Genomic DNA, 111,900 nt, shown 5'->3' on the forward strand with positions numbered 1-111,900 from the left:
GGAAGCAGAGCGGATCAAGGGCGACACCGGTGAGCTGCTCATCGGCCTGCTCGAGCGCCGTCTCGACGCCGTTGTGTACCGCGCCAAATTCGTGCCGACCGTCTTCGCAGCGCGTCAGTTCGTGAACCACGGCCACGTGCTGGTGAACGGCAAGCGCGTGAACATCCCCTCCTACCGTGTGAAGGAAGGTGATGTGATCGAGGTCCGCGAGAAGTCGAAGCAAATGACCGTCCTGCTGGAAGCTGTTCAGCTCGCAGAGCGTGACGTGCCCGACTACATCGAGGCAGACCACTCCAAAATGTCCGCGACCTTCGTGCGCACTCCCGGCCTAGCCGACGTGCCCTACGCGGTTCAGATGGAACCGAACCTCGTCATCGAATACTACGCACAGAACTAATCCTTCTGTCCGTACGATGTTGGAAAGGCCGCGCTGCAAAGCGCGGCCTTTCTGCTTTCTGCGTCGTGCTGTTCGCGGTCACTCAATGAGTTGGTGAGAGGGGGCCTCAGCCCCCAGCCCTCAGCCTTCTGGCGCGAGGATCTTGCGGAACACCGTTTCCACATGGGTGTTCGCGGCGGCCCAGCCGGGCTCTTCGTCGGGCACCAGAACCCGTACCTGCGTGTCGAAATCCGCGAAATGCTGGGTCAGCGCCCAGATCGACATGATCAGTTGCTGCGGATCCTGCCGCGCCAGCTTGCCGCTCTCCATCCAGCCCGCGATCAGCGCACATTTCTCGTCAAACAGCGGTTTCAGGTCGCTCTGCAGATGCGGCAACATGCGCGGCGCGCCCTGAATGATCTCGGTGGCGAAGAGCCTGCTTTCGCGCGGATACTGGCGACTCATCTCCATCTTGCGCCGCACATAGCCGAGAATCTCCTCCATCGGCTCACCCTCGGGGTCCATTTCGCGCAGCGGATCGAGCCATTCGGTCATCAGCGCGTTGAGCAGGGCGACGTGGATCGCTTCCTTGCTGTCGAAATAATAGATGAGATTGGGCTTCGACATGCCCGCCGCCTCGGCGATCCGGTCGAGCGTGGCACCGCGAAATCCGTTTTGCGAGAATTCGTCCAGCGCCGCCTCCATGATCTTTCGGCGGTTTCGGATCTGGATCCGGCTGGGCTTTTTCGCGGGAGAAACGGGCATCCGGTTCCTGACTTGCTGTTTTTGCGGGCGCATCTGCCCGTTCGTTGTGCATATGCTGCGACTGTCGGAAGGGCACTTCGCGGAACCCTCCGGGGCGCATTGCAATCATGCCTTTACCAAACGGTAAAAAACACGCGGGAGACGCGCAAGCGCCTCATTGCAGGACATGCACATCGCAGGACAAGGCGACGAGGACAAGACTATGGCGGCACAGGGTATCGCAGCACAGGGCAAGAACCTTCGGATCAATGGCGACCGGCTGTGGGACAGCCTGATGGAGATGGCCAAGATCGGTCCGGGCGTGGCGGGCGGCAACAACCGCCAGACGCTGACCGACGAGGATGCCGAAGGCCGCGCGCTGTTTCAGCAATGGTGCGAAGCGGCGGGTATGACCATGGGGCTCGACGAGATGGGGACGATGTTCGCCACCCGCGCGGGCGAAGACCCCGAGGCGCTGCCGGTCTATATGGGCTCGCATCTCGACACCCAGCCCACGGGCGGCAAATACGACGGCGTGCTCGGCGTGCTTGCGGCGCTGGAGACGGTGCGCACGATGAACGATCTGGGGATCAAGACGAAGCACCCGATCGTCGTCACCAACTGGTCGAACGAAGAAGGCGGGCGCTTCGCCCCGGCGATGCTGGCCTCCGGCGTCTTTGCTGGGGTGCATGACCTCGCGTTCGCCTATGGACGCAAGGACCTCGAAGGCAAAACCTACGGCGAGGAGCTGGACCGCATCGGCTGGAAGGGCGACGAGACCGTCGGCGACCGCAAGATGCACGCCTATTACGAGCTGCACATCGAACAGGGACCGATCCTCGAGGCCGAGGGCAAGGACATCGGCGTGGTCACCCATTGTCAGGGCCTGTGGTGGCTCGAATTCACCCTGACCGGCCGCGCCGCGCACACTGGCTCGACGCCGATGGACATGCGGGTCAACGCAGGGCTGGCGATGAGCCGCATTCTCGAGATGGCGCAGGAGGTGGCCATGGCCGCGCAGCCGCACACGATGGCGGGCGTCGGCCAGATGACCTTCGAGCCCAACTCGCGCAATGTGCTGCCCGAGAAGGTGATCTTCACCGTAGATCTGCGCTCGCCCGATCAGGCCAAGCTCGACGGGATGCGGGCCGAGATCGAGAAACGCGCGCCCGAGATTTGCGCCGAGCTGGGCGTTGGCTGCGCGGTGGAGGCGGTGGGCCATTTCGACCCGGTCACCTTCACGCCAGAGCTTGTCGGCAATGTCCGCGCGGCGGCCGAGGCGCTGGGGTACTCGCATATGAATATCGTTTCTGGCGCCGGGCATGATGCCTGCTGGGCCGCCAAGGTCGCGCCGACCACGATGATCATGTGCCCCTGCGTCGGTGGCATCTCGCACAATGAGGCCGAGGAGATCTCGAAGGACTGGGCGACAGCGGGCACCGATGTGCTGCTGCATGCGGTACTGGAGACGGCGGAGGTCGTGGGCTGAAGCGGGGCGCTGCCCCGTCGGCGGCCCCGTCCACGACCCGGGGGCCGCGGACTCCCCGGGATATTTTCGCCAAGAGGAAGCCCGAACCCGCGCAGACCACAGGGAGAGAGACATGTCCACGGTGATCAAATCCACTGTGATCAAAGGCGGCACGATCGTCACCGCCGATCTGAGCTACGAGGCCGATGTGCTGGTCGAACACGGCCGGATTGCCGAGATCGGCCCGAACCTGAGCGGCGACGAGGTGCTCGACGCCTCGGGGTGCTACGTGATGCCCGGCGGGATCGACCCGCACACCCATCTCGAGATGCCCTTCATGGGCACCTATTCCGCCGATGATTTCGACAGCGGCACCCGCGCCGCGCTGGCGGGCGGCACCACTATGGTCGTCGACTTCGCGCTGCCGTCGCCGGGGCAGGGGCTGCTGGACGCGCTGCAGATGTGGGACAACAAGGCGGGCCGCGCCCATTGCGACTATTCCTTCCACATGGCGGTGACATGGTGGTCCGAGCAGGTCTGGCAGGAGATGCAGCAGGTGGTGGATCGCGGCATCACCACCTTCAAGCATTTCATGGCCTACAAGGGCGCGCTGATGGTGAACGACGACGAGCTTTTCGCCTCGTTCCGCCGCTGCGCCGAGCTCGGGGCAATCCCGCTGGTGCATGCCGAGAATGGCGACGTGGTGGCCGAGCTTTCGGCGCGGCTGTTGGCCGAGGGCAATACCGGCCCCGAGGCGCATGCCTATTCGCGCCCGCCGCAAGTCGAGGGCGAGGCGACGAACCGTGCCATCATGATCGCCGACATGGCGGGGGTGCCGCTCTACGTGGTGCATGTCAGCTGCGAAGAGAGCCATGAGGCCATCCGCCGCGCGCGGCAGGCGGGCAAACGGGTCTGGGGCGAGCCGCTGATCCAGCATTTGACGCTCGACGATAGCGAATACGCGAGCCCTGACTGGGATCATGCCGCGCGCCGGGTGATGTCGCCGCCGTTTCGCAACAAGCGCCATCAGGACAGCCTCTGGGCCGGGCTGGCGGCGGGCTCGCTGTCCTGCGTGGCGACGGACCATTGCGCCTTCACCACCGAGCAGAAACGCTACGGGTTGGGGGATTTCACCAAGATCCCCAATGGCACCGGCGGGCTCGAGGACCGTTTGCCGATGCTCTGGACGCAGGGCGTGGTGACGGGGCGGCTGACGCCGCAGGAGTTCGTCGCGGTGACCTCGACCAATATCGCCAAGATCCTCAACATCTACCCGCGCAAGGGGGCGATCCTCACCGGCGCGGACGCCGATATCGTGGTGCTCGATCCCAAGCGGGAGAAGGTGATCTCTGCAGGCAGCCAGCAATCGGCCATCGACTACAACGTCTTCGATGGCATGAAAGTGAGCGGCCTGCCGCGGTTCGTGCTGAGCCGGGGCCGGGTCTCGGTGACCGAAGGCGCGATGAGCTCGCAAGAGGGCCATGGGCAGTTCGTCGCCCGCCCACCCTCGGGGCCGGTCAACAAGGCACTCAGCGCGTGGAAAGACCTGACCGCGCCGCGCCCGGTGGCGCGCGGCGGCATCCCCGCCAGCGGCGTCTGAGCGTGGCCGGGGAAGAGGCAAGGCAAGGAACAGGGCAGGGGGCCGCCAGACGCCTCCGCCGGAAGAACAGGGAAGGCAAGAGATGAGACAGACACAAGCGGTCCATGCGGACATGCCGCCGGTGATCTCGGCGCAGGGGCTGAACCTCGTGTTCGAGACCGGCGACGGCCCGGTGCAGGCGCTGAAAGACGTCGATCTGAAGATCGGCAAGGGCGATTTCGTCTCCTTCATCGGCCCCTCGGGCTGCGGCAAGACCACCTTCCTGCGGGTGATGGCTGACCTCGAGACGCCGACCTCGGGCACGGTGCTGGTCAACGGCGTGACACCGGAAGCGGCCCGCAAGGCCCGTGCCTATGGCTATGTGTTTCAGGCCGCGGGGCTCTACCCGTGGCGTACGATCGGCGGCAACATCCGCCTGCCGCTGGAGATCATGGGCTATTCGAAAGCCGATCAGGCCGAGCGGGTGCAGCGCGTGCTGGATCTGGTCGAGCTGTCGGGCTTTGAGAAGAAATACCCCTGGCAGCTGTCGGGCGGGATGCAGCAGCGGGCTTCCATTGCGCGGGCTCTCGCCTTCGACGCGGACATTTTGCTCATGGACGAGCCCTTCGGAGCGCTTGACGAGATCGTCCGGGATCACCTCAACGAGCAACTTCTGGCGCTTTGGGCGCGGACCCAGAAGACAATCTGCTTCGTCACCCATTCGATCCCCGAGGCGGTGTATCTGTCGACCAAGATCGTCGTCATGTCGCCGCGCCCGGGCCGGATCACCGACGTGATCGAGAGCCCGCTGCCGAAAGAGCGCCCGCTGGATATCCGTGACACGCCGGAATTCCTCGAGATCGCCCACCGCGTGCGCGAGGGGCTGCGGGCGGGGCATGCCTATGACTGAGTTGCCTATGACTGAGCTGCCAGTGACTGATGCCGAACTGACCAACACGCAAACTGCACCGCGTGCAGCCAGCGCTGCGACCCGGAGCGCGCTGCTTTTGCGCCGCGCCCCGGTGCCGCCCCGCAGATTGTCTCGGAACGCGGGCTCCCCTTTCACCTTTCGCGGTCATCGGCTCTCCAGCCTGTACCGCGGAGATAGGGAAACACTTAAACCTTTCATCTCTCTAAAAATACTCAAGGAGCACCGGAACCCGCAGGGAGAGGGGGATGAGTATTTGAGGAAAGATGAAAGCTGCAGGGGGTCAAGATGACCGATCTTCAGGTAAGGCGCGCGGGCGAGGCCGACATTCCGGGCTGCGCCGCGGTGGTCAACGGCTGGATCGATGCGACGCCGTGGTTTCCGCGGATCTTTTCGGAGAGCGAGATCGAAGGGTTCATCCGCGAGGCCTTTACCGAGCGCGAGATCTGGGTGAGCGGAGAACCGATCGAGGCCTATCTGTCGCTCGACCCTGCCACGCTGAAGGTCGGCGCGCTCTATTGCGCGCGGACCGGGGCAGGACTGGGCAAGGCGCTTCTGGATCGCGCCAAGGACGGGCGAGAGAGGCTGTGGTTGCACACCCACGCGCCGAACCTTGCCGCGCAGCGCTTCTACCGCCGCGAGGGCTTCGTCGAGACCGGCCGTATCGCGCCGGAGCCGCCGGAGACCGTCGAGGAGATCAGCATGGAGTGGACGCGATGAAGAAGATCGTTCCCGTTCTGACCGTCGTGCTGGCGATCGTGGTGATCTGGTACGCAGCGGCGGTCATGCTCAACAAGCAATGGGTGCTCGATCAGGCGGCGCGGCAGGAGCAGGTGCTCACCTCGCCGCAGCTGATCGCCGCCACATGGTCGCAGGAAAAGCCCAAGCTGCCGGCGCCGCATCAGGTGGCGGGTGAGCTTTGGGACACGGTTGCGATGAAGAAGCCCAGCTCGAAGCGCAGCCTCGTCTACCACGCCTGGGTGACCATGAGCGCCACGGTGCTGGGCTTTGGCCTCGGCACGCTGCTGGGCTTCGCGCTGGCGCTGGGCATCGTCTACAACCGGGTGATGGACATGTCGGTGATGCCTTGGGTGATCGCCAGCCAGACCATCCCGATCCTCGCCATCGCGCCGATGATCATCGTGGTTCTCAATGCCATGGGGCTGTCGGGGCTGCTGCCCAAGGCGATGATTTCGATGTATCTGTCATTCTTCCCGGTGGTGGTGGGCATGGTGAAGGGGCTGCGCAGCCCCGACCGCATGCAGCTTGACCAGATGCGCACGTGGAACGCCTCGCGCGGGCAGGAATTCCTGCGCCTGCGTCTGCCTTCGTCGATGCCATACCTCTTTACGTCGATGAAGATCGCCATGGCGGCCAGCCTTGTGGGTGCGATCGTTGGCGAGCTTCCGACGGGGGCGGTCGCGGGCCTAGGGGCGCGGCTGCTGGCGGGCAGCTACTACGGTCAGACCATCCAGATATGGTCGGCGCTGCTGATGGCGGCGGCGCTGGCGGCGGTGCTGGTGGGGCTGATCGGCCTTCTTCAGCGGGTGACACTCAAGCGCATGGGGATGGCATGATCTGGATCGTTCTGGGGCTGATCGTCTGGGCCACGGGCCTCGCGCTCAATGTCCGCCTGTCGAAGCGCAAGGGCAGCCGCTGGGCTGCGCTGGCGGTGCCGGTGATCTTCGGGCTCACGCTGATCTTTGTATGGGAGGCGGTGGTGCGCGGTTTTGGCATCTCGCCGGTGCTGCTGCCCGCTCCCTCGGCGGTTGCCTTGCGCTTTGCCCAGTCGGGCGGCGTGCTGTGGGAGGACTTCGTGCAGACCGTGCTGAAGGGCGCGCTCGCGGGCTACATCCTCGGCTGCGGCGCGGCGCTGGTGATGGCGGTGATCGTCGACCGGTTCGACTTCCTCCGGCGCGGGCTGCTGCCGGTCGGCAACTTCGTGGCGGCGCTGCCGGTGATCGGTATCGCGCCGATCCTCGTCATGTGGTTCGGTTTCGACTGGCAATCGAAGGCGGCGGTCGTGGTGGTGATGGTGTTCTTCCCGGTGCTGGTCAACGCGGTCGAGGGCCTTGGCGACACCAGCGCCATGCAGCGCGATCTTATGCGCACCTATGCCGCCAGCTACTGGACATCGCTGTGGAAGCTGCGGCTGCCCGCGGCGCTGCCCTTCATCTTCAACGGGCTGAAGATCGCCTCCACCCTCGCGCTGATCGGCGCCATAGTGGCCGAGTTCTTCGGCTCGCCGATCCGCGGCATGGGGTTTCGCATCTCCACCAGTGTCGGGCTGCTGCAGCTTGATCTCGTGTGGGCAGAGATCGTGGTGGCCGCGCTTGCGGGCTCGGCCTTCTACGGCGGCGTGGCGCTGATCGAACGCGCCGCGACCTTCTGGCACCCGTCGCAGCGGGGCCAGTGAAGACGACAAGACCAAGAAACGCGCAACGCAACAGGAGTGTATGATGACTAAGTTTACTTCATGGGGGATCGCCGCGGCGATGGGGCTCGCCGCGGGCGGCGCACAGGCCGCCGACGAGCTGACGCTGCAGCTCAAATGGGTGACGCAGGCGCAGTTCGCCGGCTACTACGTGGCGGCGGAGCAGGGCTTTTACGACGAAGAAGACCTCGACGTGACGATCAAGCCGGGCGGTCCCGACATCGCGCCGGTGCAGGTGCTTTTGGGCGGCGGGGCCGACGTTATGGTCGACTGGCTGCCTTCGGCGCTGGCCGCGCGCGAGAACGGCGCGCCGATCGTCAACATCGCCCAGCCCTTCAAATCCTCGGGCCTGATGCTGACCTGCCTCAAGGAGCATGGCATCGAGAGCCCCGAAGACTTTCCCGGCCACACGCTGGGCACGTGGTTCTTCGGCAACGAGCTGCCGCTCTATTCGTGGATGTCCAAGCTCGGCTACCCGACCGATGGATCCGAGGGTGGGGTGACCATCCAGAAGATCAACTTCAACGTCGACCCGCTGCTGCAAAAGCAAGTCGAATGCGCCACCACCATGACCTATAATGAGTACTGGCAGGTGATCGACGCGGGGCTGACGCCCGATGATCTGGTGGTCTTCAAGTATCAGGACGAGGGTATCGCGACGCTTGAGGATGGTCTCTACACCACCGAGGAAAGCCTCGAGGATCCCGAGATGGTCGACAAGCTGACCCGCTTCGTGCGCGCCTCGATGAAGGGCTGGAAATGGGCCGAGGAAAACCCCGATGAGGCCGCCGAGATCGTGCTGGAAAACGACGCCACCGGCGCGCAGACCGAAAAGCACCAGAAGCGCATGATGGGCGAAGTGGCCAAGCTGACCGCCGGCTCGAACGGCGCGCTTGATCCGGCGGACTTCCAGCGCACCGTCGACGTGCTGATGAGCGCCGGTGCCGATCCGGTGATCACCAAGGATCCGGGTGAGGCGGCCTGGACCCATAAGATCAGCGACGCCGCGCTCCAGTAAGCGCAAAGCCTCGGCAATGAAAATGGGGGTGGCGCAAGCGCCACCCCTTTCTTCATAAAATCACTGCGTTTTTTGACCGGGGGATACGGAACCAATACTCCGCGCATTGAACCGCGGCACTCATCAAAAGACGCCCCGACTCCTAAGGGCGTCGGGTGACGGCGCGGTGACGCGGATGTAACGGTGTGATGACCCTATGATGAAGGTGGCCTTGGGGCAGGGCTCAGGCCGGGCGCGCGCGCTTCAACACCTGCATCAATTGGCTGCTGTTGAACGGGCGCTGCAGCACCTCATAGGGGCAGGCCTCGCCCGCTTCCTCGGCGGCATCGCCAGCCAAAGCAATGCGGGTGCCCTTCTCGCGCAAAAGCCTGCCGAGCGGGCTTTGCGGCACATCGTCGGGCGGCATCTGCAGCAGCGCCACAGAGACGCTGCCCTCGGCCAGAACCATCAGAAGGGCCGCTTCGGGGGTCTGTGCGCAGAGCACGCGCGCTTCGGGCGCGCTCTCAGAAATGCTTCGGGCAACATCTTCGGCCACAAAGGGGTCACTCAGCAGCACGAGAAAACCCGGCCCGGTGTCGGGCGTGTCGTCGGGAATCATTCGCGGTCTCCTCTCGCTGGGCGCAATGTGGAACCAGATGGGGGTGGCGCGCATTAATCTGTGACATAGGAGAGCCCCCATGCGTCAGATTTCCTGCGAACATTGCCCGCTGCGCCGCAAGTCGCTGTTCCGTGCCTTCGAAGACGACGAACTGGCCTTTATGAAGGGCTTCAAAGCCGGTGAGCTGACCGTGGATCGCGGCTCGCATCTGATGATCGAAGGCGCGCCGTCGCCGCAAATCTTCACCGTGCTCGAAGGTATGGGTCTACGTTACAAGACATTGGAGAACGGTCGCCGACAGGTAATCAATTTCCTGCTGCCGGGCGATCTGGTGGGGCTTCAGGCCGGGCTACTGGGCGAGATGAAACATTCGGTGCAGGCCACCAGCGAGATGCGGCTGTGCGTGTTCAACCGCTCAGACCTCTGGGCGCTGTACCGCAAACAGCCGTCGCTGGCTTATGATGTGACGTGGATCGCTGCGGCGGAAGAGCATTTCCTTGGCGAGACGGTGGCGACGCTGGGCCAGCGCGATGCGACACAGCGCGTGGCCTGGGCGCTGCTAAAGATCTACAGCCGGCTTTCTGACCTCGGGATCGGGCAGGGGCCGCGCGTGCCAATGCCCTATCGCCAGCAGGACCTAGCCGACGCGCTTGGCCTTTCACTGGTGCACACCAACAAGACGCTGGCGAAGCTGCGCAGCCGCAAGCTCGCCGAATGGAACGACGGCGAGCTGCATATCAGCGATGTGGAGAAACTCGCGGATCTTGCGATGACCGATACCGAAGAACCGGCGCGGCGACCGCTGCTCTAGGTCAGCGGCGCAGCGTGTCGCCATAGGCGATCTTGGGGGTCAGCTCGACGATGCTCTCGTACTCGGCCTCGGGGTTTTCGACCCTTGCGGCGATGATCTGCGCCGCCTTGCGACCGATCTCGGCGCGGTGCGCATCCATCGTGGCCAGCTGTCGCGGCAGACCCTGCAGCAGCTCGACCCCGTTGAACCCGGCTAGCCCGATCTCGGCAGGAATATCGCGGCCCTGTTCCATCAGGTAGAGCAAGCCGCCCGCCCCGATCATATCGTTCGAATAATAGAGAAAATCGATCTCGGGCTCGCGTTCGAGAATGGCCTGCGTCATCTCGCGGCCCTTCTTCAGCGCCGAGCCGCCAGAATAGAACTCCTGATCCACCACCTCGACGCCGCTCTTGGCAAGCGCCTCGGTGAAGCCCTCGAACCGCTTCCGCGCACGGTGGTCGAGCGGCATCTTGGTGCCCAGAAAGCCGATCTTCTGATAGCCCGCGCGCAGGATCGCCTTGGCCATCTCGCGGCCCGCCCGGCGGTGCGAGATGCCGACGGCGCAATCCACCGGCTTGCCGTCGATGTCCATGATCTCGACCACCGGAATGCCGCTGGCCTTCATCATCGCCTTGGAGGCTTCGGTGTGCTCAAGCCCGGCGATGATCACGCCGGACGGACGCCAGGAGAGCATCTCGTAGAGCACCCGCTCTTCTTTTTCGGGCATATAGTCGGTGACGCCCACCACCGGCTGCAGCTCGGTGTCTTCGAGCACCGAGGAGATGCCGGCCATCACTTCGGGGAAAACCATGTTGCGCATCGAGGGGATGATCACCGCGACGAGGTTCACCCGCTGGCTGGCCAGCGCACCTGCGATCTTGTTGGGCACATAGCCGAGCGCCTTGGCGGCTTCGAGCACCTTGGCGCGGGTCGCCTCGGACACGTCGCCCCGATTGCGCAGCACGCGGCTCACGGTCATCTCGGAGACGCCGGAGGCTTCGGACACGTCGCGCAGGGTGAGGGGGCGGGGATCTGTGTCGGCCACGGCAGGCTCCTCCAATACTCTAAATACCTGAATGTTAGCCTTTCTGTCAGGGCATACAAGCACAAGCCCACGGCACGGCGGAATTTCCGCTTGCGTGGTGACAACCGGTCGCGCCCACGCTAAGGGAGGGGCGTCGGTCCCGTGGCTCAACTGGATAGAGCAGCCCCCTCCTAAGGGGCAGGTTGCAGGTTCGAATCCTGCCGGGATCGCCACCTTCCCAAGATCGCGCCGTGGTCGTGCAAAACTGCCGCGCCGGGGCGTTTCAGCCCTCGCGGCTTTGCTCGTATTCACCGACGAATTGTTGTCTGCACGCGCCGTAGAGATAGCTCGCCGACCAGGTCAGAACCATGAACCCGGCAAGCGCCTGCATCATTGCAACGATACGCAGTGGCCCGCTGACCTGCATGCCGGTTTGGCCGAGCGTGGTGAAATTCATCCCCGAAAAATAGACATAGTCGTTCCATGTGCCACTGAAGCTGCCGCCAAAGCCTTCGGGATAGAGTGTCCGGTGCAGCGCAAGGTAAACACCGCCCCCGGCCAGGATCTCGATCAGGTGGATCAGGGCCAGCAGACCAAAGACGGTGATCGGCAGCGCCTTGCTGCTGCGCAGGCGGTCCGGCACGCTGGACGTCGCCAGAACCAGAAGCGCGTGGTGAAGGCAGGCGGTCAGCAGCATGAAGGCAATGCCGATGAGGTAGGCGGTCATGGTAACTCCCTTGGATCGCGCGGTTGGTCGCACGCCAAGACAATGTTCCGCGCGCCGCACAGTTCCTTGCGGGCAGAGGATTGCGCCGCCTGCATTGAGAGGCGATCATGATGAAAAGGCGCAATTTCGATAGGCTATCATGATCCCCAAGCTGGAGATGTTCATCGCGCTCGCCCGGGAGCAGCACTTCGGTCGCGCGGCGGTCAGCCTCGGTATCACCCAGCCCACGCTGTCCACCGGCATCCGCCAGCTTGAGGAACAGCTGGGCGTGAAGCTGGTGCAGCGCGGCTCGCGCTTTGGCGGGCTGACCCCCGAAGGCCAGCGCGCTTTGGTCTGGGCGCGGCAGATCGTCGGCGACACCCGGCGGCTGCGCGACGAGATGCGCGCCTCGCGCGAGGGGCTTGCCGGGCATCTGCGGCTGGCGGTCATCCCGACAGCGCTGACATGGGCATCGACGCTGGCGGCGCAGTTCAACCGGCGCCATCCGCGCGTCACCTTCACCGTGCTGTCGCGTGCCTCGGCTGACATCCTGTCGATGCTCGACGATCTCGAGATCGACGCGGGCATTTCCTATCTCGACAACGAGCCGCTGGGCCGCGTCACCACCCGTCCGCTCTACCGCGAGGCCTATCGGCTGGTGTGCCGTGACGATCATCCGCTGGCGGGGCGGGCCGAGCTGTCATGGCGCGAGCTGGCCGGGCTGAACCTGTGCCTGCTGACGCCGGAAATGCAGAACCGGCGGATCATCAACCGGCAATTCATGGAAGCCGGGATCGAGCCCAGCTCGGCGATCGAATCGAACTCCACCGTGGTGCTGGTGAGCAATGTGCTGATGGGCGATTGGGTGACGATCCTGCCCACCGATCTTGCGACGTTTCTTGCCGAGGGCAAACCGCTGGCGCTGGTGCCGATGGCCGAGGACAGCCGTGCGCATGAGGTCGGGCTGATCGCGCCGTGGCAGGAGCCCTACACCCCGGTGCTGCAAGCTCTGCTCGACGAGGCGAAGGGGCTGGCGCGTCCGGGCTGACGCGGCGCCATTTGATCCGTCTCAAGACAGACGCGTGCCCTCTGCCTTAGGCTGGTGCCGAAAGAGGGAGGCGCCGTGACCGAGCAGCCGATCTACCGTGTCGAAGGGCTCACCCGTGTCTACGGGGAAGGGGCCTCTGCCGTGCATGCGCTGCGCGGCGTCGATCTCGTGCTGCCGCCCGGAGAGATCAGCGTGCTGCTGGGGCCCTCAGGCAGCGGCAAGTCGACGCTTCTGAATATCCTAGGCGGGCTCGATCGCCCCAGCGCGGGGCGGGCGTGGTTCCGGGGTGAGGAACTGACGCAAATGCCCGACCGCGCGCTCACCCGCTACCGGCGTGATCACCTTGGTTTCGTCTTCCAGTTCTACAACCTGATGCCCTCGCTCACCGCCGAAGAGAATGTGGCGCTGGTGACCGAGATCGCGCCCGATCCCATGGCCCCCGCCGAGGCGCTGGCGATGGTTGGGCTGGAGACACGCAAGGACCACTTCCCCAGCCAGATGTCGGGCGGTGAGCAGCAGCGCGTGGCGATCGCCCGCGCCGTGGCCAAACGCCCCGAGGTGCTGCTTTGTGACGAGCCGACCGGCGCGCTCGACAGTGCTACCGGGCGTGAGGTTCTGGGTGTCCTGCAGCATCTCAACCGCAGCCTTGGCACCACGGTGATGATCGTCACCCATGCCGCCGCCACCGCTGCCATGGCGCATCGGGTGATCCGCTTTGCCGATGGCGCGATCCGCGAGGTCGAGATGAACCACGCGCCGCGCCCGGCGGAAGAGATCGTGTGGTGACCGGATGAGCGCGCTCGACCGCAAGCTTTCGCGTGATCTGTGGCGCATGAAGGGGCAGGCGGCGGCCATCGCAGTGGTCATGGCTCTGGGCGTGATGATGCAGGTGATGATGGCCGGGCTGGTCGATACGCTCGATGAGACGCGGCGCGGCTATTACGAGCGTTACCGCTTCGCCGAGGTCTTTGCACCGGTGACCCGCGCGCCGCGCCACGTGCTGCATCAGGTCAGCGCGCTGCCCGGCGTGGCGCGGGCCGAGGGGCGCATCGCCGGTCTGGCGCGGATCGAACTGCCGGGCCGCGCGGTGCCGGTCTCTGCTGAGGCGCTGTCGCTGCCCGACCACGGCGCTCCTGTGCTCAATGCCATTCGTCTGCAGCAGGGCCGGATGTTCGCGCCCGGCGCGCCCGAGGAGGTGGTGCTGCTCGACAGTTTTGCCGAGGCGCATGGGCTGCACCCCGGCGACCGGCTGCAGGTGGTGATGAACGGCGCGCGCCGCAGCCTGCGCATCACCGGGCTGGCGCGCTCGCCGGAGTTCCTCTACGCCGCCGCGCCGGGCGAAATGGTGCCCGATGACGCGCGCTTTGCGGTGCTGTGGATGTCGGAGACCTCGCTCGCCGCGGCCTACGACATGAAGGGGGCCTTCTCCGAGATCATCGTGACGCTGACCCGGGGCACAGACCCGCGCGGTGTGATCGCGGCGCTCGACCGGGTGCTGAAACCATGGGGGTCTGCGGGGGCCTACGACCGTCAGGACCAGTTCTCGCATCGCTTCGTGTCGGAAGAGATCAGCGGGCTGCGTGACACCGCCGGGGCGATCCCGCCGGTATTTCTGGGCATCGCGGCCTTCCTTCTGAACATCGTCATCGCCCGCATGGTGCAGGCCGAGCGCGAGGAGATCGGGCTGCTCAAGGCTTTCGGCTACCGCGGGGCAGAGATCGGCGGGCATTACATGAAGCTGGTGCTGGTGATCGCCGTCGCCGGCGCGCTGCTGGGCGCGGGGCTGGGCATTTTGGGCGGGCGCGGGATGGTGCAGCTCTACCTGCAGTTCTTCAAATTTCCCTTCCTCGTCTTCCGGCTCGATCCCGCCGCGCTGGCGCTTGGGCTGGCGGTGAGTGTGCTGGCCGCCGCGGCGGGCGGCGCGGTGGTGCTGCGCCGCATTTTCGCGCTGCAACCCGCCGAGGCGATGCGCCCGCCAGCCCCCGCCGATTACCGCCGCGCGGGCCGCTGGGCCGGGGCGCTCAACCTCTTCGATCAGCCGACCCGCATGGTGATCCGCCGCTTCACCCGCACGCCGTTCCGGATGCTGGGCGCGGTGGTGGGCATCACCTTCGGCATGGGGCTCTCGGTCGCCATGCTGACCATCCACGCCGGGTTCAACCAGGCGGTAGCGATGAGCTTCGACGTGCTCGACCGCTCCGAGGCGAGCGTCACCTTCACCCACGCTGTGTCGGAAAAGACCCTGCTGGAGCTTGCCCGGCAACCCGGCGTGCTGCGGGCCGAGGGGGCGCGCATGGTGCCGGTGGTGCTGCACAATGGCCGCTCGAGCTATCGCGGTGCCATCACCGGGCTGCCGCCTGATCCCGCGCTGGTGCGGGCGCTGACGCCAGATTTGCAGCCGATCGCCCTGAACGGGCCGGGGCTGGTGCTGAGCCATGCGCTGGCGGGCACGCTGAGCGCACGGGTGGGCGACGTGCTGACCGTCGAAGTGCGCGAGGGCGCGCAGCCGGTGCTGCGCCTGCCGGTCACGGGCGTGTCAGAGACGGTGCTGGGCGCGCCGGCCTATATGTCGCTCGACGCGTTGGGACGGGCGCTGTTCGAGCCGCGCCGCATCTCGAGCGCGGCGCTGCGGCTTGATCCGGCGCAGGCCGAGGCGGTGCAGATCTGGCTGCGCGGCCTGCCGGTGGTGGCGGGCGTGAGCCTCAAGGCCGAGGCCCGCGAGGCCTTTGAACGGGTGATGAACCAAGGCACCGGCGCGACGCGTTTCGTGATGGCGGCGGTGGCCTTCACCATCACCTTCGGCATCATCTACAACGCCGCCCGAATCGCATTGGCCGAGCGGGCGCATGACCTTGCCAGCTTGCGGGTCATCGGCTTTTCAAAGGGCGAGGCCGCCTATGTGCTGCTGGGCGAGCTGGGCTTGGTCACGCTGTTGGCGCTGCCCTGCGGCGCGCTGCTGGGCTGGGGCATCGCACATCTTCTGGCGGCAGCCTATTCCTCCGACCTCTACACGATTTCGGTGGTCTTCGATCCCGCCGCCTTCGGCTTTGCCGCGCTTGTGGTGATCGCCGGGGCGGTGCTGTCGGGGCTGCTGGTGAAACGCGACGTGGACCGCGCCGATCTGGTGGCGGCGCTCAAGACACGGGACTGATCTCATGGCTCTCAATCACACACGCACGCGCACCCGTCTGATCCTTGGCCTCGGCCTTGCGCTGCTGCTCGGGGTCGCGCTGGCCGCCGCCTTCTGGCCGCGCCCGGTGCTTGTCGATCTTGGCGCGGTCATCCGCGGGCCGTTGGTGGTGACCATCGACGAGGAAGGCAAAACCGAGGTACGCGATGTTTACGTGGTGACCACGCCCGTCGCCGGGCGGCTGCTGCGGGTACAGGCGATCGACGGCGACGTGGTGGTGCAGGGCGATACGGTGGCGCATATGCGCCCCGCCGCGCCCTCTGTGCTGGACCTGCGCACCCGCGAGCAGGCGCGGGCGGCGGTGGCTGCCGCGCAGGCGGCGCTGCTGCAGGCCAAGGCCGAGGTCAGCGCGTCGCAGGCAGACGTCGAACTGGCGGTCTCGGACCACGACCGGGCCAAGGCGCTGGCGGCGCGGGGCACCATCTCGACCGCCGCGCTCGATCAGGCGCGCACGGCAGCACTGGCGGCGCAGGCGCGGCTCGAGACCTCGCGCGCGGCGGTGGCCATGCGCGAGGCGGAACTGGCCAACGCGCAGGCGCAGCTCATCGGCTTCGACGATCAGGGGCTGGCCGAGGCGCTGGCCGAGGTCGGGGCGAGCGACATCCCGCTGCGCGCGCCGGTGGACGGGCGCATCCTGCAAGTGGTCGAGCAGTCCGAAACCTCGCTGGCCGCCGGGGCGCCGGTGCTGGAGATCGGCAATATCGCGCAGGATCTGCAGGTGGCGGTGGACCTGCTGTCATCCGACGCGGTGCAGGTACGCCCCGGTGCACGGGCGATGCTGGAGGATTGGGGCGGGCCGGGCGTGCTGGATGCCGAGGTCGAGCGGATCGCGCCGCTGGGCACCACCGAGGTCTCGGCGCTGGGGGTCGAGGAACAGCGGGTGCGTGTGATCCTGCGCTTCACCGCGCCGTCAGAGGCGCGTGCGGCGCTGGGGCATGGCTATCGGGTGCTGGCGCGTATCGTGACTTGGGAAGATCAGGACACGTTGCAAATCCCGCAAAGCGCGGCCTTCCGCGCGGGCGCGGATTGGGCGGTCTTCCGGGTCGAGGAGGGGCGCGCCGTGCAGGTGCCCGTCTCGCTCGGGCAGGGCAATGGCATCGAGGTGCAGGTGCTAGAGGGGCTGAGCGAGGGCGATGAGATCGTGCTCTATCCGCCAGCGGAACTGACGGGCGGCGATCTGGTCGCGCAGCGTCAGGCGGGGTGATGAGGGCCGGCTGAGAAGCGGCCAGGCAACAAAGGCCGGTTGATGAGGGGCGGGCACGGCCCGCCCTGCTCATAATGTCGAACAGGGCCGAAGCCCCGCGCGGGTCAGCCCTGACCCTTTTCCAGCGCGTCGAGGCGGGCCTTCAGCGCTTCGTTCTCTTCGCGGGCCTTCTGCGCCATGGCGCGGACCGCGTCGAATTCTTCCCGCGTCACGAAATCGCGATCCGCCAGCCAGCGGTCGATCATGGATTTCATCGCGGTTTCCGCTTCGTCTTTCGCGCCCTGCGCCACGCCCATGGCGTTGGTCATGAGCTGCGACAGATCTTCGAATACCTTGTTGCGCGTCTGCATTGGGCTCTCCGTCATGTGATTGGGATCTATATGGAGCGGCGAGCCCCCGGTCACAAGGTTGACTTCGTCTCGAAACTCCCGGCACACATCGCGCATGAAAGCTGCCATTCCTTTTCCGCCCCTGTCCTCCGAGGTTTTTTCGATCTCGGCTTTCGGCATGGAATTCGCCCTGCGCTGGTACGCGCTTGCCTATATCGTGGGCATCATCATCGGCTGGCGGATCGCCGTCGCGGCGGTGAAGCGCGCGCGGCTCTGGCCCGCAGACACGCCGCCGATGAGCCCGGCACAGGTCGAGCAGCTGCTCACATGGGTGATTCTGGGGATCATCCTTGGCGGACGTCTGGGCTTTGTGCTGTTCTACCAGCCCGCCTATTATCTGACCCATCCCGCCGAGATCCTGATGGTCTGGCACGGCGGCATGTCGTTCCACGGCGGCTTCCTTGGTGTGCTGATCGGCTTCCTCGGCTTTTGCCTGAAGAACCGCATCCCGCTTGGCTCGACCGCCGATATGCTGGCGATCTCGGTGCCGCCGGGGCTGTTCCTTGGGCGGCTGGCGAATTTCGTCAACGGCGAGCTTTGGGGGCGGCCCACGGATCTGCCTTGGGCGGTGATCTTTCCGGGCGACGCGGCGCAGGCCTGCGGGCAGGCGGTTGGCGAGCTTTGCGCGCGCCATCCCTCGCAGCTTTACGAGGCGGCGCTGGAAGGCATCTTGCTGGGCGCGCTGCTGCTGTGGCTGGCGCTGCGCAAGGGCGGGCTCAAGACGCCGTGGCAATTGGCGGGCGTGTTCCTTGCGGGCTATGGCGTGGCGCGGTTCCTCGTCGAGTTCGTGCGCCAGCCCGACGCGCAGTTCGTCTCGCCCGGCAACCCGCTGGGGCTGGCGTGGCAGGTGGGCGGCTACGGGCTGACCATGGGCCAGATGCTGTCGCTGCCGATGATCCTTGTGGGCATCGGCCTCATTCTCTGGGCGCGGCGCCGGGCATGAGCGCGCTGCTGCCGCTCCTTCAGGCGCGCATCGCGGCCGAGGGGCCGATGACGGTGGCCGAATACATGACATGGTGCCTGCTGCACCCGCAGCACGGCTATTACACCACCCGCGATCCGCTGGGCGCCAAGGGCGACTTCACCACCGCGCCGGAAATCAGCCAGATGTTCGGCGAGTTGCTGGGGCTCGCGCTGGCGCAAAGCTGGCTCGATCAGGGACGGCCAGCGCGGTTCGTTCTGGCAGAACTGGGGCCGGGCCGCGGCACGCTGATGGCCGATGCGCTGCGCGCCATGCGCGGCGTGCCGGGGCTGCTGGACGCCGCCGAGCTGCATCTGGTGGAGGCCTCTCCGGCCTTGCGCGCCGAGCAGGCCGCGCGGCTTGGGGACCATGCGCCGGTCTGGCACGACAGCCTCGCCGATCTGCCTGAGGCGCCACTTTTCCTGATCGCCAATGAGTTCTTCGACGCGCTGCCGGTGCGCCAGTTCCTGCGCGACGGAAACGGCTGGCGCGAGCGCGTGGTCGGCTGGCACGAGGGCGCGCTGTCCTTCGGTCTGACCGATATCGCCCCGCAGGCGGCGCTGGAGCACCGGCTTGCGGGCACGCAACAGGGCGATCTGGTCGAGACCTGCGCACCGGCCGCGGCGCTCACACAGGAGATCGGCAGGCGCATCGCCGCGCATGGCGGCGCCGCGCTGCTGGTGGACTACGGCAGCTGGGGCAGCCTAGGCGATACGTTGCAGGCGGTGCGCGCGCATCAAAAGACCGGTCCGCTCGACACGCCGGGGGATGCCGATCTCACCGCGCATGTGGACTTCTGCGCATTGGCTGCGGCGGCGGCCCCGGCACAGGTGTCGTGGCTGACGGCTCAGGGCGTGTTTCTGGAGCGGCTGGGCATCACCGAGCGGGCCCGCGCGCTGGCCGCCGGGCTGACCGGCGCGGCACTCGACACGCACATCCGTGCACATCGCCGGTTGACGCACCCCGACGAAATGGGAAGTTTGTTCAAGGTGCTGGGGCTCTACGGTCCGGGCACAGCTACCCCGCCCGGATTGGACGCATGACGCTGGAAATAATCACCGCAGACACGCTCTCCCCGCTTCGGCATGGCTTCTTCACCCGCAAGGGCGGCGCGTCCTCGGGCGTTTTTGCCGGGCTCAACTGCGGGCCGGGGTCTTCTGACCAACGCGAGATCGTCTCGATCAACCGCACCCGCGTGGCGCAGGCCATGGAGGTGCCGCTGGAGGCGCTTATCACCGTCAGCCAAGTGCATTCGCCGCGCGTGGTCACGGTGACTGGCCCACTTTCCGAGCCGCGCCCCGAGGCCGACGCGCTCGTCACGCGCGAGCCGGGGCTGGCGCTCTCGGTGCTGACCGCAGACTGCCAGCCGGTGCTTTTCGCCGATGTGGAGGCCGGGGTCATCGGTGCGGCCCATGCGGGCTGGCGCGGGGCGCAGGGCGGCGTCCTCGAAGAGACGGTGGATGCGATGATCGCGCTCGGTGCCAGCCGCGACGGGATTCGCGCGGTGATCGGTCCGACCATCAGCCAGCGCGCCTATGAAGTCGGCCCGGAATTCTTTGAGGAGTTTCTGGCCGAGCATCAGGGCAACGCCCGCTTCTTCGCGGGCGGCGAGGGCGATCGCATGCAGTTCGACCTTCCGGCTTACGGCCTGCACCGCCTGCGCGCGGCAGGGGTCGAGGCGGAGTGGACCCGGCATTGCACCTATTCCGATCCCGAGCGCTTCTATTCGTTCCGCCGCACCACGCATCAGCGCGAAGCGGATTACGGACGTCTGATCTCGGCCATCCGCCTCTGAAGCAGGCTCAGCCGCAGCGTGATTTCGGCTGGAACCTTTCAGTTTCCGGGCATTGATTCGAAATTCTCTGTACCAAAATGTGGCGGGCTGGTTCCTCATCTCGCGACAATCTCTGCAGGTCGCGGGTATTGGGGTTCAGCTTCCCGACAAAACCTTGCCAATTTTGACACAAATGCCAGATTGAGGCCTGTTCAAGGCCAAGTCGGTTAAACGTCCGTCTGTCGTTGTTGGTGGGGGCCAACACGGATGTGACAGCCTCTCAAGGGATGTTCACATGACCAGTATTCATCACGCGGTACGAGGCCGCGACGATGCGTTTTCGCAATCCATTCCTCGCGATCCGGTATCTCTCCGGAGTGGGCGACCTCGGCGCGCAACTTCTCTCATGCGCAAATACGAGGTCGCCGCACTGCTGCCGGATCTGTCGCTGGCGATGAAGCAGCAGATCGCCCCGGCGATCCCTCTGTTCGAAGAGGCCTGCTCGGCATTCGCCCGCGGCACCCTGATTCAGACGGCGCGTGGCCCGATCGCCATCGAAGACCTTCTGCCCGGCGATTACATCGAAACCAGCCGCGGCGTGCAGTCGGTGACATGGATCGGATCGACCACCTATGTGCCCGGCGTGCGCAGCGAGCGCAGCGCGCTCGACACGCTGACCCGCGTGACCGCAGAGGCCTATGGCGTGGGGCGGCCCGGCTCTGACCTGCTGCTCGGCCCGGCGGCGCGCATGGTGGTCAAAAATGCCAAGCTGCGCAGCCTGCTGGGCAAGGACAGCGTGATGGTGCCGGTCTCGGATGAGGCCGACTGGGACCGCATCGTGCCGGTCACCCCGGGCGGGGCGGTGCAGCTTTATCACCTGATGGTGCAGCGCCATGCGACGATCCGCGTCGGCGGCATCGAGATGGAGACCTATCATCCGGGCACGGCGCTGTCGGCGCTCAGCAGCGAGAACATGCGCGCCCTGTTCCTGTCGATGTTCGAGAACATCGAAGGTCTGCAGGACTTTGGCGAGCTGTCGATGATGCGCTCGACCCGTGAAGCGCTGGATCAGCTCATCGAGCTGTGACGCCGCGCTGCCGGTCCGCCGATTAGGCGGTCCGGCTCAGCCGCTCTTCGAGCACGTCGAAGGGCACGCCCGGCTCATCCTTGGCGCAGCGGATGACCAGCGAGGTCTTCACCGAACCCACATTCGGAGCGGTCAGCAGATCCTCGGTCAGGAAGGCCTGAAAGGTCGAAAGATCGGGCGCCACGCATTTGAGGATGAAGTCCACCTCGCCATTGAGCATGTGGCACTCGCGCACCAGCGGCCAGTTGCGGCAGCGATCCTCGAAGGCGCGCAGATCGGCCTCGGCCTGACTTTGCAGCCCGACGCTGGCAAAGACCTGCACTTCGAAGCCCAGTTCGCGGGAATCAACCTCGGCGTGGTAGCCCTTGATGAAGCCCTGCTCCTCGAGCGTGCGCACACGGCGCAGGCAGGGCGGGGCGGAGATGCCCACGCGGCGGGCAAGTTCGACATTGGTCATGCGGCCATCGGCCTGCAGTTCTGCCAGAATCTTCCGGTCGATGGGGTCGAGCCTGTGGGCGGGCATGCGTCTTCCTTGAAGCTTTTCGCGAATATTATAGCAACCAGATATCCAGCGCAATAATCTTTCATATTCTTGAAAGATTCTTAACGGTGCGGAAATCGGTTGGGGATCCAGTCGGCACGGGGTTTGCGTCGCCGCCGCGCGTGGCTATATGCACTTCGCAAAGCAAATGCCATAGCTCGCGAGAGGCACGACATGTCCGACACCCGCCACACACGGCTTCTGATCATCGGCTCCGGTCCGGCCGGTTACACCGCAGGCGTCTACGCGGCGCGGGCGATGCTCTCGCCGCTGCTGCTGCAGGGGCTTGAACCCGGCGGCCAGTTGACCACCACCACCGAGGTTGAGAACTGGCCCGGCGAGACCGAGATTCAAGGCCCCGAACTGATGGTGAAGATGGAAGCGCATGCGCGCGCCATGGGCTGCGAGATCGAGGGCGACATTATCTCGAAGCTCGAACTCGACAAGCGGCCCTTCGTGGCGCATGGCGACAGTGGCACCACCTACACCGCCGACGCGGTGATCCTCGCCACCGGGGCCCGCGCCAAATGGCTGGGCCTGCCCACCGAGGAAGAGTTCAAGGGCTTCGGCGTTTCGGCCTGTGCCACCTGTGACGGTTTCTTCTACCGCGGGCAGGAGATCGTGGTGATCGGCGGCGGCAACACTGCCGTGGAAGAGGCGCTGTTCCTGACCAACTTCGCCTCCAAGGTGACGCTGGTTCACCGTCGCGATACGCTGCGCGCCGAGAAGATCCTGCAAGAGCGCCTTTTCGCGCACCCCAAGATCGAAACGCTCTGGCACCACCAGCTCGAAGAGGTGGTCGGCGACGACATGCCCAAGGGCGTGACCGGCGTGAAGGTGAAAGACGTGCGGAACGGCGAGATCACCGAGATCCCGGCGAAGGGCGTCTTTGTCGCCATTGGCCACGCGCCCGCGTCGGAACTGGTGAAAGACCAGCTCGAGACCCACATGGGCGGCTATGTGGTGACCAAGCCGGGCACCACCGAAACCTCGATCCCCGGTGTCTTTGCTGCGGGCGATCTGACCGACCATAAGTACCGCCAGGCCGTGACCTCGGCGGGCATGGGCTGCATGGCTGCGCTGGAAGCAGAGCGTTGGCTGGCAGAGCAGGGCCTCGAGGCGGGCAAGGACACCACCGAGCCGCTCGGCCATGGCGCGCCGCAGGGCGAAGCGGCGGCTGCGACCGGCAACTGAGCCGAGACAGCGCCGCTGGTGAGCCCGGCGGCGGCATGAATGACTGAGACCCGAAGCCCTCGGATATAGGGCTTCGGGTTTTTTGTACTTAAGATTTACGATTTCTTAATCATGTGAACGCCTTATGGGCGATCCGTGCGGGATGCGATCTCGCAGGGATTGTTTCGCGTAGCCCTGTGTAAGGCGTGCAAATGTTGAGATTGTTTTGTGTTCGGCTCGCTGCTTTTGCGGCGTTGCTTGTCGGCCCGTCCATCGCTTCGGCGGTCACTGTGGCGCCTGATGGTAGCTCGTCCTACCTCTTCGCGTGGTACGGGACGGGCGACACCATTGACCTGATCCTGCCGGGCGGCGGCGACAGTTGGTCGCTGCTGCTTTCCGATCCCAGCGAAGTGACGATCTCGGTGCGCGACAAGCTGTGGCCCAACGCCAGCTTTGGCCTGACCGGCACCGGAGGTGCGGTGCTGGACTGGACCTATACGTCCGACATCGGCCCGTTTCACGGCGTCTACGAGGCGGATCTGGACCCGGGAGCGTATGAGTTCAGCCTGACCGTGGACCCGCTCAGCGTCTGGGCGGGGCTGGGCTCTGCGCAGTTCACCGTCTCGGCGCAGATGCCGTCGCCGGTGCCATTGCCGCCCGCGCTGCCGGTTTTTGCCGGGCTGCTTCTTGGCGGGGGCGTTCTGCTGCGCCGCCGCGGCGCATCTGCAAGGCGCTGAGCGCTGGTCAGGCAGGCCCGCACTGCGCCTGCCGCAGAGGCAGCTTCGGCTCTGGCGCCGCATTAACGCGCGCCAACTTCAAGCGAGAGTTGAAATTTTTGCGGGCAGGGCTTTCACTAAGGTCATTGCCCGTACCGGCATCCGTTTGCCATTATTGATACAAGAGATTTTTACATGACCATGTCCAAAAACCTCGCTCCTATTCCGGAGCTCTATGTCTCTTACGACAGCGCGCAGAAGATGAAATTCGAGGCGGCGGAGCTTGTCAGCCTCGATCTGAGCCCCCGGCAAATCTGCGACCTCGAACTTCTGATGAACGGCGGCTTCTACCCGCTCAAGGGGTTTTTGGGGGAGGAGGACTACGATGGTGTGGTCGAGAACATGCGGCTTGCCGATGGGGCGCTCTGGCCGATGCCGATCACCCTCGATGTGAAGGCGGCGTTCGCCGACAGTATCGAACTGGACCAAGATATCGCGCTGCGCGACCAAGAGGGGGTGATCCTTGCCACCATGACCGTCACCGACAAATGGGTGCCGGACAAGGCCAAGGAAGCGCAGATGGTCTTTGGGGCCGACGATGACGCGCATCCGGCGGTGAACTACCTGCACAATTCGGCGGGGGAGGTCTATCTTGGCGGGCCGATCACCGGCATCCAGCAGCCCGTGCACTATGATTTCCGCGCCCGGCGCGACACGCCGAACGAGTTGCGCGCCTATTTCCGCAAGCTCGGCTGGCGCAAGGTGGTGGCGTTTCAGACCCGCAACCCGCTGCACCGCGCGCATCAGGAACTGACCTTCCGTGCTGCGCGCGAGTCCGAAGCGAACCTTCTGCTGCACCCGGTCGTCGGCATGACGAAGCCCGGCGATGTCGACCATTTTACCCGTGTGCGCTGTTATGAGGCGGTGCTCGACAAATACCCCGCTTCCACCACCACCATGTCGTTGCTGCCGCTGGCCATGCGTATGGCGGGCCCGCGCGAGGCGCTTTGGCACGGGCTCATCCGCAAGAACCATGGCTGTACGCATTTCATCGTCGGGCGCGATCACGCGGGGCCGGGCAAGAACAGCGCCGGAGAGGACTTCTATGGGCCCTATGAGGCGCAGGACCTGTTCAAAGAGCATGAGGCGGAGATGGGCATCGAAATGGTGCCGTTCAAACACATGGTCTACGTGCAGGAGCGCGCGCAATACGAGCCTAACGACGAGATCGCCGACAAGGAGACGGTGACCATCCTCAACATCTCGGGCACCGAACTGCGGCGGCGGTTGTCTGAAGGTCTGGAGATCCCCGATTGGTTCTCCTTCCCCGAGGTGGTCTCGGAGCTGCGCAAGACCAAGCCGCCACGCTCGAAACAGGGGTTCACGGTGTTTTTCACCGGCTTCTCCGGCTCGGGCAAATCGACCATCGCCAACGCGCTGATGACCAAGCTGATGGAGATGGGCGGCCGCCCGGTCACGCTGCTTGATGGGGACATCGTGCGCAAGAACCTCAGCTCCGAGTTGGGTTTCTCGAAAGAGCACCGCGATCTCAACATCCTGCGCATCGGCTATGTCGCCTCGGAGATCACCAAGAACGGCGGCATCGCGATCTGCGCTCCGATCGCCCCCTATGCCACCACCCGGCGCAAGGTCCGCGAGGGGATCGAGGAATATGGTGCCTTCGTCGAAGTGCATGTGGCGACCGCGCTCGAAGAATGCGAGCGGCGCGACCGCAAGGGGCTCTACAAAATGGCGCGTGAGGGCAAGATCAAGGAATTCACCGGCATCTCCGACCCCTATGACGTGCCCGCGAACCCCGAGTTGCGGGTCGAGACCGAAGGCACGGATGTCGACAATTGCGCCCATCAGGTCGTGCTGAAACTTGAGGCAATGGGGCTGATCGCCGGGCACTGAAGCGGGCGTCGCGCCGCGCAGATGGCCTCAAAAGTCGCGGGCGTGCCCCGCGAGTGCGGTAACGCTGCGTCTCTCTCGTAGATTTGAGGAGCTCCGCGCCAGCAGGGGTTTGATGCGGTGTGGCAGGGCGATTATTTCGGATCCAACCACCAGAATCGAAGACCTCGCCCCGGCGCCCCACACAGGCGTTCGGATCAGAAACGTCACCCGGAACCATGTCGCCCGGAAGTCTGCCGCCGGAGACCGCCATGAAGACCGCCTCGATCCTGCGCGCGCTGGCGCTGCTGCTGATCTGCCTGCTCCCGGCGCTGCCGGTGCGGGCGGAGGATGCGTTGCGCTCTGCCTACCGCAGCGGCGTGTCGACCACGCTGAATGCCTCGGTCGGGGCGTTCAACAGCGTGCTGGGCCATGCGACCACGGGCTACGGTCAGGTGCGGTTGACCGACAAGGGATTCTTTCTGGCGACGCCTGCCAGCAGCCGCGCCCCGCGCATGTGGTGGGCGTTCGAGGCGCGTGAGTATCACGGCGATACCAGAGGGCGGAAATTCGACATGCTGCTGGGGTTCGAAAAGCCGCTGGGGGTGCGCACCCGGCTGGGCTTTGCCACCGGCTACGGCGTGGCAGAACTTGATACCGGGCGGGAGATACGCTCGCGCACGCTCAGCTTCGCGCCCTATCTGCAGACCAAGCTGAATGACAATCTGGGGTTCAAGGCATGGGCGGCGCTGGCTCGGCCCGACTACCGGCTCGGCAGCACGCCGCGGGCGGCGTGGCGGACGGCGGCGGGGCTGGATGCCAACGGGGCCTACAAGCTGCGCAAGCTCGATCTGTCGGGCACTGCGGGGCTGTCACTGTCGCGGCAGGCCAGCAGCGGGGTCGGAGATGTCTCGGGCTGGCAGATCGGCAAGCTCACCGCGACATTGCGCACCCGCGCGACGCTCCGGCTGGAGCGGAACTTCCGCCCCTATTTCGAACTGGGCTACAGCTATGGCGCGTGGGTGGATGACGGCAGTTCCGGCGACTACGAGACGCCCAGCCTGAAAACGGGTCTCAGCTGGACCCACAAGAAGCGCAGCTTCACGCTCAACCTCAATGGCACGCAGGTGTTCGATCCGGTGCAGCCGCTGGTGCTGAGCACCAATTACAGCATCCGTTTCTGAGGGTCGTGGCCTAAAGGTGTATCTCGCCCGAGATGAGCACATGCGCCTGTCCGGCCACGCGCACGCCGGTGATGGCGTCGGGCGGGCCAAGCACCTCGACCTGCGCCTGACCGGGCCGCCCCATGCCATGGCCCTGCTCGGCGATAAAGCGCGGCGCGTCGATGAGCCCCTTGGACCAGAGGTAGCACGCCATGGCGCCGGTGGCCGAGCCGGTGAACGGGTCTTCGGGCGGGCTTGGCGGAGCGAGCAGCAGGCGCGAGAAGGTATCGCCCGCCTCGGTGGCGCCCTCCAAGGTGACAAGGAAGGGCTCGGCAAGGTCCATGCGCCCGCCGGTGGCCTGCGCCAGCCTTGCAAGCGCCTCCGTGTCGAGGCGCGCCCGCTCCAGCGCGTCGCGGTCCTTCAGCACGGTGATGCAGAAGGGCAGCCCGGTGGAGACCACCTGCGGCTGCCCGAGGATATCCGACGGGGACAGCGAGACCGCGTCGGCCACCAGCGCCTTGTCGGGGCTGGCCCCGAAGGTGGGCGCGATCTGGGTCATCACGATGCGGGGAGGGGAGACCAAGCGGTCGATCTCGATCGGGATCACCCCGGCAAGCGTCTCCAGCGTCAGACGATCGCCGCTCACCAGCCCACGATGCAGCAGCGCGGCGACGGTGGCCACGGTGGGATGTCCGGCGAAGGGAATCTCGCCGCTGGCGAGGAAGTAGCGCACCCGCACATCGGCCACATCCGAGGGGCCGGTGAAGGTGCATTCGACCAGCGAGGTCTCGCGCACCACGCGCTTGCAGGTCTCGTCGTCCAGCGCCGCGCCACCATGCAGCACCGCGCAGCCGTTACCGCCGAACGGGCGATCGGTGAAGGCGTCGACCCAGTCCAGCGGCAGCGTGCTCAAGGGCTCATCCAAGCTGAGTGGCCAATTTAATGGACGGTGACGGGGGCGAGGTCATTCTGCCGGGCCAGCGCGAAGGCCATGCCGCGGTCACGGACCAGTGCCAGCCGCTCGCCATCGGCGCGGTGCACCGCATAGAGGCGGGTGGTGTCACCGACCTGTTCCTGCACGTCCTCGGGCAGTTCGCTCACCTCGACGGAGCGGACATAGACGATGCGCTCGGCGTCAAATTCGGGGAAGTCGTACTTCGTGTTCATGGCTCAACCCTTTCTGATATTGATGGTCTGCACCACCGTCTCTGGACGGGACATGGTCAGGTCTACGTGCAGCAGACCGTTCTCCATGACCGCCTCGCCCACCTCGACACCATCGGCCAGCACGAAGCTGCGCTGGAACTGCCGCGCCGCGATGCCGCGGTGCAGGAAGATCCGGTCGGACCCGTCGTCGCGCTGCCGTCCGCGGATCACCAACTGGCGGTCCTCGACGGTGATGGCGAGATCGGCCTCTGAAAACCCGGCCACGGCCAGCGTGATCCGGTAGGAGTGATCCGACGTCTGTTCGATGTTGAAAGGGGGGTAACCTTCGCTCGACTTGGCTGTGCGCTCGAGCAGGCGCTCGAGTTGCTCGAAGCCGAGCATATGCGGATAGGAACCCAGGGTCAGTTTGCTCATGACATGTCCTTGACAGGGAAGCGACCGTCCGCCGGGCCCCGTGAGCGGCAACCCGACACCATGGAATATGGGAAGCCGCGCCGGGCAGCGCAAGACCCTTGCAAGGGCTTTGCGGGCGCGGCAAGTCTTGGTATCGTAATGCTTCCCGTGAGTTCCAAGGATGGACAGCCATGAACGCGCCGCAAGACATCTCGATGAAGACCGAAGAGGTGCTGCGGGTGGAGCTTGAAGTCTTCCGCCACGAGCACCGCGACCTCGACGAGGCGATCCGCGCCCTGCAGGAGCGCGGCACAGCCGACCAGCTGACGCTGCAGCGGCTGAAGAAGAAGAAGCTCTTCCTCAAGGACAAGATCGCGATGATCGAGGACCGGCTGACGCCCGATATCATCGCCTGAGGCCTCTGGCCGAGGCAGATGGGCGGCGAGGCAGGATGGGGGCGCTGCCCCCGCCGCGCTGCGCGCTGCTCCCCCGGGATATTTTCGCCAAGAGGAAGGACTTGCCGGGAGGCGGGCCGTTGCACCCTTTTCGGGGCGCGCGTATCACTTGCGCGAACGTCGACAGGAGGATCGGATGACGGACGGTGAACTGGCGCAGCGCGGGCTCGTGCTGCTGGGCTGTGGCAAGATGGGATCGGCCATGCTGGAGGGCTGGCTGAAGCGCGGTCTGCCGGCGGGCTCGGTCTGGGTCAACGATCCGCGCCCCTCGGACTGGCTGCAGGCGCAGGGCGTGCATATCAACGAAGACCTGCCCGAAAGCCCGGCGATTGTGCTGGTGGCGGTCAAGCCGCAGATGATGGCCGATGCGCTGCCGGTACTGGCCAAGCTGGGCAACGGCTCGACGGTGTTCCTGTCGGTCGCCGCGGGCGTCACCATTGCCACCTACGAGACGATGCTGGGCGAGAAGACGCCGGTGATCCGCGCCATGCCTAACACGCCCGCTGCGGTGGGGCAGGGCATCACCGCGCTCGCCGGCAACACCAACGCCAGCGAGGCGAATATGGCCATGGCCGAAGAGCTGCTTTCGGCGGTGGGTGAGGTCGTGCGTCTCGAAGGCGAGGGCCAGATGGACGCGGTGACCGGCGTCAGCGGCTCGGGCCCGGCCTATGTGTTCCACATGATCGAATGCCTTGCGAAGGCGGGGGAGGCCGAGGGGCTGGCGCCCGAGCTGGCCATGCAGCTGGCCAAGGCCACGGTGGCGGGTGCCGGTGCGCTGGCGATGCAGGCCGACGACGATCCGGCACAGCTGCGCAAGAACGTCACCTCGCCCAATGGCACCACGCAGGCCGGGCTCGAGGTGCTGATGGACGAGCAGAAGGGCCTTCCGCCGCTGATCCGCGCCACGGTCGGCGCAGCGGTGCGCCGCTCGGAAGAACTGGCCAATGGCTGAGATCAGTTACGACGACTTTCTCAAGGTCGACATCCGCGCGGGCAAAGTTGTCCGCGCGGAACCCTTCCCCGAGGCGCGCAAGCCTGCGATCAAGCTCTGGATCGATTTCGGCCCGGAGATCGGCGAGAAGAAAAGCTCGGCGCAGATCACCGTGCATTACGCGCCCGAGGACCTGCTGGGCAAAGAGGTGATGGCGGTGGTGAATTTCCCGCCACGTCAGATCGGCCCCTTCATGTCGGAAGTTCTCGTTCTAGGTTTCTCCGACGAGGCGGGCGCGGTGGTGCTTGCCACCCCTGACAAGAGTGTACCGCTGGGAGGACGCCTGCATTGACCAAGATCCTGATCGCCCGAAACCTGCCCGACAGCGTTGTTGCCGAGGCCCGCGACAGCTTTGACGTGACCTACCGCGACCGGCCCGATCCGATGAGCCGTGACGAGTTGCTGGCCTCGCTGGCGGACTACGACGGCGTGCTGATGACGCTCGGCGACCAGTATAACGCCGAAGTCTTCGCCGCCGCCGGTGTGCCGCGCGCAAAGATCCTCGCCAACTTCGGCGTGGGCTTCAATCACATCGACGTGGAGGTGGCGCGCAACGCCGGGGTCACGGTGACCAACACTCCGGGCGCGGTGACCGACGCCACCGCCGATATCGCCATGACGCTGATGCTTATGTCCTGCCGCCGCGCCGCCGAGGGCGAACGCATGGTGCGCATGGGCAGCTGGCAGGGCTGGCACCCGGTGCAGATGCTGGGGCTGCATATGACCGGCAAGACCGTCGGCATCCTCGGCATGGGGCGCATCGGTCAGGCCATCGCGCGGCGCTGCCATTTCGGCTTCGGCATGCCGGTGGCCTATATGAGCCGGTCCGAGAAGAGCCTCGCCCATCCGGCGACGCGCTACGAGACGCCCGAGGAGCTGGCGGCCAATGTCGACATCCTCGTCACCGCTCTGCCGGGCGGCGCGGCGACGCGGCACACGGTGAATGCCGACGTTCTGGCGGCGATGAAGCCGCATGCGCATTTCATCAACATCTCGCGCGGCGACGTGGTCGATGAGGCGGCGCTGATCGCGGCGCTGGAGGCAGGCCAGATCGGCGGCGCGGGGCTCGACGTCTACGAGCATGAACCGCAGGTGCCCGAGGCGCTGCGCCTGCTCGACAACACGGTGCTGCTGCCGCATCTGGGCACGGCGGCGCTGGAAGTGCGCGAGGAGATGGGCCGTATGGCGGTGGCCAACCTGCGTGCTTTCTTCGCGGGCGAAGCGGTGCCGAACCCGGTCTGAGCCAGTCTTCAGCTCTCCGTCTTCAGCTCTCTGCGGGCGCGCGGCGCCCGCGGAACTCAGCCCTGCGCGGCGTGGTCGCCCATCGCGTCGCGCCAGTGCTTGCGGCACAGCGAGACGTAGGATTCATTGCCGCCGATCTGCACCTGCGCGCCGTCGGTCAGCACATTGCCGTCACCATCCTGCCGCACCACCATCGTCGCCTTGCGCCCGCAATGGCAGATGGTGCGCACCTCGCGCAGCGTATCGGCCAGCGCCAGCAGCGCCGCCGAGCCCGGAAACAGCTTGCCGCGGAAATCCACCCGCAGGCCATAGGCCATCACCGGCAGCTTCAGGTCGTCGACCACTCGCGCCAATTGCCAGACCTGCTCTTCGGTGAGGAACTGCGCCTCGTCGATGAAGATGCAGGCCAGCGGCGTCGCCTCTCGTGCGGCGGCGATCATCGCAAAAAGATCGTCCTCGGCGGCGAAGGTCTCGGCCTCTTGTCCCAGCCCGATGCGCGAGCCGATGCGGCCCTGCCCGGCGCGCGTGTCGAGCTTTGCGGTCAGAAGGAAGACCTCCATGCCGCGTTCGCGATAGTTGTGCGCCGCTTGCAGAAGCAGGGTCGATTTGCCGGCGTTCATGGTCGAATAGTGAAAATGCAGCTTGGCCATGCGCGCTGTCCTGCCGCAGCCGCGCGCGCTTCGCAAGCCTGACCACGCGCGCCGGAGCGGAAGTGTTGCGCGAAAAATTTGCCAAACCGAGGGTCTTGTCCGAAGATGGGGGTCCTGTTGCCGGGGTCATGATCGGGAGGTTGAGTGATGTGGCATGCGGGAGAGGGCCCCGCACCGCGGCGGCCCATGCTGGAGGCTGAGCGGCATGTCCCGGACCTGCTGCAATGGTTCCTGACCGAACTGGAGATGACCGAGACGACCGAACAGGTCTGGCAGCTGATCGTCCGGCTTGGCCGGACCCTCGATCTGCCCTTCGTCGATCTGATCACCTCTAGCCTGCAGAGCGCGTGCCGCCGCCCGCTCTTTGTCCGAAGCTCGCATGACACCGGCTGGCTCGAGGCCTTTGGCAGCGATGTGGAGATCGGCCGCTGGTCCTATCTGCGCGGTCACGCCGCCGCGCATCTGACGCCGATCACCATTGGGCTGGAGTTCCTTTCGGAATACCGCGTTCTGCCCGAGCGCAGGATTGAGGTGCTGCGCGAGGCGGCGCGGCGCCGGATGCGGGCGGGCGTAGCCTTTCCGCTGCGCCAGGGCACGCCGCCGCGCGCCGGGATGCTCAGCTTTGCGGGGGATCATTCGCGGCGCGAGATGCTGGCGATCCTTCACGCCCATGGCTGGACGCTCAGCACCGCCGCGTTGCTGGGCCACCAGAGGTTCGCGGCCTGCTTTGCCCGCGAGTTTCCGCTGCGCCGACAGGTCACCGAAAAGCAGATGGAATTGCTGGGGCTGATCGGATCGGGTCTGCACGACAAGGACATCGCGGGGGTGCTCGAGATATCTGTCTCGGCGGTGCGGCAGCGGCTGCAGGCGCTCTGCGCGCGCACCGGCATGACATCGCGTGCAGAGCTTGCAGCGCTGGCGATGTCGCTTGGCGTGCTGCCCGACCCGCTGCAGCCGGGCCTCGACCCCTCGGGGCCAGAAGCGGCGCGCTGCGTCTTCTAGCGCTCTGGTCGTGGCTCAGCCACGGCCGAGCGGGAGCGCCAAAATAAATGCTCCCGGAAGACCGGGAGCATCGCGCCGTGATGAAATCCAAAAGCAAAATCAACTGTCTCCGAAGAGATAAAGGGTGATCACGCAGGGATGCGGTCGCAAGCCGACCGAAATTGTCGCCGCCTCCCGGCGCGGCCAGTGCCGCTGGAACCAGAAAATCTCCGAGCCCCTCCTCCATTGGCCCAATGACAGAAGGATAGCACGGCTGATGCGCGCAACGGATTGCGCTGGCGCAATAAAACGGGCCCCAAAGGGGCCCGGCGCTGGCGCGATTTGTGTCAGAACCTGTCAAAAGTGCCAGTTTGCCGCGGGCATTGCCGCGGCCTGCTGGCGGGATGGGCTCAGTTCGATTCGATCAAACGGCCCCAGAGATCGTATTCGCCCGCTTCATCCACCTCGACGGTGACCATGTCGCCGGGCTTGAGGTGTTCGAAGCCCTCGTCGATGAACAGGTTGCCGTCGATCTCCGGCGCATCGGCCTTGGTGCGGCAGGTGGCGGCATCCTCGTCGACCTCATCCACCAGAACCTGCAGGGTCTGACCGACCTTGGCTTCGAGCTTGGCCTCAGAGATCGCCTGCGCCTTCTCCATGAAGCGCTCCCAGCGGTCCTGCTTGACCTCCTCGGGCACATGGTCCGGCAGCGCGTTCGAGCGCGCACCCTCGACGTTCTCGTATTTGAAGCAGCCAACCCGGTCGAGCTGCGCCTCGTCCATCCAATCGAGCAGCGTCTGGAACTCGTCTTCGGTCTCGCCGGGGTAGCCGACGATGAAGGTCGAGCGCAGGGTGATGTCCGGGCAATCGGCGCGCCAGGCGGCGATCTCGTCGAGCGTGCGCGCGGCGGCGGCGGGGCGCGCCATGCGCTTCAGCGTGTCGGGGTGGGCATGCTGGAACGGGATGTCGAGATAGGGCAGCACCAGCCCCTCGGCCATCGCTGGGATAAGCTCACGCACGTGCGGGTAGGGATAGACGTAATGCATCCGCACCCATGCGCCGAACTGTCCCAGCTCACGCGCCAGCGACAGGATCGGGAATTTCTCGTCGCGGTCCTTCCAGTCGGTGCCATAGGCCGAGGTGTCCTGACTGATCACCAGCAGTTCCTTCACCCCCGCCTCGACCAGCTTTTCGGCCTCGCGCAGCACCGCGCGCTGCGGGCGCGAGGTCAGCAGGCCGCGCATGTCGGGGATGATGCAGAACTTGCACTTGTGGTTACAGCCTTCCGAGATCTTCAGATAGCTGTAGTGGCGCGGCGTGAGCTTCACGCCCGAGCCGGGCAGCAGATCGACAAAAGGATCGGGGGAGGGCGGCACGGCGCCATGCACCGCGTCGAGCACCTGCTCGTATTGATGCGGGCCGGTGACCGCCAGAACCTTGGGATGGGCGCCGGTGATATACTCGGGCTCGGCACCGAGACAGCCGGTGACGATGACCCGGCCGTTCTCCTTCAGCGCTTCGCCGATCGCCTCGAGGCTCTCGGCCTTGGCGCTGTCGAGAAAGCCGCAGGTGTTCACGATCACCGCATCGGCGCCGGAATAGTCGGGCGAGATGCCATAGCCCTCGGCGCGCAGCCGGGTGAGGATGCGCTCGCTGTCGACCAGCGCCTTGGGGCAGCCAAGCGAGACCATGCCGATGGTCGGCTGGCCATCGCGGCGGGTTTCCGTGACGCGGGCGCGGGCAAGGTCGGGGCGAAGATCGGGCGGATTCTGCATGGGCGGCATATACGCGCTCTCTTGGCTCCGGGAAAGGGCGCTTGGCACCGTGGCGCTTCATTCTGCGGCGCCGCGCGCATGGGGCGGGCGCGCCCTGCGTATTTGGAAAGAGAAGAAGCCATGGAGGGTCCCAGTTCTTCTTCTCTTTTCAAATACGCAAGGGGGGTGAGGCGCGGCAGCGCCGAGGGGGCAGCGCCCCCTTAGGCCGGGTCAGCCATAGAGCCAGAGGATGCCGGCGCAGGCGGCAAGCGCCGCCACGAGGTTCATCGCCAGCCCGATCTTCAGGAAATCGGAGAATCGGTAATTGCCCGCGCCATAGACCAGCGTGTTGGTCTGATAGCCGATTGGCGTGGCGAAACTGGCCGAGGCGCCGAACATCACCGCAGCGGTCAGCGCGCGCGGATCGAGCCCGGTGCTCTGGGCGAGCCCGATGGCAATGGGGGTGAAGACCACGGCGACGGCGTTGTTGGTCACGGTCTCGGTCAGCAGCGAGGCCAGCAGATAGACCGAGAGCAGCGCGAGGAAGGGCGGCATTCCAGAGATCGGCGGCGCCAGCCAGCCAACGAGCAGATCCATCGCGCCGGTGTTCTGCAGGCCCAGCCCGACCACCAGCATGGCGAAGATCAGCACGAGGATCGCGCCATCGACCGCACCCCATGCCTCGTCGGCGTCGATGCAGCGCAGCATGAGAATGGCGGCGACCGCGAGTAGCGAGAGCGTGGCGATCTCCATCACGCCGAAGGCCGCAAGCAGCACGACGGCGGCCAGCGCAGCCAGCACCAGCGGCGCGCGGCCGCGGCGGAAGGCGCGCCCGGTGGGGCGGCTGACGGAGACCAGCTGCGCCTCATCCTCAAGCGTCTGGAACGCCGTGGGCGGGCCTTCGAGCAGCAGCTTGTCGGCGGGACGCAGCCGCACCGAGCCGAGGTCGGGGCCGGGGTTGTGTTCGTGCCGGTGCGCGCCCAGCACCCGCACGCCAAAGCGCCGCCCCAGCGACATGCTGCCCAGGCTGCGGCCAAGGCTCGATTTGCGCGGCGAGACCACCACTTCGACGGTCACAAGCTCGCCCTCTGGGGGCTCGCCGCGGCGCAGACCGATCTTCAGGGCCGGATCGTCATGCAGCGTCAGAAGTTCGGAGGTGGGCGCGCGGAAGATCACCGTGTCGCCCTTCTCGAGCTCTTGCTCCTCAATCGGGGCAGGCAGGGCGCGGCCTTTGCGGCGCAGGCCGATCACCCTGACGCCGCCGCGTTTGAACGGGGCGATCTCGGAGAGCGGCGTGCCGTCGAGGCTGTCGTCGGTGAGCACGGCCTCCGACAGAAACGTTGTCTCGCCGAGCATCTGGTCGGGATCGCTGGCCTGCCGGTTGGGCAGCAGCCACGGGCCGAGCAGGGCCAGAGTGCCGCCGCCCGCCAGCGCCACCAGAAGGCCGATGGGGGTGATCTCGAAGATGCCGAAAGGCTCCAGCCCCTGACCGCGGGCGACGCCGTCGACCAGCAGGTTGGTCGAGGTGCCGATCAGCGTGCAGGTGCCGCCGAGGATGGCCACATAGCTCAGCGGGATCAGCAGCCGGGTCGGCGCCTTGCCGAGCGCCGCGGCGAGCCGGATCACCACCGGGATCAGCACCAGAACGACGGGCGTGTTGTTGACGAAGCCCGAAGCCAGAAGCGTCACCCCAAGGATCACCACCAGCGCCAGCGCAGGCTTTTCCTTGGCTTGGGTGATCACCATGTTGGAGATCGCTTCGAGCACCCCGGTGCGCACCAACGCGCCCGACAGCACGAACATCGCTCCGATGGTCAGCGGGGCGGGGTTCGAGAACACCGAGAGCAGCTCGTCGGTCGAGACGAACCCCAAGGCCACGAAGAGCGCGGCGAGGCCCGCTGCGGGCACTTCGGGTGGGTAGATCTCGAGCATGAACAGCACGAAGAGGCCGACGATCAACGCCAGAGACAGCAGCGCGGCATAGCCCCCGATGAGGGTCTGAAGTTCGGTCATGCGTGTTCACCCATTGCTTGGGCACAACGCTGGAGGTCACGGCAAGGTTGCGCAACCCCCTGCGGAACGGGCGAAAATCGGCGCAGCTTCCGCGCGGGCGGGCAGGGACAACGATGCAGGCATGAAAAAACCGCCCGGGCCGGAGCCGCGGGCGGTTTCAGAATGCTTGGCGATGCGCGGCTCAGCGGCGGCGGTCGCGGCGCGAGGACATCGGCTGGAAGGCCACGCCCACATGCGCCTCGCAATAGGGTTTGCCCTGCTGCACCGGCAGGCCGCAGAACCAGAAGTCCTCGGTTGCCGGATCGCCCACCGGCCATTTGCAGGTGCGCTCGGTCAGGTCCATCAGCGACAGCTTCTTGGCCTTCTTCTCGACCTCGCTGACCTTGGCCAGAGCCTCGGGGCTGATCTCATTGGCCGAGGGCTGCGGCGGCAGCGGCTGGCCGGCCGGCACGATCGGCTTGCGCGACGGGCCGACGGGCGCCGGGCGGGTTTCGGGCACCGGGGCCGCCTCGCGCGCGGCGGGCTCGGGCGCTGCCGCGGGTTCCGGCTTGGGTGCGGGTTTGGCCCTGCTTTCCTTTGCTGCGGGCTTGGCTTCCTTGGCCGGGGCTGCGGGCGCAGCAGGGGCCGACGCGCCGCCAGCAGGGGCGGTGCGGTTCGAGAGGCCCAGCCGGTGCACCTTGCCGATCACCGCATTGCGGGTGACGCCGCCAAGTTCCTTGGCGATCTGGCTGGCCGACTGGCCCTCGGCCCACATCTTCTTGAGAAGCTCGACGCGCTCATCCGTCCAGGACATGTCCGATCCTTGCTTGAGAAAAAGCGGCCCGTGATCAAGGGCCGCCTGAAAATTCCATCAGGGGCCCTATTGTAGTCATCGTATGGCGAGTTACAAGCCGGACCCAAACGGAAAGGAGACCTCATGGACAGCCAAGCCCGCTTTGAGCCCGGCGCCCGGCGTTTCGGCGCGGTGAACTGGCTCGGCCTCGCCACTCTGTGCCGCCGGGAAACCCAAAGATTTCTTGCGGTCTGGACGCAGACGCTGCTGGCGCCACTGGTCACCGCCGGTCTGTTTCTGGTGATCTTCACCATTGCGATAGGTCCGACGCGCGGCGAGGTGATGGGCGTGCCCTTCACCCAGTTCATCGCCCCCGGCATCCTGATGATGACGGTGATCCAAAACGCCTTTGCCAACACCTCCTCGTCGATCGTGATCTCGAAGGTGCAGGGCAACATCGTCGACACGCTGATGCCGCCGCTGGCGCCGTTCGAACTGGTGATCGGCTACCTCGCGGGCGGCATCACGCGCGGGCTGGTGGTGGCCTGCGCCATCCTGCTCGGGCTCTGGGCGACGACCGGGCTGGTGCCCGCGCATCCGCTGATCGTGCTGGGCTTTGTGCTGCTGGGCGGGGCGTTCCTGTCGTCCGTGGGCATCGTTGCGGGGCTGTTCGCCAATAAGTTCGACCAGATGGCGGCGATCACCAATTTCATCGTGACGCCTTTGGCGTTCCTGTCGGGCACGTTCTACTCGCGCGAGGCTTTGCCGCCACTGCTGTACGAGATCACCCAGTTCAACCCGGTGTTCTATCTGATCGACGGCGCCCGCTATGGCGTGCTGGGGGTGTCGGACGCGGACCCGGCGCTGGGGGCCGTGGTCTCGATTGTGGCGACTGCGGTGGTCTGTCTCGGCGCTTGGGGGCTCTTCCGCACCGGCTGGCGGCTCAAGGCCTGAGCGGGCAAGCCCCGGACCGCCCCCGAAAGAAAACGCCGGCCTCTTTGCGGGGGCCGGCGTTTTTCGTTGGGTGCTGCGGGTTCGGATCAGCGGCGCTGGGGAATCACCTGCTGGGCGATGCCCGCGAAGATCAGATAGACCGAGGTGATCACCAGACCCCAATGCGCCCAGCTTCCGGCGTGGAAGTTGGTCCAGGCCGCCCAGCCCGCACAGCCGGTCCAGATCAGCGCCATGGGCAGCGAGAACGGCCGCCAGCGCACGGTGCGCACCGGGTGGATGAACTTCAGCGGCAGGAACATCGCCACCGACAGCACCGCCACCAGCGTCAGGATCACCCAGAAATCCGGCTTCAGCGCAAAGAGCACAAGCACCAGCATGTTCCAGCAGCCGGGAAAGCCTTGGAACGAGTTGTCGGTGGTCTTCATCCGGCTGTCGGCGAAATACATCGCCGAGGCGAAGGTGATGACAATGATCGCGAACCAGCCTGTCCAGCCCGGCAGCAGCCCCGAGTTGAAGAGGGCAAAGGCGGGGATGAACACATAGGTCAGATAGTCGATGATCAGGTCGAGCAGCACGCCGTCGAAGCGCGGTGAGTTGACCTTGACGTCGTATTTGCGGGCCAGCGGGCCGTCGACGCCATCCACGGCGAAAGCGACCACCAGCCACAGGAACATGATCGACCAGTCCTCCTGCGCGGCGGCCAGCATGGCCAGCATGGCAAAAACGGCACCGGTTGCGGTGAGCAGGTGAACGATGAGGGCACGGGCTTGAAGTGTCATGCCGCCCGTCTTGGCGGAAATGAGACCGCCGCGCAATCGTCACGCCTCGTCGGCTGGCGGATCCTTCATTAGCGTGGCCAGCGTGCCCAGGTCCATCCCAAAGCCGCTCTGCAGCTTTTCCCCGGCGCTCTCGCGCATTTCAGCGGTCTTGTTCTGCGAGAGCTTCCACGTGCTGTCGATCTCGTCGATGCGCAGCCGGAACGGCAGGATCATACGCTGCAGCTTGGCCCGGACCTCCGGGTCCATCTTGTCCATGGTCCAAGGGGTCTTGGGGGTAAGGCGGGCCTCGAAGGCGGCGCTCTGCTCGGCCAGCAGCGGGTCGATCTGCGCGTGTGGCAGCGGCTCGAGCGTGCCGGTCAGATGCACCGCCACATAGTTCCACGTCGGCACCTGTCCGGGATCGCCGTACCAGTCGGGCGAGACGTAGCCGTCGGCGCCATTCACCGCGAGCCGTGCGGGAAGGCCGTCGCGGGCGGCGCGGCAGATCGGGTTCGAGCGCACGAGGTGCAGATCGGCATAGCTGGCATCTTCCGACAGCAGGAAGGGCACATGCGACAGCAGCGGCGCGCCCTCGGCGCTGACCGCCAGCGTGCCGAAGGAGCGCGCGCGCACGAGATCGAGACTGCGGGCAAGCTCGGTCCGGCGGAAGGTCGGGTTCGGATGCATGGCCTCAGGCCGTCAGCTGCGTGCCGCGGATGCCGGTGATCGTCGCGGTGACGATCGCGCCTTCCGTCTGCGGCGTGTCGAAGAGCACCTCGGTGAACTGCTCGGTGCGGCCCATCTCGGGGCTCTCCATCAGCACCTGATGCGTGCGGCCCGGCTGCGCGGCCAGATGGCGCTGCACGGCGGCATCCCCGGCGGCACGCAGGCGCGCGGCGCGGGCCTTGATGTCGTTGCCGTTCACCTTGCTCGGGATGCGCGCGGCAGGGGTGCCGGGGCGCGACGAGTAGGGGAAGACGTGCAGCCACGTGAGGTCGCACTCTTCGACCAGCTTCAGCGAGTTGGCGAAATGCTCTTCGGTCTCGGTCGGGAAGCCAGCGATGATGTCGGCACCAAAGGTCATCTCGGGGCGGAGCTTGCGTGCTTCCTCGCAGAAGCGGATGGCATCGTCGCGCAGGTGGCGGCGCTTCATCCGCTTGAGGATCAGATCATCGCCGTGCTGCAGCGACAGATGCAGGTGGGGCATCAGACGCGTCTCGGTGGCGATGGCCTGCATCAGGTTCTCGTCCGCCTCGATGGAATCGATCGACGAGATGCGCAGGCGCGGCAGGTCCGGCACCAGCTTCAGGATGCGCATGACGAGATCGCCAAGCCGCGGCGTGCCCGGCAGGTCGGCGCCCCAAGAGGTGAGGTCCACCCCGGTCAGCACCACCTCGTTATAGCCCTGCTGCACCAGCCGCTTGATCTGGTCGACCACCACGCCTGCGGGCACTGAGCGCGAATTGCCGCGGCCGTAGGGGATGATGCAGAAGGTGCAGCGGTGATCGCAGCCGTTCTGCACCTGCACATAGGCGCGCGACCGGGTGCCGAAACCGTCGATCAGATGGCCCGCGGTCTCGGTCACCGACATGATGTCGTTGACCATGACGCGCTCGGTCTCGCCGATGAAGCCGCTGGACAGGCGCGACCATGTCTCGGGCGCCATCTTTTCGGTATTGCCGACCACCGCGTCGACCTCGGTCATCGCGGCAAAGCTGTCGGGGTCGATCTGCGCGGCGCAGCCGGTGACGATGACCTTGGCGTCGGGGTTCTCGCGGCGCAGGCGGCGAATCTCCTGACGGGCCTTGCGCACGGCCTCGGAGGTCACGGCGCAGGTGTTCACGATCACCGCGTTTTCCATACCGGCCTGAGACGCCAGATCCTTCATCGCCTCGGTTTCATAGGCGTTGAGGCGGCAGCCGAGGGTGGTGAATTTGGGCGCGCTGGTCATGACACCGCCTCGAGCCAATCATGGGTGAAATTGCCGTCGAACACATGCGCTGTGCCGCCGGTCATCCAGACGCCATCCTCGCGCCAGTCGATCTGCAGCGGGCCGCCATCAAGCTCGATGGTCACGCGCCGCCCGGTCAGGCCGCGGCGCGCGGCGGCGACGGCGGTGGCGCAGGAGGACGAGCCCGAGGCCAGCGTGAGGCCCACGCCGCGCTCCCAGACGCGCATGCGCAGGTGATCGGGGCCGATGAGGCTGGCGACCTGCACATTGGTGCGCTGCGGATAGAGCGGGTGATGCTCATGCGCGGGGCCGAAGTTGTCCAGATCCACCGCCTCGGCGTCCTCGACGAAGAAGGTGCAATGCGGGTTGCCCATGCCGGTGGCGGTGGGGCTGCCGTCGATCGGCAGTTCCAGCGTGTCCATCTCGTGCGCCAGCGGCACCTCGTCCCAGCGCAGCTGCGGCTGGCCCATGTTGACCGAGGTCAGCCCGTTGCCGGCATCGCGCGCCAGTAGCACGCCGCGCTCGGTGGTGAGCGTCAGGGCGTCCTTGCCGGTCTCGTCGATCAGGAAGCGCGCGATGCAGCGCGTGGCGTTGCCGCAGGCCCCGGCGGTGGAGCCGTCGGCGTTGTAGAAGGTCAGATGCGCATCCCCGGCGTCGGTCTTGGAGATCACCGTCAGCTGGTCGAAGCCGACGCCGCGGTGGCGGTCGGCGATGGCCATGGCGAGGGCAGGGGTCATGGCGACGTCACGCGCCCGACCGTCGAGCACGACGAAGTCGTTGCCAAGCCCGTGCATCTTCATGAAGGGCAGGTGATATGTGGGCGCGTGTTTCATCCGCGCGCATATACGCGCGTTGACCAAACGTTTCCAGCCTGTGTTGCAGGGCGGGATGCAGCCTTGCACAGAGGTCGGATCGGAAAGCGGGCAACCCGGCCCGTCAGAGCCCGGCGGACAGGCAGCGGGATCGGGGTGCGAAACAAGTTGGACAGATTTTTCATTTTACCGCTTGACCCTCCCGGCCACACTTTCTAGAAGCCGCCCCACACATAGTGGGCCGTTAGCTCAGTTGGTAGAGCAACTGACTTTTAATCAGTGGGTCGCAGGTTCGAATCCTGCACGGCTCACCATGTGTCAAAATTCCTGCAGAGTGGGCCGTTAGCTCAGTTGGTAGAGCAACTGACTTTTAATCAGTGGGTCGCAGGTTCGAATCCTGCACGGCTCACCACTGGAACTCCTTCCGAGACATCGGACGCAAAATGCGCCGGCCCCGAAACGGGCCGGCGCATTGCTTTTTCAGGCTCAGCTTAGCGCCTCAGTTGACCGCAACCGGCTGTGGCCGGGGGACGCGGCGACTGCGAAAGCGCAGGGCCGGGTGATCGGCGTAGATGCAGCGCGTGATCATGTAGGATTCGACCGCCAGAGAGGTGACGAACCATAGGAAGCGGGGAATCGAATCCTGCAAGAAGGTCATCGCCGCGAGGTAACCGACGAAGGCGCCGCAATAGGCGATCAGACGTCGCGCCATCAGCTCGTCGCCACAGCTTCGGGCCAGTGCCGCGCTGCGGAAGAAGTTGACCGCTCCGAAGGCAGCAAAGCCAAGGAACACCAGCAGGCCGACGATTCCCTGTTCGGTGAGAAACTCCAGATAGAGGCTGTGAGTCGCCCGGCCTTCGCCGCGGAAGATCAGCCCGGCCTCAAGCGCGCCGTTCTGATAGTGCGCCTCGAAATTTCCGACACCAACGCCAAACCACGGATGTTCGTTGAACACGTTGTAGGCAACCGACCAACTGGCCAATCGGCCCTCGGTGCTGGCGTCCTGCGCCTCGCCAGCAGCGGCGGTGCTGAAGATGCTGGAGAAACGCTCGATCAGCTCATCACTGGCTATGACCCCGGCGAGCACCACGACCAGAACCATGACAATACATGCGACAAAGAGCTGTCGCCGCGTGAAACTAGTCGCCAAGACGATCAGCCCCAGCATGAGGCCGATCAGCGAGCCGCGTGACTGCGTGGCGAGCAGCCCGGCGATCATCGCCGCGACCACCAAGGCCCAAAGCACCATGGTGAGCGGATTGCGCGCGTTCAAGAATTGGAAGAGGCCCAAGGGCACGGTGAACACCACGATCGCCGCAAAGAAATTGGGGTCGAGCAGCATACCGGAGAATCGGCTCGAGCTTTCGGTGAAGCGCGAGAACCCAGAAAAACCCGACGGCGACGCGCCGAAGACGAGCTGGTACACACCAAGCGTACAGATGATGGCGATCGGAATGGTCGCCGACAGCGCCACCGTTTCAAAGCCGCGCTTGTGGTTCATGAAGGCCAGCGCGAGGATGGCCACCGCCGCCTCCTTGATGAAGTCCTTCGACAGATCGACGCTCACGCCCCAGCGCAGGGCATAGGTCGCGCTGATCAGTTTCAGCGCAAAGATGATGCAAAGGAAGGTGACGGCGACCATCGGCACATAGGGCTTGTCCTTGTAGACCGCGTAGCGCGCCGCCAGCAGCACGAAGAGGCCCGGCGCGGTGATCTTCGCCAGCGAGGGCAACCCGTAGAACTCGATCAGATTGTCCGAAAGGTTCGACATGATCATTGCGATCAGCCCGGCCAGCGCCATCATCGGATAGCGGATGCCGACGGCGAAAATCAGCAGGGCGACCGGGGCGATCATCAGCAGTGTCAGCGAGCGGCTGGCCAGGACGTATGACACAGCGAGGGCCATGAGCCCCGCGCCGAGAACGCTGAACATTCCGCGCCAATCGATGCCATTGCGGGGGGGCGGCAGCAGCGTGTCGCTCATGGCTGTGCTCCCTTCGTGGCTGGCGCTGCGGGGTGTGATGCGAAGATCATGCGCGCCTCCGCTTCAGGATGAACCTCTGCCCGGCGCTGAAAGCCTCGGGGACGAGGATGCGCAGCGCCACGAGGTAGGTCGCACCAAACGCGGCAGCCCCAGCCAGCAGGCGCAGCAGTTCCGATCCGCTGTGCAGTTGCAGTACGAGGAAGGCCGAGACCGTGGCGCTTCCGGCGCAGATCAGCGCCGGGCGCAGGGCGGCAAAGACCTTTCCGGCGGTGACATGCATCACCCGCTTGGTGGCGAGGTAGGTGGGCACGAAGCGCACGAAGGCCAGCACAAGCTGCGCCGCTGCGACTGCGGTGATGCCGAAGGGAATGGCCGCCGCCAGCAGCAGCACAAACACCGGCAGATTGAACAGCGCGACGCGGAACATCAGGTCGGTGCGGCTCAGCGCCTTGAGCAATCCGCCGGGCACCATGTTGAGCGTGCTGACGGCGAAGGCCACGGCGATGAATTGCATCGGAGCGATCATGCCGTACCATTTGTCGGTGTAGAGCACATGCACCGTTGGCTCTGCCAGCACGGCGATGGCAGCGCCAACGCCGAACATCAGCAGCGCGCAGTAGCGCAGCGACTGGTAGTAATAGGTCGCAAGCTCTTCGGGGTGGGTCTGGATTTTCGACATCACCGGATGCAGCACCGTGCCCGCGACGGAGGTGAAGCTCTTGATCGCCAGTTCGGGGATGCGAAAGGCAATCGCGTAGATGCCCAGTGCGGCAGGGCCGAGGAACTTGCCGACCAGCAGGTTGTCGAGCAGACGCGGCGTGGAATTGATCGTCTCGGCACCGATGAGATACGAGCCATAGCCCATGACGTATCGCACCGTCGGCCAGTCGGGCAGGGCGGTGGGTCGCCATGGCCGCATCCAGAACAGCATCACGGTGCCGATCACCGCCCCAACCACATAGCCCAGCACCAAGGCCCAGACGCCGTAGCCCATCATCGCCAAAGTGATCGAGATCAGCCCCTTGGCCAGCCCTTGCGCCACATCTGGGACCAGCTTTTTGCGCAGGCTGAGCTCTCGGAACAGCAGGCTGATGTGGACCGAGCTGACCGCGCGGATCACCAGCACAAGGCAGATGGTGCCCAGAAGAGGTTGCAACTCGGGCGAGTCGAAGAGCCCGGCGATGCCGCCGGACCCCCACCAGAGCAGCAAGGCCATCAGGCCGGACGTGAAGAGCGCGCAGAAGAATACGGCATTCGCCGTTTCCTCTTGCCGGTCCTTGACCGAGATCAGCGCCGCGCCGAGGCCGAACTTCGAGATGATCTCGAAATAGCCCATGATCGCGAGGCAGATCGCCATCAGGCCGAACTCGGCCGGATCGACGTAACGCGCGATGATGATCACCGCGACAAAGTTCAGAAGCTTTGTGGAAGCGAAGGAGAGATAGGCCCAGAACAGGTTCTTGGTCGTGGCCTTGCCGGGAGAAAACGCCATGCAGGAAAGTCCTCGAAAACATGAGGAGGGAAATGAATAATGCGGCGGCCTGAAAAATGACATCGCGTAGGGCGACATGCGGCCGAAGTATAGAGAATCGAGTTAAGTCTAAGGTCTGTACCCGGCGCGGCAAAGGGCAAATGCGCATCCGCGGGGTGGTTGCACAAGTTTAGCGCGTTCGATCTAGGCTCTGGGTCACGACCCCGTGTTTTTCCGCGGTGCGGCGCGGAATTGTTGCCGCAAGCAGGGGGCGATGCTACAGTTCGGTATCAGACTAAGTGATTTCGCACTATTTCAATTTCTTTTTTTACCGATGCCTCCCGGCGTCATTGGATTGGTTTTGACCGTGAAACGCATCATTCTTGCAGTCGTCGTATTTGGCGCAGTTCTCACGCCGCTTCTCTATGCCATCAAACAGTCCCGGCCAGTGTACGAAGCCAGATCATTGGTCTCCTTCGCGCTGGGACGTGAATATGTTTACGTGCCGGACCCCAGTCTTACGGACATCAAAGCACCGAACGCCGGCGACTTTCAGGGCTTCGTGAACGCCGAGATGCTGCTTCTGGACAACCCCAAGCTGGTGCGGGAGGCGATCGAGTCGGTCGGGCTCGAGCGGGTCTACCCGGACATGCCGAACACGGAAGCGGGGCTTGTCGGGGCGACGATCCGGTTGGACGAGAGCACGATGATCGAGCTGATCACCGGGTCCTATGTGGTGAAGGTTTCGGTCTTTCACACCAATCCCGCGGTCGCCGCGGATCTGGTCAACGCTTTGATCGTCGCCTTCTTCGATCACCGACGAGAGATGTATACCGAGCGCGAGCTTGTCACCATCACCGCGCGTCTCGAAAAGGCGCAGCAGGAGGCCGAGGAGATCGACGCCGAACTGACCGATCTGCTGGGCGGGCCGGATGCCAGCGGGCTCGAAGTGCAATATGAAAACGCGATCAACGACGAGGTGCAGCTCAAGACCGAGCTGCGCGAGTCTAAACTCGAACTGATTACCTTGCGCCAGCGCCAAACGTCTTTCGAGAACCGTCTGGGATTCGAGGCAGAGGCGGTCGAGGCGCAGACGCAGGTGGAAGAGGCCGAGAGCCGCATCGCCTATCTCGAGCGCGAGCTTGCGGGAACGCAGACGCAGGTGTCCGACCTGTCGCAAGTGCTGCCGCGGGCGCGGCTGCTGCAGACCCGGCAGGCCGCCCAGACCGAGCGGATCGCCGAGCTTGATCTGCGCCTGCGTGATGCGCGCGCCGTCGAAGTCTCGGGCTTTGACAACGTGCGGGTGATCGAAGAGGGCACGCCGCCGATCAACCCGGTCAACATGTCGCCGCGCACACAGTTCGCGATCGCCGTGGTGGTTGCCGCGATTGCCGCCTTCGCCGCCTATATGATCGCGATGATTCTGGGCTCGCGCCCCAAGAAGACGCGCGACGAAGACGAGCTTCAGGGGCCCAGCGTTACCGTGATGAAGCAGTCGCCCCGTGGCGACGATCGGCCGGCGCATCTGGCGCGCTGAGTCTGTCTCGCGCGCGGCTGTGGTCGCGCGCGTCCGAGCCCATTTACGGACGGAATATTCCCATGAAGGCTGCGAAGATTGATCTTCCCGCGCAGGCGATGGCTATTGAAAGCCCCGAGCCGCTGCGTCTGGGGTATCTGATCGACACACTTGTCACCGGCGGGGCCGAGCGCCTTGTACTGACCTTTGCCGAGGCGGTCCGCGCCCGCTCTGACGTGGTGCTGACCGTGTTCGTGCTGAGCGATCTGCGGACCCCGTTTTACGAAAAACTGCGGGCGCTGGGCACCGAGGTGGTTATGCTGCCGGGTCGCAATCTCGCCGATTTTGGCCGCTTCCGGCGGTTGGTTGCGGCGTTGCGGGCGCGGCGGATCGAGTATCTGCATGCGCATTTGGCCTCGTCCAGCACGCTTGGCGCGTATGCTTCGAAGCTGCTGGGCATCCCGTTTGTCACGACGATCCACAACGTCAAACCCTCGGTCCGCCGTATCCGGCCCGGTCGGCGCCTGTTGCAGGGCGTGGCGATGCGCTTGCCCGGGGTGAACAAGATCGCCGTGGGTGAAGCGGTGGCCGAGGCCGCGGCGAAAGAGATCGGACGCTCGGGGTGCCGCGTCGTGCCCAACGCCGTGGCCGACAGCGTGGTCGCGCCCTTCGGGTCGAGAGCGCGGCTGCGGCGCGAGTTACAGCTTGGCGAGGATCAACTGGCGCTGGTCTGCGTCGGGGCGATCATCGGGCAAAAGGCGCATGAGGTTCTGCTCGATGCCTTTGCGACGGTGCATGAGGCTGCGCCCAACACGGTGCTTCTCTTGGTTGGGGATGCCCGCGATGCGCCGCGCCATGCCGCGCTGCTGGCGCAGGCCGATCAGCTTGGGCTGGAGGGCGCGCTGAGGTTCCTTGGCATGCGCAGCGACATCCCCGAGGTGCTGGCGGCCAGCGACATCTTTGTCAGCTCGTCGCATTGGGAGGGCGCGCCGGTCTCGCTTTTGGAGGCGATGGCCAACGGTCTTCCGCCGGTGGTGACCGATGTCGGAGAGAACGGGCTGGTGCTGGAAGGCACCGGCGCGATCCTCGTGCGGCCCCGCGATCCCGAGGCGCTGGCGCGCGGCATGCTCGAGATGATCGAGACGCCGCGTCTGCGCAGCGCCACCGCCGAGGCTGTGCGCGAGCGGGCGCTCGGGCGCTACGGCACTGCCACATGGGTGGAACGTCTGCTGGCGATCTATGCCGAAACCGGCCAGCGCCGCGACTGGCACCACCCGCGGACTGACGTGCCGCCGCCGCCTCTGCAGAACCGGTGAGCGCCCCGTTGAAAGGCACGCGCGCCACGCCGCGCCACCACCAGCGGAGGCCGGACCATAAAGTCTTGACGCCTCTTCGGGGCGCTGCGTATCGTCAAAGGATAGTTATGAAAGGTGGGTCCAAGACGTTTTCGCTACGGGCCCGGAATTGTTGGAATTCGTCCCAAAGCTTCAGGGGGACATTGTGTCAGTCAAATCGCCTCTCCCGGCAAAGCCGATGTCGGATTTCATCCGTCTTGTCAGGATTGGACGATGCCGCTGAATATTTTGGAAAGGAGGTTACGTTTGAAGCGCGACCACGGCGCAGCCGAAGGATCGCGAAATGCGTCGTTTGAACGGCAAGCTGACGAGCAACCGCGGCGCGACCGCAGCTACGTCCGCATAGCGATTTTGACGGCGAGCTGTGCACTTACAGCATTTTTTTACGCTTGGCTTATTTCATTTTTCGTCGGGTTCAGCCTCGGGGCGGTGGCCTGGATTGGTATTGCATTTTTTGGCGCTCTGGCCGGGTATATTCTGGCGATCATCCTCTGATCGCATCCCCCGGTAGCCCCTGCGGGCCAGCGCCCCGATCCATCTAACGCTTCTGCCGCCGTCAAGGCGGTCAGCCAGTCCGGCGACGCAGTAGGAGACTGCCGTGTCGACCCACTCTTTGCCGCTTGCGTCCGAATTGGTCTCGGACACCGCGCTTTTCCCGCCCGCCGTCTATCTGATCGGCGCGCCGAAATGCGGCACCACAGCCTTGGGTCACTATCTGTCGGAACACCCTGAGGTTGCCTTTTCCAGCCCTAAAGAGCCGCATTACTTCTCGCATGACCTGAACGGGCTGTGCCTGTGCGACGATGCCGCTCAGTATCGCGCCATCTTTCCCAGCGATCCGGCGGCGCGGGTGATGATGGAAGGCTCGGTCTGGTATCTCTATTCCGAGGCGGCGATTTCCGAGATCCTCAAGGCGCGCCCGGATGCGCGGTTCATCGTCATGCTGCGCAACCCGGTGAAGATGCTGGTCTCGTTGCACCGGCAGCTGATCCACGCGCTGGACGAGAATGTCGAGGATTTCCGCACCGCATGGCAGCTTTCGGAAGCGCGCGCGGCGGGCAAGGATATTCCGCGCGGTTGCCGCGCGCCCTTGACGCTGCTCTATCACCGCACCGCCGCCTTCGGCGAGATGATGGCGCGGCTCTACGCGCGCGTCCCGCAAGAGCGCGTGCTGGTACTTTTTCAGGAAGAAATGCGCGCGGACACCGCGGGCACGTACCGCCGGACCCTCGAATTTCTCGGGCTGCCGGACGACGGGCGTACCGATTTCACCCCGGTGAATGAGGCCAAGAAGGCACGCTCAAAGCTGGTGCGCTTCATGGTGTCGCGCGCCGGCCCGGCCCGCGAGGTGGTCTCGGGCCCGATCAAGCGGGCGTTGGGCGTGCAGTCGCTGGGCCTCGTGAAGAAGATGGACGCGCTGAACAACACCAAGCTCGGCAAGCTGGAGGTTCCGCCGGACCTCGCCGATGAGATCGCGCGTCATTACGCCGAAGACATGCTGCAGCTGCAGGACCTGCTGGGGCGTGACCTTGCAAAACTGGGCTGGCCGATGCCGGCACGCCCATCTCCAAGAGCCGCTGCCGGGCGCTGAGCCCGCGGCACACTGTTTTTAAGACTTTTGATTTTTGCCTATTTGAAAAGGAAACATCATGTTGAAGCGCAACTACAACAGCCGCAAGCGCATCCTCGTCACGGGCGGGGCGGGTTTCCTCGGCTCTCATCTGTGCGACCGCCTGCTCGAAAGCGGTGCCGAGGTGCTTTGCGTCGACAACCTGTTCACCGGCACGAAGCGCAACATCGAGCACCTGCTGGGCAACCCCCGCTTCGAGTTCCTGCGCCATGACGTGACCATCCCGCTCTATGTCGAGGTCGACGAGATCTACAACCTCGCCTGCCCGGCCTCGCCGATCCACTATCAGCACGACCCGGTGCAGACGACCAAGACCTCGGTGCATGGGGCGATCAACATGCTGGGTCTGGCGCGGCGTCTGAAATGCCCGATCCTGCAGGCCTCGACCTCGGAAGTGTATGGCGACGCGCTGGTGAGCCCGCAGGCCGAAGGCTATTGGGGCAACGTCAATCCGATCGGGGTGCGGTCCTGCTATGACGAGGGCAAGCGCTGCGCCGAGACGCTGTTCTTCGATTACAACCGCCAGCACGGGCTGCCGATCAAGGTCGTGCGCATCTTCAACACCTATGGTCCCCGGATGCATCCGCAGGACGGACGGGTGGTGTCGAACTTCATCCGTCAGGCGCTGTTCGACGAAGACATCACCATCTATGGCGATGGCAGCCAGACGCGCTCGTTCTGCTACATGGATGAGCTGATCGACGGGATGATGCGGATGATGGCCACGCCCGACGGGTTTACCGGCCCGGTCAACCTTGGCAACCCGCAGGAATGCACGGTCAAGCAACTGGCCGAGATGATCGTCGCGCAGACCGGCTCGCGCTCGCAGCTGGTGTCGCGCGAACTTCCCAGCGATGACCCGGTGCAGCGCCGCCCCGACATCAGCCTTGCGCAAGAGCACCTTGGCTGGACCCCGAATGTCGAGCTTTCGCAGGGCATTGCAAAGACGATCGCCTATTTCGAGGACCTGCTGAACAAGCCCGCGCGGCAGATGCAGGCCACCTCCTGAGCGCAGCCCTATGAGGCTGCCGAAGGGCATGACCCGGACATTGCGGTGTCCGGGTCGCAACCAGTGTTAGGATAGCCACTATGGCACCCTCGGTGCGCGTGACCGGTCTTTTGCGGCTGGCTGTATTCGTCACCGGCGCAGTGATCGCCGGTTGGGTCTTTGGCGTCGGTGAAGCGGTCTCGCAGACTGTGCCCAGCGAAGCGCAAGACGCGCCGCCGGTCGGCTTCGGCGCCGCGACGACGGGCGGGGCAGGGGGCCGGAGCGTCGCCGTCACCTCGCTGGCGGACGAGGGGCCGGGCAGCCTGCGCGCAGCCATTGAGGCTCCGGGCGGACCACGGGTGATCCACTTCGACATCGGCGGCACCATCGCGCTGAGCCGGCAGATCGAGATCGGCTCGGACATCACCGTGGACGGGCGCGGCGCGCCTTCTCCTGTCACGCTGACCGGCGGGCGTCTGAGAGTGATCGGCAGCAATGTGATCCTGCGCGGCCTGCGCGTGCGCCCCGGCGATGGGCCCGGCGATGGCGGTGAGAACCGTGACGGCATCTCCATTGGCAGGGGCAAGGCAGCGATCCGCAACGTGCTAATCGATGGCAATTCAATCAGTTGGTCGGTGGATGAGGGGCTGGCGGTCTGGGGCAACGTTTCGGATGTGACGATCTCGAACAACATCATTGCCGAAGGCCTCGATCAGTCGATCCATCCCAAGGGGCGTCACAGCATGGGCCTTCTGGTCGGAGGCGGCGCGGCGCAGCGCATCACGCTGGTCGGCAACCTCATGGCGCACAACCGGCACCGCAATCCCGCGATCAAGGACCACAGCCGCAGCATCGAGTTGATCAACAATCTCGTCTATAACTGGGGGCCGAACGGTTTGCAGGGCACCGGGTCGGAGATCAACATTCTCGGCAATGTCTACGTGCCTGGCCCTGACAGCGTCGAACGCCCGCCATTCTACCTTCAGGATGGCGATCTGACCGGGCCGCATTTCTTCCTGCAGGACAACATCGGCGCGCTGCGCGAGGATGGGGTGGCCACGCTCTCGGAAAAGCCGGTCTTTGAAGGCAGCGGCACGCCGGTGCTGCCCGCGGCGCAGGTTGAAGAGGCCGTGCTTGCTCATTCAGGCGCACGGCTGCCCGAACGCGATGCCGTCGACCGTCGGATCATCGAGGAGGTGCGCAGCCGCAGCGGCTACATCATCGATTCGCCTGAGTGGGTGATGGGGGGGCGTAAGCCCAAGCCTGAGCCGGAGCCCGCAGAAGAGGTCAAGTCCTCAGAGGCTTGCGCAACTTTAGGTTGCATTGAGACCCCTGCGCCCACCGCAGATATCGACAATGGCGGCTGAGGAGCGGGGGATAAACTGATGCTCAGTCCGCAGGCAACTGCGGCAAAGGCGCGGCTGAATGATGGCTGTTTTCACAAACTTGGGTGCGTTGTTCCAAAAAACAGCTTTCAAGTCCCACCATGAAAAGCTACTGTTTTCATAGCGATCATATACTTTGATTTAGTTTGAATTCTTATCGCTCCGCCACATTTTCAGGAGCATGTTTCGGCCCTTTTTTGGCCACGATCCGGCGCACTGCTCGCGCATATTTTGATCACCGCGGATCACCGCGGCCCTTATTGTTCGTACTTTTGGCCGGGGGCTTGCCTCTGTTGCCGTTTTAAGTCTGCCGAGGATATTTACGATGGATTTTTCAACCAATAATGATCTCGAAAAACCGAAGAGTTTCCAACCTCTAGACGACACCACCGCCCGTCTCAAAGCTTTCACCAGCTCTCACTACCGTACCGACCTGAAGTCCTCTGCCGCGCATTCCTCGGGCTTTGGCGCACAGGCGGCAGCGCTTCCGGCGCCCGGGCGCAGCGCAGCCTGGCCCCGGTTCTCGGTTGGCTTCCAGCCGCGGTCGCGCCTCTTCTACCGTGCCTATAACTTCGCCATCTCCATGACGCTGTTTCTGATGGTGCTGCCGCTGTTTCTGGTCATCACCGGCCTCGTCGCGCTCACTCAGGGGCGGCCGATCTTCTACCGTGGCCCGCGCATCGGCGAGAACGGCGAGCTGTTCGACGTGCTGAAGTTCCGCACCCTCGACAGCGCCAAGGCGGCTCAGCTGACCAAAGACAAGGTGCTTCCCAAAGGGTCGGGCATCGAAACGCCCATGGGCCTCTTCCTCCGCGAGACCCGGCTTGATGAAATCCCCCAGCTCCTCAATGTCATCAAGGGCGACATGAATATGTGCGGACCGCGCCCGGTGCGCCCCGAGATCGCCGCACAATATGCCTCGGAGATCCCCAACTACGAGCGCCGTTTCCGGGTCAAGCCCGGCATGATCGGCCCGGCGCAGGCCTATATGAGCCACGGCACCTCCAAGGCGATCCGCTCGCGCCTGAACAACAAGCTATGCGGCACCGAAGTGTCTTATCTGGGCGAAATTTCTCTGGTGTTCATCGTCGGCGCCTGTGTTCTGGCGCGCACCGGTTCGCGTATCCTGTCGCGGCTGTTCGGCGGGAAGGCCGAGCGGGTCGAGGCGGCGCGCGCCCGGCTCTATGACATCCGTTTTGTCTGCGACGACGGGTCCGAACGCGCGGTGTTCTGGGTCGACGAAGATCAGTTGATCCTCGAACAGGGCAGCGCTCTGAACGTGCCGCTGACCGGACGGCTGGTGATGAACCTGCCCGATGGTCAGACACGCAGCGCCACGGTCGATCTGAGCACCGTTCAGGCCACCGCGCCGAACGGACGCGTGCAGGTCGCCTATAGCGCCAAGAGCGACTTCAGCGCGCACATCCTGAGCCGCTATCTGTTCCAAGCTGTGGTCGTGCCGCATCGGTCCGAATTCCTTTCGGCCCGGGTGCGACGCGCCCTGAGCCGCAGCGCCTGAATGGCCTTGTCGGGCGCGCCGGACAGGCGGGCCCGATCCTCCCCCAAGACCCAATACACGAGACTTTGTGACGTTAGAGAGTAGGGTTCGACCGGGCTGCAATTGCCGCCGCCTAGGTACGCCAAAAACCTGACAGAACAATAAGTGATTTAAAACATTTCTTTTTCCCCTCTCCTCTGAGGATCTTCCCATGCCCGAGGAAATTACATTCGGCGTCACTAACTTGAGTGGCGAGCTTAATACAAACCCCACCGCGCTGGATTTCAGCGAGACCGGCAACCCTGTGCTCTTCGTTGCCCAGCAGGATGGCACGATCTACCGCTACGAGATCGAGCGTCAGGCGGACGGATCGGATGCGGATACGACCTCTGATTTCGTGGTCACCTCTGCCATCGCGATCGATGTGATCGCCGACGACACGCAGAACTTCAACGACGACGGCACGACCAATTCCACCAGCAAAAGGCAGATGACCGGGCTGGTGGCGACCACCGATGAGGATGGCAATGACGTGCTCTACGTCACCTCCTCGGACTGGCGGATCGCGGTCGGTGAGGACAGCGGCCTAGACACCAACTCCAGTCAGATACACCGCATCGTGCTGGACGCCGACACCGGCGAGGTGCTGTCGAATGTCGCCATCGTGCGCGGGCTGCCCCGCTCGGAAGAGAACCACGCGGTCAACGGCCTTGATCTGTCGGTCGATCCCGACACCGGCGACACCTATCTTTGGGTGGCGATCGGCGGCAACACCAACAAGGGTGCGCCCGGCAACAACTTCGCGGGCACGGCAGATTTTGCCTACTCGGCCTCGGTCATCAAGATCAACCTGACCGACCTCGAGTCCTACGACATCCGCACCGATGCCAACGGCAATCTCTTCATCCTCGACCTGCCGACGCTGGATGATCCCTCGCGCGACAACGTCGATCTGAGCACGCTGAACATCGCGAACCTCGATCTCGACCCGAATTTCACGCTCGACGACAACGGCAGCATCAACGGTGTGCTGCAGCCCGACTGGGCTGGCGGCAACAACGGCCTGAACATGGCCAAGATCAGCGATTACGTTCTGGTCAGCGACGCGGGTCAACTGACGCTGGTGGACAACCCGCTGACGATCCACTCACCGGGGTTCCGCAACCCATACGACGTGCTGGTGACCGAAGACGGGCAGGTCTACACATGGGACAACGGCCCGAACGGCGGGTGGGGCGGCCAGCCGCTGTCCTATTCCGACGGCTCGGTGGTCAACGACTGGACCTCGGAGTTCGCCACCAACGAGTTCTCGGAACTCAGCAGCAGCGGGTTTGGGGATCAGCTGCACTATCTGGGTGAGATCACGGATGAATACGGCCCCTACGGCGGCCATGCCAACGTCATCCGCGCCGCCGCCGAAGCGCTGTCACTGGCCTTCAACAGCGATGGCACCTACGCGGGCGCAAGTTCCAGCGATCCGATTATCGCCTATGGCGAAGTGCTCTTTGCCAATGAGGCTGAGGCCCGTGATTTCCTGTCGCAACTGCTGATCATCTACCAGCAGCAGGGCGATGGAAACTGGGTGGACGTGACCGGCGACACCGGGCTTCCGGCGGATTTCTTCGACGTGGTCTCGGGCTACGACTGGGAGCATCCCGGCAGTTCGATCGCCGACGTTCTGGCGCATTTCGACGGCACCTCGGTCATGGACGGCACGGTCTATTCACCCGAGTCCCAGACGCTGGACGAAGATGAGGATGGCTCGCTTCTGGTGACGCCGGAATCCACCAACGGCATGGCGGAATACACCGCGACCTTCTTTGGCGGTCAGCTTGCGGGCACGATCATCGGCGCCAGCTTTGACGAGACGCTCTACTTCGTGCAGCCCGAGGACACCGACGGCGACGGCAGGGTGGATTCCGCCTCGATCGTCTATACGCTCACCGACTTCGGCTCGAACCCGCTGGCGGTGACGACGCTGGGCGACGAGGGACTTGGCACTTTCATCGACAATGACGGTGACGGCCTCGACGATTTCGCCGGGCTGATCGTCAGCGCGGTCTATGGCGCGAACAATATCGCGATCTTCGTGCCCGGTGGCGAGCCGCTGGATCCGAGCGATGATCTCGATCTCGATGGCGTCGACAACATTCTCGACAGCCATGTTGGCGATGCGACCGACGGCAAGGGCGTCGTTGTCGGCCCCAACAGCACCGCGAAATGGGATTTCGAGCTCAACAACCCCTCGTCCACGCCGCTTGGCGCGGTGCCGGACGGCGACAGCATCGCGGGCGGCATCGGCATCAACGCGGTCTGGCGCAACAACGTGCTGCCCGCCACCGACAACGGCGGTGATCCGACGCAGGGCCTGTTCAATGGCGGTGTGTTCAACGTCGGCGGTGCCTCGAGCTTCGTGTCGATCGACGAGGCCTATGCCGGCAGTGCAGAGGGCACGGCGGACAGCCAGCAGAACGTGCTGGGCATCGGCTTCATGTCCTCGGGTGCAAGCGCGCTGACGATCACCACAGAGATGGTCAACATCTTCACCTATTCGCTCAACACCGATGCGCCCGCCAAGACGTGGGACGGCGGCGAGAAGGTCGGCCTGATGGTTGGGCCGGGCGATCAGGACAATTTCGCCGAAGCCACCATCGCGGTGGTCGATGACGGCGGAACGATCAAATACGGCGTGCAGCTGCTGGTCGAAGAAAACGACAGCTATGTCACCAGCTTCGTCGAGATCGCCGGGATCGAAAGTCCCGAGATCCTCGGCGTCGGCGATCCCAATTTCCAAGTGGCGATCGACCTCGACATGAGCGCGGGCACCGCGACCGCGAAGGCGCGCTATGTCAACAACGGCGTCTATACCGACTGGGTCTCGACCGCCGCTCTGGTTCTGCCCTCGGCGGTGATCGAATCCGTCCTCGGGACCTACAACAACTTCGGCAGCACCACCGGCGCGGTTGTCGGCATGGTGGCCTCGACCGACGTCGGGGATGACAGCTTTGCCGCCTCGTGGGACTGGATCGAGGTGACCAATGCCTCGGACGGCGAGGTCGTGCACCGCTGGGTGGCGGGCAATGCCGATGTGGCGGCGACCGATGGCGGCATGGACTGGACCAGCGACACCTCGGTGATCGTGGCTGGCACCACGACGGTCTCGACCTTCAACATCACCGAGCTCGACACGTCGGTGCCCGGCACCACGCCGGTGGGCGTCTTCACCCAGGAACGCTGGGCGCGCAACACCGGCGAGGGCATGCAGTATGAGTTCGCCGTCGATCCGGGCACCTATGCCATCCGGCTCTATATGGGCGACGGCTACAGCGGCACCACGGAGATCGGCGACCGCGTGTTCGACGTTTCGATCGAGGGCGCGTTGTTCCTCGACGACTTCGACGTCGTGGCGGCCTTCGGCAATGCCGTCGGCGGCATGGTGCAATGGACCGGCACGATCGACGACGGGATCGCCGACATCGACTTTGCCCGTGTGATCGAGAACCCGCTGATCAACGCCATCGAGATCGTCGCCATCGACAGCGTCGCTGACGGGCCGGCGATTTCGGTCGCGGATGCTTCGGTGGCCGAAGGCGAGGGGTCGGTGACTGTGGCGATCTCGGCCAGCAACTACGTGCCGTCCGACAGTCAGGTGCTGGTGCAATTCGAGGTGCGTCCGCTCACCGCCACGGCGGCCAGCGACTACAGCGTTGCGAATGCGACCTTCAACGCCAGCACAGGCGTCTACACCGGCACGCGCGAGATTGCCGGGGGTTCGGCGGATGCCAGCGTGACCATCGACATTCTCGATGACGCGCTGGGGGAGGCTGCCGAAACCTTCGAAGTGGTGATCACCGCCGTGGCCGGGGCCAATGCGACCATCGGGGAGGATACGGCGATGGTGACGATCACGGACAACGACGGTGGCGCAACGAGCGGCGGCGCGGTGACGCTTGCGATCAACGAAAACTCCGACAACGTCCAGAAATCCAACTATGACAGTGGCTCCTTCGTGCTGACCAACGTCGGCGACAAGGTTGTCACCAAGGTCGAGATCGACGTCAGCAATGCGATCCTCACCGACGCGGTGTTCGATCCTTTCGGCGTTGCGGGCGACACGATCTCGAAGGTCCTGACCATCAACTCCGCTGGCGGCACCGGGGTGGATGCGCCCAACAATGACGAGAGCGACCCGAACAACGAAACCTATGTCGGGGCGGGGGGCACCGCCGGCTACGAAGGCATCGTGCTGACCTTCGACCAATCGTCCAGCGGCGGGTTCGAAAGCGGCGAGAGCGTGACCTTCTCGGTCGATATGGATCCCAACTCGGTGGCCGGGTCCAAGAAGTCGACGCTCGACGATGGCACCGATCCGGCGTGGGATGTCGGCGGGGTGTCGGGGGCAGAGCTTATCGGCTCCAGCTTCACTGTCACCTATGCCGATGGCACCACCAGCACCGGCTATCTGCAGGGCACCGACACGCAGGCTGGCTCCAAGGGGCTGTCGTCGCAATCCGCGCCGGGCACCACGGCCAGCATCTCGGTCAACGGTCTCAGCGAGGGCGGCGTCGGCACCTACTCTGAAGATGACTTCAGCGTCATCGTCAACGGCGCGGCAGGCAGCGTCCTGCGCGTGGTGCTGATGAAGGGCATGATCCAGCCCACCACCAACGCCTTTACCACCGGCACCACCTCCGAGCAGGCCTATGCGCCGACCCTCGATGCGCAGCTTGCCGCGCTGGCAGCGTCGGAGTTCCCGGCCAACAACGCGGTCGAAGTGCAGACGGTGGATGTGACCCTCACCGGCGGCGCGCAGGACATCACGGCGCTGTTCGATCTGTCGGGGGTCGCGGCCTATGACTTCACCGGCGAAGATCAACTGCCGCTCGGCATCGTCGCCTCGGTGATCGATCCGGGCAACGACGACCTGCCGCTCGGTCCGACGAGTGATGCGATCTACCTCACCTACGATGCAGACAGCAGTTCCGGCGGTGGCGGCAGCACGCCGACCGGCGATCCCTTCCGCATCGAGGCCGAGGATATGACGCTCGTGCAGGGCTTCGTGGCCAAGAGCAACTCCCATGCTTCGGGCGGCAGCTTCATCCAAGCGACCAGCTCCGGCACGCAGATCGCCAGCTACACCTTCGATCAGAGCGCGGGCAGCTTCGACATCACGCTTGGGTATTTCGATGAGTCCGACGGCCAGTCGGTGCTGAACGTGATCCTCAACGGCACGGTGATCGACAGCTTCGTTTGGGATGCGGATGCTGGCGATGCGACGGTGAACCAAACCTCCTTCGCTGAGCACACGATCTCTGGCATCGCGCTGGACGCGGGGGACGTGCTGCAACTCTCGGGCACCTCGAACGGCGGCGAGCCGCTGCGCATCGACTATGCGGAGTTCACCCCGGTCGAGGGGAGTGGTTCGGGCGGCGGTGACACCGATGGTGGAGATACCGGAGGCGGAGATACGGGCGGCGGTGGCACCGCGACGGGCGATCCGTTCCGTGTCGAGGCCGAAGATATCACGCTGGTGCAAGGCTTCGTGGCCAAGAGCAACAGCCATGCCTCGGGCGGCAGCTTCATCCAAGCCTCCAGCTCTGGCACGCAGATCGCCAGCTACACCTTTGATCAAAGCACCGGCACCTTCGACATCACGCTTGGGTATTTCGACGAGTCCGACGGCCAGTCGGTGCTCGATGTGATCCTCAACGGCACGGTGATCGACAGCTTCGTCTGGGATGCCGATGCCGGTGATGCAACGGTCAATCAGACGTCCTTTGCCGAGCACACGATCTCTGGCATCGCGCTGGACGCGGGCGATGTGCTGCAACTGTCGGGCACGTCGAACGGTGGCGAGCCGCTGCGGATCGACTTCATCGACTTCACGCCGCTTGATGGGGGATCGTCTTCGTCCGGGGGCGGCTCGACCACGACACCGCCCAGCGATCCGGTGCGTGTCGAGGCCGAGACTTTCTCGCTCGACGCAGGCTTTGTGATCAAGAGCAACAGCCACGCGTCGGGTGGCCAGATGATCCAGGCCAGTTCCTCGACCACGCAAAGCGCCAGCTTCGTGTTCGACGATGCCACCGGCAGCTACGATCTGACGCTCGGCCATTTCGACGAGTCCGACGGGCAGTCGAGCTTGGATATTCTCGTGAACGGGGTGCTGGTCGACAGCTTCATCTGGAATGCGGATGCCGGCGACGCGACGGTGAACAAGACGTCCTTCGCCGAACATCTGACCAGCAGCGTCGAACTGGAAGCGGGCGATGTGATCACCTTCAACGGCATCTCGGACGGCGCTGAGCCGCTCCGCATCGATTATCTGGAATACGCATATGTGGACGAGGTCATTGGTTGATATGAAGGATTTTAGCTCGGCCCGCCCCGGAAGTTTGCGGGGGTTGATGGTCATTCGTGGCAGCTTTTCGCACATCAACGCGCAGCTCGAACAAGCGCTGCGCCGGGTCCGGCCGGACATCGAGCTTGAGGTGTTCGACGCGGTCAAGGAGTTCAAGGAGGACATGCTCGGCCAGCTGCGCTGCCTTGTGGGGGTGCAGCGCGAATACGGTCTGTCGAGCTGGAGTTCGAAGGACATGCTGCGCTACCGGCTGTCGCGCTCGCAGGCCTATTACAAGGCGGTCAACGACATGATCCGCGACCGGTTCCACCCGATGGAGTTCGACTTCACCCTGCAGACCCAGTCGCTGTTCAACGCGGCGCTGCCGGGCATTCCCAACTTCGTTTATACCGATCATGTGGCGCGGGCAGGAATGTCCGCGCTGCAGGGCCAGTTCGGCGCACCAAGCGGCGGCTGGTTCGATTGCGAGCGGCAGATCTATACGCAGGCCGAGCATGTCTTCACCTTTGGGCCAAAGATCCGCCGTCTGCTGATCGAACACTACGGGATCGCGCCGGAGCAGGCGTCGGCCATTGGGGCGGGCGCTTCGGTTCTGCCCAAGCGCCCGGTCGAGCTGACCACCGAGCGTTTCGCCAAGCGCCGCATCCTGTTTGTCGGCGTCGACTGGGAGCGCAAGGGCGGCCCGGAACTGGTCGAGGCGTACAAGTTGCTGCGCAAGCGCCTGCCCGACGCCACGCTGACCATCATCGGCTGTCGCCCCGAGGTGGCTGGCGACGGCATCGAGGTGCTGGGCCGCCTGCCGCTCGAAGAGGTCTCCGAGCATTTCCACGACGCCTCGTGCTTTTGCATGCCGTCACGGCTCGAACCTTTTGGCGTGGTGTTTGTCGAGGCGATGCAATTCGGCCTGCCGGTGGTCTCTACCGACGTCGGCGACATCGGCTCGATCGTGGTTGAGGGCGAGACCGGCCATGTGGTGCCCAGCGGGGACGCGCAGGCGCTGTCAGAGGCGCTCTTCCAGACGCTGGCCATCCCCGAACGCTGCCAGCGTCTCGGCACGGCGGCAAAGGACCGCGCGACCCAGTTCACATGGGACGCCGTGGCCAGCCGCATCGCCGCGCATTTCCCCGGCGAGCCCTCGTTCCCGCGTGCAGAGTTGGAGGTGACTTGGTGAGCAAGCGTATTCTCTACGTGATCGACAGCCTGAAGATCGGCGGCGCCGAGATGCTGCTGCTGGGGCTGCTCGATGCGGTCCGGGCGCGGGGCGGCGAGGTGCATGTGGCCTATTTCAGCCAAGGTCCGCTCGAGGCGCGGGTGGCTGAGCGCGGCGTCGGGATGACCCGGCTGAGCCAGACAGGTCTGCGCGATCCGCGCGCGCTGGCACGCTGCATGCAGCTGATCCGCGAGTGGCAGCCGGACATCGTGCACACCCACCTGATCAAGAGCGATCTCATTGGGCAGATGGCCGCGCGGCTTTTGGGGGTGCCGCGGATCATCACCCTGCACAACACCGACCCGTGGCGCGAGAAGAAGGGCAAGAGCCTTGCCTACCGCACGGTCACCGCCGGGGCCGATGCCTGTATCGGCGTGTCCGAGCGCGTGTCGGAGCATGTGGCCCGTACCGGCGGTTTCCGCGCTGACCGTATCCAGACCATCGCCAACGGCATCGACCTCGATCATTTTGACCCCGCGCAGGTGCAGCCGCTCGATCTGTCGCCCTATGGCGTGCAGCCCGGAGCCCTGGTGATCGCCGTGGTCGGCAGCCTGACGCCGCAGAAGGATCACGAGAATTTCCTGCGCAGCGCCGCCATCCTTGCGCAGCGTCTGCCCGAGGCGGTGTTCCTTGTCGTGGGCGAGGGGCCGCTTGCCACGCAGATCGAGGCGCAGGCGCGCAGCCTTGGCTTGGGGCCAGAGCGGCTGATCCTGACCGGTGCGATCACCCAGATGCGCGAGCTGCTTGCGGCGCTTGACGTGCTGGTGATCTCTTCCGCTTGGGAGGGTCTGCCGATGATCCTGCTCGAAGGCATGGCGATGCAATGCGCCATCGCCTCTACGGCGGTTGGCGGCATTCCCGACGTGCTGCAGGACGGCAGCAGCGGGCGGCTTGTGCCGCCGCAGGACCCCGCGGCGCTGGCCGCGGCGGTGGAGGGGCTCTTGGCCGACCGCTCCGCCACAGAGGCTCTTGGCTCCGCCGCGCGCGGCACCGTGGCCGACCGCTTCAGCGCCGACGTTATGCGCGAGCGCATCTTCGCCCTTTACGACAGCAACCACCGGCCGCGTCGCAGCGCGCGCCGCCAGCCGGGGGCGCCCCGTCTGGACAGTTCCAACTGAGGAGTAGCGAGAATGGCATTTTTCCTCCGCCAATGGATCGCCGGCCTGACGTCGGCCCTTATTCTGGCAGCGGCCCTGATCTCGGCTGGCAGTCCCGCCGCGGCAGAGGCTGAAGACTACAAGGTGGACGTCGGCGACCGGCTGACCATCTCGGTCTATGGCAAACCAGAGCTTTCGGGCACATTTCAGGTGCGCGCCGACGGCAATGTCGCGCTGCATCTGCTTGGGCCGGTCACCGTGGCCGGGCTGACCATGCGCGAGATCGAAGAGCGGATCGAGACCGAGGCGCGCGAGCGTTTTTCGAGCCGCGAGTCGGTGCTGGTGGACATGCAGGAATACCGCGATGTCTTTGTTCTGGGGGCCGTAGATACGCCGGGCGCTTATGAATACCGCCCGGGCCTGACGGTGATGAAGGCGGTGGCCATGGCGGGCGGTTTCGAGCGCCTGCAGGAAGAGATGTCGAGCGACCGCGAGATCCAGAACGCCCGCAACACCGTGGCCGAGGCGAAGAGCCGTCTCAACTTTGCCCAGAGCGAGCGCGACGCGCTGGCGCGCGAACTGGCGCGGCTCGACGGCGGCGACGCGCCCGCAGGCGTGGGCGAGGGCAGCTCGCTCGATCAGGAGCAAGAGCATCTGGTGGGGCTGCGCCGCTCGCTGCTGGAGGACCTCAAGCAAGGTGCCACGCTGAAAAGCTCGCTTGCCGACGAAGAGGCGGGGATGCTGGACCAGCGCCGCGCGTTGATCCTCGAACGGCTCGAAGCCACGCAGGAGCAGCTTGAGGGCATGCAGGAACTCGAATCCCGTGGCCTTGCGCGCAAGGAGCAGACGCTGGGTCTGAAGATCGACCTCAGCGAGTATAACGCCGACCTGCTGGAGATCGCCGCCTTCGTCTCGCGCGCCAAGCAGACCCGCGCCAATGCCGAGAGCGACATTCAGGAGGCGCAGACCGAATACCGGCTGAAGCTGCTGCAAGACAAGCTGGAGGCCGATCAGCGCGTGGCTCTGGAGCAGACCGATCTGGAGATGGCACTGGATTACCTGCGCCGCGCCAGCCCGGCGGCGGCAGCCGATCTCGGCACTGCGGTCGAGACCGTCTACGAGGTCTTCCGCGGCGGGTCCGACACGGCCGAGCGGGTCAGCCCGACCGCCACGCTGGCGCCCGAAGACGTGCTGATGATCAGCTTCGAGCCGGTGCTCAACAACGGCTGACGCGGGCGTGGGAAAGGCCGGACCGGCGTGGCTCAGGCCGCGCCGGTTTGCTGCTCCGCTTCCGCCTCGGCGACGGCGAGTTCGGCCATCTTCATCACCGCCTCACGGCTGCTTGCCACGGCGATGAAACGCCCGTTATGGCAGAATTTGGCGCCCGGCACGCCGCTGGCCTCTTCCAGCGCCGCGTCGGTCAGCCCGGCCCATGCGGCGGGCAGATCGGCGCGCTGTTCGAAACCGTCGGAGTTCTTGCGGATACCGCCGAGCGTCCAGTCCTCGCCGCGCGGGGTGACGACGAAGAGCAGGTGATCGGCCCCGGCCGCGTCCACCGCCGACCGGAACGGCATGCCCTGCGGCAGTTCCAGCACGCGGCTCTCGCCCGCCGCCTCGATGGCGGCCATCACCTGCGCCTCGGCGCGGCGCTTGGCGGCCTTGCGGCGGATCTGCGCCTCGACAAGCGCGCGGGCGATCTGCAGCGCATCGGCAAAGGCCATGTCATCGGCTTCGGGGGCGGTGTCGTCGAACACCGGCTTGAGGCTTTCCAGCAGCACCGGCAGCGTCAGCCCGGTCAGCATCGGCCCGGCCTCGGAGGGGCTGAGCGCGCCATTGTCCATCAGATCGACGGGCAGCACGAAACCGCGGTCAAAGCTGCCGTGGATGCTGTCGATCTGCTCTTCGGGCACGTCCAGCGCGCGCAGGTAGTCGGCGCCGAAATGCTTCCAGATCAGGCCGAACGAGCTGTAGGGCTGCTCGTCTTCGCGCAGGGGCGCGTCCTTCTGGTGGTGATCGAAGATGCGCTGCTCGGCGTCATAGTCGCGGCCCACGTCATAGATCACCTTGCCCTCGCCGGGGGTGATCCACGCGGCATCGCGGGTGCGGACGATCTCGGCCTGCGGGTGCAGCCGGGTCAGAATGACCGAAGACAGCAGCTCGTCGGCGTGAAAACCGCCGGAATGGGTGACAAGGTGAGTGATCTGCATCGTCGGGCCTCTGGGTTGTGTGCCGCCCCCATAACCCGGGCGGGCCGCGCTGCCAAGGCGGCGCGCCGAGAGATCAGCCCGCTGCCAGTTTCACCCGGATCGCCTGCGCCAGCACCGCCGCCGTCTCCTGCGCAAAGCCATGCGCCTCGGCGCGCACGTCCTCTGCCTCGGCCAGCGTCCCTGCGTGTCCTTGCCAAGCCTCGCAGCGCAGCGCCAGATCGGCATCCTCGCCACCAAGCCGCATCAGCAGCGCCGCGAATTGCTCGATCGCCGCGCCGCCGTCCAGCTTCAGCCCGCGCGTGGCCAGCGTCAGCGCGTGGATGCCCGTGGCGCCCTCGTAGATCGAGGTGATCCGCGCGTCGCGCCAGACCTGCGCCACGCCATACTCCTCGAGATAGCCATAGCCGCCAAGGATCTGGATCCCCAGATCGGCAGAGCGGATGCCCGCCTCGGTGCCGTAGATCTTGCACAGCGGGGTGAGGAATTCGATCAGCGCGGGGGCCTCGCGCTTTTCTAGCTCCGCCAGCGCGATATGGCACATGGCACGGGCGGTGCGGGCCAGATCAAGTTGCTCGGACAGCATGCGCGCCACGTCGGGATGATCGCTAAGCAAGGCAGGGCTGCCATCGGGCCGGCGCCCCTGTTTGCGTTCGGCGGCATAGGCGGCGGCGATGGCGTGGGCGCGGGTGGCATGGGCAACGCCCTGCAGCGCCACGTCGAGCCGTGCGTGGTTCATCATGGTGAACATAGCCGCCAGCCCGCGCCCTTCGGCACCGATCAGCTCGGCCTTGGCGCCGTCGAACTCCATCTGGCAGGTCGGCGAGGCGTGCAGGCCCAGCTTTTCCTCGATGCGGGTGACGGTGATCGCATTGCGAACGCCGTCGGTTTCGGAGGGGCAGAGGAACAGCGACAGCCCTTTCACCCCATCCTCGGGCGCACCGGTGCGCGCCAGAACCAGATGCAGGATGCCCTGCGACATGTCCTGATCGCCGCCGGAGATAAAGATCTTCTGCCCTTCGATCCGCCAGCCCTCGTCACCCCGCACCGCCTTGCAGCGGATGCGCGAGAGGTCCGATCCGGCCCCGGCCTCGGTCAGGCACATGGTCGAGAGCCACTCTCCCGAGGTGAGCCGCGGGATATAGCCCGCCTGCTGCTCGGGCGTGCCATGCGCCAGCAGCGTCGAGATCGCGCCGGGCACCAGCCCCGTCACCATCTGCAGTGAATGGTTGGCGCCCGAGAAGATCTCGGACACCGCGGCGGCGGTCAGATGGTCGAGCGCCTGACCGCCGAACTCTTCGGGCGCGGTGAGCCCCTGCCAGCCGCTTTCCGCCAGTTCCGCATAGGCGGCACCGAAGCCCTCGGGCATCCGCACGCGGCCATTCTCCAGCGCGCAGCCCTGCCGGTCGCCCGGTTCATTGAGCGGTGCCAGAACGCCCTCGGCGAAGGCGGCGAAATGCTGGGTGATCTCCTGCGACAGTTCGGCATCCCAGCCGGGGGCGTCCCCGGCAAAGCGGCGCAGACTGTCAAAGATCTCGTCGGTGGGGGCTTGGAAGGGGATCATTCGGGCCTCACTCGCAGCTGAAACTGTCGGCGGATTTGGCGTCACCACCCTGATAGCGCGCCACTTGCGGCGCCGGGCAGAGCGGGCGGCTGGCGCCTTGCAGCGCGTCCGGCAGTTCGGCGTTGTCGGCCCGCGCGCTGGCGGTCACGGCGCCGGGTGCCTCGCCATCCTCGACCCAGGCCACCAGGGGCGTCAGCAGATCGAAGGCATCGGTGGCCGGGCCGCCCGCGCAATGGTTCATGCCGGGCACCGGGTAGAAGCGGGCGAAAGCCTCGGCGTCATCTCCGTTGTTGGCATCCAGCGCGGCATACCAGCGGGAGGTGTCATTGACCGAGAACACCGGGTCCGCAACGCCATGGGTGACGATGATCTTGCCGCCCGCATCGCGGAAGGCCGCCAGTTCGGGGTTATCGGCACCCGGCGGGCTCATTACCTCCATCGCGGACTCGGGGAAGGCCTCGGAGGTGGCGTCGATCGCGCCCGCCTGCGCGGCAATGTCGAACTGCATCAAGAAGTCGGTCAGCGCCTGCGGGGCGCCCTCGACCTCGGTGGGCGGCACGGTGAAGACCTGCGCCAGAGAGGCCGCGCCCATCACCGCGATGATCGGCATCTGCTCCCATGGCGGCACGGTGCTTTCGACCTTCCAAAAGCGCCAGTTGCCGCCCTCGATGCCCGCATCCCAGCTCCAGTCGGAGTAAAGCTGCTCGCCGCCCGAACCCTCCGGCCCGGCGTGGATGATCTGCAGAGCAGAGACCTGCGCCTCCGACAGACAGCCGGAGTTCTGCCCCTCGGTGCACTGCAGCGCGGTCACGTCGAAGGCGGACTGACAGGCGGCGGTGTCCATCACCAGACCATCCTCGAGCCCGTCGAGCGCATCGCAGCTGGCGCGGATGCCTTGCGCGACCAGAGCAAGATCGTCCTTCGAGAAGGCGCTGCGCAGATCGCCGGTGATCGGGGTCATGGCCTGCACGTCCAGCGCGTGCTGGACCGCGGCGCGGGGCAGGTTGAACCCCGGCGCGGCGACCAGCAGCCCGTCAAAGGCCTCGGGCATACGCGCGGCGGCAACCATCGCGTGCCGCCCGCCGTTCGAGCAGCCGATGCCATAGGCGTGGTTTACCGGCGTTTCATAGTAGGCCTCGACCATCTGCCGGGCCAGCGGCTGGAGGATCTCCACCGCCTTGTAGCCGTACATCTGCCGCGCCTCGAAATCGGAGCCGAAGGCCGCGCCGCCCGCCAGCCCCATATCGGGGTTGGCCTTGCCGTCGTGGCCCGCATCGCTGGAGACCACCGCAAAGCCCTGCGCCAGCGGAGAGGTTTCGCCGGTGCCGGACTTCAGCGCGCCGGTGGCGGGCTTCACCTCGCCATCGTTGCCGCCGTTGAACTGATGCACGAAATCGCCGTTCCACTCGTTGGGCAGCGAAAGCTCGAAGTTCAGCGCATAGTCCTTGCCGTCGCTGCCCACGCGCTCGGCGGTGCGCGCGCGGATGCGGCATTGCGCGGCGGGGCTGTCCTCGCCCGCGGGGACGGCGGAAACCTCGGTAAAGGTGACCCCCGTAAGGCCGAGCGCCTCGGGCGTCAGCCCCTCGCAGTCGAGGGCGAGGGAAGGGGCGGCGATGCAGATGAGGGCCGTGCTGGCCAGAAGCGATTTCATGAGTGTCCTCCCGTGTCTTTGAGACCCGCGCGCCTCCTCCGCGCGCGGGCAGGTCGTTCAGGCGGCGATGCCCAGCAGGCGCATGGCGTTTTCCTTGAGGATCAGCGGGCGCACCTCATCCTTGAATTCAGCCTTGTCGAAGGCGTTGAGCCATTTCTCGGGCGCGATCATCGGCCAGTCGGATCCGAAGAGCATCTTCTTCTTCAGGATGGAGTTGGCGTATTGCACGAGGATCTTGGGGAAATACTTCGGCGACCAGCCCGAGAGGTCGATGTAGACGTTGGGCTTGTGCTGCGCGACCGAGAGCGCCTCTTCCTGCCAAGGAAAGGAGGGATGCGCGAGGATGATCGGCATGTCCGGGAAATCCACCGCCAGATCGTCCATATACATCGGGTTCGAATACTTCAGCCGCATGCCGTTGCCGCCGCGCATGCCCGAGCCGACGCCGGTCTGCCCGGTGTGAAAGAGCGCCGGAACCCCGGCCTCGGCAATCGCCTCGTAAAGCGGATAGGCCATGCGGTCGTTGGGGTAAAAGCCCTGCATCGTGGGGTGAAACTTGAAGCCCTTGATGCCGTGGTTCTGCACCAGATCGCGGGCCTCGCGCGCGCCCAGCTTGCCCTTCGCCGGGTCGATCGAGGCGAAGGGGATCAGGATGTCGCTATTCTTGGCGCAGGCGTCGGCGACCTCGTAGTTGTCGTAGCGCCGGTAGCCGGTCTCGCGCTCGCTATCGACGGGGAAGATCACCGCCGCGATGTTCATCTCGCGATAATGCGCGGCGGTCTGGTCGATGGTCGGCGGATGCGCCCAGGGCGCGCCGAAGTATTTGGCCATGGTCGATTGCAGCTCGTCATAGCCATCATCGGTGTGGCAGCCGCAGGCTTCCTCGGCGTGGGTGTGGAAATCGATCGCGCGGATCTTTGCGAAGTCGATCATGGGGATGCCTCCTCAGACGCGGATCAGCGCCGGGTCTTCGTTGTCGTAGAGCCGCTCCAGCAGGTCGGCGCGGCGGGTCAGGATCTTCTTGATGTTGAGCGAGCCCTTGTCGGTGATCTCGTGGTGCTCCAGCGAGGGCGGCTCGGCCAGAACCAGCGCGCGGGTGATGCGTTTGGCAGAGCCGGTGACATGGGCGTTCATCTCGCGCAGGCGCAGCTCGATCTTGGTCATCAGCTCGGCGTCGGTGATCGCGCCCTGGGTCTCCTCGCCCGGCTTGGTGGCACCGGGCACGGGGAAGATGAACAGCCCCACCTCGCCGCGATCATGGCCGCAGATCACCACGTCCTGCGCCAGCCCGGCGAGCTCCTTCAGCGCGGACATGCGCAGGTTGCCCGCCTGCACCCAAGTGCCGGTGTCGAGCTTGAAGTCCTCGGACACGCGCCCGTCGAAGATCAGCCCGCGGTTGGCATCCTCGGCATCGACAAAGCGCACCGCGTCGCCGGTGATAAAGAAACCCTCCTCGTCGAAGGCCTCGGCGGTCTTCGCGGGGTCGTTGAAATAGCCCTGCATCACGTTGGGGCCCTTCACGCGGATCTCGCAACGCATGTCCTCGTCGGGGATTAGCTTCACCTCGACGCCCGGAAGCGGCACGCCGATCACCCCCGAGCGGCCGATGGGCTCGTGCACCATCAGGCAGGCGGGGGCGGTTTCGGTGAGGCCCCAGCTCGAGATCATCATCGGCAGCCCGCCGCGCGCATGGATGCAGAACTGCTCAAGCGCCTCCCAGACGTCCTGCGGCAGCGAGGCCCCGGCGTAGAACAGCAGTTGCTGATCCTTGAAGAGATGCTCTTGCAGCGCTGGGTCGTCCTTGATCGCATCCACCAGCATGTTCCAGCCCACGGGCACGTTGAAGGCCAGCGTGCCGGGGCGGTCCGTGCGGTTCTTGAGGGTGGTGGCAAAGCCCTTGCCGGTGGGCTTGCCGCTGTCGATGGTCAGCGTGCCGCCATGCGCGAGCATCATGTTCACGTTGTGCGAGCCGCCGAAGACATGGTTCCACGGCAGCCAGTCGGTGATGCGCGGCGCATGGTCCATCAGGAAGGGCAGGGCGACCTGCATCTGCACCTGATTGACGCACATCATGCGGTGCGTGGTCAGCACGCCCTTGGGGTCGGAACTGGAGCCGGACGTGAAGAGGATCTTGGCCAGCGTCTCCGGCCCGACCTTGGCGTGCACGGCATCAAGCTCCGGGCTTTCCTCGGTGTGGATCAGCTCCGACAGAGGGGTGACCGGGCGGCCCGCTTCGCCGCGCGCGGCGACCACCTCGACCTCTGCCAGCTGCGGCAGGGCAAGGGCAGAGGCATAGCGCGTGGCGTCATCGACGAAGGCGCACTTGGGGGTCACCTTATCGAGCACGTAGATCAGGCGGCCATGCGCCTCGGGGATCAGCGAGTATTGCTCGGCCAGAGGCACCACCGGCACGCCGATGTATTGCGCGGCCAGCGAGACCAGCAGGTGATCGAGCCCGTTGCCCGAGAGCATGGCGATCGTGTCACCTTCCCCCAGTCCGCGCGCGAGCAGCGCCGAGGCAATGGCGCGGACCTGCTGCAGCAGCTCTTGATAAGTGACATTGCGCCAGCCGGGCCCCTCGGTGGGACGTTCCGAGACGGCGACGCGATAGGGGGCTTTGACGGCCCATTCGTGCAGCCACGCGCCGGTGTTGGGCACCGGCTCGGGCAGGTCATAGCCCGAGCGCAGCAGGATGGTGCCATCCGTGCGGTCTTCGCGGACAACCTTATGCGGCACGAAGCGGGTCAGCGTGTGGCGGCGAGCCCAGTCGGCGCGGGCCTCAAGGCCCGCCGGGGCGCGTTCGATGACTGTCATGTCCATTCCTCCTCCCTCCGGTTCGGTTCAGCGGAACACGGGCGCGCGCTTTTCGAGGAAGGCGTTCAGCCCCTCTTCGGCGTCCGGGGTGGTCTGCACCAGCGCGGCGCAGAGGCTTTCGGTAAAGAGACCATCGCTGCGCGACATGTCGTTGATCCGGCTCAGGGCCTGCACCATGAAGTAATTGGACATGGGCGCGTTCCCGGCGATCTGCTCGGCCAGCTTGCGGGCCAGCGGCAGCGCCTCACCCGCCGCGACGCTGTAGTGGGTCAGCCCCAGCCGCAGCCCGTCCTCGGCCCCGTATTTGCGCCCGGTCAGCATCATCTCGACCATGCGATCCGCCCCGAGGATGCGGCCCACCCGCACCGAGGCGCCGCCGCCGACGAAGATGCCGCGCCGCCCCTCGGGCAGCTGGAAGATCACCGAAGGCTCGGCGATGCGCACATGGGTCGAGGCCGCCAGTTCCAGCCCGCCGCCGATCACCGCGCCTTCCATGGCCGAGATCGTCACCTTGCCGCCGAACTGGATCATCTCCATCACCCGGTGCCAGTTGCGCGAGTGATAAACGCCATCCTCGGCGCTGCGCGAGACATGCTCCGACAGGTCGAGCCCCGAACAGAAGTGCCCGCCCGCGCCGGTCAGGATCACCACGCGGACCTCTTTGGGCAGGGTCACATAGGCGTCCTCCAGCGCCGCGATCAGCCCGTCGCTCATGGCATTGCGCTTGTCGGTGCGGATCATGGTGATGGTGGCGATCTGGCCGTCCACCTCGGTGGTCAGATATTTGGCGTGGTCAGACATGGCTGTCTCCTTCGGGAACTTGGGGCGGGCGGTCATTTCGGGGCGAGCCGGACGGCACTGTCGAGGCGGATCACCTCACCGTTCAGCAGCGGGTTCTGGATGATCTGCTGCACCAGCAGCGCGAACTCATCGGGTTTGCCCATGCGCGAGGGGAAGGGCAGGCCAGCCTCCAGCGCGGTGCGGGCTTCGGGCGGCAGCCCGGCGCTCATGGCGGTCTCGAAAAGCCCCGGCGCGATGGTCATCACGCGGATGCCGAAGCGGGCCAGTTCGCGGGCGGCGGGCAGGGTGAGCGAGGCGATCCCGCCCTTGGAGGCGGCATAGGCGGCCTGTCCGATCTGCCCGTCCTGATAGGCGACCGAGGCAGTGTTGAGGATGATCCCCCGCGCGCCGTCCGCATCCACCGGCTCCAGCGCCGACATGGCGCGCGCGGCGTGGCTGAGCACGATGTAACTGCCGAGCGTGTTGATCTTCAGCGTGCGCTCAAAGGCCTCGATGGGCAGCGAGCCGTCACGGGGCAGAATGCGGGTGGCGGTGCCGATCCCGGCACAGTTGACCGCGATGCGGGGCGTGCCGAGCTTTTGCGCAACTTGCGCAAACGCGGCCTCTACCGCGGCAGCGTCCGAGACGTCGACCGCCACCGCCAGCCCGCCAATCTCGCCCGCGACGCGCGCGGCGGCTTCGGCCGAGAGGTCCAGCACTGCAACCTTCGCGCCCTCTGCCGCCAGCCGCCGCGCGGTGGCTTCGCCGAGGCCGCTTCCGGCGCCGGTGACGAGGGCGATGGTTCCTGTGATGTCCATTGCAATAGTCCTCAGAAGAAGCCGCGGATGGCGAGCATGCCGCCGACCAGCACGAGGTCGGCAAGGATGAATGGCACGATCCCCGCGAACACCTGCTCGAGCCGCACGTAGTCTCGGGCGACCGAATGTATGACGAAGACGTTGAGCCCCACCGGCGGCGTGATCATTCCGATCTCCAGCAGCTTGGCCACCAGCAGGCCGAACCACAGCTTGTCGACGCCGTGCTGGGCGAGGATCGGCAGGAACAGCGGCAGGGTCAGCAGCAGCGCCCCGATCGGTTCGAGGAACATGCCGAGGATCAGGTAGATCACCACGATCACCAGCAGCAGCGCGAAGGTGCCGAGGCCCAGCCCCTCGACGAACATGCCCATCTGCATCGACAGGCCCGACATGGCCACGAGCCGGGTGAAAAGGTTGGCGCCGATGGCGATGATGAAAAGCGCGCCCGACGAAAGCAGCGTGTCGACGAGGCTTTCCTTGAAGTCCGCCCAGCTCAGCGAGCGGCGGGCGATGCCGAGGACCAGTGCGACGAAGCTGCCGAAGGCGCCCGCCTCGGTGGCGGTGAAAAAGCCGGTGAAGAGCCCGCCGAACACCGCGCCGATCAGCAGCAGCACCGGCCAGATCTCGGCGGTCTTCTTCCAGCGGTCGCCCATCGTGTAGGGCTCGGCGCGGGGCAGGCTCTCGGGGCTGCGCAGCCAGACCAGCAGAACGGCGCAGATGTAGAAGGCCAGCGAGGCGAGGCCGACGAAAAGCCCACCAAGAAAGAGGTCGTTGATCGAGATCTCGGCCTGAATGCCAAAGAGGATCAGGATGATCGAGGGCGGGATCAGCGCGCCGATGGTGCCGCCCGCAGCGACCGCGCCGGTGGCGATGCGCAGATCGTATTTCTGCCGCGCCATCTCGGGCACCGCGATGCGGCCAATGGCGGCGGAACAGGCGACCGATGAGCCCGACACGGCGGCAAAGCCCGAGGCCCCCGCCAGCGAGGCGATGGCCAGCCCGCCGGGCAGCCAGCCCCACCAGACCCGCGCCGCCTCGAACAGGCCGCGGGTCAGGCCGGAGTGATAGGCGATGTAGCCCATCAGCAGGAACATCGGGATCGAGCTGAGCGTCCAGCTTGCCGACGTGGTGTAGGGGATGGTCGAGAGCATCGAGAGCGCCGGGCGGATGCCCGCGACTGCCCAGATGCCAACGAAGGACACAAGGATCAGGCTCGCGGCGATCGGCACGCGCAGGGCGATGAGGATCAGCAGCGCGGCGAGGGCGAGAATGCCGATGGTGACGGGGTCCATCAGATGTCCTCCCCGGACTTGGTGATGTCTTCTAGGGCGCCCACGGGGTCGTGGTCATGATCGCCGAAACGGCCGGTCAGCACCTCGATGATGCGGATCGCCATGATCAGCAGGGCCAGCGCGAAGGAGATCGGCAGGATCCAGTAGCTCGGCCATGTGACGAAGCGCAGGGTGCCCGCCTCGATATAGGCGCCGCGCTCCATCTGGCGGATCGCCTCCAGCCCCGAGCCGTAGGTCAGCACCGCAAGCACCGCAGCGAAGACGCCGAAGCCCAGCAGTTGCACCAGCTTCAGCGGCACGCCGGTGAGGGTCTGGGTGAACACCGTGGCCTCGATGTGCCGGCGGTTCAGTTCGGTCAGGGCCAGCGGCAGCACGCTGACGGCGACCATGTAATACTTGCCGACAAGGTCGGAGGTGCCGGGAAAGCCCGCGCCAAGGAAGGCGCGCATGAACACGTCGACAACGACCTGTCCCATCATCGCCAGCAGCACGAAGCCGCCCAATACCATACTGATCCGCGCCACGGCGGACTCAATCGGGGTGAACATCCGATCCTCCGGAGAATGTCGGGGTTTGCGAGCGGGGGCACGCGCCGGGGGAGCGCCAGCGCGTGCCGCTTGGGCTTAGCTGCCGTAGCTGGAGAGGTCGATCTTCGACCAGATCTCCTCGGCACGCAGCGCGCCCAGTTCTTCGGGGGTCATGCCGGGGGTGACCAGCTCTTCCCACTTGTCGATCAGCGCCTTGTAGCGGTCGATCTTGGTCTGCGCGTCGCTGACGCCGCGCTCTTCGAGGATCGAGGCGGCATTGGCGAGACGGTCTTCGTTGAAGGTGTCGCGGGCGTCGATCAGGCTCTGGTCGGGCTCGATGAACTCGACCATATCGCCCGCGCGCACTTCTTCGATCTGCGTGTCGAACCCGGCCAGGCCGGCGGCGAGCCCGTATTGCGCAGCGGTGGCCAGCGCGCTGCGGTCTTCGCCATCCATGCGATCCCAGAGCATCTTGCTGGCGGTGGCCACGGCGGCACCGTTGAACACGCCCTGCTCGATTTCGGTCACATAGTCGACCACATCGCCCAGACGGTTTGCGATGATCTCATGCGGCGACGAGAAGGTGGCATCGATCACGCCTTGGCTGAGGCTTTCGAACAGCTCGCTCGACTGCATCTGCACCGGCGCGCCGCCGACGCTTTCCACGAAGGCCGCGTAGAAGGGCGAGCCCGAGCGGACCTTCAGACCCTTCATGTCGTCGGCGGTCTTCACCGGCTTGGTCGACAGCAGGTCATAAAGCGGCGTGGTGTCGGACCCGAGGTACACCTGCCCATTGCGCGTAAACTCGGCCTGACAGGGTTCGCAGGTGGCGATGTATTCGGTGACGGCGGACGAGACGACCATGGCGCTCGAGCCGAGCATCGACAGCTCCGAGACCAGCACGCTGTCGGGATATTCGGCGACGAAATAGGGCATCAGGAGCGGGCCGAACTCGGTCACCCCGTCGCGCAGGCCGGTGGACATCTCGTTGGGTGCGACCAGCCCCGAGGGTGTGTCCATCCCGGTCCAGCGTCCGTCGGTCAGCTCTTCGAGCTTCTTGAACATCACCGGATAGACATCCTTGGCGATGGCGTGGTTGGGGCCGAAGGCGCTGGTCGCGCGGATGGTATCGGCCGAGGCGCTGACGGCCAGCGCCGAGATCGAGCAGGCGAGCAGGCTCGCGGCAATGCGCTTATTCATGAATTTCCTCCCGTTTGAACAACACGGCCGGCCTCCTCTGCCGCCCGCGCAACTCCTCTAGCGCGCCTTGTCCTCGAGCCGTCCGAGGACGGTCATTAGGTGGGCGCGGTCTTCGTCGTTGAGGCGGCCGATGATTTCGTCCTCGGCCGTTCTCACCCTCTCGGCGGCGTGGTCGCGCAAGCGGCGTCCGCGCAGCGTGGCGGTCAGCGCATAGCGCCGACGGTCGGTGGGAACCTTCTTGCGGGCGATCAGCCCGCGCTGTTCCAGCTCGTCGATGATCACGACGAGGTTGGAGCGTTCCATCTGCAGGGCGTCCGCAAGCTCAGACTGAACGATGCCGGGGTTGTCGGTGATGATCGACAGGCACGAAAAGCTGACCACCCGCAGATCGTCCTCGGCCAGCACGCGCTGTGCCTCGGGCTGGATCTGCATATAGGCGCGCTTGAGCCGGTAGCCGATCAGATTGCCGAGCACCGTATCCTCCACTTTCGGCCCTTTGGGCGCCTCCGAAATATCGTCGGGATGCGTCATCGGGTTCCTCCTCGCTTAAAAGGCTATGGAGGATAATAGTTATAGTCAATAACTATTTCCGAGGGTGCGCTACGGGCCGCCGTTGGGGGCGGCAGCCCGAGGAGGTTTCAAAGGGTCTTTCGGGGTCACGCGCGCAGCAGGAAGCCCTTGAAGAAATGTGAGATTTCTTCTGCCGCATCGAGCGGAAGCACCTGCGCCACATATTGGTCCGGGCGCAGGATCAGCAGCGCTCCGCGGGCCCTGTCGATGCCGCGAAGATCGAAGATATCGGGGCCATTTTGCGCCGGGCAAAAGACCTTCTCATAGTCGGTGAGTCCGTATTTGCCCTTCTTCGGCAGCAGCGCGCCCGGCAGGTCCTCGAGTCGCATCTCGCGGTGCGGGATCTGGAAGACGGCGCGCAGGTCGATCACGCTGTCGGGGTCTGTCCCCTTGGGGGTGAAGCCCGCGATCACTGGCGCCAACGCGGCGCAAAGCTGCGCCACGGCACCGCCTGCTTGCCCGGCGTCGCCGGCGGGCGCGAAGGCCAGCACCCGCCAACGCCCATCCGCCTTGAAAGCATGGCCAAGCTGCACCGGCTTGGCATCCGCCAGCCGCACCACCGGCGCGGAATGGAACCGTTTGCCGACAAGCTGCCCCGCCGCCAGCGCTTGATGTTCGGGTCCGCCGGTGATCAGCGAAGGGTCGTAACGCGTCTCGACCCCGGCGGTGTAACGCCCGTGCTGCTTGAAATAGCGCTGGAACTGTTCGGCCTCGGCGGCATCCTTGGGCTTGGCGCTGAACAGGCGCGCCATGTCGCGGTCGAAGTCGATGAGTTCTTTGGCCTTGGCGCGGCGCTCTTCAGAGTAGGTGTCGAGCAGGGCAGGGGCCGCGCGCCCGCGCAGCACGGCAGCGAGTTTCCAGCCGAGGTTGAAGGTATCGGCCATGCTGACGTTCATGCCTTGCCCGGCCTTGGGGCTGTGGGTGTGGCAGGCGTCTCCGGCGATGAAGATGCGCGGGCTGCGGCTGCCACGCATCGCCTCGGGCACGTCGTCGAACGCATCGCAGACGCGCTGGCCGATCTCATAGGCGGACCACCACGCCACTTCCTTCACCTCGAGCGTGTAGGGCGCAAGGATCGCCTGCGCCTTGGCGATCAGCATCTCGGCGCTGACATCGCGGTCGGCGGCGCGCTCCTCGCCGTGCAACTCGTCGAGCTCGATATACATGCGCACCATGTAGCCACCCTCGCGCGGGATGATCAGCACGCTGCCCTCATCCGCCGACTGGATCGCCGCCTTGAGCCGGATGTCGGGGAAGTCCGTGACCGGCAGCACGTCCATCACCCCCCAAAGCTGGCGCGCCGACTCGCCCTTCAGCGCGTGGCCCATCGAGGCGCGCACCGTGCTGCGTGCGCCGTCGCAGCCAACGACATAGCGGGCGCGGATCGTCTCGGTGCCGGTCCCATCGAGGCATTTGAACGTTGCCTGCATCGGGTGGTCGGCATCGCCGGTCTCTGTCAGCTCCACCAACTCGCGGTTGTAGTCCGGGGTCAGGCGGCGCGGGGAGTTGCGCATGATCTCGAGGTAAAAGTCATGCACCCGCGCCTGATTGAGGATCACATGCGGCATCTCCGAAAGGTCGTCCTCGACGTCCTGAATGCGGTCGGCGCGGTGTAGTGCGATGGTTGTGCCGGGGCGCCAGAAAGAGACCTCATTGACCCAATAGCCCTCTTTCATGACCTTTTCGGCAAAGCTGAAGGCCTCGAACATCTCGACCGAGCGGCAGGCGATCCCGTCGGCCTGTCCCACCTCCAGCGGGCCGGATTTGCGTTCGGTGATGCGGACCGAGATCTCGGGGAAGGCCGAAAGCTGCGCCGCCAGCGTCAGCCCGGCCGGGCCGCAGCCAACGATCAGAACGTCGACGTCCTGCGATGTGGTTGCTTCCAGCGGCTCAGCAATGGCCGGATCGCCGGGGCGGAACCCGTTGAGGTGAAATTGCATGGCGAGGTCCTCCCAGATGATACGTGTACTTACTATACAGCGCTGGACCAGGCCGGAGTCAATATGATAAGTGTACGTATCATATTTGGAGACCCACCCTTTGACCCAGCGCAACGACCTGTCCTCGATGCCCGGCCACCTGATCCGGCGGCTCAACCAGCGCTCGACGGCGGTGTTCCACGAGCGGATGAAAGCGGCGCCGGTAGAGCTGACGTCGGTGCAATATGCCGCGCTGGACGTGCTGTCGCAGAATCCCGGCATTGATCAGGCGAAGCTGGCGGCGCTCATCGCCTATGACCGGGCGACCATCGGCGAGGTGGTCAAACGGCTGGTGCAAAAAGGGCTGGTGGCCCGGCAGGTCAACGAAGAAGATCGCCGCGCCCGCAGCCTCAGCCTCACCGAGACGGGCGAGGCGGCGCGGGCCGAGGTGGCACCGCTGGTGGCACAGTTGCAGCCCGATATCCTCTGCGGGCTGACGGAAGAAGAGCGGGCGCAGTTCATCGCGCTCGCCCGCAAGGTGGTGGACAGCTGACCCGTTAAACCCTGCGGCAAAATTTCCGCAGGCGGGGGGATGACTTCGGCTTTGCTTGCAATACATTCCTTACAAAGAATATGTAAGGGCGGCACCGATCCGCCCGACAGCCGAAGAAGGAAAGCCAAATGACTATCAGCCCCGTCGTGAAGACTTTCTGGGACGAGCCGACCGGAAGCTGGCAATACGTCTTCCATGACCCCGACAGCATGAAGGGCGCGATCGTCGACCCGGTGCTGGATTTCGACCCGCTGGCCGGGGCCACGCGCACCCATAACGCCGACGCGATCATCGCCTATGTGCAGGAGGCCGGGATCGAGATCACCTATATCCTCGACACCCACCCGCATGCCGACCATTTCTCTGCCGCGCCCTACATCAAGTCGAAGATCGGCGGCACCACCGCCATCGGCGAAAAGGTGAAGGACGTGCAAAAGCTCTGGCAGGGCATCTACAACCTGCCCGATCTGCCCACCGACGGCGCGCAATGGGATGTGCTCTTTGCCGATGGCGACGAATTCACCGTCGGCGCGGTCCCGGTGAAGGTGATCTTCAGCCCCGGTCACACGCTGGCCTCGATCACCTATGTCGCCGGGGATGCGGCCTTTGTGCATGACACCTTCATGATGCCCGACAGCGGCACCTCGCGCGCGGATTTCCCCGGCGGCAGTTCCGCGCAGCTTTACGAGAGCCTGATGAAGATCCTCGCGCTGCCCGAGGACACGCGGCTCTACGTCGGGCACGACTATGCCCCCGAGGGGCGCGAGGCGCAGTGCTGCGCCACGGTGGCCGAGCACAAGGCGAAGAACATCCACCTCAAGGACGACCCGTCCGAGCAGGAATACCGCGCGGTGCGCGACAAGCGCGACGGTACGCTGCCTCTGCCGAAACTGATGCTGGCGGCGCTGCAGGTGAATATCCGCGGCGGGCGCCTGCCCGATCCCGAGGACAACGGTCGCAGCTACCTGAAGATCCCGCTCAACTATTTCGATCCGCGCTGACCCGCGCCGGATCAAAAAACGGGGTGCCGGGGCGTTTGCCCCGGTCCCCGAATGGATCAGACCCTGCTAGGGACGTCAGGCCCTGACCGCAACATGGCCCGCCATGCGCTCGAATTCCGCAAGGCAGGTGTCCAGACCGATCACATCGGCGTATTTCGCATTCATGTCGAAGAGATTGGCCTCATGCGGGCCTTCGTGCCGGTCGCCGCAGGCCTCGCGCACCACCAGCGTGCGGAACCCGTGGCTCATGGCATCGACGCAAGAGGCGCGCACGCAGCCCGAGGTGGTCAGCCCCGTCAGGATCACGCTGTCGCAGCCCATGGCGTGCAGGGTCGAGGCGAGCGAGGTGCCGAAGAAGGCCGACGGATATTGCTTGGGAACCACCAACTCGTCCTCCTCGGGCGCCAGACCTTCGGCGAACTCGGCGGTGGCGCGGCCCGGCAGAAAGGCTTCCAGCGGGGCGGCCTTTTCAAAGAACCGCCCGCCGTCGATGCCGCTGGGGTGCAGCGCCATGCGCGTCAGCACCACCGGAACCCCTGCCGCCCGCGCCGCGGCGCGCAGATCCAGCGCCGCCGCCAGCGCGCGCACCGCGCCGGGACCGGCGAACAGCGGGCAGGCCTCGTCGTAATAGGCGTGGGCGAAGTCGATCAGCACCAGCGCCGGACGCGCGCCAAAGCCCACCTGCCGGTCGTAGACACCTGAATAATTCTCCGCCGCGCCGCTCACGTTCAGACCACCTCGGCCTTGACCAGATGCTCGAACTTGCCGTCGTGGTAGAGCAGCGGATCGGAATCGCTGCCCCAGTCGGTCACCGCGATCACCTCGCCGATAAAGATCGTATGGGTGCCAAAGCTGCTCTTCTGCGCCGGGCGGCAGTCAAAGCTCACCTGCGCGCCGCGCAGCGCCGGGGCACCGGTCTCAAGCTCGCTCCACTCGCCCACTTCAAAACGGGTCTCGCGGTCCTTCGGCATGGCAAAGCGCGTGGCGATGTCCTGCTGGTCGCGCGACAGCACGTTCACGCAGAAGGACTCGGCTTCGCTCAGATGCTCGTGGATCGAGGCAGAGGCGTTGACGCAGATCAGCAGGCTCGGCGGCTCGGCGCTAAGCGAGGTCACGGCGGTGGCGATCAGCCCATGCCGCGCGCCACCCGTCTCACAGGTGATCAGCGAGACACCAGCGGCGAGCCGGCGCATGCCGTTCTTGAAATCATTGGGGTCCATCAGTCGTCCTTTCTTTCCATCGCGGCGGGCCGGGAGAGAGCCATCGCCGGTGCGATCTGCGCGGCCAACCGGATCAGCCGGCGGTCCTGCGCGCGCGCTGCCACCAGTTGTACACCCAGCGGCAGCAGGTCCGCGCTTACTGGAACATGAATGCAGGGCAGTTGCATCGCCGTCCAGAGCGCATTGAATTTCGGGTTGCCCGGCGTGCGGCCCGGCGGCGCGAAACCGGGGGCCGAGGGGGCGATCACCGCGTCATAGGGCGCGGCAAGAGTTTCAAAGGCGCGGCGGTGGTCTGCAAGCCGGTCGTAGGCCTCGAACATCTGCCGCGCGCTATGGCCTTCGCGGCGATCCGCGCGGGCGATGAAATCATCGTGAACCAGCGGGCCACGGTGGCGCAGGTTGCGGAAGGCGGCGGCCCCCTCGCTCAGCAGCACGCAGCGGTGCAGCGCATCGAGATCGGCCATCTCCTCGGGCAGGTCGAGCCAGTCCACATCGGCGAGCGGCGCCAGCCGCTCGGGCAGAACCTCCAGCAGCGCCAGCATCTCGGGGGCCAGCTCGTCGACATAGGGCGTGCGGCACAGCGCCAGCCGGGGCCGGGCAGGGGGCGTCTCACCGCCGGGGAAACCATAAACATCGCCCAAGAGGTCAAGATCGGCATAGGAACGCGCGTACAGCCCCACCGTGTCGAGGCTGGCGGCATAGAGCTTCACCCCCTCGGCAGAGATCATCCCCCAGCTTGGCTTGATCGCCGGCACGCCGCAGAAGGCTGCGGGGCGGATGGTCGAGCCGCCGGTCTGTGTACCAAGCGCCAGCGGCACATGGAAATCCGCCACGGCGGCGGCGGATCCCGCCGAAGAGCCGCCCGCGGTGCGCGACGGATCGGCGGGGCAGCCGGTCACCGCGTTGCGCCCGGCAGCGGCGAACTCGGTGGTGTCCGTTTTGCCAAGAATGATCGCCCCCGCCGCGCGCAGCAGCTCGACGCAGGGCGCGTCATCGCTGGGGCGGCGGGTGCTGTAGAGCGGCGAGTTGTGCGTGGTCGGCAGGTCTGCCGTGTCGATGACATCCTTGATGCCGACAGGGATCCCCGCCAGCGGGCGCGGATCCGAGGCGGCAATGGCGCTGGCCTCTGCCTCGGCGCGCGGGTTGAGGCTCAGCCACGCGCGGATCTCGCCGTCACGCTCGGCGATCCGGGCAAGGCAGGCGCGGGTCAGGTCTCGGGGCGTCAACCGGCCATCGCGCATCAGCGCGCGGGCGGAGGTGGCGTCGAGCCGGAAAAGGTCAGTCATCGGGTGGTCCGTGGTATGTGCGGCCGCCCCCAAAAACACAGAGGGGAGCAAAGGGGCGGCCGCGCCAGTCAGCTGAATGAAGCCCGCAGGCTCAGGCGGCCTTGAGCTTGTGGCTGCGCGACTGCATCAGCGGCTGGATCTTCTGGCCGAAGGTGTCGATCCCTTCGAGGAAGTCATCGAAGGTCATCATGATGCCCTTCACGCCTTCCACTTCGGCGGCCTCGTCGAGCATCTTGGCGACCGTCGCATAAGATCCGACCAGCGTGCCCATGTTGAAGTTCACCGCGCCTTCGGGGATCGCCATATGCTTGGCGGTGGAGGTGCCGTCGCGGCCCTGATCGACGTTGGACTGGTCGATCAGCCACTTCAGCGCGTCCATATCGGCCTCGTCGTGGTACTTCTGCCACTTGGCCATGGCCGCTTCGTCGGTCTCGTCGGCGATGACCATGAACAGCACATAGGCGCCCACGTCCCGGCCCGATTCCTTGCTGGCCGCCACGAGGTTCTTCGAGTTTTCCTCAAAGGCTGTGGGCGTGTTGATCCCATTACCGAGGATGAAGTTGTAATCGGCGTATTCGGCGGCGAACTTCATGCCGCGCGGGCTCATGCCCGCGGCGACGATCTCGACATCGCCTGCCGGCGGCGGCGAGAGCTTGCAGTCGTCCATGGTGAAATGCTCGCCCTTGAGGTCCGAGCTTCCGGTGCCCCAGAGGTCCTTCATCACCTGCACGTATTCGGTCGCGTAATCGTAGCGGTAGCCGAACCACTCGTTGCCCGGCCACAGGCCCATCTGGCTGTATTCGCCCTCGGCCCAGCCGGTGACGATGTTGACGCCGAACCGGCCCGGCGCGATCGAGCTGATCGTCGAGGCCATGCGCGCCACGATTGCCGGCGGCAGCGTCAGGATGGCGGTGGAGGCAAAGAGCTTGATCTCCGAGGTCACGGCGGCAAGCCCGGCCATCAGGGTAAAGCTTTCCAGCGCGTGGTCCCAGAACTCGGTCTCGCCGCCGAAGCCGCGCAGCTTGACCATCGACAGGGCGAACTCCAGCCCATAGCTCTCGGCCTTCTGCACCACCTGTTTGTTGAGGTCGAACGTCGCCATGTACTGTGGCGAGCCCTTGGAGATCAGCCAGCCGTTGTTGGCGATCGGAATGAAGACACCCATATCCATGTGAATTCTCCTGCTGGACGTATCGTCTTTTTTGTATGTCCGAACTTAGTCCGGGCATTGCGACGCAGGTCCAGCAGGGACCGCAGGAAAGTCCGGACTTTTGCGCATTGTCCGGTCGGCTGGTGATTTTCTGGGCAAACCGGCGCCGCGCTGTCAGCCGCTTGGGCGCTGCGCGAGCCGTGGGGCGGCGCCTATTCGGCCGAGAGATTCGTCCGATAGGCGAAGGAGTCCGCGGGCGAGGTCTGGATCGCATATTCCAGCAGCCGCCCGCCCGAGGCCAGATAGCGGCGGGTGATGCGCAGCCCGATGGTGCCCTCAGGGCGGCCCAAGGCGGCGCAGACCTCGGCGTCGATCTCCACCGCGCGGATCTCCTGCTGGATCTCTTCGATCCGCTCGCCGGTGCGCTGCTCCACAAGCTGAAACAGCGACGAGCGGAGCACGCTCATGTCGGCCACCACGTCTTGCGCAATCGGATCGAGATAGACCTCGTTCCAGCAAAAGGGCACAGGTTCCCCAATGAAATGCCGCGGCCCGGCCATGTAGATCAGGCGTTTTCCGGGGCGGCAGCCGATCTCGGCGGCGGTCTTGCCGCGCACCTCGCGGCGCTCTTTGTGCTCGATGAAGAACTCGCTCTGGCTGGCGAAATCGAAAAGATCGTCGCGGCTGTCGTTGCGGAAGCGGTCGCGCCAGTCGGGTTTCGAAGCCTCGACCCGCGTGCCCACGCCCTTGCGCGCCGCCAGCATTCCGCGCTTGCGCAATTGCGCAATCGCCTGACGCACGGTGTGGCGGCTCACCCCAAGCTGCACCGCCAGTTCCGCCTCGGGCGGCAGCAGGCTGCCCACCGCGCGCTCGCCCGACACGATCTGCCGTTCAAGCCGATGCGCCACCTGCAAATAGAGCGGCGTCGACGTGCTGCCCTCTTCCGATGCGCTGCCCGGCAATTGGTCGCTGTCCAGATCGCTCATGACGCTTGCTCCCCTCCCGCGGATCAAAATCTTGTCAATAAGTACGGACTTATTTACTAGTGGTGCGCAGTTTCCGCCCTCTGGCACCCCATCAAGTCCGGACTTTACGCGAATGACCGACAGCTTGTCGACCCAAGGCGCGCCTGCTGCGCCGACCCAATGGATCAAGCCTCTGACGGTGATGACGCTGGTGCAGATCGCCGCCACGGGCAGCATTCTCGCGCTGACCGCGCTGGCGCCCGAAGTCGCGCAAAGCCTTGGCATCGGGGCGCATTGGATCGGCTATCAGATCAGCCTGATCTACTTCTCGGGCATGTTCGCCTCGGGCTTTGCCGGTGCGGTGGTCGAGACCCTGCGCGCCGAGCGGGTGATCCGGCTCGAACTGGCGATTTTCGTGCTCGGGCTGCTGATGCTGGCGAGCGGCCAGCCGGTGCTCATGGTGCTTGCCTCGCTGCTCTTCGGTATCGGCTATGGGCTCAACAATCCGGCCTCTTCGGTGATCCTGCATCGGTTCACCCCGCGCCGCAGCCAGAGCCTCGTGTTTTCGATCAAGCAAAGCGGCGTGCCACTCGGCGCGGTGCTGGCCAATGTGCTGCTGCCTGCGCTGGCGGTGGCGCTTGGGGCGGGCTGGCGCGTGGCGCTGGTGCTCGCGGCGCTGCCACCGGCGCTGCTGCTGCTGTGGTCGCTGCTCACCGACCGGCCCGAACCGATCCAGCGCGGTGCCGCCTCCGAGGGGGTCTGGCGCCGCATGCTGCGCGAGCAGAAGGCGATCCACGCGGACCCGCGGCTGCAGACGCTCGCCCTGCTCGGAGGGCTCTATTCGGCGCTGCAACTCATCGCCACCGCCTTCATCGTGGTCATGCTGGTCGAGCATGGATGGACGCTGGTGGCCGCAGGCAGCGTCGCCGCCGCCTCGCAACTGATGGGTGCGTTTGGCCGCGTCGCATGGGGGGTGGCGGCGGACCGTCTGGGCGGGTTCCGCACGCTGGCGCTGATCGGGCTGATCGCCGGGGGCATCCTGTTTTCGCTCTACTGGATCGCCGAGTTTCCCGCGGTGCTGCAGGTGATCCTTCTGGCCGGGCTTGGCGGTGTCGCCTCGGGCTGGAACGGCGTGTTCCTCGCCGCCGCCGCGCGCACCGCGCCGCAGGGCAAGGTGGGCGCCAACACCGGCGCGCTGCTGGTCTACACGTTCATCGGGGTCATTATCGGCCCGTCCTGCTTTGCCTTCATCTACGGGCTGGTGGGCGACTACGGGCTGGGCTTCACGCTGTTTTCCGCGGTCGGCTTCCTTGGCGCACTGCTCTCATGGCGGCAGGTGCGCGCGCAGGCGCGGGCCGGGCAGGCGGCCTAAGCCTGCCTCTCGCGGTGTGGCAAGCGAGTGATGAATTTTCGGGCTAAGCCGCGCCTCTGAGGCGCTGCCGGCGCCGAGAACGCGGCGGACTCGTTGACAGGGTTTCTGCATTAGTCCGGACAATAGGGATGGCAGCAGCGGCGCAATGCCGCCCAAGGCAGCCATCCGGACCCATGCCCCGAGACGGCGGACAAGACATGCTCAAGCCCCTCCACCCCCAGCGGCACCCGCACCGCAGCGCCGTCCCCGCGGGGACACTTCTTGCGCGGCTCCGCCGGGACACGGCTGTCCCCGCGGGGACGGGTGGCGGCACAGGACGCATATCCGGCAAACGTCTATTTTCTCATCACCGGTGCACAGCGCTTGACCGCGCCGCTGGCAGGCCGGCGCGGCGTGCGGAAATTTTCCCGCGCCGCTCTGGTCATTGCCCCCGCCCGCACCCAGCACAGCCGCAAGAGCAGCCGTATCCCCACGGCTGGGAAAGGACCTCTGACATGGAACAGGAGCTGACCGCCCTGCTGGGCCGCGCGCCCTCGGAAGACGAGCTTGCCATCGCCCGCGACCAGCGCGCGCGGGTCGAGACCGGCATTTTCGCCAACCCGCTGCTGGACCCGCCGGGCAATGGCACGCTGCGCCCGATGGGGCGCTGCGGCGCACTGGCGGCCACCGATCCTTTCGCGGAGGGCGGGGCATGACGCTGATCACCATCGCCGAGCTTCAGGGGCGACTGGACCGGGGCGAGACCACCTCGGTCGCGCTGCTCGAGGATCTGCAGGCGCGCATCGCCGCGCGCGGCACGCTCTCGCCGTTCCAGCGGCTCGAATGGGAGCGCGCCTATCAGCAGGCCCGCGCCGCCGATCTCGCCCGCCGCGACGGTGCCCCGCTGGGTCCGCTGCAGGGGGTGCCTATGGCGCATAAGGACATGTTCGACCGCAAGGGCTCGACCATCGGTTGTGGCGGTCACCCCTCGGCGCGCAAGACCGCGCAGGGCACCGCGGCGGTGCTCGACCGGCTCGACGCTGCGGGCGCGGTGGATTTCGGGCGGCTGCAGATGTCCGAGTTCGCCATGGGCCCGACCGGGCAGAACCACCACCACGGCATGCCCGAGAACCCGGCGGTGCCGGGCGGCGTGCCCGGCGGTTCCTCCAGCGGCTCGGGCGTCGCGGTGGGCATGGGGCTGGTGCCCGCGGCGCTCGGCTCGGACACCGGCGGCTCGATCCGTGTGCCCGCCGCCTGCAATGGCGTCGTCGGCTTCAAGCCCGGCCTTGGCGTGGTGCCGCTGACCGGGGCCATGCCGCTGAGCTGGACGCAGGACACCGTCGGCCCGCTCGCCGCCAGCGTCGATTGCGCCCGGCGCGTGCTGTCGGTGATCTCCGGCGGGCGCACCCGCGCCACCGCCCAAGACCCCGGCCGCCTGCGCATCGGGTTCGACCGCGGCGGCTTCGTCGAGGGCGCCTCGGAGCGGATGCGCGCCGCCATGGCCGAGCTGCGCGCCGCGCTTGGCGGGCAGGGGCATGAGACCGTCTCGCTCGACATGGGGTTCTTCTCGGATCTGACCGAACCGGCGAATGTCATCGCCATCTCCGAGGCCGCGACGGTGCATGCCGACCGGCTGCGCGACGCGCCCGAAACCTATGGCACGCAGGTGCGCGCGCGGCTGGCGCAGGCGGCGGGCATTCCGGCGCAGGCCTATCTGCGCGCCCGGCAGATCCGCGAGATCGCCATGGCCCGCACCGAGGCCGAGATCTTCGGTGCCGCCGATCTGATCGTGCTGCCCGGCCTTGCTGATGTGGCGCCGCAGGCCGAGGCGCTGGTGCACGCGCAGGGCGCCGAGATCGCCCGGATGATCTCGGGCATGACCGGTTTCACCCGTCCCGGCTCGATCCTTGGGCTTCCGGTTCTGACCCTGCCCGTGGCATGGACCTCGGACGGGCCGCTCAGCGTGCAGATCATGGGGCCGCGCGGCTCCGAGGATCTGATCGCCGACCTCGCACAGACCTTCGAGGTCGCCCGCCCGCAGATGCAGGGCGCGGTGGCCGAACCCGCATGACCGCTCGAAAGGCATAAATTGATGAAAGATATCGCACTCCCCGGCGCGCTCGACGCCGCCGCCCTCGACACGCTGTTCCTCGAGGCGCGCTCGCAGAACGCGTGGCAGGACAAGGACATCCCCGAGGAGATCCTCGAAAAGCTCTATGACCTGACCAAGATGGGCCCGACCTCGGCGAACTGCGCGCCGGCGCGCTTCGTCTTCGTGCGCAGCAAAGACGCCAAGGAAAAGCTCAGCCCGGCCATGTCCAGCGGCAACCGCGAGAAGACCATGACCGCGCCGGTCACGGTGATCGTATGCCACGACATCGAATTTTACGAAAAGCTCGGCGAGCTCTTCCCGCACGCCGACGCCAAGCCGTGGTTCACCGGATCCGAGGCGATGATCAACGACACCGCCTTCCGCAACTCCTCGCTGCAGGGCGCTTACCTGATGCTGGCCGCGCGCGCGCTGGGGCTCGACTGCGGCCCGATGTCCGGCTTCGATCCGGCGGCGGTTGAGGAGGCCTTCCTTGCGGGCACCACGTGGAAGGTGAACTTCATGATCAACCTCGGCTATGGCGAGCCGTCGAAAGTGTTCGACCGCCTGCCGCGCCTGAGCATGGAAGACGCCTGCAAGATCGTCTGAGCCCGATGCCGGCGGTGGCGGCCCGGGCTGCCACTGCCCCCGTCGCTTCCTCTTGGCACAAATATCCCGGGGTGAATTGGCCGCAGGCCAAGAGGGGCAGCGCCCCTTTCGCCCTTCGGGCAGCACAGAGGCCGCGCACGCCCCGCGCTGAGGCCAACCCCCTTTCCCCTTCCGCCTCATTCCGCTAAGGACCGGACCCAAGCGAAACCAAGCCGGGCCGAGAGATGAAATTCACGCTTTCCTGGTTGAAAGACCACCTCGACACCTCCGCCACGGTGGACGAGATCACCGAAGCACTGACCGATCTGGGGCTCGAGGTCGAAGGGGTCGAGAACCCCGCCGAGCGCCTGTCCGATTTCAAAATCGGCAAGGTGGTCAAGGCCGAGAAACACCCCGACGCCGACAAGCTGCGCGTCTGCACGGTGATGACCGATGCGGGCGAGAGCCAGATCATCTGCGGCGCGCCCAACGCGCGCGAGGGGATCACCGTTGTCGTGGCCACGCCCGGCACCTATGTGCCCGGCATCGACACCACCATTCAGGTCGGCAAGATCCGCGGCATCGAGAGCTTCGGCATGATGTGCTCCGAGCGCGAGATGGAGCTGTCCGAGGAACATGACGGCATCATCGAGCTGCCCTCGGGCGAGGTCGGCGAGCGGTTCATCGACTGGTTGGCGGCGAACGATCCGGCCAAGGTCGACCCGGTGATCGAGATCGCCATCACCCCGAACCGGCCCGACGCACTGGGTGTGCATGGCATCGCCCGCGATCTTGCGGCGCGCGGTCTTGGCACGCTGAAGGCGCTGCCCGAGGTCACCGTGCCCGGCAGTTTCGCCTCGCCGATCAACGTGACGATCGACGAAGACACGCTTGACGATTGCCCGGTGTTCTATGGCCGCGTCATCCGCGGCGTGAAGAACGGCCCGTCGCCGGAGTGGCTGCAGGACCGGCTGAAGGCCATCGGCCTGCGCCCGATCAGCTTCCTCGTCGATGTGACCAACTATTTCACTTTCGACCGCAACCGCCCGCTGCACGTCTTTGACGCGGGCAAGGTGTCGGGCGACCTGCGCGTGCACCGTGCCAAGGGCGGCGAGACGCTGGAGGCGCTGGACGAGCGGACCTACACGCTCGAGCCGGGCATGGTGGTGATCTCGGCCGGGGACACCGTCGAAAGCCTCGGTGGCGTCATGGGCGGCGAGCCCACGGGCGTTTCGGACGAGACCGTGGATGTCTTCCTCGAGGCGGCCTATTTCGAGACCGTCCGCACCGCCTACACGGGCCGCGCGCTGAAGATCAATTCCGACGCCCGCTATCGCTTTGAGCGTGGCATCGACCCTGCCTCGGTGGCGCCGGGCATCGAGGCGGCGACCGCGATGATCCTCGAGATCGCTGGCGGTGAAGCCTCCGAGGTGATCGTTGCTGGCACCATCCCCGACGTGAGCCGCGCCTATAAGCTCGACACCGACCGGGTGATCAGCCTCGTCGGCATGGAGATCCCGGCACAGGAGCAGCGCGCCACGCTGACCGCTCTGGGCTTCACGCTCGAGGGCGACATGGCCTCGGTGCCGAGCTGGCGTCCCGACGTGATGGGCGAGGCGGATCTGGTGGAAGAGGTGGCCCGCGTCGCCTCGCTGACCAAGCTGCAGCCGCAACCCATGCGCCGCGCGCAGCCGGGCGTGCCGAAGCCGATCCTCTCGCCGATGCAGAAGCGCGAGCAGGTGGCCCGCCGCACCACGGCGGAGCTGGGCTACAATGAGTGCGTGACCTACAGCTTCATCGATCAGGCGGCGGCCGAGATGTTCGGCGGCGGCACCGATGCCACGATGCTGGCCAACCCGATCAGCTCGGAGATGAGTCACATGCGCCCCTCGCTGCTGCCGGGGCTGCTGCAGGCGGCCTCGCGCAATCAGGCGCGCGGCTTTGCGGATATGGCGCTCTTTGAATGCGGTCCGGCCTTCGCTGGCGGTGAGCCGGGCGAGCAGGCGACGCAGGTGACCGGCATTCTCGTCGGGCGCACCGGTCCGAAGGACGTGCATGGCGCCTCGCGCCCGGTGGATGTGTTCGACGCCAAGGCCGATGCCGAGGCGCTGCTGGCGGCCATGGGGGCCCCGGCGAAGATGCAGATCCTTCGCGGCGCCGAGGAATGGTGGCATCCGGGCCGTCACGGCAAGCTCTGCCTCGGCCCCAAGAAGGTGCTGGGCGTCTTCGGCGAGCTGCACCCCAAGGTGCTGCAGGAGATGGACGTGAAAGGCCCTGTCGTGGCCTTCACGCTCTACCCGCAGGAAATCCCGCTGCCGCGCAAGACCGATGCGGCCCGCCCGGCGCTGGCGCAGAACGATCTGCAAGCGGTGGAACGTGACTTTGCCTTTGTCGTGGATGCGGAGGTTGCCTCGCTCGATCTGGTGAGCGCCGCTGCGGGTGCCGACAAGGCGCTGATCGAAGAGGTCCGCGTGTTCGACGAGTTCATCGGCGGCAGCCTCGGCGAGGGCAAGAAGTCGCTCGCCATCACCGTGCGCCTGCAGCCCAGCGACAAGACGCTGAAGGAAAAGGACATCGAAGAGGTGGCGGCCAAGATCGTCGCCAAGGTCGAAAAGGCCACCGGCGGCGCGCTGCGCGGCTGACTTCTGGCTCCAAGAGATGAAAGGCCCCGGTGGAGCGATCCGCCGGGGCCTTTTTTGTTGGCGCAGGGGGGCGGCGAAGTGCCGCCTAGGTCCCCGGGCGCTTGGGCGGGGTCATCTCGGCGCCGCTCAGCACGCCATCGCCGTTGCGATCCATGCGCTTGAACATCTGCCGCGCGCCGCCGGTGAATTCGGCCTGCGTGATCACGCCATCGCCGTTGCTGTCCATGCGCGGACCGCCGGGCCGGCCCGCAGGTGCGCCGTCGCGTGGGGCGGGGCGATTGGCCGAGCCTTGGCGCGGGCCGCGCGGGCGGGCTTCGTCCTGCGAGAGCCTGCCGTCGCGATTGGCGTCGAGCCGGGCGAACATGCGCGCGCTCTGCGCCTCGGCCTCGGCGAGGGTGACCCTGCCGTCGCCATTTGCGTCCATCTGCTTGATGGGGTCACCGCCCGGGCCGCCTTGGGAGGCAGCCTGCGGCTGGGCCGCGAGAGCGGTGGTGGAAACGAAAAGGGCGGCTGCTGCTGCAATCAGAGGGTTCATCGGGCGTCCTTTCTGCCTGTGACCCCTCTGATACGCAGCGCGCAGAGCATTCCGTCGCGGGCTTAGCCTTCGGCGGTGAACTCATCATAGGCGGCCAGCGCCTTGGCGGCATACATCAGGCCCGGCCCGCCGCCCATCTGGATCGCCATACCGCAGACGTCGGCGATCTCTTCGCGGGTGGCGCCGAGACGGACCAGCGCGCTGACGTGGCTGAGGATGCAGGAATCGCAGCGGATGGCGATGCCGATGCCGAGCGCCACATATTCCTTCTGCTTGTGGTCCAGCGCGGCCTCGGCGGAGGCGGCCTTTTCCATCTCGACGAAACCCGCGAATGTGTCGGGGATGGCCTTGCGCAGTTCGCGCAGTTCGCGGCGTTTGTCGGCGAGTTGTTCCTTGTAGGACATATCAGTCTCCTGGAATGTATTTCGCCCCTCCAGACCATGATGGCGGCGGCGCAGCCTTGATGCAGATCAGACAAGAGCAGGGTAGCCGGATTGCGTGGCGCGCAGGGCAAAAAGGCCCCGCTGGGCGGGGCCTTGCCGGTGGTCCGATATGGCCGGGATCAGCCGAGCAGGCGACGTGCAATCACTTGCGCCTGAATCTCCGCGGCACCCTCGAAGATGTTGAGGATGCGGGCGTCGCACAGGATGCGGCTGATCGAATACTCCAGCGCGAAGCCGTTGCCGCCGTGGATTTGCAGCGCGTTGTCGGCATTGGCCCAAGCCACGCGGGCGCCGAGCAGTTTTGCCATCCCCGCCTCGAGGTCGCAGCGGATGCCCTCGTCTTTCTCACGGGCCGAGAAATAGGTGAGCTGGCGGGCGATCATGATTTCCACCGCCATCATCGCCAGCTTGCCCGAAACGCGCGGGAAGGCGATCAGCGGCTTGCCGAACTGCTTGCGCTCCTGCGCATAGCGCATCCCCACGTCGAGCGCCGATTGCGCCACGCCGATGGCGCGGGCGGCGGTCTGGATGCGGGCGCTCTCGAAGGTCTCCATGAGTTGCTTGAAGCCCTTGCCCTCTTCGCCGCCGAGCAGGTTCTCGCCCTTCACCTTGAAGCCGTCGAACCCCAGTTCGAACTCCTTCATGCCGCGATAGCCCAGCACTTCGATCTCGCCGCCGGTCATTCCGGGGGTGGGGAAGGGGATCTCGTCGTCGCCGGGGGTCTTTTCGGCGAGGAACATCGACAGGCCCTTATAGTTGTCGCTGCCCGGATCGGTGCGGGCGAGCAGCGTCATCACATGGGCGCGGGCGGCATGGGTGATCCACGTCTTGTTGCCAGTGATGGTGTAATCGCCGCTCTCGTCCTTTACCGCGCGGGTGCGCAGCGCGCCGAGGTCCGAGCCGGTGTTGGGCTCGGTAAAGACCGCGGTGGGCAGCGTCTCGCCGCTGGCGATGCGGGGCAGCCATTTCGCCTTTTGCTCTTCGGTGCCGCCCGCGATGATCAACTCGGCGGCGATCTCGGACCGGGTGCCAAGCGAGCCGACACCGATATAGCCGCGCGAGAGTTCCTCGGAGACCACGCACATGGACGCCTTGCTGAGGCCAAAGCCGCCGTGTTCCTCGGGGATGGTGAGGCCAAAGACCCCCATCTCCGCCAGTTCCTCGATCACCTCAATGGGGATGTAATCATCCTTGAGGTGCCAGTCATGCGCGTAGGGCTCGACCTTTTCCACGGCGTAACGGCGGAACTGCTCGCGGATCATCTCTAGCTCGTCGTCGAGCCCGGTGCGGCCCACGGTGATCTCGGCGGCGCGCTCCTGCATCAGTTCGACAAGGCGCGTGCGGGCGCTCTGGCTGTTGCCGCGCGCGGCGAGGGTGCCGGCGGCGCCGGTCATCAGCGGCGCGGCGGCAGAGACGGGCAGGCCAAGATCGCTGAGGCGCACCATCTCGCCCTGATTCATCTGGATGCCCCCGGCGATCTGGCTGAGGTATTCGCCAAAGCCGATCTGCAGAAGCAGCTGTTCGATCTCGCCGAAGGTGCCCTCGGCGGCCATGCGCTCGGCCCAGCCGTGCAGCTGCCGCAGCGACTCGGCATAGGTGGCGAGCCATGCCAGACCATGGGCGGCGAACTGGTTTTCCTCGATCAGCCGACCGGAGACGCGGCCGTCTTCCTCGGTCAGGGCGCGCAGGGCGCTGCGGGCCTCTTCAAAGATCTGTTCCACCGGGGCCAGCGCCGCGCCGGTGAGCCCCAGAAGATCGTCCAGAATCGTGCCGTCCTTCAGCATGTCACCCTGTCCGTCATGCGCCATGAATCATCTCCTCCTCGTGCCAGAGAGGGGATAGCGATTTTGCAGTCGCAGCGCAACAAAAATACCCTGTGATAAAATCATGCGACTTAATATTACCCTATCGTTCGGGGCTGTCGCGGCGAAGCGCCCGTGATATGAGCCACTTATGGACGCGCTTTTCTCTCTCGTATCACCGCAGACCTTTGCCCTCGCCTTCGCTGTCGCAGCACTGGCGGGCACGGTGAAGGGCATGGTGGGCTTTGCCATGCCGATGATCATGATCTCGGGGCTGGGATCGGTGGTCGGTCCCGAACTGGCGCTCGCGGGGCTGATCCTGCCGACGCTGGCGACCAACGCCTTTCAGGCCTTTGGCGAGGGGCCGCGTGCGGCGTGGGAGACGGTGAAACGCTTCAAGGTCTTTCTGATCGTGGCCTTTGTGATGCTGGCGCTTTCGGCGCAGTTGGTGCGGGTGCTGCCGACGCAGGTGCTGCTGGCGATGATCGGCGGGCCGGTGGCGCTCTTTTGCCTGATGCAGCTGGCGGGATGGCGTCCGAACCTGCCGAACGGCTCGACCCCGAGGCTCGAGGCGACGGTGGGCGCGGTGGCCGGGTTCATCGGCGGCATGTCGGGGGTCTGGGGGCCGCCCTTCGTGGCCTATCTGACGGCGATCGGCACCGAAAAGCGCGATCAGATTCGCGTGCAGGGCGTGGCCTATGGGCTAGGGGCGATCTCGCTGACCGCCGCGCATACGCTCTCGGGGGTGCTGAACGCGCAGACCGCGCCCTTCTCGGCGGCGCTGCTGATCCCGGCGCTGGGGGGCATGTGGCTGGGCCGCCGCGTGCATGACCGGATCGATCAGGCGATGTTCCGGCGGATCACGCTGATCGTGCTGCTGGTGGCGGCGCTGAACCTGCTTCGGCGGGCGTTCTTTGGCTGAGGGCGGATGAGGGGCGCTGCCCCTCTGCCCTGCGGGCATTCACCCCGGCGTATTTTCAAAGAGAAGAAGGGCCCGGTTCGGTCAAGTGGCCCCGTCTTGCGGATCAGTCGAAGAACAGCTCGGGGTAGCCGGTGCGCGGGTCGGGCGCGCGGCGGAAATGCACCGGGGCGAGGCCGAGGATCACCTCGGCGGTGGTGCGCACGATCGACCCTTCGAGCAGATGCCCGCCGAGCATCTGGCCGCGCGAATCCGACACCGAGATATGCAGATGGGGGCCGTCCTTCGAGAAGGTGCCCGACAGTGAGACGATCTCGAGCGTCACCTCCAGCAGCATCGCGCTGTCCTTTCCGGCGGGGCGCAGGGCGACTTTGGAGAGGCTGCCGACACAGGCGACGACGAATCCCGCATGCTCGCGCTCGGCTGCAAACGCGGCCTGCAGGGCGGCGCGCAGATCATCGCCGGGCAGCAGGCGCAGCGCGAGGAAGCGAGTCGCCGCGCCGGGCCATAGGGATTTGAGATCTGCGAACTGCGGGGTTTCGGGGCTCATAGGCCAAGAGTGACACAGGCCGGGGCGATCTCCTACGCCCATCGCAAGACCTGTCGCGCTTCGGCGTCAGTTCGCGCGTTTGGCCAGCCAGTCCGAGGCCGCCGCAAGATCGCCCTGCCCAAGACCATGCCCGGCGGGCAGCAGGCGGGCGTCGAGCGCCGCGCCGCAACGCTCCAGCCAGTCATTGAGCGCCGGGGCGTAGCGGCCATAGGGATCGGCCTCACCGGCGAGTGTCAGCACCTCGAGATGCGACAGATCCGGTTCGGGCGGCTCTTCCAGCACCAGCATGGGACGCAGGAGGATCGCGCGGCGCAGCAGCTTGGGGTGCAGCGCCATGAGCGCCGCGGCGAAATTGGCGCCGTTGGAATAGCCCAGCACGGTGAGGCGCGCCGGGTCGATCCGCTCTTGCTGCAGAAGCGCGGGCAGGGCTTCGGAAAAGGCCTGCGCCTCGCTGCGGATCTGCGCCTGATCGAAGCGCGCCATCTCCAGCCGCCGGAACCAGCGGGTCACCCCTTCGTCGGTGGCGCGGCCGCGCAGGCCCAGAAGCGTGGCCCGCGGTGCCAGCATCTGCCCCAGCGGGATGAGATCGGTCTCTGTGCCGCCGGTGCCATGCAAGAGCAGCAGCGCGGAGCCATCCGCGGCGTCGGGGCGGTGCAGGTGATGGGCGAAGGCGGCGGTGGTCATGGCGCGTGTCCGAGTTTGTTCCTTGAAAGAAGATAGAGGCGCGCGGTGCTGCTGTCGCCCCGCCGTCCTGCGCGCCATCGCGGGGGGCCTGTTCACCGGCGCAGGGTCTCGCGTCGCAAGGTTGCAGGGTGCCTGCACGGCGCGATGCTGCTAGGAGGGGCGGGACCACAGGAGAAGGGCCGGGGCACACCCGGCGGTTCAGGCGCATGTTCGACTTTTCACACCCGTTCTTCCGTCCGCTCTGGCTGCGCGTGGCGATCACCGCGGTCTGCCTTGGCTGGGGGCTTTTGGAGATCGCCATCGGCGGACCGGGCTGGGCGGTGGTTTTTCTGGGGCTGGGGGCGATCTGCGCCTACAAGCTGCTCATCGCCTATGAGCCTCCGGCGGATGGGAAATAGCACTGCGCGGCGGGCTTTGGCGAAGGGATATCGCGGGCTGCCGCAGCCTGCGCAACGGAAGCCGGATTTCTGGGAGATATCCGGTTGACCACGCCCGCAGAACCTTCTAGAGAGCGCAACACAGTAGGGGTATAGCTCAGCTGGTAGAGCGACGGTCTCCAAAACCGTAGGTCGCGGGTTCGAACCCTGCTGCCCCTGCCACGTACCACCGCCCAGAGGGCCGGGTTGGTGCACCACTCTTTCCGAGATTTCTGACATTGTTTGCGCAGCGCATCTGCTTGCGCGCTTCGTTGCGTCTGGCGAGGCCGATCGGTCGGCTTTCCGCCAATGTAAGCTGCCTTGGGAAAACATGTTTCGCCTCTTGCGGGAATTGCCCTAAGGTCAGGGCGAGACGTTATTTTACGAATTCTACCGAGATCTTGATTTCCGAGACACCGACATGAGCGTTGCCAGCCCGCGGCTCCGGCCATCTTTTCCCACGCTCCGCGGCGCCTTTCGGCGCTTTGTCGCATCCGGCGTAATCCGCTCTAAGGGACGGAAATCACAAAACAGTTTTCCTTGTGTGAGGAACCGGTCGCGGTGGCTGCGCGTTCTCGTCGGTGCCTCGTCACATTGGCGATACATCGATTCGCCATAAGGCGGGCGAACAGTGAAGGAACATGCCCGGATGCCGACCTTTTCCGCAGGCAAGATTGCCCGCACCTCGTACCGCAGCTTGTTCATTTCCGACCTCCATCTCGGCGCGCGTGCCTGCCGGTCGGGGCCGATCCTCGAGTTTCTGCGCGGGGTCGAGGCCGAGACCATCTATCTCGTCGGCGACATCTTCGATCTGTGGCACGGCGGGCGGCTGCATTGGGCGGCGGCGCATGATCAGATCATGGCCGAGCTGCGGAGCCGGGCGAAGGACGGGACGCGGGTGGTCTATCTGCCGGGAAATCATGACGCCAAGATGCGCGCGCCCGGTGCGGCGATCGAGGGGTGGGAACTGCGTGAGGCGGTGATCCACCACGGCGCGGACGGGCGGCGCTATCTCGTGCTGCATGGGGATCAATGCGATCCGCGGATTCTGCGCTGGCACTTCATGACCCGGCTTGGCAGCCGCATCGACGCCTCGCTGCGCCAGCTCGACGCCTATCTGCGCCGCCGCGCGGGGCTGACCGAATGGGAGCAGAGCTTTGTGGACCGGGTCTTCGGCTGGGCCAACGGAATGCTGGCGATGGGTGACGGGTTTGAGCGCAAACTCACGCGGCTGGCCGAGGCGGCCGGTGCGCGCGGGGTGATCTGCGGTCATTCGCACAAGCCGGGCGTGCGCCTGCGCAGCGGCATCACCTATGCCAATTGCGGCGATTGGGTCGACAGCCTCACCGCGCTGGCCGAGGATTTCGACGGGCGGCTGCAACTGGTGAGCTATGAGCGCGCCCCGGCGGCGGCACTGCCGCGCCCGCTGCCCGCCCGTGCCGCCGAGGCCACACCCGAAAAAGGCGCCTTGGCCGAGGGGGCGATGTGATGCTGACGCTGCTGCTGCTTTTAGTGCTTGTGCCGCTGGCGATCCATCTGCTGAGCGCGGTGCTGGCGGGCGCACGTTATGTGGGGCCCGAGCAGAGGCCTGCGCAAGCGGATCTGCCTTTCGTGTCGCTTATCCGCCCGGTCTGCGGGCTCGATGCCTTTGACGAAGAGACGCTGGCCTCGTCCTTTGTGCAGGACTACCCGAACTATGAGGTGATCTTTTGCGCCGCGCGAGACAAGGACGCCGCGGTGCCGCTGGTGCGGCGGCTGATCGCGGCGCACCCGCAGGTGCAGGCGCAGCTGCTGATCGGCGACGTGGCGCAGACCGGCAACCCCAAGCTCAACAACCTGTTCAAGGGGGTCGCGGCGGCGCGCAGCGAGCATCTGGTGATGACCGACAGCAACCTGCTGCTCGATCGCGATTATCTGACGCGGCTTGTGGCGACATGGCGCGAGGGCACCGGGCTGGTCTCGGCCCCGCCCGCAGGCAGCCGCCCCGAAAACTTCTGGGGCGCGGTGGAATGCGCGTTTCTCAACAGCTCGCAGGGTCGTTGGCAACTGGCGGCGGACAGCCTTGGGCTGGGCTTTGCGCAGGGCAAGACGCTGTTCTGGCGGCGCGATGTGCTGGAGGCGGGCGGCGGGCTGCGGGCGCTGGGGCGCAACCTCGCCGAAGACGTCGCCGCGACCAAACTGGTGCGTGCGCAGGGGCTGAAGGTGCGGCTGTCTCAGCGGCTCTTCTCGCAGCCCATAGGCAGCCGGGCGGCGCGCACGGTCTGGGACCGGCAGCTGCGCTGGTCGCGGGTGCGGCGCGACGGGTTTCCGGGGCTTTTCATCGGTGAGATCGCGCAGGGCCCGCTTCTGGCGCTGCTTGGCCTTATCGGCCTGATCACCCTTGGGGCGGCGCCGCTGTGGGCGCTGCCGGTGCTTCTGATCCTGTGGTACGGTGCGGAATGGACCCTGTGCAAAGTGGCGGGCTGGCCTGCCGGTGCGCGGGATGTCGCGGCCATGCTGATGCGCGACCTCTTGCTTCCGGCCATTTGGGTGGCCACATGGGCGGGGCGCGGAATCTCCTGGCGCGGAACGGATATGGCTCCCGGCAGCACACCCTCCTCGGCTGCGGGGCCTGCGGAGTAAGACCTTGATCGGACTGGAAACGGTAACCGCCCTCATCGCCAAGGAGGGGCTGGCGATCCTCGCCCCCATCGCCATGCTCGAAGGGCCGATCGTGACGGTGATCGCCGCGTGGCTGGCGAGCCGCGGCCTGCTGGACATCTGGAGCGTGACGCTGGTGGTGATCGTCGCCGATGTGGTTGGCGACGTGCTCTACTACGGCATTGGGCGCTGGGGGCTGACCCGGCTGCCGCAGCGCTGGCTGATGAAGATGGGGCTGAACCGGGCACGGTTGGCGGCGCTGGCGGGGCATTTTCACCACAAGGGCGGGCGCACGCTGGTGATCGGCAAGATCACCCATAGCGCCGGCGCGCCGATCCTCGTGGCCGCGGGCATGGCGCGCATGTCGCTGTGGCGCTTCTTCTGGGTCAACACGCTGGCGACCATTCCCAAAAGCCTGTTCTTCGTGGCGCTCGGCTACACGCTGGGCTCGGCTTACAGCCAGATCGACAATTGGATCGCCCGCGCCTCGCTGGTGCTTCTGGGCGGGCTGGTGCTTTTCGCCGTGGGCTGGGGGCTGCGCCGCGGGCTGAAGGTGGGAGTGAAGAAATGACCGAGATCGCGCTCAGCTGCATCATCCCCGCCTATAACGAGGCGCCGCGCATCGGCGGGGTGCTGCAGGCGGTGCTGGACCATCCGCTGATCGGAGAGGTCGTGGTGGTCGACGACGGCTCTGGTGATGGCACTGCCGAGGCCGCCGAGGCGGCGGGGCAGGGGCACGGGCATCTGCGGGTGCTGCGTCAGCCCCGCAACGGCGGCAAGACACGCGCCGTCGCGCGCGGCATCGCCGAGGCGCGCGGGCAGCATGTGCTGCTTCTGGACAGCGATCTGCTGGGACTGGGGCCAGAGCATCTGTCGGCCTTGGCCACGCCCGTGCTGCAGGGCCATGCCGGGGCGGCGATCAGCCTGCGCCGCAACGCGCCGCTGCTGTGGCGGATGATCGGCATCGACTATATCTCGGGCGAGCGGGTGATGCCGCGCGCGGTTCTGGCCTCGCAACTGGCGGCGCTCGAGGCGCTGCCGCGCTTCGGGCTCGAAGTGTTCATGAACCGGCTGTGGATCGACGCCGGGCTGCGCGTGGCCGTGGTGCGCTGGCCCGAGGTGGAAAGCCCCTATAAGCACGACAAGCGCGGCGGCTGGATTACCGGGCTGCGCGCCGATGCGGCGATGCTGGGGGATATTTTCCGCACCGTGCCGCCCACCGAGACGCTGCGGCAGGTGCTGGCACTGCGCGCCCGTCGGGTCTGAGCGCCAATCTCGCGTCGCGGCCCCCTTGATCGCGCCGCGCAGGCAGCCCAAGACTGCGCCGATGATTGATGCCTTCCTCCTGCCGCTGCAGCGCCGCCTGCTGCACCCCGTCGCCCGCAAGCTCTATGCCGCCGGGATAAAGGCCGATTGGATCACGCTGGCGGGCTTTGGCTTTGGTCTTGCCGGGGCCGGGGCGGCGGCGCTTGGGCTTCCGGGGCTGGCGCTGGCGGGGCTCGCGGCAAACCGTCTCGCAGACGGCTTGGATGGCGAGGTGGCGCGCATGGCCGGGCCGAGCGACCGGGGCGCCTTTCTCGACATTGCGCTGGATTTTCTGTTCTACGCGCTCTTCCCGCTGGGCTTTGCGCTCGCCGATCCCGAGGCCAACGCGCTTGCAGCGGCCTTGGTGATCGCCAGCTTCATCGGCACCGGCTCGTCCTTCCTCGCCTTTTCGCTGATCGCCGAGCGGCGCGGGATGACGGCGGCGGAGTACCCCTCAAAGGGCATCTACTACCTTGGGGGGCTGACCGAAGGCGCCGAGACCATCGTCTTTCTGGCGGCGATCTGCCTCTGGCCGGGTGCCTTCGCGCCGCTGGCCTGCATCTTTGCGGCGGCCTGCGCGATCACCACGGCGACCCGCATATTGGCGGGATGGCGGCTGTTCCGCTGATCGTCCCCTTGGGTGCATAGGCGTTGGGGTGCGACATTCCGTATATTGAATGTGAAAGGGGATGCGCCTAGATTTCTGACAGGCGGATGCCGCCGGGGCATCCGGGCATTGCAAGGAGTGCAGGATATGACACTTGATCGTGCTGTCATGCTGTTTGCCGGGTTCATGGTGCTGCTGAGCGTGGCGCTGACCGTGTGGGTGTCGCCCTATTGGGTGTGGCTGACGGTCTTCGTCGGGCTTAACCTGATGCAGGCATCGGTGACCGGGTTCTGCCCGGCAGCGATGATCTTCCGCAAGCTGGGCGTAAAGTCGGGCACCGTTTTCACATAAGCCACACGGGCGGTTTTCCGCTTCGGAACGGCAGGCGGGGAACCGTGGCGGGCCTGCGCGGGTTTGTCCTGCAAGCCCCGGGAGGGGCATTGGACGAAACCCGGAGGAACCCATGTCCTTTGCAAACATCATCCGCCGTGCCGCCAAAAGCTATGCTGCGAGCACCCATCACAGCAACCGACCCGTGCGCCGCCGTCCGGTGAAGCGCAGCCACAGCCAGAAGCTGCGGCTGGCCGAGCGAGCGCTGCGGGAGGTGAAGCGGCGCGTCTGACACCTTATGCAGCGGACGCGGAATCAAACATGAAAAAGGGGCGGTCCCAAACGGGCCGCCCCTTTCCTGTGCGGGGGAGGTCCCCCGCGAAATCCGATGCTCAGGCGAGCTGGATGTTCACGGCGCTTTCGCGACCGTCACGGCCGGCTTGCAGCTCGTAGGTCACTTTCTGGTTGTCGGCGAGGCCGGTCAGGCCCGAACGCTCAACAGCCGAGATGTGCACGAAAACGTCCTTGGAGCCGCCATCGGGTGCGATGAAGCCGTAGCCCTTGGTGGTGTTGAACCACTTCACGGTGCCAGTTGCCATGGGTTAAACCCCTTTCCTGTCTTGTGCTGCCCACGGAACTGCGGCAGCCCGGCGTAGAAACGTCTGTATCGATAGACTGCGTGCCGGGTCGGAACTGGGTCGTCGAATAGAAGCCTAAGCGGCCTCAAGCGTTACATGGCAATTCTCTAATTTCAAGGGGATTCGGCCACTTCCGGGCGGGCCCCGGCCTTCACGCGCTGAAGATAATCGGGATTTACACACAGCGTTTGGCGAAGGATCGCCGGTGCCGCGCAGGGGCGCAGGGCGCCGATCAGATCGGCCCACGCCTGTTAGCGGGCAGGATGGGGCCGGGACGGGGCCGGGAGGGGCTTGCGGCGCGGCTGCCCTTGCGGCACCTCTAGGCGAAACAGGGAGACCATCGATGCAGCAACTGATGATCGGGATCGCCATGGGGCTGGGCGGCACCGTGGCTATGGACCTCTGGGCGCTCTGCCTGCATCTCGTGCTGGGCTATCCGCGTCCGGCATGGCGCAACCCCGGCCGCTGGGTCGCGCATGTGGCGCGCGGCAAGGTCTTCCACGACGACATAAACGCCGCCGAACCTGTGCCGGGCGAAAGCGCCATCGGCTGGACCTTCCACTATGTGGTGGGGGCCATCTACGGCGTGATCTTCGTGCTGCTTGCGGGGAAGGGCTGGCTGGAAGCGCCCACATGGGCGCCGCTCTGGGCCTTCGCGCTGGTCACCATCGCGGCGGGATGGTTCTTGCTGCACCCCGGCATGGGGCTGGGCTGGGCGCTGTCGAAAACGCCCACCCCCTGGAAGGGGCGGGCGCTGGGTCTCATCGCCCATACCGTCTTTGGTCTGGGCATGTATGCGATGGCGCTGATCGCCACCTGAGCGTCAGATCATCGCCCAGTCGGTAAAGCGGAACGTGGGTTCTGGCTCGGGATCCCGTTTCTTCGGTGCCGACTGGCGGGATTTCTGTGCGGACTGCGTGTTCATTTTGAACTCTTGAGGTCTATGCGTGTGTTTCGCGGAAGGCCGGGCGCTTCGCCGCATCTTCCGCGAGCGGGCACCTAATGATCCACGCGCCGAAACGAAAGACCCCGCGCACGAATGTGTACGCGGGGTCATCTTCATTTTCTGAAATGCTGGGCGGAGTGCCGCTCAGCGGGCGAATTTCTTGAACTTCACCCGCGTCGGTTCCAGCGCATCGGCACCGAGACGGCGCTTCTTGTCTTCTTCGTAGTCCTCGAAGTTGCCCTCGAACCATTCCACATGCGCTTCGCCCTCGAAGGCGAGGATGTGGGTACAGATACGGTCGAGGAAGAAGCGGTCGTGCGAGATCACCACGGCGCAGCCGGCGAAATCGACAAGCGCGTCTTCGAGCGCCCGCAGGGTTTCCACGTCGAGATCGTTGGTCGGTTCGTCGAGCAGCAGGACGTTGCCGCCCTCTTTCAGCAGGCGCGCCATGTGCACGCGGTTGCGTTCACCACCCGAGAGCAGGCCGACCTTCTTCTGCTGGTCGCCGCCCTTGAAGTTGAACGCACCGCAATAGGCGCGGCTGTTGATTTGCGCGTCGCCCAGCTGGATGATTTCCGCACCGCCCGAGATCGCTTCCCAGACGTTGGCGTCCGGATCGAGATCGTCGCGCGACTGGTCGACATAGGACAGTTTGACCGTGTCGCCGTAGGTGACGGTGCCTTCGTCGGGCTGTTCCTGACCGGTGAGCATCTTGAACAGCGTCGATTTACCGGCGCCGTTGGGGCCGATCACGCCGACGATGCCGCCCGGCGGCAGCGAGAAGTCGAGGTTCTCGATCAGCAGCTTGTCGCCCATGGCCTTCTTCAGGCCTTCGACCTCGATCACCTTGCCACCAAGGCGCGGGCCGTTGGGGATGACGATCTGGGCGCGGCCGACGCGCTCGCGTTCGGACTGGCCCGCCATCTCTTCATAGGCGGCGATACGGGCTTTCGACTTGGCCTGACGCGCCTTGGCGCCCTGACGCATCCACTCAAGCTCACGCTCGAGGGTCTTCTGCTTGGCCTTGTCTTCGCGGGCTTCCTGCGCGAGGCGCTTGGCTTTCTGCTCCAGCCAGCTCGAGTAGTTGCCCTCGTAGGGGACGCCGCGGCCACGGTCGAGCTCGAGGATCCAGCCGGTGATGTCATCGAGGAAGTAACGGTCGTGCGTGACGCAGAGGATCGTGCCCTTGTACTCGATGAGGTGGTTCTGCAGCCAAGCGATGGTCTCGGCGTCGAGGTGGTTGGTCGGTTCGTCGAGCAGCAGCATGTCGGGCGCTTCAAGCAGCAGCTTGCAGAGCGCGACGCGGCGCTTCTCACCACCCGACAGCGTGGTCACATCCGCCTCGTCCGGCGGGCAACGCAGCGCTTCCATGGCGACGTCGATCTGGCTGTCGAGATCCCACAGGTTCTGCGAATCGATCTCGTCCTGCAGCTGCGCCATCTCGTCGGCGGTCTCGTCGCTGTAGTTCATCGCCAGTTCGTTGAACCGGTCGAGCTTGGCCTTCTTTTCGGCCACGCCGAGCATGACGTTGCCGCGCACGTCGAGCGAGGCATCAAGCTCGGGCTCCTGCGGCAGATAGCCGACCTTGGCGCCCTCGGCGGCCCAGGCCTCGCCCGAGAAGTCCTTGTCGATGCCCGCCATGATGCGGAGCAGGGTCGATTTACCGGCGCCGTTGACGCCGACGACACCGATTTTCACCCCGGGCAGAAAGCTGAGACGGATGTTCTCGAAGCATTTCTTGCCGCCGGGATAGGTCTTGGAGACGCCGTCCATGTGGTAGACGTACTGATAGCTGGCCATCGGTTCCTCCGGTGAAAAAGCTTTGCGGGGGTGTATGGCACCGCGACGGGGGAAAGCAAATGCCTTGTTTGCCGGGATGCGGCCCGCTCCCTGTGGAAAAATGCGGTTGATCCCCGAGCGAAATCCTGTGTCTTTGGGCATTCATTCCTAAAGGAAGGGGCGCAATGCTCTGGAATGCGTATGAAACCGGCTTTCATCTGCGGGCCGTACAGAGGATCGGATTGCTCGGCGGATCGTTCGACCCGCCGCATGAAGGCCATGTGCGCATCACTCTGGAGGCGTTGAAGCGCTTTCGCCTCGACCGGATCATCTGGCTGGTGAGCCCCGGCAATCCGCTCAAGGTTCAGGGCCCGGCACCGCTGGAGGCGCGGATCGCGGCGGCCCGCGCAATGATTCAGCATCCGCGGGTCATGGTCAGCGGCTTTGAGGCGCTGGCCGGGACGCGGCACACGGCCCGCACGCTGGCGCTGCTGCAGGCGCGGCACCCCGGTGTGCGCTTCACATGGCTGATGGGCGCCGACAATCTGGCGCAGCTGCACCGCTGGGAAGACTGGCGCGAGATCATGCGCCGGGTGCCGGTAGGGGTGCTGGCGCGTCCGGGCAGCCGGTTGGCCGCGCGCGAGTCGGTGGCGGCGACGGTGTTTCGCCACGCGCGCCTGCCGAGCCGGGCCGCGGCGGTGCTGCCGCTTGCCACGCCGCCGCGCTGGTGCTTCGTGAACCTGCCGATGTCGGACCTCAGTTCCACGGCCATTCGTGCGCGGACGCGTGCCGAACCGGCGCAAATGTGAAGTAGTCCCGCGTGCAGGACGCTTGCTGCGCCTCACTCGCTTCGGTTAGATCGGCGGCATGAACCGCGGTCTGTCTCGTCGTCACTTTTTGTCTTTCCTCGCTGCGTCCGGTGTATCCGCGGCTGCGGCCCCGGCGTTTGCTGGCGCGGTCGAACGGTCTTTGCGACCGATTGGGCGCGGCGACAATGTCGCGCTGCGCACGCTCGACACGCCCGAAGATCTGATCGCCAAGGCCAATCTTGGTGATGGGCTGGTCGGCTACGCGGTGCTCAGCGCCGCGACGGGCCAGCTGCTCGAGAGCCATCAGGGCACGCTGGGCCTGCCGCCCGCGAGTGTGGCCAAGTCGTTGACCGCCTCTTACGCGCTCGACACGCTGGGCCCGGATTACCGTTTCTCCACAGAGCTTTGGACCACGGGCGCGATCGTCGGCGGCGAGTTGAAGGGCGATCTGGTGCTGGTCGGTGGCGGCGATCCGACGCTGGACACCGACGGGCTGGCCGAGATGGCGCGCAGCCTTGCCGAGATCGGCATCAAGAAAGTGACCGGGCGCTTTATCGTCGATGGTGGCGCGCTGCCCTATGCGGCGCAGATCGATCTAGAGCAGCCGGTGCACGTCAGCTACAACCCGGCCGTTTCGGCGATCAACCTCAATTACAACCGCGTCAGCTTTGAGTGGGAGCGCGACGGCAACGGCTATGACGTCAGCATGGACGCGCCCTCGATGGCGGGGCGGCAGTCAGTGCGCATGGCGCATATGGCCGTCTCGGACCGTAATGGGCCGATCTACACCTATGCCGATCAGGACGGGCGCGATGAATGGAGCGTGGCCAGCCACGCGCTTGGCAAGGGCGGCTCGCGCTGGCTGCCGGTGCGCAAGCCCGAGCTTTACGCCGGTGAAGTGTTTCAGGCACTGGCCGGATCGCAGGGGCTGCAACTGCCCGAGCCGGTGATCGAACATGGTGTCGAGACTGTGGATCTGGTGGCGCGTCGCGAGAGCGAGCCGCTGCATGTGATCCTCAAGGAGATGCTGAAGTATTCCACCAACCTGACCGCCGAACTGGTCGGGCTGACCGCCACCCGCAAGCGGCTGGGGCATGCCGAATCGATCGTGCATTCCGCCGAGGTGATGAACACCTGGGCGCGCGACGAGTTGGGGCTGACCCATATTGCCATGACCGACCATTCGGGCCTTGGCGGCAACAGCCGGGTTGCGGCGGCGGATGTGGCCTCGGCGCTGCTGCAGGCCGAGCGGCGGCTGGGGCTGAAGCCATTGCTGAAGCCGATCACCATGCTCGACGGGCGCGGGCGACCGGTGCAGGATCACCCGCTGAAGGTCCATGCAAAGACCGGCACGCTGAATTTCGTCAGCGGTCTTGGTGGCTTTGTCGACATGCCGAGCGGCGAGCAACTGGTGTTCGCGATCTTCTGCGGTGACGTGCCGCGGCGCGACGCGATCCCGGTGGAGGAGCGCGAGCGCCCGCCGGGCATGCGCGCGTGGAACCGCCGCGCCAAGGCGCTGCAGCAGGATCTGATCGAACGCTGGGCGGTGCTCTTCCCCAAGGGCACCGGACCCGAGCCTGCTGCTGCCGTGGCAAGCGCCAGCCCCGATGTCACGCCGACCACGCAAACCTCGTCCGGCAGTGTCGCCAAGCCGCAAAGCGCCGCGCCCTAAATGGGGCGTGGAGGCGCCGCGCTCGCCCAGCCGGATGACCGGTAGGGCAGGCCAGCGGGGTGCTCACAATGCCAATGCGCCGAGGATCGGAAGCAGGCAAAGCAGCAGTGCAGCGAACAGGGTGAACCTATGACGGGTCACGTGATGACGTGACATGGGCTGTCTTCCTTGAAAATGCAGTGAAAACAGAAACGACTCGGAAAGAATGAGTGGTGGATTAAGTGCGGTAATGCGCACAATTACATCATATTCGAAAAACCATCCGTCGTCACGCTGCGGTGCGGAAGGCGCACACGGATAGGGTGTTTTCCGCCCATTGCCTTGGGGCCCTGCCGAAACCGGGCAGGGCAAGGCAGGGGGTAGGGCCGGGTATAGAACGGGACGCTTAGCCGTGCAGGTGACGGGCGCGCGCGCCGCGTTCGATGGCGGCGGCATGCAGCCGGTCGATGTCGAGCTCGTAGCGGATTTCCTCGAGCAGCCGCAGTTCCTCTTCGCGCAGCGTGCCATCGGCGGCGGCCACGTCGCAGGCCAGCGCATAGGCGGTCTCGTTCAGCCGCTCGGGCAGGTTGTCGCGAAGCAGGCCGAAAAGCGCGTCGAGCCCGTCTTCCTGCTCGAAGAGGTCGAACACCAGATCGGTGACCACGCGCATCCGGTCGATGTCGTAGTTGCTGAAGATCGGCAGCATGTTGACCGAGGATTCGATCTTCACCAGCTCGGCGGTGCGCATGTTCTCGTCAGAGGCCGAGACCGCGATCATCAGGGCGACGAGGCAGTCTTGCGGGGTCATCGGATGCGGGGCGGCTTCAGACACTGGAATACTCCGGAAAAATCATGCTACGCGCAATTTATTGACCCCATGCCCCGGCTGCAATAGGACGCGGGCGCACTGCCCCGTGAATGGGGGCGTTTCTTCCCTAAGGAGTGTTTCAATGTCCGAACTGCGCGACGCAGCAATGAGCTCGAAGGCCTGGCCCTTTGAAGAGGCGCGCCGGGTGCTGAAACGCTACGAGAAGACGCCGCCCGAGAAGGGATATGTGCTGTTCGAGACCGGCTATGGTCCGTCGGGTCTGCCGCACATCGGCACCTTCGGCGAAGTTGCGCGCACCACGATGATCCGCCGCGCCTTCGAGGTGATCTCGGACATCCCGACCCGTCTGATCTGTTTCTCGGACGATATGGACGGCATGCGCAAAGTGCCCGAGAACGTGCCGAACCAAGAGCTTCTGCACGAGAACCTGCAGCGCCCGCTGACCTCGGTCCCCGATCCCTTCGAGGAATTCGAGAGCTTTGGCCACCACAACAACGCCATGCTGCGCCGGTTCCTCGACACCTTCGGCTTCGAGTATGAATTCTATTCGGCGACCGACTTCTACAAGTCGGGCCAGTTCGACGAGATCCTGCTGCGTTGCTGCGAGAAATACGATGATCTGATGAAGATCATGCTGAAATCGCTGCGTGAAGAGCGGGCCTCGACCTATTCGATCTTCCTGCCGGTCCACCCCGAGACGGGCCGCGTGCTTTATGTGCCGGTGAAGAATGTCGATGCCAAGGAAGGTACGATCACCTTCGACGATGACGACGGCAAGGAATGGACCGTTCCGGTGACCGGCGGCAACGTGAAGCTGCAGTGGAAGCCCGACTTCGGTGCCCGCTGGGCCGCGCTTGGCGTCGACTTCGAGATGTACGGCAAAGACCACTCGACCAACACGCCGATCTACGACGGCATCTGCCGGACGCTCGGCGTGCGCGCGCCCGAGCACTTCACCTACGAGCTTTTCCTCGACGAGAACGGCGAGAAGATCTCGAAGTCCAAGGGCAACGGCCTGTCGATCGACGAGTGGCTCACCTACGCCTCGTCGGAATCGCTGTCCTACTTCATGTACCAGAAGCCGAAGACCGCGAAGCGCCTGTGGTGGGACGTGATTCCCAAGGCGATGGACGAGTACCACCAGCAGCTGCGCGCCTATCCGACGCAGGATGCCAAGGCGCAGCTCAACAACCCGGTGTGGCACATCCACGGCGGTGACGTGCCCGAGACGAAGATGGTGGTGCCCTTCTCGATGCTGCTCAACCTCGCCTCGGCCGCCGGTGCCGAGGACAAGGAAGCGATGTGGGGCTTCATCCGCCGCTACGCGCCCGAGGCCGAGCCCAAGACGCATCCCGATCTCGACGCCGCTGCCGGTTACGCGGTGCGCTACTACAACGACTTCGTCAAACCGACGAAGCAGTTCCGCGCGCCCACCGATCAGGAACGTGCGGCGATGGAAGACCTTGCCGCTCAGCTTGAGGGCTACGATGGCGCGGTCGAGGACGAGGCGCTGCAGACCATGGTCTTCTCGGTCGGCAAAACGCATGAGTTCGAGAACCTGCGCGAGTGGTTCAAGGCGCTTTACGAAGTGCTGCTGGGCCAGAGCCAAGGGCCGCGCTTTGGCGGATTCATCGCGCTCTACGGCGTTGACGAGACCGCGGCGCTGATCCGTAAGGGGCTGGCGGGCGAACTGGGCTGAACCATTGGGCCTGACCTGCAGGTTTGACCCCACGTAAGCAAAGACTACCTCCCTGAGCATTCAGGGAGGTTTTTTCATGCGCAAATGTCTTGCCGCATTCCTGCTGGCCGGGGCTCTGACGGGCCCGGCACTGGCGCAGGAAGACGAGATCGCCGGCACCATCCGCAGCCAGATGGAGGCCTTTCTGGCCGAGGATGCGGAGACCGCCTTTACCTTTGCCAGCCCCGGCATTCAGGGTCTCTTTGGCACGCCGGAGAATTTCTCGCGGATGGTGCGCGAGGGTTATCCGATGGTCTGGCATCCCGGCGAGATCCGTTTTGGCGGACTTGACGAGCGTGGCAACTATCTGGCGCAGAACGTTTATGTCACCGACACGGCGGGCCGCGCCCATGCTCTGGAATACCTGATGGAGCAGATCGACGGACGCTGGCGGATCGCCGGTGTGCGCCTTTTGGACCTGCCCGAAGCCTCGGTCTGAGCGCCACTTGCCGTTGCCCGCGGCAGCGGTCCGGCGCGCGGTGTCACTGGGCGCCGTTAACCTGGCTTCTCTAGCTCTTTGCCCATTGGGTCTGCGCGGCCCGTGAGGCGATCAGAGCAGAGGAAGCAGGGCATGAACATTGCGGTGACCGACGGGGTGGTGCTGACCCCCACGCCATTTTCCGAAGGGCTGGATGTGTGGTCGCGCGGCGACGGGCGACCGGGGTCGGACACCTACGCCTCGTCTGTTGCGGCGGCCTATGTTCCGGCGGATACGGATTTCGGCGGCTGTCTGGAATTGCAGAAGACCGACACCACGCAAAAGCTGCGCTACATGGGGCAGACGCCGATCCTGCCCGGCGTCTACCTGCGGGTGACGGCGCGGGTGAAGGCGATCTCGGGCAATCTGCCGTCGGTGCGCATCGCGGGCTGGGCTGGCACCGGCAACGATGTGGCGGTGAGCGGCGTGCCGATGCAGGGGGATGCGGTGGCGCTGAGCAGCTATGGCGAGGTGGTCGAGGTCTCCGCCATCGTGGGGGCCGGGTCGCGCGCGGGCGTCGATCTGATCTGGGGCACCGGGCCGAGCTACGGGCATTTCGGGCTCGACCTGACGGGGCTGAACGGCGGGGTGGTGCGCATCGACGATCTGCAGATCGAGGATATCACCGAGGTCTTTCTGCGGCAGATGCTGGCGAGCGTCGATGTGCGCGACTATGGCGCGCTTGGCGACGGCAGCACAGACGACAGCGCCGCCTTCGAGGCCGCCGACGCGGCGGCGGATGGGCGGCTGATCATGGTGCCCTCGGGGACCTATCGCCTCGCCAATTCGGTCACTTTGGAACACCACGTGCGCTTCGAGGGACAGCTGAGCATGCCAGCCTCGGCGATCCTGTCGCTGACCAAGGATTTCAACCTGCCCGCCTATTCCGATGCTTTCGGCGGCGACGAAGAGATTGCCTTGGCCAAGGGGCTACAGTCGCTGCTCAACAACGCCGACCACGAGAGCTTTGACATGGGGGGGCGCCGTGTCTCGATGAACGGCCCGCTGGATGTGCAGGCCGCCGTGCCGAACCGCGACACCTATTCGCAGCGCCGGGTGCTGCGCAACGGCCAGCTGCGGGCCGAGGACAGCGGCGGCTGGGGGGCGACCAGCGTCACCAGCACCGCCACCTATTCCGCCTCGAACCAGTGGCGCCTGACCAATGTGGCCAATATCGCCAATATCGAGGTCGGCAGCCTTGTCACCGGGGCCGGGGTGGGGCGCGAGATCTACGTGAAGTCGAAGAACGTCGGCGCGCAGGAGATTACCCTCTCGCAGCCGCTGTCGGATGCGGTGGGCACGCAGAGCTACACCTTCACCCGCTTTCGCTACATGCTGGATTTCTCGGGGTTCACCAAGCTCGAGAAGTTCGAGGTCGAGGACGTGGAGTTCCAATGCTCGGAACTGGCCAGCGGGCTGATGCTGCCGCCGCTCGGCACGGTGAACGTGATCCGCAACTGCGTGTTCAACCGTCCCGGTCATCGCGGCATCACCTCGATTGGCGAGGGCTGTCAGGGGCTTTTGGTGGACCACAATCAGTTCATCAGCGCCGAGGGTGGGCTCGCCACGCAGAGCCGCCAGTCGGTGGCGATCAACACCAACGCCAACGATGTGAAGATCCGCAACAACCGCGCCTCGCAGTTCCGCCATTTCGCGGTGATCTCGGGCGCGCAGGCGGTGATCTCGGGCAACCATTTCTTTCAGGGCGACGAGACCGGCAGCGGCATTCGCTCGGCGGGGATTGTGCTGTGCCTGCGTGCCTGCAGCACCACGATCTTTGGCAATTACATCGACAATTGCTTTGTCGAATGGACCAACGAGCGCGAGCCCGAGCCGGATTTCTCGGGCGGTTTCGGCTTTGCGGGCCTGTCGATCACCGGCAATGTCATGCTGTGCTCGAATGTCGCCGACTGGTTCTCCTTCATCGTGGTGAAGCCCTATGGCAGCGGCCATATGGTCAACGGCATGAACGTCTCGGGCAATCTCTTCCGCGCGGTGGGCGGCACGATCACCCGGGTCGAGCGGGTCGACACCTCCTTTGCCGGGCTCGAATTGGGCGCGATGCGCCGGGTGTTCATGCAGGAGAACACCTTCCACAATATCGACCTGCAGACCGAGAACCCGCTGCAGGTGACCCATGACCAGAACACCCATGCCGCGACATGGGTGGTTGCAACCGGCAACAAGCTTCCCTTCGGCGGGCGGGCGCGGCAGGTGCAAAGCCTCGTGCTCACCTCGCGGCCGCGCAATGGCGCGAATGTCACCGCCTTTGTCACGCCCTATACCTCGGCGGAGCAGGGCAGCGGGGCGTCCGACGTGCATGTGATCTGGCCCGAGCCGGTGCTGGGCGATCTAACGTTGCTGGTGCGCATGGATACGTGACCCTGCGCATCGGCGGATCGGACCGGCGCCAAAAGGCGCCGTTTCA

General features: G+C 65.7%; 105 protein-coding genes and 4 tRNA genes (2 of these 109 only partly in view). 64 read left to right on the top strand and 45 right to left on the bottom strand.

The features are described from left to right. Positions 1–397, top strand: the 3' portion of a protein-coding gene (rpsD, locus tag AYJ57_RS09735) for a 30S ribosomal protein S4 (RefSeq protein ID WP_066104289.1). The gene continues 224 nt to the left of window position 1, outside the view; 397 of the gene's 621 nt are visible here — the last part of the coding sequence; the start codon falls outside the window, past its left edge; the stop codon is at positions 395–397. Positions 398–517: 120 nt separating this feature from the next. On the opposite strand, the gene AYJ57_RS09740 is transcribed toward rpsD, so the two are convergent. Beyond that, on the bottom strand, positions 518–1,141 hold the full coding sequence (locus AYJ57_RS09740; RefSeq protein ID WP_066104292.1) for a TetR family transcriptional regulator C-terminal domain-containing protein: 624 nt from the start codon (positions 1,139–1,141) through the stop codon (positions 518–520). Positions 1,142–1,343: 202 nt separating this feature from the next. Here AYJ57_RS09740 and AYJ57_RS09745 point away from each other — a divergent pair, with 202 nt between their 5' ends. The 7 genes from AYJ57_RS09745 to AYJ57_RS09775 all read left to right on the top strand — a co-directional run bounded on the left by AYJ57_RS09745 (position 1,344) and on the right by AYJ57_RS09775 (position 8,547). After that, positions 1,344–2,609 carry a Zn-dependent hydrolase gene (locus tag AYJ57_RS09745; protein WP_066104295.1) on the top strand — a complete coding sequence of 422 codons (1,266 nt, stop codon included), beginning with the start codon at positions 1,344–1,346 and terminating at the stop codon, positions 2,607–2,609. 112 nt (positions 2,610–2,721) lie between these two features. Continuing rightward, complete coding sequence (gene hydA, locus AYJ57_RS09750; protein WP_066104297.1) at positions 2,722–4,188, top strand: dihydropyrimidinase; 1,467 nt, start codon at positions 2,722–2,724, stop codon at positions 4,186–4,188. 82 nt (positions 4,189–4,270) lie between these two features. Continuing rightward, positions 4,271–5,077, top strand: coding sequence for an ABC transporter ATP-binding protein (locus AYJ57_RS09755; protein WP_066104300.1), 807 nt, complete (start codon positions 4,271–4,273; stop codon positions 5,075–5,077). A 306-nt stretch (positions 5,078–5,383) separates the two neighbouring features. Beyond that, positions 5,384–5,815 (top strand): GNAT family N-acetyltransferase, encoded by a 432-nt coding sequence (locus AYJ57_RS09760; RefSeq protein ID WP_066104303.1) that lies wholly within the window; start codon positions 5,384–5,386, stop codon positions 5,813–5,815. Then, complete coding sequence (locus AYJ57_RS09765; RefSeq protein ID WP_066104306.1) at positions 5,812–6,672, top strand: ABC transporter permease; 861 nt, start codon at positions 5,812–5,814, stop codon at positions 6,670–6,672. The genes AYJ57_RS09760 and AYJ57_RS09765 overlap by 4 nt, the downstream gene beginning before the upstream one ends. Continuing rightward, on the top strand, positions 6,669–7,511 hold the full coding sequence (locus tag AYJ57_RS09770) for an ABC transporter permease (protein WP_066104308.1): 843 nt from the start codon (positions 6,669–6,671) through the stop codon (positions 7,509–7,511). The genes AYJ57_RS09765 and AYJ57_RS09770 overlap by 4 nt, the downstream gene beginning before the upstream one ends. 43 nt (positions 7,512–7,554) lie before the next feature. Beyond that, a complete protein-coding gene (locus tag AYJ57_RS09775; protein WP_066104313.1) occupies positions 7,555–8,547 on the top strand; it encodes an ABC transporter substrate-binding protein in 993 nt (330 codons plus the stop codon). 223 nt (positions 8,548–8,770) lie between these two features. Here the strand turns inward: AYJ57_RS09775 and AYJ57_RS09780 are convergent, their stop codons facing one another. After that, positions 8,771–9,145 carry a hypothetical protein gene (locus AYJ57_RS09780; RefSeq protein WP_066104315.1) on the bottom strand — a complete coding sequence of 125 codons (375 nt, stop codon included), beginning with the start codon at positions 9,143–9,145 and terminating at the stop codon, positions 8,771–8,773. 79 nt (positions 9,146–9,224) lie between these two features. On the opposite strand from AYJ57_RS09780, the gene AYJ57_RS09785 reads away from it, so the two are divergent. Continuing rightward, positions 9,225–9,956, top strand: coding sequence for a Crp/Fnr family transcriptional regulator (locus AYJ57_RS09785; RefSeq protein ID WP_066104318.1), 732 nt, complete (start codon positions 9,225–9,227; stop codon positions 9,954–9,956). Between the two features lies 1 nt (position 9,957). On the opposite strand, the gene AYJ57_RS09790 is transcribed toward AYJ57_RS09785, so the two are convergent. Then, complete coding sequence (locus tag AYJ57_RS09790) at positions 9,958–10,914, bottom strand: LacI family DNA-binding transcriptional regulator (RefSeq protein ID WP_235953094.1); 957 nt, start codon at positions 10,912–10,914, stop codon at positions 9,958–9,960. Between the two features lie 201 nt (positions 10,915–11,115). Between AYJ57_RS09790 and AYJ57_RS09795 the strand changes: the two genes are divergently transcribed. Further along, positions 11,116–11,192 (top strand) — tRNA-Arg (locus AYJ57_RS09795). 50 nt (positions 11,193–11,242) lie between these two features. On the opposite strand, the gene AYJ57_RS09800 is transcribed toward AYJ57_RS09795, so the two are convergent. Further along, positions 11,243–11,686 carry an ion channel gene (locus tag AYJ57_RS09800; RefSeq protein WP_066104324.1) on the bottom strand — a complete coding sequence of 148 codons (444 nt, stop codon included), beginning with the start codon at positions 11,684–11,686 and terminating at the stop codon, positions 11,243–11,245. Positions 11,687–11,825: 139 nt separating this feature from the next. Here AYJ57_RS09800 and AYJ57_RS09805 point away from each other — a divergent pair, with 139 nt between their 5' ends. The 4 genes from AYJ57_RS09805 (at position 11,826) to AYJ57_RS09820 (ending at position 17,107) form a co-directional block, all read left to right on the top strand. Next, entirely contained in the window at positions 11,826–12,713 is an 888-nt protein-coding gene (locus AYJ57_RS09805; protein WP_066104327.1) for a LysR family transcriptional regulator, read from the top strand. A 75-nt stretch (positions 12,714–12,788) separates the two neighbouring features. Further along, the gene (locus tag AYJ57_RS09810; RefSeq protein ID WP_066104329.1) at positions 12,789–13,499 is read left to right on the top strand and encodes an ABC transporter ATP-binding protein; all 711 of its coding nucleotides are present in this window, start codon (positions 12,789–12,791) and stop codon (positions 13,497–13,499) included. 4 nt (positions 13,500–13,503) lie between these two features. After that, a complete protein-coding gene (locus AYJ57_RS09815; RefSeq protein ID WP_066104334.1) occupies positions 13,504–15,864 on the top strand; it encodes an ABC transporter permease in 2,361 nt (786 codons plus the stop codon). A gap of 4 nt (positions 15,865–15,868) precedes the next feature. After that, positions 15,869–17,107 carry an efflux RND transporter periplasmic adaptor subunit gene (locus tag AYJ57_RS09820; RefSeq protein ID WP_066104337.1) on the top strand — a complete coding sequence of 413 codons (1,239 nt, stop codon included), beginning with the start codon at positions 15,869–15,871 and terminating at the stop codon, positions 17,105–17,107. 104 nt (positions 17,108–17,211) lie between these two features. Here the strand turns inward: AYJ57_RS09820 and AYJ57_RS09825 are convergent, their stop codons facing one another. After that, positions 17,212–17,457: an accessory factor UbiK family protein gene (locus AYJ57_RS09825; protein WP_066104340.1), complete on the bottom strand. Its 246-nt coding sequence runs from the start codon at positions 17,455–17,457 to the stop codon at positions 17,212–17,214. A 94-nt stretch (positions 17,458–17,551) separates the two neighbouring features. On the opposite strand from AYJ57_RS09825, the gene lgt reads away from it, so the two are divergent. From lgt to AYJ57_RS09845, 4 genes are all read left to right on the top strand, one after another. Then, positions 17,552–18,439 carry a prolipoprotein diacylglyceryl transferase gene (gene lgt, locus AYJ57_RS09830; protein WP_066104343.1) on the top strand — a complete coding sequence of 296 codons (888 nt, stop codon included), beginning with the start codon at positions 17,552–17,554 and terminating at the stop codon, positions 18,437–18,439. Then, positions 18,436–19,500, top strand: a complete 1,065-nt coding sequence (locus tag AYJ57_RS09835; protein ID WP_066104346.1) for a class I SAM-dependent methyltransferase — start codon at positions 18,436–18,438, stop codon at positions 19,498–19,500. Before lgt ends, AYJ57_RS09835 begins: the two co-directional genes overlap by 4 nt. Beyond that, positions 19,497–20,252: a peptidoglycan editing factor PgeF gene (gene pgeF, locus AYJ57_RS09840; protein WP_066104348.1), complete on the top strand. Its 756-nt coding sequence runs from the start codon at positions 19,497–19,499 to the stop codon at positions 20,250–20,252. The genes AYJ57_RS09835 and pgeF overlap by 4 nt, the downstream gene beginning before the upstream one ends. A gap of 385 nt (positions 20,253–20,637) precedes the next feature. Then, on the top strand, positions 20,638–21,318 hold the full coding sequence (locus tag AYJ57_RS09845) for a Hint domain-containing protein (RefSeq protein WP_066104351.1): 681 nt from the start codon (positions 20,638–20,640) through the stop codon (positions 21,316–21,318). Positions 21,319–21,340: 22 nt separating this feature from the next. Here AYJ57_RS09845 and AYJ57_RS09850 read toward each other — a convergent pair whose 3' ends face one another. Then, positions 21,341–21,841 (bottom strand): Lrp/AsnC family transcriptional regulator, encoded by a 501-nt coding sequence (locus AYJ57_RS09850; protein WP_066104353.1) that lies wholly within the window; start codon positions 21,839–21,841, stop codon positions 21,341–21,343. A 192-nt stretch (positions 21,842–22,033) separates the two neighbouring features. On the opposite strand from AYJ57_RS09850, the gene trxB reads away from it, so the two are divergent. The 4 genes from trxB (at position 22,034) to AYJ57_RS09870 (ending at position 26,822) form a co-directional block, all read left to right on the top strand. Next, complete coding sequence (gene trxB / locus AYJ57_RS09855) at positions 22,034–23,053, top strand: thioredoxin-disulfide reductase (protein ID WP_066104356.1); 1,020 nt, start codon at positions 22,034–22,036, stop codon at positions 23,051–23,053. 269 nt (positions 23,054–23,322) lie between these two features. Then, positions 23,323–23,769 carry a hypothetical protein gene (locus AYJ57_RS09860; protein WP_157374042.1) on the top strand — a complete coding sequence of 149 codons (447 nt, stop codon included), beginning with the start codon at positions 23,323–23,325 and terminating at the stop codon, positions 23,767–23,769. A gap of 174 nt (positions 23,770–23,943) precedes the next feature. After that, entirely contained in the window at positions 23,944–25,662 is a 1,719-nt protein-coding gene (locus tag AYJ57_RS09865) for a bifunctional sulfate adenylyltransferase/adenylylsulfate kinase (protein WP_066104361.1), read from the top strand. A gap of 248 nt (positions 25,663–25,910) precedes the next feature. Continuing rightward, complete coding sequence (locus tag AYJ57_RS09870) at positions 25,911–26,822, top strand: autotransporter domain-containing protein (protein ID WP_066104363.1); 912 nt, start codon at positions 25,911–25,913, stop codon at positions 26,820–26,822. A 10-nt stretch (positions 26,823–26,832) separates the two neighbouring features. Here AYJ57_RS09870 and AYJ57_RS09875 read toward each other — a convergent pair whose 3' ends face one another. From AYJ57_RS09875 to AYJ57_RS09885, 3 genes are read right to left on the bottom strand one after another with little or no spacing between them, the layout of a single operon-like run. Beyond that, positions 26,833–27,714 carry a PhzF family phenazine biosynthesis protein gene (locus tag AYJ57_RS09875; RefSeq protein WP_083191203.1) on the bottom strand — a complete coding sequence of 294 codons (882 nt, stop codon included), beginning with the start codon at positions 27,712–27,714 and terminating at the stop codon, positions 26,833–26,835. 26 nt (positions 27,715–27,740) lie between these two features. Next, entirely contained in the window at positions 27,741–27,968 is a 228-nt protein-coding gene (locus AYJ57_RS09880) for a DUF1150 family protein (protein WP_066104366.1), read from the bottom strand. A 3-nt stretch (positions 27,969–27,971) separates the two neighbouring features. After that, entirely contained in the window at positions 27,972–28,382 is a 411-nt protein-coding gene (locus tag AYJ57_RS09885) for an Hsp20 family protein (RefSeq protein WP_066104369.1), read from the bottom strand. A gap of 170 nt (positions 28,383–28,552) precedes the next feature. Here AYJ57_RS09885 and AYJ57_RS09890 point away from each other — a divergent pair, with 170 nt between their 5' ends. The 4 genes from AYJ57_RS09890 to AYJ57_RS09905 all read left to right on the top strand — a co-directional run bounded on the left by AYJ57_RS09890 (position 28,553) and on the right by AYJ57_RS09905 (position 31,049). Continuing rightward, positions 28,553–28,777 carry a YdcH family protein gene (locus tag AYJ57_RS09890; protein WP_066104372.1) on the top strand — a complete coding sequence of 75 codons (225 nt, stop codon included), beginning with the start codon at positions 28,553–28,555 and terminating at the stop codon, positions 28,775–28,777. A 175-nt stretch (positions 28,778–28,952) separates the two neighbouring features. Beyond that, positions 28,953–29,768, top strand: a complete 816-nt coding sequence (gene proC / locus AYJ57_RS09895) for a pyrroline-5-carboxylate reductase (protein WP_066104375.1) — start codon at positions 28,953–28,955, stop codon at positions 29,766–29,768. Next, positions 29,761–30,099 carry a tRNA-binding protein gene (locus tag AYJ57_RS09900; protein WP_066104378.1) on the top strand — a complete coding sequence of 113 codons (339 nt, stop codon included), beginning with the start codon at positions 29,761–29,763 and terminating at the stop codon, positions 30,097–30,099. Before proC ends, AYJ57_RS09900 begins: the two co-directional genes overlap by 8 nt. Next, positions 30,096–31,049 carry a 2-hydroxyacid dehydrogenase gene (locus AYJ57_RS09905; protein WP_066104381.1) on the top strand — a complete coding sequence of 318 codons (954 nt, stop codon included), beginning with the start codon at positions 30,096–30,098 and terminating at the stop codon, positions 31,047–31,049. Before AYJ57_RS09900 ends, AYJ57_RS09905 begins: the two co-directional genes overlap by 4 nt. Before the next feature lie 56 nt (positions 31,050–31,105). Here AYJ57_RS09905 and AYJ57_RS09910 read toward each other — a convergent pair whose 3' ends face one another. Then, positions 31,106–31,699 (bottom strand): thymidine kinase, encoded by a 594-nt coding sequence (locus AYJ57_RS09910; protein ID WP_066104384.1) that lies wholly within the window; start codon positions 31,697–31,699, stop codon positions 31,106–31,108. Positions 31,700–31,846: 147 nt separating this feature from the next. Here AYJ57_RS09910 and AYJ57_RS09915 point away from each other — a divergent pair, with 147 nt between their 5' ends. Beyond that, positions 31,847–32,701: a helix-turn-helix transcriptional regulator gene (locus AYJ57_RS09915; protein WP_066104387.1), complete on the top strand. Its 855-nt coding sequence runs from the start codon at positions 31,847–31,849 to the stop codon at positions 32,699–32,701. 389 nt (positions 32,702–33,090) lie between these two features. Here AYJ57_RS09915 and rimO read toward each other — a convergent pair whose 3' ends face one another. The 3 genes from rimO to AYJ57_RS09930 all read right to left on the bottom strand — a co-directional run bounded on the left by rimO (position 33,091) and on the right by AYJ57_RS09930 (position 37,240). After that, complete coding sequence (gene rimO / locus AYJ57_RS09920) at positions 33,091–34,464, bottom strand: 30S ribosomal protein S12 methylthiotransferase RimO (RefSeq protein ID WP_066104390.1); 1,374 nt, start codon at positions 34,462–34,464, stop codon at positions 33,091–33,093. Positions 34,465–34,665: 201 nt separating this feature from the next. Next, positions 34,666–36,447, bottom strand: a complete 1,782-nt coding sequence (locus tag AYJ57_RS09925; protein ID WP_066104392.1) for an SLC13 family permease — start codon at positions 36,445–36,447, stop codon at positions 34,666–34,668. A 181-nt stretch (positions 36,448–36,628) separates the two neighbouring features. Then, on the bottom strand, positions 36,629–37,240 hold the full coding sequence (locus AYJ57_RS09930; RefSeq protein WP_066104395.1) for a GcrA family cell cycle regulator: 612 nt from the start codon (positions 37,238–37,240) through the stop codon (positions 36,629–36,631). Positions 37,241–37,363: 123 nt separating this feature from the next. Between AYJ57_RS09930 and AYJ57_RS09935 the strand changes: the two genes are divergently transcribed. Next, positions 37,364–38,173, top strand: coding sequence for an ABC transporter permease (locus tag AYJ57_RS09935; RefSeq protein ID WP_066104398.1), 810 nt, complete (start codon positions 37,364–37,366; stop codon positions 38,171–38,173). 86 nt (positions 38,174–38,259) lie between these two features. On the opposite strand, the gene AYJ57_RS09940 is transcribed toward AYJ57_RS09935, so the two are convergent. From AYJ57_RS09940 to dapF, 4 genes are read right to left on the bottom strand one after another with little or no spacing between them, the layout of a single operon-like run. Beyond that, a complete protein-coding gene (locus AYJ57_RS09940; protein ID WP_066106938.1) occupies positions 38,260–38,952 on the bottom strand; it encodes a CDP-alcohol phosphatidyltransferase family protein in 693 nt (230 codons plus the stop codon). A gap of 39 nt (positions 38,953–38,991) precedes the next feature. Then, a complete protein-coding gene (locus AYJ57_RS09945; protein WP_066104401.1) occupies positions 38,992–39,618 on the bottom strand; it encodes an FMN-binding negative transcriptional regulator in 627 nt (208 codons plus the stop codon). A 4-nt stretch (positions 39,619–39,622) separates the two neighbouring features. Beyond that, the gene (gene mtaB, locus AYJ57_RS09950; RefSeq protein WP_066104404.1) at positions 39,623–40,882 is read right to left on the bottom strand and encodes a tRNA (N(6)-L-threonylcarbamoyladenosine(37)-C(2))-methylthiotransferase MtaB; all 1,260 of its coding nucleotides are present in this window, start codon (positions 40,880–40,882) and stop codon (positions 39,623–39,625) included. After that, positions 40,879–41,715 carry a diaminopimelate epimerase gene (dapF, locus tag AYJ57_RS09955; protein ID WP_066104407.1) on the bottom strand — a complete coding sequence of 279 codons (837 nt, stop codon included), beginning with the start codon at positions 41,713–41,715 and terminating at the stop codon, positions 40,879–40,881. Before dapF ends, mtaB begins: the two co-directional genes overlap by 4 nt. A 217-nt stretch (positions 41,716–41,932) precedes the next feature. On the opposite strand from dapF, the gene AYJ57_RS09960 reads away from it, so the two are divergent. Both AYJ57_RS09960 and AYJ57_RS09965 read left to right on the top strand, forming a co-directional pair. Next, positions 41,933–42,008: transfer RNA gene (locus AYJ57_RS09960), tRNA-Lys, on the top strand. A 22-nt stretch (positions 42,009–42,030) separates the two neighbouring features. Then, positions 42,031–42,106: transfer RNA gene (locus tag AYJ57_RS09965), tRNA-Lys, on the top strand. An 87-nt stretch (positions 42,107–42,193) separates the two neighbouring features. Here AYJ57_RS09965 and AYJ57_RS09970 read toward each other — a convergent pair. Next, entirely contained in the window at positions 42,194–43,678 is a 1,485-nt protein-coding gene (locus AYJ57_RS09970; protein ID WP_066104412.1) for an O-antigen ligase family protein, read from the bottom strand. Between the two features lie 46 nt (positions 43,679–43,724). Continuing rightward, on the bottom strand, positions 43,725–45,170 hold the full coding sequence (locus AYJ57_RS09975; protein WP_066104417.1) for a lipopolysaccharide biosynthesis protein: 1,446 nt from the start codon (positions 45,168–45,170) through the stop codon (positions 43,725–43,727). 481 nt (positions 45,171–45,651) lie between these two features. Here AYJ57_RS09975 and AYJ57_RS09980 point away from each other — a divergent pair, with 481 nt between their 5' ends. The 11 genes from AYJ57_RS09980 (at position 45,652) to AYJ57_RS10030 (ending at position 63,419) form a co-directional block, all read left to right on the top strand. Further along, on the top strand, positions 45,652–46,686 hold the full coding sequence (locus AYJ57_RS09980; protein ID WP_157374045.1) for a hypothetical protein: 1,035 nt from the start codon (positions 45,652–45,654) through the stop codon (positions 46,684–46,686). Positions 46,687–46,748: 62 nt separating this feature from the next. Beyond that, on the top strand, positions 46,749–47,981 hold the full coding sequence (locus AYJ57_RS09985; protein ID WP_066104424.1) for a glycosyltransferase: 1,233 nt from the start codon (positions 46,749–46,751) through the stop codon (positions 47,979–47,981). A 252-nt stretch (positions 47,982–48,233) separates the two neighbouring features. Beyond that, entirely contained in the window at positions 48,234–48,515 is a 282-nt protein-coding gene (locus tag AYJ57_RS09990; RefSeq protein WP_066104427.1) for a hypothetical protein, read from the top strand. Positions 48,516–48,618: 103 nt separating this feature from the next. Beyond that, positions 48,619–49,611 (top strand): sulfotransferase family protein, encoded by a 993-nt coding sequence (locus AYJ57_RS09995; RefSeq protein WP_066104430.1) that lies wholly within the window; start codon positions 48,619–48,621, stop codon positions 49,609–49,611. Positions 49,612–49,669: 58 nt separating this feature from the next. Beyond that, positions 49,670–50,659, top strand: a complete 990-nt coding sequence (locus AYJ57_RS10000) for a UDP-glucuronic acid decarboxylase family protein (protein WP_203595274.1) — start codon at positions 49,670–49,672, stop codon at positions 50,657–50,659. Positions 50,660–50,739: 80 nt separating this feature from the next. Continuing rightward, positions 50,740–52,005, top strand: coding sequence for a pectate lyase family protein (locus AYJ57_RS10005; RefSeq protein WP_066104432.1), 1,266 nt, complete (start codon positions 50,740–50,742; stop codon positions 52,003–52,005). A gap of 343 nt (positions 52,006–52,348) precedes the next feature. Further along, positions 52,349–53,542, top strand: coding sequence for a sugar transferase (locus AYJ57_RS10010; protein ID WP_066104435.1), 1,194 nt, complete (start codon positions 52,349–52,351; stop codon positions 53,540–53,542). Between the two features lie 190 nt (positions 53,543–53,732). Next, complete coding sequence (locus AYJ57_RS10015; protein WP_083191205.1) at positions 53,733–59,882, top strand: malectin domain-containing carbohydrate-binding protein; 6,150 nt, start codon at positions 53,733–53,735, stop codon at positions 59,880–59,882. A gap of 46 nt (positions 59,883–59,928) precedes the next feature. Beyond that, positions 59,929–61,053: a glycosyltransferase family 4 protein gene (locus AYJ57_RS10020; protein WP_237220213.1), complete on the top strand. Its 1,125-nt coding sequence runs from the start codon at positions 59,929–59,931 to the stop codon at positions 61,051–61,053. Then, positions 61,050–62,210 (top strand): glycosyltransferase, encoded by a 1,161-nt coding sequence (locus AYJ57_RS10025; protein WP_193789481.1) that lies wholly within the window; start codon positions 61,050–61,052, stop codon positions 62,208–62,210. Before AYJ57_RS10020 ends, AYJ57_RS10025 begins: the two co-directional genes overlap by 4 nt. A gap of 12 nt (positions 62,211–62,222) precedes the next feature. After that, positions 62,223–63,419 carry a polysaccharide biosynthesis/export family protein gene (locus AYJ57_RS10030; RefSeq protein ID WP_066104446.1) on the top strand — a complete coding sequence of 399 codons (1,197 nt, stop codon included), beginning with the start codon at positions 62,223–62,225 and terminating at the stop codon, positions 63,417–63,419. A gap of 32 nt (positions 63,420–63,451) precedes the next feature. Here the strand turns inward: AYJ57_RS10030 and AYJ57_RS10035 are convergent, their stop codons facing one another. The 12 genes from AYJ57_RS10035 to AYJ57_RS10090 all read right to left on the bottom strand — a co-directional run bounded on the left by AYJ57_RS10035 (position 63,452) and on the right by AYJ57_RS10090 (position 77,549). Next, positions 63,452–64,396, bottom strand: coding sequence for an MYG1 family protein (locus AYJ57_RS10035; protein WP_066104450.1), 945 nt, complete (start codon positions 64,394–64,396; stop codon positions 63,452–63,454). A gap of 73 nt (positions 64,397–64,469) precedes the next feature. Continuing rightward, positions 64,470–65,957, bottom strand: coding sequence for an acyl-CoA dehydrogenase family protein (locus AYJ57_RS10040; RefSeq protein WP_066104452.1), 1,488 nt, complete (start codon positions 65,955–65,957; stop codon positions 64,470–64,472). A 7-nt stretch (positions 65,958–65,964) separates the two neighbouring features. Further along, positions 65,965–67,608 (bottom strand): tannase/feruloyl esterase family alpha/beta hydrolase, encoded by a 1,644-nt coding sequence (locus AYJ57_RS10045; RefSeq protein ID WP_066104456.1) that lies wholly within the window; start codon positions 67,606–67,608, stop codon positions 65,965–65,967. A 57-nt stretch (positions 67,609–67,665) separates the two neighbouring features. Next, entirely contained in the window at positions 67,666–68,541 is an 876-nt protein-coding gene (locus tag AYJ57_RS10050; RefSeq protein WP_066104459.1) for an amidohydrolase family protein, read from the bottom strand. Positions 68,542–68,553: 12 nt separating this feature from the next. After that, positions 68,554–70,428 carry a feruloyl-CoA synthase gene (locus AYJ57_RS10055; protein ID WP_066104462.1) on the bottom strand — a complete coding sequence of 625 codons (1,875 nt, stop codon included), beginning with the start codon at positions 70,426–70,428 and terminating at the stop codon, positions 68,554–68,556. A gap of 21 nt (positions 70,429–70,449) precedes the next feature. Further along, positions 70,450–71,223: a crotonase/enoyl-CoA hydratase family protein gene (locus tag AYJ57_RS10060; protein ID WP_066104465.1), complete on the bottom strand. Its 774-nt coding sequence runs from the start codon at positions 71,221–71,223 to the stop codon at positions 70,450–70,452. A 32-nt stretch (positions 71,224–71,255) separates the two neighbouring features. After that, positions 71,256–72,020: an SDR family NAD(P)-dependent oxidoreductase gene (locus tag AYJ57_RS10065; protein WP_066104468.1), complete on the bottom strand. Its 765-nt coding sequence runs from the start codon at positions 72,018–72,020 to the stop codon at positions 71,256–71,258. An 11-nt stretch (positions 72,021–72,031) separates the two neighbouring features. Further along, the gene (locus AYJ57_RS10070) at positions 72,032–73,312 is read right to left on the bottom strand and encodes a TRAP transporter large permease (RefSeq protein ID WP_066104471.1); all 1,281 of its coding nucleotides are present in this window, start codon (positions 73,310–73,312) and stop codon (positions 72,032–72,034) included. After that, positions 73,312–73,860 (bottom strand): TRAP transporter small permease, encoded by a 549-nt coding sequence (locus AYJ57_RS10075; protein WP_066104474.1) that lies wholly within the window; start codon positions 73,858–73,860, stop codon positions 73,312–73,314. The genes AYJ57_RS10070 and AYJ57_RS10075 overlap by 1 nt, the downstream gene beginning before the upstream one ends. 75 nt (positions 73,861–73,935) lie before the next feature. Then, positions 73,936–75,039, bottom strand: coding sequence for a C4-dicarboxylate TRAP transporter substrate-binding protein (locus tag AYJ57_RS10080; RefSeq protein ID WP_066104478.1), 1,104 nt, complete (start codon positions 75,037–75,039; stop codon positions 73,936–73,938). A 57-nt stretch (positions 75,040–75,096) separates the two neighbouring features. After that, a complete protein-coding gene (locus AYJ57_RS10085; RefSeq protein ID WP_066104481.1) occupies positions 75,097–75,570 on the bottom strand; it encodes a MarR family winged helix-turn-helix transcriptional regulator in 474 nt (157 codons plus the stop codon). A 125-nt stretch (positions 75,571–75,695) separates the two neighbouring features. Then, positions 75,696–77,549, bottom strand: coding sequence for an FAD-dependent monooxygenase (locus AYJ57_RS10090; protein WP_066104483.1), 1,854 nt, complete (start codon positions 77,547–77,549; stop codon positions 75,696–75,698). 100 nt (positions 77,550–77,649) lie between these two features. Here AYJ57_RS10090 and AYJ57_RS10095 point away from each other — a divergent pair, with 100 nt between their 5' ends. Continuing rightward, positions 77,650–78,081, top strand: a complete 432-nt coding sequence (locus AYJ57_RS10095) for a MarR family winged helix-turn-helix transcriptional regulator (protein WP_335740001.1) — start codon at positions 77,650–77,652, stop codon at positions 78,079–78,081. Between the two features lie 128 nt (positions 78,082–78,209). Beyond that, the gene (locus AYJ57_RS10100; protein ID WP_066104486.1) at positions 78,210–79,082 is read left to right on the top strand and encodes an MBL fold metallo-hydrolase; all 873 of its coding nucleotides are present in this window, start codon (positions 78,210–78,212) and stop codon (positions 79,080–79,082) included. Positions 79,083–79,157: 75 nt separating this feature from the next. Here the strand turns inward: AYJ57_RS10100 and AYJ57_RS10105 are convergent, their stop codons facing one another. From AYJ57_RS10105 to AYJ57_RS25860, 5 genes are all read right to left on the bottom strand, one after another. Beyond that, positions 79,158–79,808 (bottom strand): isochorismatase family protein, encoded by a 651-nt coding sequence (locus AYJ57_RS10105; RefSeq protein ID WP_083191207.1) that lies wholly within the window; start codon positions 79,806–79,808, stop codon positions 79,158–79,160. 2 nt (positions 79,809–79,810) lie between these two features. Further along, a complete protein-coding gene (locus AYJ57_RS10110) occupies positions 79,811–80,302 on the bottom strand; it encodes a flavin reductase family protein (protein WP_083191208.1) in 492 nt (163 codons plus the stop codon). Continuing rightward, the gene (locus tag AYJ57_RS10115) at positions 80,302–81,588 is read right to left on the bottom strand and encodes an amidase (protein WP_066104495.1); all 1,287 of its coding nucleotides are present in this window, start codon (positions 81,586–81,588) and stop codon (positions 80,302–80,304) included. The genes AYJ57_RS10110 and AYJ57_RS10115 overlap by 1 nt, the downstream gene beginning before the upstream one ends. A gap of 91 nt (positions 81,589–81,679) precedes the next feature. Then, positions 81,680–82,759, bottom strand: a complete 1,080-nt coding sequence (rutA, locus tag AYJ57_RS10120) for a pyrimidine utilization protein A (protein WP_066104497.1) — start codon at positions 82,757–82,759, stop codon at positions 81,680–81,682. A gap of 191 nt (positions 82,760–82,950) precedes the next feature. After that, complete coding sequence (locus AYJ57_RS25860; protein ID WP_066104501.1) at positions 82,951–83,724, bottom strand: GntR family transcriptional regulator; 774 nt, start codon at positions 83,722–83,724, stop codon at positions 82,951–82,953. A 112-nt stretch (positions 83,725–83,836) separates the two neighbouring features. Here AYJ57_RS25860 and AYJ57_RS10130 point away from each other — a divergent pair, with 112 nt between their 5' ends. The 5 genes from AYJ57_RS10130 (at position 83,837) to pheT (ending at position 90,373) form a co-directional block, all read left to right on the top strand. Continuing rightward, on the top strand, positions 83,837–85,075 hold the full coding sequence (locus AYJ57_RS10130; protein ID WP_193789482.1) for an MFS transporter: 1,239 nt from the start codon (positions 83,837–83,839) through the stop codon (positions 85,073–85,075). Between the two features lie 494 nt (positions 85,076–85,569). Beyond that, positions 85,570–85,770 carry a hypothetical protein gene (locus tag AYJ57_RS10135; protein ID WP_066104504.1) on the top strand — a complete coding sequence of 67 codons (201 nt, stop codon included), beginning with the start codon at positions 85,570–85,572 and terminating at the stop codon, positions 85,768–85,770. Next, positions 85,767–87,125, top strand: coding sequence for an amidase (locus tag AYJ57_RS10140; protein WP_066104507.1), 1,359 nt, complete (start codon positions 85,767–85,769; stop codon positions 87,123–87,125). Before AYJ57_RS10135 ends, AYJ57_RS10140 begins: the two co-directional genes overlap by 4 nt. A gap of 21 nt (positions 87,126–87,146) precedes the next feature. Next, positions 87,147–87,752: a malonic semialdehyde reductase gene (locus AYJ57_RS10145; RefSeq protein WP_066104509.1), complete on the top strand. Its 606-nt coding sequence runs from the start codon at positions 87,147–87,149 to the stop codon at positions 87,750–87,752. A 224-nt stretch (positions 87,753–87,976) separates the two neighbouring features. After that, positions 87,977–90,373 (top strand): phenylalanine--tRNA ligase subunit beta, encoded by a 2,397-nt coding sequence (pheT, locus tag AYJ57_RS10150; protein ID WP_066104512.1) that lies wholly within the window; start codon positions 87,977–87,979, stop codon positions 90,371–90,373. An 85-nt stretch (positions 90,374–90,458) separates the two neighbouring features. Here the strand turns inward: pheT and AYJ57_RS10155 are convergent, their stop codons facing one another. The 3 genes from AYJ57_RS10155 to AYJ57_RS10165 form a co-directional block, all read right to left on the bottom strand. After that, positions 90,459–90,908, bottom strand: a complete 450-nt coding sequence (locus tag AYJ57_RS10155) for an EF-hand domain-containing protein (protein ID WP_066104515.1) — start codon at positions 90,906–90,908, stop codon at positions 90,459–90,461. A gap of 62 nt (positions 90,909–90,970) precedes the next feature. Continuing rightward, positions 90,971–91,312, bottom strand: coding sequence for a carboxymuconolactone decarboxylase family protein (locus tag AYJ57_RS10160; protein ID WP_066104517.1), 342 nt, complete (start codon positions 91,310–91,312; stop codon positions 90,971–90,973). Positions 91,313–91,470: 158 nt separating this feature from the next. Beyond that, entirely contained in the window at positions 91,471–93,159 is a 1,689-nt protein-coding gene (locus AYJ57_RS10165; protein ID WP_066104520.1) for an acyl-CoA dehydrogenase family protein, read from the bottom strand. Positions 93,160–93,304: 145 nt separating this feature from the next. Here AYJ57_RS10165 and AYJ57_RS10170 point away from each other — a divergent pair, with 145 nt between their 5' ends. Next, complete coding sequence (locus AYJ57_RS10170) at positions 93,305–94,075, top strand: sulfite exporter TauE/SafE family protein (protein WP_066104525.1); 771 nt, start codon at positions 93,305–93,307, stop codon at positions 94,073–94,075. A gap of 103 nt (positions 94,076–94,178) precedes the next feature. Here the strand turns inward: AYJ57_RS10170 and AYJ57_RS10175 are convergent, their stop codons facing one another. Further along, positions 94,179–94,622 carry a PPC domain-containing DNA-binding protein gene (locus AYJ57_RS10175; RefSeq protein ID WP_083191210.1) on the bottom strand — a complete coding sequence of 148 codons (444 nt, stop codon included), beginning with the start codon at positions 94,620–94,622 and terminating at the stop codon, positions 94,179–94,181. A 66-nt stretch (positions 94,623–94,688) separates the two neighbouring features. Further along, positions 94,689–95,306 (bottom strand): alpha/beta hydrolase, encoded by a 618-nt coding sequence (locus tag AYJ57_RS10180; protein WP_066104529.1) that lies wholly within the window; start codon positions 95,304–95,306, stop codon positions 94,689–94,691. 206 nt (positions 95,307–95,512) lie between these two features. On the opposite strand from AYJ57_RS10180, the gene AYJ57_RS10185 reads away from it, so the two are divergent. From AYJ57_RS10185 to AYJ57_RS25865, 9 genes are all read left to right on the top strand, one after another. Next, entirely contained in the window at positions 95,513–95,704 is a 192-nt protein-coding gene (locus AYJ57_RS10185; RefSeq protein ID WP_066104532.1) for a hypothetical protein, read from the top strand. 125 nt (positions 95,705–95,829) lie between these two features. Continuing rightward, positions 95,830–95,905 (top strand) — tRNA-Trp (locus AYJ57_RS10190). Between the two features lie 466 nt (positions 95,906–96,371). Continuing rightward, positions 96,372–97,211 (top strand): UDP-2,3-diacylglucosamine diphosphatase, encoded by an 840-nt coding sequence (locus AYJ57_RS10195; protein ID WP_066104536.1) that lies wholly within the window; start codon positions 96,372–96,374, stop codon positions 97,209–97,211. Beyond that, a complete protein-coding gene (locus AYJ57_RS10200; RefSeq protein ID WP_066104539.1) occupies positions 97,211–98,344 on the top strand; it encodes a ceramide glucosyltransferase in 1,134 nt (377 codons plus the stop codon). Before AYJ57_RS10195 ends, AYJ57_RS10200 begins: the two co-directional genes overlap by 1 nt. A gap of 4 nt (positions 98,345–98,348) precedes the next feature. Further along, entirely contained in the window at positions 98,349–98,933 is a 585-nt protein-coding gene (locus AYJ57_RS10205; RefSeq protein WP_066104541.1) for a DedA family protein, read from the top strand. Continuing rightward, positions 98,930–99,628, top strand: coding sequence for a glycosyltransferase family 2 protein (locus AYJ57_RS10210; protein ID WP_157374051.1), 699 nt, complete (start codon positions 98,930–98,932; stop codon positions 99,626–99,628). Before AYJ57_RS10205 ends, AYJ57_RS10210 begins: the two co-directional genes overlap by 4 nt. Before the next feature lie 61 nt (positions 99,629–99,689). After that, the gene (locus tag AYJ57_RS10215) at positions 99,690–100,295 is read left to right on the top strand and encodes a CDP-alcohol phosphatidyltransferase family protein (RefSeq protein ID WP_066104546.1); all 606 of its coding nucleotides are present in this window, start codon (positions 99,690–99,692) and stop codon (positions 100,293–100,295) included. 126 nt (positions 100,296–100,421) lie between these two features. After that, positions 100,422–100,625, top strand: a complete 204-nt coding sequence (locus tag AYJ57_RS10220; protein ID WP_066104548.1) for a YgaP family membrane protein — start codon at positions 100,422–100,424, stop codon at positions 100,623–100,625. Between the two features lie 112 nt (positions 100,626–100,737). Continuing rightward, on the top strand, positions 100,738–100,896 hold the full coding sequence (locus AYJ57_RS25865; RefSeq protein ID WP_157374054.1) for a hypothetical protein: 159 nt from the start codon (positions 100,738–100,740) through the stop codon (positions 100,894–100,896). A 100-nt stretch (positions 100,897–100,996) separates the two neighbouring features. On the opposite strand, the gene AYJ57_RS10225 is transcribed toward AYJ57_RS25865, so the two are convergent. After that, the gene (locus AYJ57_RS10225) at positions 100,997–101,203 is read right to left on the bottom strand and encodes a cold-shock protein (RefSeq protein ID WP_066104551.1); all 207 of its coding nucleotides are present in this window, start codon (positions 101,201–101,203) and stop codon (positions 100,997–100,999) included. A gap of 382 nt (positions 101,204–101,585) precedes the next feature. Between AYJ57_RS10225 and AYJ57_RS10230 the strand changes: the two genes are divergently transcribed. Then, positions 101,586–102,062 carry a DUF2938 domain-containing protein gene (locus AYJ57_RS10230; protein ID WP_066104554.1) on the top strand — a complete coding sequence of 159 codons (477 nt, stop codon included), beginning with the start codon at positions 101,586–101,588 and terminating at the stop codon, positions 102,060–102,062. A gap of 270 nt (positions 102,063–102,332) precedes the next feature. Here AYJ57_RS10230 and ettA read toward each other — a convergent pair whose 3' ends face one another. Continuing rightward, positions 102,333–103,988 (bottom strand): energy-dependent translational throttle protein EttA, encoded by a 1,656-nt coding sequence (gene ettA / locus AYJ57_RS10235; protein ID WP_066104557.1) that lies wholly within the window; start codon positions 103,986–103,988, stop codon positions 102,333–102,335. A gap of 164 nt (positions 103,989–104,152) precedes the next feature. Between ettA and AYJ57_RS10240 the strand changes: the two genes are divergently transcribed. After that, positions 104,153–104,776 (top strand): nicotinate-nucleotide adenylyltransferase, encoded by a 624-nt coding sequence (locus AYJ57_RS10240; RefSeq protein ID WP_066104560.1) that lies wholly within the window; start codon positions 104,153–104,155, stop codon positions 104,774–104,776. A gap of 160 nt (positions 104,777–104,936) precedes the next feature. Continuing rightward, complete coding sequence (gene dacB, locus AYJ57_RS10245) at positions 104,937–106,448, top strand: D-alanyl-D-alanine carboxypeptidase/D-alanyl-D-alanine endopeptidase (protein WP_335740002.1); 1,512 nt, start codon at positions 104,937–104,939, stop codon at positions 106,446–106,448. Between the two features lie 385 nt (positions 106,449–106,833). On the opposite strand, the gene AYJ57_RS10250 is transcribed toward dacB, so the two are convergent. After that, positions 106,834–107,259 carry a tellurite resistance TerB family protein gene (locus AYJ57_RS10250; RefSeq protein WP_083191212.1) on the bottom strand — a complete coding sequence of 142 codons (426 nt, stop codon included), beginning with the start codon at positions 107,257–107,259 and terminating at the stop codon, positions 106,834–106,836. Between the two features lie 118 nt (positions 107,260–107,377). On the opposite strand from AYJ57_RS10250, the gene AYJ57_RS10255 reads away from it, so the two are divergent. From AYJ57_RS10255 to AYJ57_RS10265, 3 genes are all read left to right on the top strand, one after another. Further along, positions 107,378–108,955 carry a lysine--tRNA ligase gene (locus AYJ57_RS10255; RefSeq protein ID WP_066104567.1) on the top strand — a complete coding sequence of 526 codons (1,578 nt, stop codon included), beginning with the start codon at positions 107,378–107,380 and terminating at the stop codon, positions 108,953–108,955. A gap of 76 nt (positions 108,956–109,031) precedes the next feature. Beyond that, positions 109,032–109,433: a DUF4864 domain-containing protein gene (locus AYJ57_RS10260; protein WP_066104570.1), complete on the top strand. Its 402-nt coding sequence runs from the start codon at positions 109,032–109,034 to the stop codon at positions 109,431–109,433. Between the two features lie 132 nt (positions 109,434–109,565). Beyond that, a complete protein-coding gene (locus AYJ57_RS10265) occupies positions 109,566–111,854 on the top strand; it encodes a glycosyl hydrolase family 28-related protein (RefSeq protein WP_066104573.1) in 2,289 nt (762 codons plus the stop codon). Between the two features lie 43 nt (positions 111,855–111,897). Here the strand turns inward: AYJ57_RS10265 and AYJ57_RS10270 are convergent, their stop codons facing one another. Next, positions 111,898–111,900: the 3' portion of a hypothetical protein gene (locus tag AYJ57_RS10270; RefSeq protein ID WP_066104575.1), read on the bottom strand. The gene runs 666 nt beyond the window's last position; the window shows 3 of its 669 coding nt (coding positions 667–669); the start codon falls outside the window, past its right edge — the gene reads right to left on this strand; its stop codon occupies positions 111,898–111,900.

Source organism: Salipiger sp. CCB-MM3 (assembly GCF_001687105.1).
Classification (GTDB): Bacteria; Pseudomonadota; Alphaproteobacteria; order Rhodobacterales; family Rhodobacteraceae; genus Salipiger.

Bases quoted from the DNA above. Each gene is read 5' to 3' on its own strand.
- AYJ57_RS09740 (WP_066104292.1), bottom strand. From the start codon at position 1,141: ATGCCCGTTTCTCCCGCGAAAAAGCCCAGCCGGATCCAGATCCGAAAC.
- AYJ57_RS09745 (WP_066104295.1), top strand. From the start codon at position 1,344: ATGGCGGCACAGGGTATCGCAGCACAGGGCAAGAACCTTCGGATCAAT.
- hydA (WP_066104297.1), top strand. From the start codon at position 2,722: ATGTCCACGGTGATCAAATCCACTGTGATCAAAGGCGGCACGATCGTC.
- AYJ57_RS09755 (WP_066104300.1), top strand. From the start codon at position 4,271: ATGAGACAGACACAAGCGGTCCATGCGGACATGCCGCCGGTGATCTCG.
- AYJ57_RS09760 (WP_066104303.1), top strand. From the start codon at position 5,384: ATGACCGATCTTCAGGTAAGGCGCGCGGGCGAGGCCGACATTCCGGGC.
- AYJ57_RS09765 (WP_066104306.1), top strand. From the start codon at position 5,812: ATGAAGAAGATCGTTCCCGTTCTGACCGTCGTGCTGGCGATCGTGGTG.
- AYJ57_RS09770 (WP_066104308.1), top strand. From the start codon at position 6,669: ATGATCTGGATCGTTCTGGGGCTGATCGTCTGGGCCACGGGCCTCGCG.
- AYJ57_RS09775 (WP_066104313.1), top strand. From the start codon at position 7,555: ATGACTAAGTTTACTTCATGGGGGATCGCCGCGGCGATGGGGCTCGCC.
- AYJ57_RS09780 (WP_066104315.1), bottom strand. From the start codon at position 9,145: ATGATTCCCGACGACACGCCCGACACCGGGCCGGGTTTTCTCGTGCTG.
- AYJ57_RS09785 (WP_066104318.1), top strand. From the start codon at position 9,225: ATGCGTCAGATTTCCTGCGAACATTGCCCGCTGCGCCGCAAGTCGCTG.
- AYJ57_RS09790 (WP_235953094.1), bottom strand. From the start codon at position 10,914: ATGACCGTGAGCCGCGTGCTGCGCAATCGGGGCGACGTGTCCGAGGCG.
- AYJ57_RS09800 (WP_066104324.1), bottom strand. From the start codon at position 11,686: ATGACCGCCTACCTCATCGGCATTGCCTTCATGCTGCTGACCGCCTGC.
- AYJ57_RS09805 (WP_066104327.1), top strand. From the start codon at position 11,826: ATGATCCCCAAGCTGGAGATGTTCATCGCGCTCGCCCGGGAGCAGCAC.
- AYJ57_RS09815 (WP_066104334.1), top strand. From the start codon at position 13,504: ATGAGCGCGCTCGACCGCAAGCTTTCGCGTGATCTGTGGCGCATGAAG.
- AYJ57_RS09820 (WP_066104337.1), top strand. From the start codon at position 15,869: ATGGCTCTCAATCACACACGCACGCGCACCCGTCTGATCCTTGGCCTC.
- AYJ57_RS09825 (WP_066104340.1), bottom strand. From the start codon at position 17,457: ATGCAGACGCGCAACAAGGTATTCGAAGATCTGTCGCAGCTCATGACC.
- lgt (WP_066104343.1), top strand. From the start codon at position 17,552: ATGAAAGCTGCCATTCCTTTTCCGCCCCTGTCCTCCGAGGTTTTTTCG.
- AYJ57_RS09835 (WP_066104346.1), top strand. From the start codon at position 18,436: ATGAGCGCGCTGCTGCCGCTCCTTCAGGCGCGCATCGCGGCCGAGGGG.
- pgeF (WP_066104348.1), top strand. From the start codon at position 19,497: ATGACGCTGGAAATAATCACCGCAGACACGCTCTCCCCGCTTCGGCAT.
- AYJ57_RS09845 (WP_066104351.1), top strand. From the start codon at position 20,638: ATGCGCAAATACGAGGTCGCCGCACTGCTGCCGGATCTGTCGCTGGCG.
- AYJ57_RS09850 (WP_066104353.1), bottom strand. From the start codon at position 21,841: ATGCCCGCCCACAGGCTCGACCCCATCGACCGGAAGATTCTGGCAGAA.
- trxB (WP_066104356.1), top strand. From the start codon at position 22,034: ATGTCCGACACCCGCCACACACGGCTTCTGATCATCGGCTCCGGTCCG.
- AYJ57_RS09865 (WP_066104361.1), top strand. From the start codon at position 23,944: ATGACCATGTCCAAAAACCTCGCTCCTATTCCGGAGCTCTATGTCTCT.
- AYJ57_RS09870 (WP_066104363.1), top strand. From the start codon at position 25,911: ATGAAGACCGCCTCGATCCTGCGCGCGCTGGCGCTGCTGCTGATCTGC.
- AYJ57_RS09880 (WP_066104366.1), bottom strand. From the start codon at position 27,968: ATGAACACGAAGTACGACTTCCCCGAATTTGACGCCGAGCGCATCGTC.
- AYJ57_RS09885 (WP_066104369.1), bottom strand. From the start codon at position 28,382: ATGAGCAAACTGACCCTGGGTTCCTATCCGCATATGCTCGGCTTCGAG.
- AYJ57_RS09890 (WP_066104372.1), top strand. From the start codon at position 28,553: ATGAACGCGCCGCAAGACATCTCGATGAAGACCGAAGAGGTGCTGCGG.
- proC (WP_066104375.1), top strand. From the start codon at position 28,953: ATGACGGACGGTGAACTGGCGCAGCGCGGGCTCGTGCTGCTGGGCTGT.
- AYJ57_RS09900 (WP_066104378.1), top strand. From the start codon at position 29,761: ATGGCTGAGATCAGTTACGACGACTTTCTCAAGGTCGACATCCGCGCG.
- AYJ57_RS09910 (WP_066104384.1), bottom strand. From the start codon at position 31,699: ATGGCCAAGCTGCATTTTCACTATTCGACCATGAACGCCGGCAAATCG.
- AYJ57_RS09915 (WP_066104387.1), top strand. From the start codon at position 31,847: ATGTGGCATGCGGGAGAGGGCCCCGCACCGCGGCGGCCCATGCTGGAG.
- rimO (WP_066104390.1), bottom strand. From the start codon at position 34,464: ATGCCGCCCATGCAGAATCCGCCCGATCTTCGCCCCGACCTTGCCCGC.
- AYJ57_RS09925 (WP_066104392.1), bottom strand. From the start codon at position 36,447: ATGACCGAACTTCAGACCCTCATCGGGGGCTATGCCGCGCTGCTGTCT.
- AYJ57_RS09930 (WP_066104395.1), bottom strand. From the start codon at position 37,240: ATGTCCTGGACGGATGAGCGCGTCGAGCTTCTCAAGAAGATGTGGGCC.
- AYJ57_RS09935 (WP_066104398.1), top strand. From the start codon at position 37,364: ATGGACAGCCAAGCCCGCTTTGAGCCCGGCGCCCGGCGTTTCGGCGCG.
- AYJ57_RS09940 (WP_066106938.1), bottom strand. From the start codon at position 38,952: ATGACACTTCAAGCCCGTGCCCTCATCGTTCACCTGCTCACCGCAACC.
- AYJ57_RS09945 (WP_066104401.1), bottom strand. From the start codon at position 39,618: ATGCATCCGAACCCGACCTTCCGCCGGACCGAGCTTGCCCGCAGTCTC.
- mtaB (WP_066104404.1), bottom strand. From the start codon at position 40,882: ATGACCAGCGCGCCCAAATTCACCACCCTCGGCTGCCGCCTCAACGCC.
- dapF (WP_066104407.1), bottom strand. From the start codon at position 41,715: ATGAAACACGCGCCCACATATCACCTGCCCTTCATGAAGATGCACGGG.
- AYJ57_RS09970 (WP_066104412.1), bottom strand. From the start codon at position 43,678: ATGAGCGACACGCTGCTGCCGCCCCCCCGCAATGGCATCGATTGGCGC.
- AYJ57_RS09975 (WP_066104417.1), bottom strand. From the start codon at position 45,170: ATGGCGTTTTCTCCCGGCAAGGCCACGACCAAGAACCTGTTCTGGGCC.
- AYJ57_RS09985 (WP_066104424.1), top strand. From the start codon at position 46,749: ATGAAGGCTGCGAAGATTGATCTTCCCGCGCAGGCGATGGCTATTGAA.
- AYJ57_RS09990 (WP_066104427.1), top strand. From the start codon at position 48,234: ATGCCGCTGAATATTTTGGAAAGGAGGTTACGTTTGAAGCGCGACCAC.
- AYJ57_RS10000 (WP_203595274.1), top strand. From the start codon at position 49,670: ATGTTGAAGCGCAACTACAACAGCCGCAAGCGCATCCTCGTCACGGGC.
- AYJ57_RS10005 (WP_066104432.1), top strand. From the start codon at position 50,740: ATGGCACCCTCGGTGCGCGTGACCGGTCTTTTGCGGCTGGCTGTATTC.
- AYJ57_RS10010 (WP_066104435.1), top strand. From the start codon at position 52,349: ATGGATTTTTCAACCAATAATGATCTCGAAAAACCGAAGAGTTTCCAA.
- AYJ57_RS10015 (WP_083191205.1), top strand. From the start codon at position 53,733: ATGCCCGAGGAAATTACATTCGGCGTCACTAACTTGAGTGGCGAGCTT.
- AYJ57_RS10020 (WP_237220213.1), top strand. From the start codon at position 59,929: ATGGTCATTCGTGGCAGCTTTTCGCACATCAACGCGCAGCTCGAACAA.
- AYJ57_RS10030 (WP_066104446.1), top strand. From the start codon at position 62,223: ATGGCATTTTTCCTCCGCCAATGGATCGCCGGCCTGACGTCGGCCCTT.
- AYJ57_RS10035 (WP_066104450.1), bottom strand. From the start codon at position 64,396: ATGCAGATCACTCACCTTGTCACCCATTCCGGCGGTTTTCACGCCGAC.
- AYJ57_RS10040 (WP_066104452.1), bottom strand. From the start codon at position 65,957: ATGATCCCCTTCCAAGCCCCCACCGACGAGATCTTTGACAGTCTGCGC.
- AYJ57_RS10045 (WP_066104456.1), bottom strand. From the start codon at position 67,608: ATGAAATCGCTTCTGGCCAGCACGGCCCTCATCTGCATCGCCGCCCCT.
- AYJ57_RS10050 (WP_066104459.1), bottom strand. From the start codon at position 68,541: ATGATCGACTTCGCAAAGATCCGCGCGATCGATTTCCACACCCACGCC.
- AYJ57_RS10055 (WP_066104462.1), bottom strand. From the start codon at position 70,428: ATGGACATGACAGTCATCGAACGCGCCCCGGCGGGCCTTGAGGCCCGC.
- AYJ57_RS10060 (WP_066104465.1), bottom strand. From the start codon at position 71,223: ATGTCTGACCACGCCAAATATCTGACCACCGAGGTGGACGGCCAGATC.
- AYJ57_RS10065 (WP_066104468.1), bottom strand. From the start codon at position 72,020: ATGGACATCACAGGAACCATCGCCCTCGTCACCGGCGCCGGAAGCGGC.
- AYJ57_RS10070 (WP_066104471.1), bottom strand. From the start codon at position 73,312: ATGGACCCCGTCACCATCGGCATTCTCGCCCTCGCCGCGCTGCTGATC.
- AYJ57_RS10075 (WP_066104474.1), bottom strand. From the start codon at position 73,860: ATGTTCACCCCGATTGAGTCCGCCGTGGCGCGGATCAGTATGGTATTG.
- AYJ57_RS10080 (WP_066104478.1), bottom strand. From the start codon at position 75,039: ATGAATAAGCGCATTGCCGCGAGCCTGCTCGCCTGCTCGATCTCGGCG.
- AYJ57_RS10085 (WP_066104481.1), bottom strand. From the start codon at position 75,570: ATGACGCATCCCGACGATATTTCGGAGGCGCCCAAAGGGCCGAAAGTG.
- AYJ57_RS10090 (WP_066104483.1), bottom strand. From the start codon at position 77,549: ATGCAATTTCACCTCAACGGGTTCCGCCCCGGCGATCCGGCCATTGCT.
- AYJ57_RS10100 (WP_066104486.1), top strand. From the start codon at position 78,210: ATGACTATCAGCCCCGTCGTGAAGACTTTCTGGGACGAGCCGACCGGA.
- AYJ57_RS10110 (WP_083191208.1), bottom strand. From the start codon at position 80,302: ATGGACCCCAATGATTTCAAGAACGGCATGCGCCGGCTCGCCGCTGGT.
- AYJ57_RS10115 (WP_066104495.1), bottom strand. From the start codon at position 81,588: ATGACTGACCTTTTCCGGCTCGACGCCACCTCCGCCCGCGCGCTGATG.
- rutA (WP_066104497.1), bottom strand. From the start codon at position 82,759: ATGGATATGGGTGTCTTCATTCCGATCGCCAACAACGGCTGGCTGATC.
- AYJ57_RS25860 (WP_066104501.1), bottom strand. From the start codon at position 83,724: ATGAGCGATCTGGACAGCGACCAATTGCCGGGCAGCGCATCGGAAGAG.
- AYJ57_RS10130 (WP_193789482.1), top strand. From the start codon at position 83,837: ATGACCGACAGCTTGTCGACCCAAGGCGCGCCTGCTGCGCCGACCCAA.
- AYJ57_RS10135 (WP_066104504.1), top strand. From the start codon at position 85,570: ATGGAACAGGAGCTGACCGCCCTGCTGGGCCGCGCGCCCTCGGAAGAC.
- AYJ57_RS10140 (WP_066104507.1), top strand. From the start codon at position 85,767: ATGACGCTGATCACCATCGCCGAGCTTCAGGGGCGACTGGACCGGGGC.
- AYJ57_RS10145 (WP_066104509.1), top strand. From the start codon at position 87,147: ATGAAAGATATCGCACTCCCCGGCGCGCTCGACGCCGCCGCCCTCGAC.
- pheT (WP_066104512.1), top strand. From the start codon at position 87,977: ATGAAATTCACGCTTTCCTGGTTGAAAGACCACCTCGACACCTCCGCC.
- AYJ57_RS10155 (WP_066104515.1), bottom strand. From the start codon at position 90,908: ATGAACCCTCTGATTGCAGCAGCAGCCGCCCTTTTCGTTTCCACCACC.
- AYJ57_RS10160 (WP_066104517.1), bottom strand. From the start codon at position 91,312: ATGTCCTACAAGGAACAACTCGCCGACAAACGCCGCGAACTGCGCGAA.
- AYJ57_RS10165 (WP_066104520.1), bottom strand. From the start codon at position 93,159: ATGGCGCATGACGGACAGGGTGACATGCTGAAGGACGGCACGATTCTG.
- AYJ57_RS10170 (WP_066104525.1), top strand. From the start codon at position 93,305: ATGGACGCGCTTTTCTCTCTCGTATCACCGCAGACCTTTGCCCTCGCC.
- AYJ57_RS10175 (WP_083191210.1), bottom strand. From the start codon at position 94,622: ATGAGCCCCGAAACCCCGCAGTTCGCAGATCTCAAATCCCTATGGCCC.
- AYJ57_RS10180 (WP_066104529.1), bottom strand. From the start codon at position 95,306: ATGACCACCGCCGCCTTCGCCCATCACCTGCACCGCCCCGACGCCGCG.
- AYJ57_RS10185 (WP_066104532.1), top strand. From the start codon at position 95,513: ATGTTCGACTTTTCACACCCGTTCTTCCGTCCGCTCTGGCTGCGCGTG.
- AYJ57_RS10195 (WP_066104536.1), top strand. From the start codon at position 96,372: ATGCCGACCTTTTCCGCAGGCAAGATTGCCCGCACCTCGTACCGCAGC.
- AYJ57_RS10200 (WP_066104539.1), top strand. From the start codon at position 97,211: ATGCTGACGCTGCTGCTGCTTTTAGTGCTTGTGCCGCTGGCGATCCAT.
- AYJ57_RS10210 (WP_157374051.1), top strand. From the start codon at position 98,930: ATGACCGAGATCGCGCTCAGCTGCATCATCCCCGCCTATAACGAGGCG.
- AYJ57_RS10215 (WP_066104546.1), top strand. From the start codon at position 99,690: ATGATTGATGCCTTCCTCCTGCCGCTGCAGCGCCGCCTGCTGCACCCC.
- AYJ57_RS10220 (WP_066104548.1), top strand. From the start codon at position 100,422: ATGACACTTGATCGTGCTGTCATGCTGTTTGCCGGGTTCATGGTGCTG.
- AYJ57_RS25865 (WP_157374054.1), top strand. From the start codon at position 100,738: ATGTCCTTTGCAAACATCATCCGCCGTGCCGCCAAAAGCTATGCTGCG.
- AYJ57_RS10225 (WP_066104551.1), bottom strand. From the start codon at position 101,203: ATGGCAACTGGCACCGTGAAGTGGTTCAACACCACCAAGGGCTACGGC.
- AYJ57_RS10230 (WP_066104554.1), top strand. From the start codon at position 101,586: ATGCAGCAACTGATGATCGGGATCGCCATGGGGCTGGGCGGCACCGTG.
- ettA (WP_066104557.1), bottom strand. From the start codon at position 103,988: ATGGCCAGCTATCAGTACGTCTACCACATGGACGGCGTCTCCAAGACC.
- AYJ57_RS10240 (WP_066104560.1), top strand. From the start codon at position 104,153: ATGCTCTGGAATGCGTATGAAACCGGCTTTCATCTGCGGGCCGTACAG.
- AYJ57_RS10255 (WP_066104567.1), top strand. From the start codon at position 107,378: ATGTCCGAACTGCGCGACGCAGCAATGAGCTCGAAGGCCTGGCCCTTT.
- AYJ57_RS10260 (WP_066104570.1), top strand. From the start codon at position 109,032: ATGCGCAAATGTCTTGCCGCATTCCTGCTGGCCGGGGCTCTGACGGGC.
- AYJ57_RS10265 (WP_066104573.1), top strand. From the start codon at position 109,566: ATGAACATTGCGGTGACCGACGGGGTGGTGCTGACCCCCACGCCATTT.